At 72.1% G+C, this 115,343-nt stretch carries 99 protein-coding genes (1 of these 99 running past the window's edge); 56 read left to right on the forward strand and 43 right to left on the reverse strand.

The features are described 5' to 3' along the window. From KUM40_RS14215 to KUM40_RS14230, 4 genes are all read right to left on the reverse strand, one after another. Positions 1-610, reverse strand: the 5' portion of a protein-coding gene (locus tag KUM40_RS14215; protein ID WP_217166251.1) for a hypothetical protein. It extends 119 nt beyond the left edge of the window; 610 of the gene's 729 nt are visible here — the first part of the coding sequence; the start codon lies at positions 608-610; its stop codon lies beyond the left edge, outside the window. 4 nt (positions 611-614) lie between these two features. After that, on the reverse strand, positions 615-2,087 hold the full coding sequence (locus KUM40_RS14220; protein ID WP_217166253.1) for a coproporphyrinogen-III oxidase family protein: 1,473 nt from the start codon (positions 2,085-2,087) through the stop codon (positions 615-617). A gap of 270 nt (positions 2,088-2,357) precedes the next feature. Beyond that, a complete protein-coding gene (locus KUM40_RS14225) occupies positions 2,358-2,528 on the reverse strand; it encodes a hypothetical protein (protein WP_217166255.1) in 171 nt (56 codons plus the stop codon). 58 nt (positions 2,529-2,586) lie between these two features. Further along, the gene (locus KUM40_RS14230) at positions 2,587-3,999 is read right to left on the reverse strand and encodes a radical SAM/SPASM domain-containing protein (RefSeq protein ID WP_308401141.1); all 1,413 of its coding nucleotides are present in this window, start codon (positions 3,997-3,999) and stop codon (positions 2,587-2,589) included. Positions 4,000-4,271: 272 nt separating this feature from the next. Between KUM40_RS14230 and KUM40_RS14235 the strand changes: the two genes are divergently transcribed. From KUM40_RS14235 to KUM40_RS14250, 4 genes are all read left to right on the forward strand, one after another. Beyond that, the gene (locus tag KUM40_RS14235; protein ID WP_217166257.1) at positions 4,272-6,125 is read left to right on the forward strand and encodes a gamma-glutamyltransferase family protein; all 1,854 of its coding nucleotides are present in this window, start codon (positions 4,272-4,274) and stop codon (positions 6,123-6,125) included. A gap of 95 nt (positions 6,126-6,220) precedes the next feature. Further along, the gene (locus tag KUM40_RS14240) at positions 6,221-7,066 is read left to right on the forward strand and encodes an inositol monophosphatase family protein (RefSeq protein WP_217166258.1); all 846 of its coding nucleotides are present in this window, start codon (positions 6,221-6,223) and stop codon (positions 7,064-7,066) included. A 110-nt stretch (positions 7,067-7,176) separates the two neighbouring features. After that, the gene (locus tag KUM40_RS14245; RefSeq protein ID WP_217166259.1) at positions 7,177-8,586 is read left to right on the forward strand and encodes an NAD(P)/FAD-dependent oxidoreductase; all 1,410 of its coding nucleotides are present in this window, start codon (positions 7,177-7,179) and stop codon (positions 8,584-8,586) included. Positions 8,587-8,627: 41 nt separating this feature from the next. Further along, positions 8,628-9,137 (forward strand): O-acetyl-ADP-ribose deacetylase, encoded by a 510-nt coding sequence (locus KUM40_RS14250; protein WP_217166260.1) that lies wholly within the window; start codon positions 8,628-8,630, stop codon positions 9,135-9,137. A gap of 19 nt (positions 9,138-9,156) precedes the next feature. Here KUM40_RS14250 and KUM40_RS14255 read toward each other — a convergent pair whose 3' ends face one another. Next, positions 9,157-10,545: an RICIN domain-containing protein gene (locus tag KUM40_RS14255; RefSeq protein ID WP_217166261.1), complete on the reverse strand. Its 1,389-nt coding sequence runs from the start codon at positions 10,543-10,545 to the stop codon at positions 9,157-9,159. A 281-nt stretch (positions 10,546-10,826) separates the two neighbouring features. On the opposite strand from KUM40_RS14255, the gene KUM40_RS14260 reads away from it, so the two are divergent. The 4 genes from KUM40_RS14260 (at position 10,827) to KUM40_RS14275 (ending at position 17,964) form a co-directional block, all read left to right on the forward strand. Beyond that, positions 10,827-14,753 (forward strand): glycoside hydrolase family 2 TIM barrel-domain containing protein, encoded by a 3,927-nt coding sequence (locus KUM40_RS14260; protein ID WP_217166262.1) that lies wholly within the window; start codon positions 10,827-10,829, stop codon positions 14,751-14,753. A 183-nt stretch (positions 14,754-14,936) separates the two neighbouring features. After that, positions 14,937-16,409, forward strand: a complete 1,473-nt coding sequence (locus tag KUM40_RS14265) for an AlkA N-terminal domain-containing protein (protein WP_217166477.1) — start codon at positions 14,937-14,939, stop codon at positions 16,407-16,409. A 29-nt stretch (positions 16,410-16,438) separates the two neighbouring features. Next, positions 16,439-16,933 carry a methylated-DNA--[protein]-cysteine S-methyltransferase gene (locus KUM40_RS14270; protein ID WP_308401152.1) on the forward strand — a complete coding sequence of 165 codons (495 nt, stop codon included), beginning with the start codon at positions 16,439-16,441 and terminating at the stop codon, positions 16,931-16,933. A gap of 179 nt (positions 16,934-17,112) precedes the next feature. Next, on the forward strand, positions 17,113-17,964 hold the full coding sequence (locus tag KUM40_RS14275) for an LLM class flavin-dependent oxidoreductase (RefSeq protein WP_217166265.1): 852 nt from the start codon (positions 17,113-17,115) through the stop codon (positions 17,962-17,964). A gap of 17 nt (positions 17,965-17,981) precedes the next feature. On the opposite strand, the gene KUM40_RS14280 is transcribed toward KUM40_RS14275, so the two are convergent. Together KUM40_RS14280 and KUM40_RS14285 are read right to left on the reverse strand one after the other, a co-directional pair. Next, a complete protein-coding gene (locus KUM40_RS14280; RefSeq protein ID WP_217166266.1) occupies positions 17,982-18,707 on the reverse strand; it encodes a Sir2 family NAD-dependent protein deacetylase in 726 nt (241 codons plus the stop codon). Between the two features lie 40 nt (positions 18,708-18,747). Further along, positions 18,748-19,242 (reverse strand): NUDIX hydrolase, encoded by a 495-nt coding sequence (locus tag KUM40_RS14285; protein ID WP_217166267.1) that lies wholly within the window; start codon positions 19,240-19,242, stop codon positions 18,748-18,750. Positions 19,243-19,424: 182 nt separating this feature from the next. Between KUM40_RS14285 and KUM40_RS14290 the strand changes: the two genes are divergently transcribed. Beyond that, positions 19,425-20,558 (forward strand): glycerate kinase, encoded by a 1,134-nt coding sequence (locus KUM40_RS14290; protein ID WP_217166478.1) that lies wholly within the window; start codon positions 19,425-19,427, stop codon positions 20,556-20,558. A gap of 210 nt (positions 20,559-20,768) precedes the next feature. On the opposite strand, the gene pssA is transcribed toward KUM40_RS14290, so the two are convergent. The 9 genes from pssA to KUM40_RS14335 form a co-directional block, all read right to left on the reverse strand. Next, the gene (gene pssA / locus KUM40_RS14295) at positions 20,769-21,551 is read right to left on the reverse strand and encodes a CDP-diacylglycerol--serine O-phosphatidyltransferase (protein WP_217166479.1); all 783 of its coding nucleotides are present in this window, start codon (positions 21,549-21,551) and stop codon (positions 20,769-20,771) included. Between the two features lie 58 nt (positions 21,552-21,609). After that, entirely contained in the window at positions 21,610-22,266 is a 657-nt protein-coding gene (locus KUM40_RS14300; protein ID WP_217166268.1) for a phosphatidylserine decarboxylase, read from the reverse strand. Positions 22,267-22,436: 170 nt separating this feature from the next. Beyond that, positions 22,437-23,642 (reverse strand): acyl-CoA dehydrogenase family protein, encoded by a 1,206-nt coding sequence (locus tag KUM40_RS14305; RefSeq protein ID WP_217166269.1) that lies wholly within the window; start codon positions 23,640-23,642, stop codon positions 22,437-22,439. Continuing rightward, positions 23,643-24,212, reverse strand: coding sequence for a MaoC family dehydratase (locus KUM40_RS14310; RefSeq protein WP_217166270.1), 570 nt, complete (start codon positions 24,210-24,212; stop codon positions 23,643-23,645). 5 nt (positions 24,213-24,217) lie between these two features. After that, positions 24,218-25,180: a CoA ester lyase gene (locus KUM40_RS14315; RefSeq protein ID WP_217166271.1), complete on the reverse strand. Its 963-nt coding sequence runs from the start codon at positions 25,178-25,180 to the stop codon at positions 24,218-24,220. Then, positions 25,177-27,204, reverse strand: a complete 2,028-nt coding sequence (locus KUM40_RS14320; protein WP_217166274.1) for a protein meaA — start codon at positions 27,202-27,204, stop codon at positions 25,177-25,179. The genes KUM40_RS14315 and KUM40_RS14320 overlap by 4 nt, the downstream gene beginning before the upstream one ends. A gap of 10 nt (positions 27,205-27,214) precedes the next feature. Next, a complete protein-coding gene (gene ccrA, locus KUM40_RS14325) occupies positions 27,215-28,558 on the reverse strand; it encodes a crotonyl-CoA carboxylase/reductase (RefSeq protein ID WP_217166276.1) in 1,344 nt (447 codons plus the stop codon). Between the two features lie 342 nt (positions 28,559-28,900). Beyond that, positions 28,901-29,716 (reverse strand): TetR family transcriptional regulator, encoded by an 816-nt coding sequence (locus tag KUM40_RS14330; RefSeq protein WP_217166277.1) that lies wholly within the window; start codon positions 29,714-29,716, stop codon positions 28,901-28,903. Positions 29,717-29,879: 163 nt separating this feature from the next. Next, positions 29,880-31,685, reverse strand: a complete 1,806-nt coding sequence (locus tag KUM40_RS14335) for a 3-hydroxyacyl-CoA dehydrogenase family protein (protein WP_217166279.1) — start codon at positions 31,683-31,685, stop codon at positions 29,880-29,882. A gap of 426 nt (positions 31,686-32,111) precedes the next feature. On the opposite strand from KUM40_RS14335, the gene KUM40_RS14340 reads away from it, so the two are divergent. Further along, complete coding sequence (locus tag KUM40_RS14340) at positions 32,112-32,705, forward strand: adenylosuccinate lyase (protein WP_217166281.1); 594 nt, start codon at positions 32,112-32,114, stop codon at positions 32,703-32,705. 22 nt (positions 32,706-32,727) lie between these two features. Here the strand turns inward: KUM40_RS14340 and KUM40_RS14345 are convergent, their stop codons facing one another. The 5 genes from KUM40_RS14345 to KUM40_RS14365 all read right to left on the reverse strand — a co-directional run bounded on the left by KUM40_RS14345 (position 32,728) and on the right by KUM40_RS14365 (position 36,869). Next, positions 32,728-33,240 carry a GNAT family N-acetyltransferase gene (locus tag KUM40_RS14345; protein ID WP_217166480.1) on the reverse strand — a complete coding sequence of 171 codons (513 nt, stop codon included), beginning with the start codon at positions 33,238-33,240 and terminating at the stop codon, positions 32,728-32,730. Positions 33,241-33,266: 26 nt separating this feature from the next. Next, a complete protein-coding gene (locus KUM40_RS14350) occupies positions 33,267-33,665 on the reverse strand; it encodes a RidA family protein (RefSeq protein ID WP_217166283.1) in 399 nt (132 codons plus the stop codon). 43 nt (positions 33,666-33,708) lie between these two features. Then, positions 33,709-35,322 carry an alpha/beta hydrolase gene (locus tag KUM40_RS14355; protein ID WP_217166285.1) on the reverse strand — a complete coding sequence of 538 codons (1,614 nt, stop codon included), beginning with the start codon at positions 35,320-35,322 and terminating at the stop codon, positions 33,709-33,711. Between the two features lie 198 nt (positions 35,323-35,520). Beyond that, entirely contained in the window at positions 35,521-35,820 is a 300-nt protein-coding gene (locus KUM40_RS14360) for a putative quinol monooxygenase (RefSeq protein ID WP_217166287.1), read from the reverse strand. Positions 35,821-35,831: 11 nt separating this feature from the next. Beyond that, positions 35,832-36,869, reverse strand: coding sequence for an Rv2578c family radical SAM protein (locus KUM40_RS14365; RefSeq protein ID WP_217166289.1), 1,038 nt, complete (start codon positions 36,867-36,869; stop codon positions 35,832-35,834). 160 nt (positions 36,870-37,029) lie between these two features. Here KUM40_RS14365 and KUM40_RS14370 point away from each other — a divergent pair, with 160 nt between their 5' ends. The 3 genes from KUM40_RS14370 (at position 37,030) to KUM40_RS14380 (ending at position 42,730) form a co-directional block, all read left to right on the forward strand. Continuing rightward, complete coding sequence (locus tag KUM40_RS14370) at positions 37,030-37,473, forward strand: SRPBCC family protein (protein ID WP_217166291.1); 444 nt, start codon at positions 37,030-37,032, stop codon at positions 37,471-37,473. A gap of 150 nt (positions 37,474-37,623) precedes the next feature. After that, positions 37,624-40,062 carry an MFS transporter gene (locus tag KUM40_RS14375; RefSeq protein WP_217166293.1) on the forward strand — a complete coding sequence of 813 codons (2,439 nt, stop codon included), beginning with the start codon at positions 37,624-37,626 and terminating at the stop codon, positions 40,060-40,062. Positions 40,063-40,210: 148 nt separating this feature from the next. Further along, complete coding sequence (locus KUM40_RS14380; RefSeq protein ID WP_217166295.1) at positions 40,211-42,730, forward strand: SpoIIE family protein phosphatase; 2,520 nt, start codon at positions 40,211-40,213, stop codon at positions 42,728-42,730. Here KUM40_RS14380 and KUM40_RS14385 read toward each other — a convergent pair. Continuing rightward, entirely contained in the window at positions 42,727-42,984 is a 258-nt protein-coding gene (locus KUM40_RS14385) for a hypothetical protein (RefSeq protein WP_217166297.1), read from the reverse strand. The two genes, KUM40_RS14380 and KUM40_RS14385, sit on opposite strands and share 4 nt — an antisense overlap. Positions 42,985-43,177: 193 nt before the next feature. Between KUM40_RS14385 and KUM40_RS14390 the strand changes: the two genes are divergently transcribed. The 6 genes from KUM40_RS14390 (at position 43,178) to KUM40_RS14415 (ending at position 49,819) form a co-directional block, all read left to right on the forward strand. Then, positions 43,178-43,903, forward strand: a complete 726-nt coding sequence (locus KUM40_RS14390) for a class I SAM-dependent methyltransferase (protein ID WP_217166299.1) — start codon at positions 43,178-43,180, stop codon at positions 43,901-43,903. Positions 43,904-44,027: 124 nt separating this feature from the next. After that, a complete protein-coding gene (locus KUM40_RS14395) occupies positions 44,028-44,861 on the forward strand; it encodes a M55 family metallopeptidase (protein ID WP_217166301.1) in 834 nt (277 codons plus the stop codon). Beyond that, a complete protein-coding gene (locus KUM40_RS14400; protein ID WP_217166303.1) occupies positions 44,854-46,200 on the forward strand; it encodes a M20/M25/M40 family metallo-hydrolase in 1,347 nt (448 codons plus the stop codon). Before KUM40_RS14395 ends, KUM40_RS14400 begins: the two co-directional genes overlap by 8 nt. Positions 46,201-46,285: 85 nt before the next feature. After that, a complete protein-coding gene (locus tag KUM40_RS14405; RefSeq protein ID WP_217166305.1) occupies positions 46,286-48,253 on the forward strand; it encodes a prolyl oligopeptidase family serine peptidase in 1,968 nt (655 codons plus the stop codon). Between the two features lie 5 nt (positions 48,254-48,258). Then, positions 48,259-49,185, forward strand: a complete 927-nt coding sequence (locus KUM40_RS14410) for an LD-carboxypeptidase (RefSeq protein WP_217166481.1) — start codon at positions 48,259-48,261, stop codon at positions 49,183-49,185. Between the two features lie 19 nt (positions 49,186-49,204). Further along, positions 49,205-49,819 carry a GNAT family N-acetyltransferase gene (locus tag KUM40_RS14415; RefSeq protein ID WP_217166307.1) on the forward strand — a complete coding sequence of 205 codons (615 nt, stop codon included), beginning with the start codon at positions 49,205-49,207 and terminating at the stop codon, positions 49,817-49,819. Here the strand turns inward: KUM40_RS14415 and KUM40_RS14420 are convergent. Then, complete coding sequence (locus tag KUM40_RS14420) at positions 49,791-50,138, reverse strand: DUF6204 family protein (protein WP_217166308.1); 348 nt, start codon at positions 50,136-50,138, stop codon at positions 49,791-49,793. The genes KUM40_RS14415 and KUM40_RS14420 overlap by 29 nt on opposite strands. Before the next feature lie 145 nt (positions 50,139-50,283). On the opposite strand from KUM40_RS14420, the gene KUM40_RS14425 reads away from it, so the two are divergent. Then, on the forward strand, positions 50,284-52,410 hold the full coding sequence (locus KUM40_RS14425) for a DUF5107 domain-containing protein (protein WP_217166310.1): 2,127 nt from the start codon (positions 50,284-50,286) through the stop codon (positions 52,408-52,410). A gap of 17 nt (positions 52,411-52,427) precedes the next feature. On the opposite strand, the gene KUM40_RS14430 is transcribed toward KUM40_RS14425, so the two are convergent. Next, entirely contained in the window at positions 52,428-52,775 is a 348-nt protein-coding gene (locus KUM40_RS14430; protein WP_217166311.1) for a VOC family protein, read from the reverse strand. 89 nt (positions 52,776-52,864) lie between these two features. Between KUM40_RS14430 and KUM40_RS14435 the strand changes: the two genes are divergently transcribed. Continuing rightward, positions 52,865-53,377, forward strand: coding sequence for a phage holin family protein (locus KUM40_RS14435; RefSeq protein ID WP_217166482.1), 513 nt, complete (start codon positions 52,865-52,867; stop codon positions 53,375-53,377). 18 nt (positions 53,378-53,395) lie between these two features. Here KUM40_RS14435 and KUM40_RS14440 read toward each other — a convergent pair whose 3' ends face one another. Beyond that, on the reverse strand, positions 53,396-54,358 hold the full coding sequence (locus KUM40_RS14440) for an LLM class F420-dependent oxidoreductase (protein WP_217166313.1): 963 nt from the start codon (positions 54,356-54,358) through the stop codon (positions 53,396-53,398). Between the two features lie 160 nt (positions 54,359-54,518). Here KUM40_RS14440 and KUM40_RS14445 point away from each other — a divergent pair, with 160 nt between their 5' ends. The 13 genes from KUM40_RS14445 (at position 54,519) to KUM40_RS14505 (ending at position 64,585) form a co-directional block, all read left to right on the forward strand. Next, positions 54,519-56,399, forward strand: a complete 1,881-nt coding sequence (locus tag KUM40_RS14445; RefSeq protein ID WP_217166314.1) for an FAD-dependent oxidoreductase — start codon at positions 54,519-54,521, stop codon at positions 56,397-56,399. Then, positions 56,396-58,243, forward strand: a complete 1,848-nt coding sequence (locus tag KUM40_RS14450) for a transketolase (RefSeq protein WP_217166316.1) — start codon at positions 56,396-56,398, stop codon at positions 58,241-58,243. The genes KUM40_RS14445 and KUM40_RS14450 overlap by 4 nt, the downstream gene beginning before the upstream one ends. A 35-nt stretch (positions 58,244-58,278) precedes the next feature. After that, the gene (gene ligD, locus KUM40_RS14455; protein ID WP_217166483.1) at positions 58,279-59,205 is read left to right on the forward strand and encodes a non-homologous end-joining DNA ligase; all 927 of its coding nucleotides are present in this window, start codon (positions 58,279-58,281) and stop codon (positions 59,203-59,205) included. Between the two features lie 65 nt (positions 59,206-59,270). Beyond that, positions 59,271-59,663 carry a gas vesicle protein gene (locus tag KUM40_RS14460; RefSeq protein ID WP_217166318.1) on the forward strand — a complete coding sequence of 131 codons (393 nt, stop codon included), beginning with the start codon at positions 59,271-59,273 and terminating at the stop codon, positions 59,661-59,663. Between the two features lie 75 nt (positions 59,664-59,738). Then, positions 59,739-60,182, forward strand: a complete 444-nt coding sequence (locus KUM40_RS14465; RefSeq protein ID WP_217166320.1) for a gas vesicle structural protein GvpA — start codon at positions 59,739-59,741, stop codon at positions 60,180-60,182. After that, a complete protein-coding gene (locus tag KUM40_RS14470; RefSeq protein ID WP_217166321.1) occupies positions 60,179-60,952 on the forward strand; it encodes a GvpL/GvpF family gas vesicle protein in 774 nt (257 codons plus the stop codon). The genes KUM40_RS14465 and KUM40_RS14470 overlap by 4 nt, the downstream gene beginning before the upstream one ends. 4 nt (positions 60,953-60,956) lie before the next feature. After that, positions 60,957-61,220 (forward strand): gas vesicle protein GvpG, encoded by a 264-nt coding sequence (locus tag KUM40_RS14475; RefSeq protein WP_217166323.1) that lies wholly within the window; start codon positions 60,957-60,959, stop codon positions 61,218-61,220. Then, positions 61,217-61,855, forward strand: coding sequence for a DNA primase (locus tag KUM40_RS14480; protein WP_217166324.1), 639 nt, complete (start codon positions 61,217-61,219; stop codon positions 61,853-61,855). Before KUM40_RS14475 ends, KUM40_RS14480 begins: the two co-directional genes overlap by 4 nt. Further along, the gene (locus KUM40_RS14485) at positions 61,852-62,967 is read left to right on the forward strand and encodes an SRPBCC family protein (protein ID WP_217166325.1); all 1,116 of its coding nucleotides are present in this window, start codon (positions 61,852-61,854) and stop codon (positions 62,965-62,967) included. The genes KUM40_RS14480 and KUM40_RS14485 overlap by 4 nt, the downstream gene beginning before the upstream one ends. Continuing rightward, on the forward strand, positions 62,964-63,290 hold the full coding sequence (locus KUM40_RS14490; RefSeq protein WP_217166327.1) for a gas vesicle protein: 327 nt from the start codon (positions 62,964-62,966) through the stop codon (positions 63,288-63,290). The genes KUM40_RS14485 and KUM40_RS14490 overlap by 4 nt, the downstream gene beginning before the upstream one ends. After that, positions 63,287-64,111, forward strand: coding sequence for a GvpL/GvpF family gas vesicle protein (locus KUM40_RS14495; RefSeq protein ID WP_217166328.1), 825 nt, complete (start codon positions 63,287-63,289; stop codon positions 64,109-64,111). Before KUM40_RS14490 ends, KUM40_RS14495 begins: the two co-directional genes overlap by 4 nt. After that, positions 64,108-64,290, forward strand: a complete 183-nt coding sequence (locus tag KUM40_RS14500) for a gas vesicle protein (protein WP_003972471.1) — start codon at positions 64,108-64,110, stop codon at positions 64,288-64,290. Before KUM40_RS14495 ends, KUM40_RS14500 begins: the two co-directional genes overlap by 4 nt. Position 64,291: 1 nt before the next feature. Beyond that, positions 64,292-64,585, forward strand: coding sequence for a gas vesicle protein K (locus tag KUM40_RS14505; protein ID WP_217166330.1), 294 nt, complete (start codon positions 64,292-64,294; stop codon positions 64,583-64,585). 10 nt (positions 64,586-64,595) lie between these two features. On the opposite strand, the gene KUM40_RS14510 is transcribed toward KUM40_RS14505, so the two are convergent. Then, positions 64,596-65,417, reverse strand: coding sequence for a class I SAM-dependent methyltransferase (locus KUM40_RS14510; RefSeq protein ID WP_217166331.1), 822 nt, complete (start codon positions 65,415-65,417; stop codon positions 64,596-64,598). A gap of 99 nt (positions 65,418-65,516) precedes the next feature. Further along, positions 65,517-67,022 carry a bifunctional phosphatase PAP2/diacylglycerol kinase family protein gene (locus KUM40_RS14515; protein WP_217166333.1) on the reverse strand — a complete coding sequence of 502 codons (1,506 nt, stop codon included), beginning with the start codon at positions 67,020-67,022 and terminating at the stop codon, positions 65,517-65,519. Positions 67,023-67,145: 123 nt separating this feature from the next. On the opposite strand from KUM40_RS14515, the gene KUM40_RS14520 reads away from it, so the two are divergent. Next, positions 67,146-68,765, forward strand: a complete 1,620-nt coding sequence (locus KUM40_RS14520; RefSeq protein ID WP_217166335.1) for an ABC-F family ATP-binding cassette domain-containing protein — start codon at positions 67,146-67,148, stop codon at positions 68,763-68,765. Positions 68,766-69,344: 579 nt separating this feature from the next. Here the strand turns inward: KUM40_RS14520 and KUM40_RS14525 are convergent. After that, the gene (locus KUM40_RS14525; protein WP_217166336.1) at positions 69,345-70,466 is read right to left on the reverse strand and encodes a Vms1/Ankzf1 family peptidyl-tRNA hydrolase; all 1,122 of its coding nucleotides are present in this window, start codon (positions 70,464-70,466) and stop codon (positions 69,345-69,347) included. Positions 70,467-70,529: 63 nt separating this feature from the next. On the opposite strand from KUM40_RS14525, the gene KUM40_RS14530 reads away from it, so the two are divergent. Then, positions 70,530-70,808 carry a DUF6158 family protein gene (locus KUM40_RS14530; RefSeq protein WP_217166338.1) on the forward strand — a complete coding sequence of 93 codons (279 nt, stop codon included), beginning with the start codon at positions 70,530-70,532 and terminating at the stop codon, positions 70,806-70,808. A 32-nt stretch (positions 70,809-70,840) separates the two neighbouring features. On the opposite strand, the gene KUM40_RS14535 is transcribed toward KUM40_RS14530, so the two are convergent. Continuing rightward, positions 70,841-71,389 carry a type 1 glutamine amidotransferase domain-containing protein gene (locus tag KUM40_RS14535; protein ID WP_217166339.1) on the reverse strand — a complete coding sequence of 183 codons (549 nt, stop codon included), beginning with the start codon at positions 71,387-71,389 and terminating at the stop codon, positions 70,841-70,843. A 45-nt stretch (positions 71,390-71,434) separates the two neighbouring features. After that, positions 71,435-71,842 carry a DUF2795 domain-containing protein gene (locus KUM40_RS14540; protein WP_217166341.1) on the reverse strand — a complete coding sequence of 136 codons (408 nt, stop codon included), beginning with the start codon at positions 71,840-71,842 and terminating at the stop codon, positions 71,435-71,437. Positions 71,843-72,069: 227 nt separating this feature from the next. On the opposite strand from KUM40_RS14540, the gene KUM40_RS14545 reads away from it, so the two are divergent. The 7 genes from KUM40_RS14545 to KUM40_RS14575 all read left to right on the forward strand — a co-directional run bounded on the left by KUM40_RS14545 (position 72,070) and on the right by KUM40_RS14575 (position 80,620). Then, positions 72,070-74,466: an excinuclease ABC subunit UvrA gene (locus KUM40_RS14545; protein ID WP_217166342.1), complete on the forward strand. Its 2,397-nt coding sequence runs from the start codon at positions 72,070-72,072 to the stop codon at positions 74,464-74,466. A 64-nt stretch (positions 74,467-74,530) separates the two neighbouring features. Further along, positions 74,531-74,959 carry a helix-turn-helix transcriptional regulator gene (locus tag KUM40_RS14550; protein WP_217166343.1) on the forward strand — a complete coding sequence of 143 codons (429 nt, stop codon included), beginning with the start codon at positions 74,531-74,533 and terminating at the stop codon, positions 74,957-74,959. Positions 74,960-74,964: 5 nt separating this feature from the next. Further along, positions 74,965-75,381 (forward strand): VOC family protein, encoded by a 417-nt coding sequence (locus KUM40_RS14555; protein ID WP_217166344.1) that lies wholly within the window; start codon positions 74,965-74,967, stop codon positions 75,379-75,381. A gap of 352 nt (positions 75,382-75,733) precedes the next feature. Beyond that, positions 75,734-76,528: an RNA polymerase sigma factor SigF gene (locus tag KUM40_RS14560; protein WP_217166345.1), complete on the forward strand. Its 795-nt coding sequence runs from the start codon at positions 75,734-75,736 to the stop codon at positions 76,526-76,528. 211 nt (positions 76,529-76,739) lie between these two features. Beyond that, positions 76,740-77,606, forward strand: a complete 867-nt coding sequence (locus KUM40_RS14565) for a hypothetical protein (protein WP_217166346.1) — start codon at positions 76,740-76,742, stop codon at positions 77,604-77,606. Between the two features lie 657 nt (positions 77,607-78,263). Further along, a complete protein-coding gene (locus KUM40_RS14570) occupies positions 78,264-79,508 on the forward strand; it encodes an aminotransferase class I/II-fold pyridoxal phosphate-dependent enzyme (protein WP_217166347.1) in 1,245 nt (414 codons plus the stop codon). Beyond that, positions 79,505-80,620: an MBL fold metallo-hydrolase gene (locus KUM40_RS14575; protein ID WP_217166348.1), complete on the forward strand. Its 1,116-nt coding sequence runs from the start codon at positions 79,505-79,507 to the stop codon at positions 80,618-80,620. The genes KUM40_RS14570 and KUM40_RS14575 overlap by 4 nt, the downstream gene beginning before the upstream one ends. Before the next feature lie 77 nt (positions 80,621-80,697). On the opposite strand, the gene KUM40_RS14580 is transcribed toward KUM40_RS14575, so the two are convergent. After that, positions 80,698-81,324, reverse strand: coding sequence for a DedA family protein (locus tag KUM40_RS14580; RefSeq protein WP_217166349.1), 627 nt, complete (start codon positions 81,322-81,324; stop codon positions 80,698-80,700). After that, on the reverse strand, positions 81,321-82,094 hold the full coding sequence (locus KUM40_RS14585; RefSeq protein ID WP_217166350.1) for an MBL fold metallo-hydrolase: 774 nt from the start codon (positions 82,092-82,094) through the stop codon (positions 81,321-81,323). Before KUM40_RS14585 ends, KUM40_RS14580 begins: the two co-directional genes overlap by 4 nt. A 94-nt stretch (positions 82,095-82,188) precedes the next feature. Between KUM40_RS14585 and KUM40_RS14590 the strand changes: the two genes are divergently transcribed. The 5 genes from KUM40_RS14590 (at position 82,189) to KUM40_RS14610 (ending at position 88,421) form a co-directional block, all read left to right on the forward strand. After that, positions 82,189-82,590: a hypothetical protein gene (locus tag KUM40_RS14590; protein ID WP_217166484.1), complete on the forward strand. Its 402-nt coding sequence runs from the start codon at positions 82,189-82,191 to the stop codon at positions 82,588-82,590. A gap of 117 nt (positions 82,591-82,707) precedes the next feature. Beyond that, the gene (locus KUM40_RS14595) at positions 82,708-84,888 is read left to right on the forward strand and encodes a phage holin family protein (RefSeq protein WP_217166351.1); all 2,181 of its coding nucleotides are present in this window, start codon (positions 82,708-82,710) and stop codon (positions 84,886-84,888) included. A gap of 154 nt (positions 84,889-85,042) precedes the next feature. Then, on the forward strand, positions 85,043-86,104 hold the full coding sequence (locus KUM40_RS14600; RefSeq protein WP_217166352.1) for an ATP-binding protein: 1,062 nt from the start codon (positions 85,043-85,045) through the stop codon (positions 86,102-86,104). After that, positions 86,101-87,909, forward strand: coding sequence for a hypothetical protein (locus tag KUM40_RS14605; RefSeq protein WP_217166353.1), 1,809 nt, complete (start codon positions 86,101-86,103; stop codon positions 87,907-87,909). Before KUM40_RS14600 ends, KUM40_RS14605 begins: the two co-directional genes overlap by 4 nt. A gap of 86 nt (positions 87,910-87,995) precedes the next feature. Continuing rightward, positions 87,996-88,421, forward strand: coding sequence for an OsmC family protein (locus tag KUM40_RS14610; RefSeq protein WP_217166354.1), 426 nt, complete (start codon positions 87,996-87,998; stop codon positions 88,419-88,421). A gap of 20 nt (positions 88,422-88,441) precedes the next feature. Here the strand turns inward: KUM40_RS14610 and narI are convergent, their stop codons facing one another. The 6 genes from narI to KUM40_RS14640 form a co-directional block, all read right to left on the reverse strand. Further along, positions 88,442-89,164, reverse strand: a complete 723-nt coding sequence (narI, locus tag KUM40_RS14615) for a respiratory nitrate reductase subunit gamma (protein ID WP_217166355.1) — start codon at positions 89,162-89,164, stop codon at positions 88,442-88,444. Next, complete coding sequence (narJ, locus tag KUM40_RS14620; protein ID WP_217166356.1) at positions 89,161-89,655, reverse strand: nitrate reductase molybdenum cofactor assembly chaperone; 495 nt, start codon at positions 89,653-89,655, stop codon at positions 89,161-89,163. Before narJ ends, narI begins: the two co-directional genes overlap by 4 nt. 4 nt (positions 89,656-89,659) lie before the next feature. Continuing rightward, a complete protein-coding gene (narH, locus tag KUM40_RS14625) occupies positions 89,660-91,255 on the reverse strand; it encodes a nitrate reductase subunit beta (RefSeq protein ID WP_217166357.1) in 1,596 nt (531 codons plus the stop codon). Further along, entirely contained in the window at positions 91,255-94,950 is a 3,696-nt protein-coding gene (locus KUM40_RS14630) for a nitrate reductase subunit alpha (protein ID WP_217166358.1), read from the reverse strand. The genes narH and KUM40_RS14630 overlap by 1 nt, the downstream gene beginning before the upstream one ends. Positions 94,951-95,060: 110 nt before the next feature. Beyond that, positions 95,061-95,903 carry an SAM-dependent methyltransferase gene (locus KUM40_RS14635; RefSeq protein WP_217166359.1) on the reverse strand — a complete coding sequence of 281 codons (843 nt, stop codon included), beginning with the start codon at positions 95,901-95,903 and terminating at the stop codon, positions 95,061-95,063. A gap of 72 nt (positions 95,904-95,975) precedes the next feature. Further along, the gene (locus KUM40_RS14640; RefSeq protein ID WP_217166360.1) at positions 95,976-96,839 is read right to left on the reverse strand and encodes a helix-turn-helix transcriptional regulator; all 864 of its coding nucleotides are present in this window, start codon (positions 96,837-96,839) and stop codon (positions 95,976-95,978) included. Between the two features lie 230 nt (positions 96,840-97,069). Here KUM40_RS14640 and KUM40_RS14645 point away from each other — a divergent pair, with 230 nt between their 5' ends. Continuing rightward, entirely contained in the window at positions 97,070-97,495 is a 426-nt protein-coding gene (locus KUM40_RS14645; RefSeq protein ID WP_217166361.1) for a hypothetical protein, read from the forward strand. Here KUM40_RS14645 and KUM40_RS14650 read toward each other — a convergent pair. Further along, a complete protein-coding gene (locus KUM40_RS14650) occupies positions 97,477-98,316 on the reverse strand; it encodes a helix-turn-helix domain-containing protein (RefSeq protein ID WP_217166362.1) in 840 nt (279 codons plus the stop codon). The two genes, KUM40_RS14645 and KUM40_RS14650, sit on opposite strands and share 19 nt — an antisense overlap. Positions 98,317-98,469: 153 nt before the next feature. On the opposite strand from KUM40_RS14650, the gene KUM40_RS14655 reads away from it, so the two are divergent. The 4 genes from KUM40_RS14655 to KUM40_RS14670 all read left to right on the forward strand — a co-directional run bounded on the left by KUM40_RS14655 (position 98,470) and on the right by KUM40_RS14670 (position 102,277). Next, a complete protein-coding gene (locus KUM40_RS14655) occupies positions 98,470-98,775 on the forward strand; it encodes a 4a-hydroxytetrahydrobiopterin dehydratase (RefSeq protein WP_217166363.1) in 306 nt (101 codons plus the stop codon). A gap of 4 nt (positions 98,776-98,779) precedes the next feature. Continuing rightward, complete coding sequence (locus tag KUM40_RS14660) at positions 98,780-99,520, forward strand: class I SAM-dependent methyltransferase (RefSeq protein ID WP_217166364.1); 741 nt, start codon at positions 98,780-98,782, stop codon at positions 99,518-99,520. A gap of 161 nt (positions 99,521-99,681) precedes the next feature. After that, complete coding sequence (locus KUM40_RS14665) at positions 99,682-100,341, forward strand: YafY family protein (RefSeq protein ID WP_217166365.1); 660 nt, start codon at positions 99,682-99,684, stop codon at positions 100,339-100,341. 37 nt (positions 100,342-100,378) lie between these two features. Next, entirely contained in the window at positions 100,379-102,277 is a 1,899-nt protein-coding gene (locus KUM40_RS14670; RefSeq protein WP_308401143.1) for a rhamnogalacturonan lyase, read from the forward strand. A 45-nt stretch (positions 102,278-102,322) separates the two neighbouring features. Here KUM40_RS14670 and KUM40_RS14675 read toward each other — a convergent pair whose 3' ends face one another. After that, positions 102,323-105,007 carry a cellulose binding domain-containing protein gene (locus tag KUM40_RS14675; RefSeq protein WP_217166366.1) on the reverse strand — a complete coding sequence of 895 codons (2,685 nt, stop codon included), beginning with the start codon at positions 105,005-105,007 and terminating at the stop codon, positions 102,323-102,325. 251 nt (positions 105,008-105,258) lie between these two features. Further along, on the reverse strand, positions 105,259-108,180 hold the full coding sequence (locus KUM40_RS14680) for a glycoside hydrolase family 48 protein (RefSeq protein WP_217166367.1): 2,922 nt from the start codon (positions 108,178-108,180) through the stop codon (positions 105,259-105,261). 523 nt (positions 108,181-108,703) lie between these two features. On the opposite strand from KUM40_RS14680, the gene KUM40_RS14685 reads away from it, so the two are divergent. The 3 genes from KUM40_RS14685 to KUM40_RS14695 all read left to right on the forward strand — a co-directional run bounded on the left by KUM40_RS14685 (position 108,704) and on the right by KUM40_RS14695 (position 112,386). After that, positions 108,704-110,449: a cellulose 1,4-beta-cellobiosidase gene (locus KUM40_RS14685; protein ID WP_217166368.1), complete on the forward strand. Its 1,746-nt coding sequence runs from the start codon at positions 108,704-108,706 to the stop codon at positions 110,447-110,449. A gap of 163 nt (positions 110,450-110,612) precedes the next feature. Further along, the gene (locus KUM40_RS14690) at positions 110,613-111,530 is read left to right on the forward strand and encodes a trans-aconitate 2-methyltransferase (protein ID WP_217166369.1); all 918 of its coding nucleotides are present in this window, start codon (positions 110,613-110,615) and stop codon (positions 111,528-111,530) included. A 136-nt stretch (positions 111,531-111,666) separates the two neighbouring features. Continuing rightward, the gene (locus KUM40_RS14695; protein WP_217166370.1) at positions 111,667-112,386 is read left to right on the forward strand and encodes an SDR family oxidoreductase; all 720 of its coding nucleotides are present in this window, start codon (positions 111,667-111,669) and stop codon (positions 112,384-112,386) included. An 80-nt stretch (positions 112,387-112,466) separates the two neighbouring features. Here KUM40_RS14695 and KUM40_RS14700 read toward each other — a convergent pair whose 3' ends face one another. Together KUM40_RS14700 and KUM40_RS14705 are read right to left on the reverse strand one after the other, a co-directional pair. Then, positions 112,467-113,300 (reverse strand): aldo/keto reductase, encoded by an 834-nt coding sequence (locus KUM40_RS14700; RefSeq protein ID WP_308401144.1) that lies wholly within the window; start codon positions 113,298-113,300, stop codon positions 112,467-112,469. Positions 113,301-113,383: 83 nt separating this feature from the next. Then, a complete protein-coding gene (locus tag KUM40_RS14705) occupies positions 113,384-115,210 on the reverse strand; it encodes a long-chain fatty acid--CoA ligase (protein WP_217166371.1) in 1,827 nt (608 codons plus the stop codon). Positions 115,211-115,343 lie beyond the last annotated feature (133 nt).

Below are 115,343 nucleotides of genomic sequence, written 5' to 3' on the forward strand. Positions count from 1 at the left end.
CCTCGATGGAGCGCCGGCCGATCACCCGGCCCGCCGACCAGTCGCCGTACACGCCGGGGTCGAACACCGCGGGCGGCAGGGAGCCGTCCGCGTCCGTCACGTATCCGACGAGGTCGAGGCTGCCGTAGACCAGGTCGAGCGAGGTGAGGCGGGAGGTGAGGAAGGCGTCCTCCTCGACGACGGTGCCCACCAGGACCACCCGCGCCGCCCTGCGCGGTGTGCCGCTCTCCAGCAGACGCAGCAGCGCCTGCCCGCCCAGCGAGAAGCCGATCAGGGCGAGCGGTCCGCGCATCAGGTGACCGTGGGCGTAGAGCAGTTGGGAGATCCGGTCGGCGCGGGCCCGCTGGTCGGCGGCGGTCGAGGGCGTCCCGGGGGCCCGCACGGGCATGTCGCACTGCAGGACCTGGGCGCCGCCGGCCACCAGGCTCCGGGTGAGCGCGTCCAGCAGCCGGTCGTCGCGTCCGTCGCCGTCCACCGCCGCCACGCTTCCGGGGCCCGCGAGCAGGACCGTCGCGTTCGCCGGGCCGGCCGGGAAGGACCGCATCGTGCGGTAGGCCGCGCCGGCCGGGTCCCTGCGCCACTGGATGCGCCGATGCGTGGTCGTGGTCACCGGGTCACCTGCGGCAGACGGCCTCGGCGAAGCCGCCGACGCGCTGGTGGAAGTAGACGCTGATGATCTCCTCGTGCAGCGCCTCGCCGTCCAGGGTGGGCAGCACGCTCTCCGGCGCGCCCGGCACGGGTTCCACGAGTTCGCGTGCCATCAGGTCGGCGAAGACGGAGGCGAACGGCTCGTCGCGGAACAGCTCGACGCCGAACCGGCGGCGGAACCGCGCCGCGTCGATGGGCTGGTTCGCCTTGAACGCGAAGCCGAGGACCATGCCGATGGCCTCATGTCCCGTCAGGCGCCGCCCGGGAGCGAGCGGCAGACCCGGCCCGTCCTTGAGGCGGCGCGCGTAGCCGGAGATGTCGGCGACGTTGTGGGTCTGCACCACGGTGTCCCCGCCGCCGGTGAGCCAGCCGTAGGCACCGGGGCCGTAGGCGATCATCGAGTCGTGGCGCTGCCACTTGTTGCGCGAGACGCGGGGGATGTTGCCGTCCGGGTAGACGCCGGGCCGGTTCCACCAGCCGCAGGGGCTCGGGCGGTAGCCGCCGTCGAGCAGCAGCTCCACGACGGCCTCGCGCATCGCGTACGTCTCGCCGAGCGTGGGGAAGAGGTCCTGCTCCCGCAACCGGCTCTTGACGCTCTCCACGTTCCACAGGGCGCGGTTGCCGATCCCCATCCCGGCCCGGTCCGCGTTGCGCAGCCGGTAGATGGTGATGGTGGGCACTTCGAGGTCGATCAGCCGCCGGATGTCGTCGGCGACCTTCGCGGCGCTCTGGTGCGGCAGCCCGAACATCATGTCGACGTTGTACGGCCTGCCGGTGGCCCGGAGTTTCTCGATGGCCCGCACCGACATGACGGCGTCGTGGCCGCGCCCGGCGAAGGCGTTGACCTCGCTCTGCAGGGACTGGACGCCGACGCTGAAGCGGTTGAAGCCGATCTCCCGGGCCTCGGCGAGCTCGTCCTGCTGGAAGTTGTCCGGGTTGCCCTCCAGGCTGATCTCGCAGTCGTCGGAGAGCGTGTAGTGGGCGCGTACATGGCCGAGCAGGCGTGCCAGTTGCTCGGTGCCGAGCAGGGAGGCGGTGCCGCCGCCGAGATATACGGACTCGATCACGGCGTCGGACAGCCAGGGGGAGTGGGCGAGCCCGCGCGTGGACTCGTCGAGCAGCAGGTCGGTCCAGATCCGCGGGGCGGCGTCGCCCTCGGGGCCGTCGGGGACCTTGCGCTTGACGTAGTTGCAGAAGTGGCACACGTACTTGCACAGCGGGACGTGGAAGTAGAGGTGCGCGGGCCGTCCGGCACCCGGGTGGTGACGCAGGGCGTGCGCGACCTCCGAAGGGGACAGCGTCTGACCGTAGTTGGCCGTGACGTTGATGTTGTACTCGTCCTGGCCGATGTTCAGCGCGGGGTTCTCCCGGAGCAGCCGCGCGAGTCCTGTGCCGGGGCGCAGCGCGGTACTGCCGGCCGAAACAGCCGTCTTGCTCATCGCGACCTCGTCTCCGTGAAGCCTTCTGTGCGGGCGGCGTTGGACAGGGATCCCCGGGTCGTCCGGCCGGGCCGCGTCGTCGGGCCGCGTCGTCGGGCCGCGTCGTCGGGCCGCGTCGTCGGGCCGGGTGGTCGGGCCGGTCGGTCGGGGAGGTACGGATGGCGCTCGGTGAGCGGCCCCTCCCGGCCCGCCCCTCAGCGGGTCGGGAAGGCGGTCCACCACTGTGCGGTCGGTTGTGCGGTCCGTCCGCGAGGACGTGACGAGGTCCCCTCAGACCTCGACCTCGATGACCGTGGGCTCCGTGATGTTGGTGCTCTCCACCAGCGTCTCGGCGGGCGCGGTGGCGTTGGCGGCGCCGACGGCGCTCAGGGTCACGCCTTCCTGCCCCGGCTCCAGATGGATGCGGATGACCTTCTTGTCTTCGGGCTTCTCTTCGGGCATGCCGGTGTTCCCTTCGGTTCGGGCGGAGCCGGTGGCGCCGCCGCGGACGGGGACCCGCTCACGTCGTCGGGAGCGGGAGCTTGGTGGGGCCCGGCGGATCGGCCGGCCGTGACGGGCGCGGCGTCAGCGTCAGGCGTACGTTGTTCTGCTTGCGGGCCCGCCAGTAGCGGCCGGCGCGCAGCGTGAACTCCTGCAGGTACTCGGTGGCGCCGCAGCCCTTCGGGTCGCCGGTGATGTTCCGGGCCAGCGGCGGGCAGCGGAACTGGCACCAGATGTCCTCCTGGGCCACCGGGCACACCCCGCACACGGAGTGGTCGCTGAACCGGATGTCGCGGAACTCGTCGAAGCCGTTCTCCCAGATGTCCGCGAACGGCCGCCCGGTGATGTTCCCGGCCCGGTAGAGCTGTCCCGACATGCAGTTGCTGCACGGGTAGACGTCGCCGCGGCTGTTGACGTAGACGACCGAGCGGCCGCACTTCTCCTGGCCGACGGCGCGTTCGAGGCGCTGGCAGAACTGGACGGTGTCGACGCCGCGGATCTCGTCCGCGGCGCGCCGTTCCGGGGGACCCGTGGGCCTCCTCCCGGGCTCGGCCTGGGAACCGGTCCCGGGCTCAGAACCGGTCCCGGGCTCCAGGTCCGGTTCGGTGGAGTAGCGGTCCATGCAGCGCCGGTAGACCTCGAAGACCTCGTCCACGTCCTCCGGGCGCAGCAGCATGTCCGGGTGGAGCAGCGCGCGGCCCACCGGGTGGGTCTCCAGCCACTGGGGCCTCGGGTAGCCGCGCTCGGCGCACCACTCGAAGATCTCCTCCGCGTCCTGGATGTTGTCCCGGTGGACGGAGATGGCGGTGCGGAACACGTGCCCGTGGGCGCGCATCATCTCGAAGGCGCGCTCCAGCTTGGGGAAGTCCATCTTCCCGCGGACCGTGCGCTCGGGGTCGGCGGTGTCGAAGCTGATGAAGAAGGACTGGCCGGGCGGGATCGCCGCCAGCCGCTCCTCGGTGACGAGCAGGCCGTTGGTGAAGATCTGCGTGCTGAACGGCTTGCTGCGGGCGTGGCGGATGATCTCGACCGCGTCCCGGTGGGAGAAGATCTCGCCGCCGGTCAGGAACACCTGGAGGACGCCCATGTCGGCGAAGTCGTCGAGGAGTTCCTTGATGCGCGGGGTGGAGATCTCGTCGGGCCGCTTCAGCGCGGAGTCCGCGTAGCAGTGCTTGCAGCGCAGGTTGCAGAGGTTCGTGGTCTCCACGAAGGCGATGGCGGGGGCGGGCAGATGGAACCGGTCCAGCGTCACCAGGGGGTCGCTGAGCGCGTGGGTCATCAACTCCTCGGAGGACACGGGCTGTCCGGAGTTGTGGAGCCGGATGAGCTCACGCGCCGAGGCGGCCAGGAACTCGACGTGCCCGCCTGGCAGCAGCGCGACGAGCCCGCCTTCGTTCACCTGGAAGGGGATCTTCTGCACGGTCTTCTGCACGAGCCCTGCCTCTCCTGATCACGTGGTCACGGGACGGCGGAACAATCAAGCCACATCAAGTCAACGTGCGTTGAACTCATGTTGTGATGAACTCTACGAAGGATGAATAGTCTTGGCAAGGGGTGGGGACGCGACCTCGTCCGGGGATGCCGGAGGCGGGGGAGGCGGGGAAGAAGCGGCACAGCGTGATCGATAGCCTTCTGGGGGAGCGGGAGGAGAAGACCCTTGGCGCAAACTCCCCGGAATCCGCAAAAGGCAAGGTGAGAGGCCCTATGTTCACCACTCGACCCACCCTCCAGGGCACCTTCGGAATGGTGTCCTCCACCCACTGGCTGGCCTCGCAGTCGGCCATGGCGGTACTGGAGGGCGGGGGCAATGCCTACGACGCCGCCGTCGCCGGTGCCTTCGTGCTGCACGTCGTCGAGCCGCACCTCAACGGGCCCGCCGGAGAGGCGCCGATCCTGCTCGCCCCGGCGGACGGCGAGGTACGGGTGCTGTGCGGACAGGGCGTGGCGCCGGCCGGGGCGACGATCGCGCACTACAAGGGGCTCGGCCTGGACCTCGTCCCCGGCACCGGGCCTCTCGCCGCCGCCGTGCCCGGTGCCTTCGACGCCTGGCTGCTCCTGCTGCGCGACCACGGCACCAGGTCACTGGCCGAGGTGCTGAAGTACGCCATCGGCTACGCCGAGCACGGGCACGCGCCCGTGGAGCGCGTCGCGGACACCGTCGAGACCGTCCGGGAGCTCTTCGAGACCGAGTGGACGTCCTCCGCCGAGGTCTACCTGCCGGGCGGCCGACCGCCCCGCCCCGGCGAGCTGTTCCGCAACCCCGCCCTCGCCGCGACCTGGAAACGGCTGCTCGCGGAGGTCGCCGCCGCCGGGGACCGGGAGGCGGAGATCGACGCGGCTCGGGAGGTCTGGCGCACCGGGTTCATCGCCGAGGCCCTCGTACGGCAGGCAGGCCGGCCCACCATGGACACCAGCGGCGAACGCCACACCGGCACCCTGACCGCCGCCGACCTCGCCGGCTGGTCCGCCCACTACGAGGCCCCCGCGACCTACGACTGGAACGGCTGGACCCTGTGCAAGGCCGGCCCGTGGAGCCAGGGCCCCGTCCTGCTCCAGCAGTTGGCGCTGCTCCCGCCCGAACTGCCCGCCTACGGATCCGCCGACTACGTCCACCTGCTCGTCGAGGGCTGCAAGCTCGCCATGGCCGACCGGGAGGCCTGGTACGGCGACGCGCACGGCGCGGACGAGGTGCCCCTCGACGACCTGCTGTCGCCGCGGTACAACGCGGCACGGCGGGCGCTCGTCGGTGACAAGGCGTCCTTCGAACTGCGGCCCGGCGCTCCGGGTGGGCGCGCCCCCCGGCTCAGCGCGCACGCGCTCGTCGCGGCCGTGGAGGGCGAGGGCCTCGACGCCCTGGGAATCGGCGAGCCGACGGTCGCCAAGAGCCCGACGTCCCCCGTGCCGGGCGAACCGAACGTGCCGGGTGAACCGGACGTCGCCGCCGACGGGGGCACCCGCGGCGACACCTGCCACCTCGACATCGTGGACCGCTGGGGCAACATGGTCTCGGCCACGCCCAGCGGCGGCTGGCTCCAGTCCAACCCCGTCGTACCCGAACTGGGCTTCCCGCTCGGCACCCGGCTCCAGATGACCTGGCTGGAGGAGAACCTGCCCAACTCACTCACCCCCGGCCGCCGCCCGCGCACCACGCTCACCCCGTCCCTCGCCCTGCGCGACGGGGTGCCCGTCATGGCGTTCGGCACGCCCGGCGGCGACCAGCAGGACCAGTGGCAACTGCACTTCTTCCTCGCGGTCGCACTGCGGGCACAGGTGCGCGGCGGCCTCGACCTCCAGGGCGCCGTCGACGCCCCGAACTGGCACAACGACAGCTTCCCCGGTTCCTTCTTCCCGCGCGGCATGCGGGCGGGAAGCGTCACCGTGGAGTCCCGGATGCCGGCCGAGGTCGTCGAGGAGCTGCGGCGCCGCGGCCACGACGTCACGGTGGGCGAGGCGTGGTCGGAGGGCCGCCTGTGCGCCGTCGCGCGGGACCCGCGGACGGGCGTGCTGTCGGCGGCGGCGAACCCGCGCGGCATGCAGGGCTACGCGGTCGGCCGCTGACCGGCACGCTCGCGCGCACCGGGTGTTCGTGTCGATTCCACCCGGAGTACCCCACCCGGGTGGGGATTGTCAGTGGCGCGTGCTCTCATGGAGCCATGATCGAGAACAACGAAACCATCGACGAGTTTCTCGCCCGGCACACCGACGACGTGGAGGAGGCCGTCCGCAAGGCGGCCGCTCAGGAGATCATGCCGCGCTGGCGCCGGCTCGCGGCACACGAGGTCGACCAGAAGGCCGGCCCGCACGACCTGGTGACCGACGCCGACCGCAAGGCCGAGCTGTACCTCACCGAGGTCCTCGCCGACCTGCTCCCGGGCTCGGTGGTGGTCGGCGAGGAGGCGGTGCACGCGAACCCCGTGTCGTACGAGGCGATACGCGGCGACGCGCCGGTGTGGATCATCGACCCGGTCGACGGGACACGCCAGTTCGTGCGCGGCGAGGAGGGCTTCTGCACGCTGGTCGCGCTCGCCCGCCACGGAGTCGTCCACGCCTCCTGGACCTACGCCCCCGCCGACGACCGGCTCGCCACGGCCGTACGGGGCCGGGGCGCCTTCCTGGACGGCGAGCGGCTGTACGCCGGACCGCCCGAGCCCGGCCGCGACCTGCGCATCGCCACCTCCCACCCGGACTACACGACGGACGAGCAGAAGCGCGACCTGCTGACCCTGCGCACCCCGGGCGTGGCACCCCGCCCCTGCGGCTCGGCCGGCCTGGAGTACCTCGCGGTCGCCCGCGGCGAATCCGACGCCACTGCGTTCTCCTGGGAGGCCGCGTGGGACCACGCCGCGGGACTCCTCCTGGTCGAAGAGGCGGGCGGCACCCACCTGACCCGTACGGGCGAGCCCTTCCGCATCACCGGTGACAATGACCTGCCGTTCACCGCGGCCCGCGACGCGGCCACCGCCCGCCGGGTGGTGGCACTGCTGTCGGGCCAGGCCTGATTCCCGTCGTCCGGGACGGCCGGGGCCCCGCGCCCGCGCGCTGTCGGACCCCGGGCATATCCTGATCCCGAGTGGCCATCGGCTGACGAAGGGGTCCCAAGGTGCCGTCGATGCTCGATGCGGTCGTAGTGGGTGCGGGGCCGAACGGACTGACCGCAGCCGTGGAGCTGGCCCGCCGCGGCTTCTCGGTCGCCGTGTTCGAGGCCCGGGGCACCGTGGGCGGCGGCGCGCGCACGGAGGAGCTGACCCTGCCCGGCTTCCGGCACGACCCGTGCTCCGCCGCGCACCCGCTCGGCATCAACTCACCCGCCTTCCGAGACCTCCCCCTGGAGCGGTACGGCCTGGAGTGGCTGCACGCGAAGCTCCCCATGGCGCACCCCTTCCCGGACGGCTCGGCCGCCGTGCTGTCCCGGTCGGTCGGCGAGACGGCCGCCTCCTTCGCCGCGCGCGACGCGGGCGCGTACCGCAGGCTCGTCGAGCCCTTCCTGCCCCGGTGGGACACCCTGGCCCGCGACTTCATGTCCCTGCCGCTCACCTCCCTGCCCCGCGACCCGGTCACCCTCGCCCGGTTCGGACTGGTCGGCCTGCCCCCGTCGACGTGGCTGATGCGCCGCTTCCGCGACGAGAGGGCCAAGACCCTCTTCGCCGGCCTCGTCGCACACGTCATGGCCCCGCTCGGCGGCTTCGCCACCGGAGCCATAGGCCTGGTCTTCGCGCTGGCCGCACACGCCCGCGGCTGGCCCGTGGCCCGCGGCGGCTCCCAGGCCGTCTCCGACGCCCTCACCGCCTACCTCAAGACCCTCGGCGGCACCGTCCACACCGACTACGAGATCAAGCGCCTCGACGACCTGCCGCCCGCGCGGGCATACGTCTTCGACACCTCGCCCACCGCCCTGGCCCGCATCGCCGGCCTCGGCAACCACTACGCGAACTACCGGTACGGCCCCGGCGCCTTCAAGATCGACTACGCGCTGGACGGCCCCGTCCCCTGGACCGCCGAGGAACCCCGCAGCGCCGGCACCGTACAGATCGGCGCCGACAGCGCGGAGATCGGCGCCGCCCTGGACGCGGCCTCCGGCACGAACCGCGCGCCCGAGCGGCCGTTCCTCATCACCGTGCAGCCCAGCGTCGCCGACCCCACCAGGGCCCCGGCCGGCCAGCACGTCTTCTGGGCCTACGGCCATGTCCCCAACGGCTGGACCGGCGACCTCACCGACGCCATAGAACGCCAACTGGAGCGCTTCGCCCCCGGCTTCCGCGACCGCGTCCTCGCCCGCGCCACCGCCGGCCCGCCCGAACTCGCCGCCCGCAACGCCAACTACGTCGGCGGCGACATCTCCTCCGGCGCGGCCTCCGGCCTCCAACTCCTCCTGCGCCCCAAGCTGTCCCTGTTCCCGTACTCCACCCCGCACCCGGCCGTCTTCATCTGCTCCTCGGCCACCCCGCCGGGCCCCGGCGTCCACGGCATGTCGGGCCACAACGCGGCGAAGGCCGTCTGGCGCAGACTCCGCCAGACCTGACCCCGAACGCGAACGACAACCGAGCGGAGCGAGGTCCGGCCATGCCCACCATCACCCTCGTCCAGGGCGACATCACCCGCGAGAGCGCCGACGCGATCGTCAACGCCGCCAACTCCTCCCTCCTCGGCGGAGGCGGCGTCGACGGCGCCATCCACCGGCGCGGCGGCCCCTCGATCCTCGCCGAGTGCCGCAGGCTCCGCGCGGGACACCTCGGCAAGGGCCTGCCCACCGGCCGTGCGGTCGCCACCACCGCGGGCGACCTGGACGCGCGCTGGGTGATCCACACGGTCGGCCCGGTGCACAGCACCACCGAGGACCGCTCCGCCCTCCTCGCCTCCTGCTACCGCCAATCCCTCCGCGTCGCCGACGAGTTGGGCGCCCACACGGTCGCCTTCCCGGCCATCTCCACCGGCGTCTTCCACTGGCCCCTGGACGACGCGGCCCGCATCGCCGTCGAAACGGTACGAGCCACCGACACGTCGGTCACGGAGGCCCGTTTCGTCCTCTTCGACGACCGGGCGTACGAGGCGTTCGCGGCCCGGACCGGCTGAGGGCGGTGGGAGCACGCCCTCAGCGCGTGCTCCACTTCTGATTGTCCCGGCCGTTGCACTCCCAGAGGTGGAGCCTGGCGCCGTTGCCGGTCTTCTGGTCGACGACGTCCACGCACTTGTTGGCCTGCACATTGACCAGGTCCTTGGGTCCGGCCAGGATGAACTGCTGGGCCGGGTTGCCGCTGCACACCGCGACCTGGACCACCGTTCCGTTGGCCGTGCCGCCCCAGGTCGCGTCCATGCACAGGCCCATCGACCGGATCGTGCCGTCGGAACGGAAGTCCCACTTCTGCCAGTTCTTGCCGTTGCAGTCCGCGATCTGCAGCGGCGCGCCGTCTCTCCACTTGTGTCCCGCCACCTCGATGCAGCGGTTCGAGGCGTGGCCGTAGATGGTCGTGCCGGGGGCGACGGTCTCGGGGGCGGCCTCGGTACCGGGCTTCTCCTCGCTGCCCCCGCCCGACGTCTCCTTCGCGGGATTCTCGGGCTTCTTGGGGGGCGACGCCTCTTCGTCGTCGCCGTCGTCCTTCGGCTCCCGGGTGGCCGGCTGCTGCGTCTGCGGCTGCTCGGCGGGCGCGGACTCGGCGGTACTGGGCAGGGTCTGCGGGGTCGCGCCGGCGCTGGGGGCGAGCGCGGCGCCCGCCTGCTGGGTCTGCTCGGTGGCACTCGTACGGACCTGCGGCTTGTACGCGAACCAGATCATCACGAACGCGATCGCGAGCGCGACGAAGATACCGAAGAAGGTCGCAAGCCAGCGCGGCAGGAAACCCCGCTGCACGTAGGTGCCCTCGACATCGGTGGGGTCGACGCCGGAACGCCGCACCGCCAGCTTGTACGGCCGTTCCTCCTTCGCCCCGAACCAGATGAGCTGCTTCGGCTTCAGCGTCGTCTCCACGAACGCCGCACGCCCCGGCTCGATCTGTACGTTCGACGGCCGGATCTCGTACGACAGATGGTCACCGGTGTCGCTGCCCGCGACGGACGCCGTGACCTTCGTGTTGCCGAGGTTGTCCACCGCCAGCTTGGGCCGGCCACGGAAGCGCCCCTTCACCGTCGGCGGCACCAACTCGGCCCGCACCTCGGTGAACGAGGTGATCGTGAGGTTTCCCTCCGGCACCGTCACCGCGTCCGGATGTTCCGTCGGTGTGATCCGCACGGCGTAGGGGTTCGGACCGGCCGCCGCGTCCGGGGTACGAGGCGGCGCGAAGGTCAGCTCCACGGTGCCGGTCGTGCCGGGATACAGGCGCAGGGTCTGTGGCTCGACCGTCATCCAGGGCGCCACGTCACCGACGGGCTCGAACCGGTACTCGTCCACCACGTCGCCGGTATTACGCACCCGCAGCCGTACGCGCGTACTGCTGCCGGGGTCCACTGTCGCGGACGCGGGCTCCACGGAAGTCCACAGGCTCACAGGGAGACGTTACGTGGTGATCGCGTCGCCGACAGGAGCCCTTGGGGCAGTCCGGGGTGCCCCAACGGCCCTTGTCTCATGACCGGCCGTCCTGAAGACAGCCACCCTCACCAGGAACGAACAAACTCCGACGGGGTAATTGATTCGGTTGTGTTCGGGTTCTAGGGTGTGCCTGACTCAGTAGTCGCCGCGTCACCGGCAGTTGTGAATCCCCACTCTCTCAACTGCATTCACAGCACCGTGCGTTGAGCCGCCCCCGAAGCCCACGGAAGGCCACGGTCATGCCGCACTCGCCCGTGTCACCCGCCGGATCACCGGCCCGCCCGCCCCACCGGACCCGCCCGGTCGTCAGCCGACGCCGCCTCCTGGAGGGCGGGGCCGCCGTCCTCGGCGCGCTCGCCCTGTCCGCGTCGCCCCTCGCCGCGCACGCGGCCGGGCGGCGGGCGGCGGCCGACGAGCCCCCGGAGTGGAACGACTTCGGTGTCTTCCGGCTCGGCACCGAACCGCCGCACACCACGCTCACGCCCTACGCGGACGTCGAGCAGGCCCTCGACGGCGACCGCACCCGCTCGCCCTACCGGCTGAGCCTCGACGGCACCTGGAAGTTCGCCTACGCCGACCGTCCCGAGGACCGCGACACCGACTTCCACCGCACCGACGTGGACGACGGGGACTGGGAGACCATCCCGGTCCCGTCCGTGTGGCAGCTTCACGGCCACGACTTCCCGATCTACCTGAACATCACCTACCCGTACTGGGGCCCCAACGGCCTCGGCGAGGACCCGCAGCCGCCCGCCGCGCCGACCCGCTACAACCCGGTCGGCCAGTACCGGCGCACCTTCACCGTCCCCCGCGACTGGAAGGGCCGCCGCACCTTCCTCCACTTCGAGGGCGTCAAGTCCGCACACTACGTGTGGATCAACGGCGAGCTGGTCGGCTACGACGAGGACTCCTACACCCCCTCCGAGTACGACGTCACCGACCACCTCAAGCCCGGCACCAACCAGATCGCCGTCGAGGTGTACCGCTACGCCGACGGCGACTGGCTGGAGGACCAGGACATGATCCGGCTGAGCGGCATCTTCCGCTCGGTCCACCTGTACTCCACGCCGGCCGTGCACCTGCGCGACTTCAAGCTGGACACCCCGCTCGACGACACCTACACCGGCGCCGAACTGGCCGTCACCGCGAGCGTGCGGGCGTACGGCGAGGGCGGCACCGGCCGCTACACCGTCGAGACCCGGCTGTACGACGCGCGCGGCCACGCCGTCTGGTCCCGGCCGCTGGAGCAGCCCGTCGACATCGGTTCGGCGGGCGCCGGTGAGGACGTCACCGTACGCGCCGCCAAGGCCGTGTCGAAGCCGAGGCTCTGGTCGGCCGAGCACCCGGACCTCTACACGGCCGTGCTGCGCCTGCGGGACCCGGCGGGCAAGGTGGTCGAGACCCTGTCCCACCGGGTCGGCTTCCGCGAGTTCGCGCTCAGGGACGGGCTGATGCGGATCAACGGCGAGCCCGTCTCCTTCCGCGGCACCAACCGGCACGAGATGCACCCCTCCCGCGGCACCGCGCTCAGCCGCGAGGACATGGTCAAGGACATCGAGATCATCAAGCGGATGAACATCAACAGCGTCCGCACCTCGCACTACCCCAACAACCCGTACTGGCTGGAACTGGCCGACGAGTACGGCCTCTACCTCGTCGACGAGACCAACCTCGAGACCCACGGCATCCGCGACGAGTACCCCGGCGACCACCCCGACTGGACCGAGGCCTGCGTGGCCCGCGCCCAGAACATGGTCCACCGCGACAAGAACCACGCCTCGGTCGTCATCTGGTCCCTCGGAAATGAGGCGGGCGGCGGCTCCACCTTCACCGCCATGCACGACTGGATCCGCTCCTACGACACCACCCGCGTCATCCAGTACGAGGGCGACGACCGCCCCGGCATCAGCGACATCCGCTCGAACATGTACGACAGCCCGCAGCGCGTCGAGCAGCGGGCCGCGGACACGTCCGACACCCGGCCGTACGTCATGATCGAGTACGCGCACTCGATGGGGAACTCCACCGGCAACTTCAAGAAGTACTGGGATGTCGTGCGCGCCCACGACGTGCTCCAGGGCGGCTGGATCTGGGACTTCGTCGACCAGTCCCTCTACACGCCCGTCCCCGCCCGCACCCTCCTCACCGAGGCCGGACCGGCCGGACTGCGCGGCGAGATCCTCGCCACCCGCGGCACCCTCGACCGGGACAAGGGCCTGTCCGGCATCACGGTCTTCGAGCGCGACGACAGCCTCGACCTCACCGGCTCGCTGACCCTGGAGGCCTGGGTCACCCCGGACGTGACGGGCTACCACCAGCCGATCCTGGCCAAGGGCGACACCCAGTACGCGCTGAAGCAGAACGGCCGGACACTGGAGTTCTTCATCCACTCCGAAGGGCAGTGGATCACCGCGAACTGGGACGTGCCGGACGACGACTGGACCGGACGCGAGCACCACCTCGGGGGCGTCTTCGACGCGGACGCCGGGACCCTGACCCTGTACGTCGACGGCGTCGAGCGGGCCACCCGCACCACCGACCGGCGCCCCAGCAGCAACACCGCGCCCCTCGCGCTCGCCACCGACGCCGACAACCAGGTACGGGAGTTCAGCGGCACCATCCGCCGCGCCCGCGTCTACGCCCGCGCCCTCGGCGCCACCGAACTGGCCTCCGACGGCCGCGGTCCCGGCGACGACGGCGTGCGGTTCTGGTTCGACGCGGCCACCGTGAAGACCGGTACGAAGCGGCCCGGGGACAAGACGTTCCTCGCCTACGGCGGCGACTGGGGCGACAACCCCAACGACGGCGCCTTCGTCGCGGACGGCATCGTCACCGCCGACCGCGGCCACACCGGCAAGGCCGCCGAGGTCAAACGCGTCTACCAGGCCGTCAACGCCGCCCGCGGCCCCGGCGGCGACCCCGGCGCGGTCACCCTCACCAACGAGTACCTGTTCACCAACCTCCGGGAGTTCGACGGCCGGTGGGAACTCGTCGCCGACGGAAAGGCCGTACGGCGCGGGAAACTGACCCGGGACCAACTGGACGTGGCGCCGCGGTCGAGCAAGGACATCACCGTCCCCGTCCGGCTGCCGGGCGACCCCGGCCCGGGCACCGAGTACTTCCTGGAACTCTCCTTCACCACCAAGGAGTCCACCCCGTGGGCCGAGGCCGGCTTCGAGGTGGCCCGGCAGCAGCTCCCCGTCGAGACCGGCGCCCCCGCCGTGACCCCGGCCCGCCTGCGGAGCGTCCCGGCCCTGCGCCACGAGGACCGCGACAAGGACGTCAGGGTCAGGGGCAGGGGCTTCTCGGTCACCGTCGACAAGAGCACCGGCACCATCACCTCCTACGAGGCCAAGGGCACCCGCCTGATCACCTCCGGGCCCGTGCCCAACTTCTGGCGGGCGCCCACCGACAACGACAAGGGCAACGGCCAGCACACCCGCAACCAGACCTGGCGCGACGCGGGCGCCCGCCGCGAGGTCACGGACGTCGCCGTGCGCACCCTCGGCGACCGGGCCGTCGAGATCAAGGTCACCGGCACACTGCCCACCACGGCCGAGTCGGCGTACACCACCACGTACACGGTGTTCGGCAACGGCGAGATCAAGGTCGACAACACCCTGCACCCGGGCGCCGCGAACCTGCCCTACCTCCCCGAGGTCGGCACGATGCTGTTCCTGCCGCGCCGCCTGGACCGCCTGCACTGGTACGGCCGCGGCCCCGAGGAGAACCACTGGGACCGGAACGACGGCACGGACGTCGGCCTGTACTCCGGGACCGTCGCCGAGCAGTGGACGCCGTACATCCGCCCGCAGGAGAACGGCAACAAGACCGACGTCCGCTGGATCGCCCTCACCGACCGCCACGGCGTGGGCCTGCTCGCGTCCGGCGAACCCCTGCTGGAGGCCAACGCCTCCTTCCACACGCCGGAGGACCTGTCGGCCGGCGTACGCCACGACTACCAGCTCACCCCGAGGGACGAGGTCGTCCTGCGTCTGAACCACCGCCAGATGGGCGTCGGCGGCGACAACAGTTGGGGCGCGCACACCCACGACGAGTTCAAGCTCTTCGCCGACCGGGACTACGCGTACACCTACCGGCTGCGCCCGCTCACCGACGTCCGGGACGCGATGCGCGCCTCGCGGCGGCCGACGGCGACGCAGTAGGCGGCGAGTACGCAGGCGCGACGGCGGCCGAGTGGGGAGGAGCGGCGGCCGACGGGCACCGCGTGCACGTCGGCCGCGCGCAGACAACGCGATCCGCAGGATCCCAGGAAGCGTGACGTCCATGTCGGATTCCCGCCAGCCGCCGCCCGGCCGGTGGACCATCCTGGACGCATGCAGACGGGAATGCACACCGACACCGAGCGCTGCCTGCGCGCCGTCCGGTCGAAGGACGCGCGGTTCGACGGCTGGTTCTTCACGGCCGTCCTGACGACCGGAATCTACTGCCGGCCCAGTTGCCCGGTGGTACCGCCCAAGCCCGGGAACATGACCTTCCACCCGAGCGCCGCCGCCTGCCAGCAGGCCGGGTTCCGGGCGTGCAAGCGCTGCCGCCCCGACACCAGCCCCGGCTCTCCCGAGTGGAACATGCGCGCCGACCTCACGGCCCGCGCGATGCGGCTGATCGCCGAAGGCGTCGTGGACCGCGAGGGTGTACCCGGCCTCGCCGCCCGCCTCGGCTACAGCACCCGGCAGATCGAACGCCAGTTGCTCGCCGAGCTGGGCGCGGGCCCCCTCGCACTCGCCCGCGCGCAGCGCGCCCAGACCGCCCGGCTGCTCGTCGAGACGACCCCGCTGCCGATGGCGGACATCGCCTTCGCGGCCGGCTTCTCCTCCATCCGCACCTTCAACGACACGGTCCGCGACGTCTACGCGCTCTCCCCGAGCGAACTGCGCACCCGCGCCCCCAGAAGCCGCCTCGCCGGCACCACCCCCGGCACCCTGTCCCTCCGCCTCCCCTTCCGCAGCCCGCTCAACCCGGACAACCTCTTCGGCCACCTCGCCGCCACCGCCGTACCCGGCGTGGAGGAGTGGCGGGACGGCGCGTACCGGCGCACCCTGCGCCTCCCGTACGGTCACGGCATCGTGGCCCTCACCCCGAACCCCGACCACATCGCCTGCCGCCTCACCCTCAGCGACCTGCGCGACCTCACCGTCGCCATCAGCCGCTGCCGGCGCCTGCTCGACCTGGACGCCGACCCGGCGGCCATCGACGACCAACTGCGCGCCGACCCGCTGCTCGCGCCGCTCGTCGACAAGGCGCCCGGCCGGCGGGTACCGCGCACGGTGGACGAGGCGGAGTTCGCCGTACGGGCCGTACTCGGCCAGCAGGTCTCCACCGCCGCCGCCCGCACCCACGCCGCCCGCCTGGTCACCGCGCACGGAGATCCGGTGGACGACCCCGAGGGCGGGCTGACCCACATCTTCCCCTCGACCGAGGCGCTGGCGGCGGTGGACCCGGAGACCCTGGCGATGCCCCGGACCCGCCGGACCACCTTCACCACCCTCGTTGCCCACCTCGCCGACGGCTCCGTCAACCCGGGCGTCGAGAGCGACTGGGCCGAGACCCGCGCCCGGCTCCTCGACCTTCCCGGCTTCGGCCCCTGGACCGCCGACGTCATCGCCATGCGCGCCCTCGGCGACCCCGACGCCTTCCTCCCCACCGACCTCGGCATCCGCCGCGCCGCCGGCGAACTGGGCCTGCCCGCCACGCCGGCCGCGCTCACCGCCCGCGCGGCGGCCTGGCGGCCCTGGCGGGCGTACGCCGTCCAGTACCTGTGGGCGACCGACAGCCACCCGATCAACTTCCTGCCCGTATGAGGCCCGTCCGAGGAGTCGGCGTGAAACCCGTGAAGCAGTACACCGTGATCGACAGCCCCTACGGCGCCCTCACCCTCGTCGCCGAGGACGGCGTCCTGTGCGGCCTCTACATGACCGACCAGCGCCACCGCCCGCCGGAGGAGACCTTCGGCACGGCCGACGACGGGCCGTTCGCCGAGGCGGAGGACCAACTGACGGCGTACTTCGCCGGCGAGCTGAAGGAGTTCACTCTCGACCTGCGCCTGAACGGCACCCCGTTCCAGCGCACGGTCTGGGACCAGCTCCGGAAGATCCCGTACGGGGAGACCCGCACCTACGGCGAACTCGCCGGCGCCCTCGGCAACCCGGCCGCCTCCCGCGCCGTGGGTCTCGCCAACGGCCGCAACCCGATTGGCGTCATCGTCCCCTGCCACCGCGTCATCGGCGCGAGCGGCGGCCTCACCGGCTACGGCGGCGGCCTGGAACGCAAGCAGCGCCTGCTGGACTTCGAACGGGGGACGGCGGGACCGGTGCCGTTGTTCTAGGCAGATGTTCAGGACAAAACGCGTTGCCCGCGCGCCGCGGGGCCCGTTACGCTCACCGGACTTCGAAGACCAGGCTCTCTCGAACGATGCCGCAGATGGGGAGCAGGCCCGCGCACAGCGCGCGGAGCCACGGAGGGGCGGCGCCACTGTTTCGGCATGCCCTCCGGAGGACTACTCCCATGCACATCGGCCTCGGCCTTCCCATCGACGATCCCGCCCTGCTGCTGAGCTGGGCACGGCGCGCCGACGCGCTCCCCTTCAGCACGCTCGGCCTGCTCGACCGGCTCGTCTTCGACAACCCCGAGCCCCTCATCACCCTGGCGACCCTCGCGGGCGCCACCTCCCGTATCCGCCTCCAGACCGAGGTGCTGATCGCCCCGGTCCACAACACCGCGCTGCTCGCCAAGCAGACCGCGACCCTCGACCGGCTGTCGGGCGGCCGCTTCACGCTCGGCATCGGAGTCGGCGGCCGGGCCGACGACTGCCTGGCCGCCGGCATCGACCTCCACCGCCGGGGCCGCCGCCTCGACGAACAGATGGCCCTCCTGCGCCGGACCTGGAACGGCGAGCCCTACGCCCGGGACGTCGGACCGATCGGCCCCCGCCCCGCGACGCCGGGCGGGCCCGAGGTGCTGTTCGGCGGCTTCGCCCCGGCCGCCCTCGAACGGGTCGGCCGCTTCGGCGACGGATTCCTCGGCGCCGCGCTGCCCGCCGCGCACATGGCCGGGCTGTTCCGCGACGTCGAGGCGGTCTGGCGCACCCACGAGCGCCCCGGCCGGCCGCGCCTGGTCGCCCAGGCGAGCGTCGCCCTCGGCCCCGACGGCACGGTGGAGCGTGCCCGGCACAACCTGCTCGACTACTACGCGTTCACCGGGCGCGCCGAGTACATGGCCAAGGGCCTGCTCACCGCCGCGCACGAGATCCGCGGGGCCGTCGACGCCTTCCGCGACATCGGTGCCGACGAGGTCGTGCTCTACTGCTGGTCCTCGGACCTCGACCAGGTCGACCGTCTCGCCGACACCGTGTTCTGACCGGCTGTCCAGGTTCCTCAGCCCAGCCCGCGCAGCAGCTCGGGCAGGGCGGTGCCGATCGGCTCCCGGACCACCTCGTCGGCCAGGTCGTCGTACGGTGTCGGCTCGGCGTTGACGACGACCAGCCGGGCCCCGTGCTCGACGGCCACGCCGGCCAGTCCTGCGGCGGGATGCACCCGGAGGCTGGTGCCGACGGCGACGAACACCTGGCACGCCTTGCTGATGGCGAGCGCCTCGCCCATGACCACCGGGTCGAGGTGCTCGCCGAACATCACGGTCGCCGACTTCAGGATGCCGCCGCACTCCAGGCAGGGCGGGTCGTCCTCCCCGGCCTCGACCCGGGCGAGCGCGTCCTCCATCGGCCCCCGGGCACCGCAGCCCGTGCACACGTAGCCGCGCGCCGTGCCGTGCAGTTCGAGGACCTTGCGGGCGCTCACCCCGGCGAGCTGGTGCAGTCCGTCCACGTTCTGTGTGATCACCCGGACCGGCACCCCGCGCCGTTCCAGCTCGGCCACGGAGCGGTGCGCCGCGTTCGGCTCGGCGTTCAGCGCCCGGTTGTCGCGCCGCATCAGCCAGTAGCGGCGCCTGATCTCCGGATCGCCCATGTAGTACTCGTACGTGACGAGCTTCTCGGCCTCGGGGTCACGCCGCCACAGCCCGTTCGGGCCGCGGTAGTCCGGGATGCCGGAGTCGGTCGAGACGCCGGCACCGCTCAGGATGGCGACGAGGGGCTTGCTGGTCATGCGGCCGAGGGTAGGGCGCCGGTGCGCGACGGGCGAGCGGTTATCGGTCGACCCGCACGCCGTTCTCCAGCTCGGCCGTCCCGGACCCGTCCGCCAGCACGTCCAGCGCGGCCAGCACCCGGCCGTGCAGCGTGCCGAGCAGGTGGCCGCCCAGTTCCTCGCGCGGCACCAGCCGCCAGGACAGCAGCTCCTCCTCCTGCAACCGGATCGCCTTGAAGTCGTCCTCGGACAGGACCCCTCCGTCGTACAGGTACGCCACGATCGGCGGCCGGCCCGTCCCGCTCACCCAGTCCACCGCGAGCAGCCGGCCGATGCGCAGGTCGAGGCCGATCTCCTCGGCGGTCTCCCGCCACGCGCCCTGCCGCGGGGTCTCCCCTTCGTCGGACTCGATCGTCCCGCCGGGCAACGCCCACCCCTCGCGGTAGTTGGGCTCGACGAGCAGCACCCGCCCCGCCGTGTCCCGGAAGACCGCGGCGGCACCGGCGAGGACGCGGGGGAGACCGGCGATGTAGGTGGCGTAGTCAGCAGTGGTCATCCCGAAAGGGTAACGAGCCGGCCCCGGCCCTTGAGCCGCCCGCAGCGGGCGCCCGCCCGGTTCCACGGTGTGGGCGGGGCATGACGACGCGGGTGTCCTCCGGTTAGGGTCGCAGCGGCGCGACTGCCTTGACGTGCGCAAGGCTCGGAGAGCAAGGGGAGAGCAAGGTGGCTGACGCTGCAGTGGACGGCACCCGGCGGGTGCTTGTCGCCGCGGACAAGTTCAAGGGGTCGCTGACGGCCGTGGAGGTCGCCGAGCGCGTCACGGCCGGACTGCGCCGTGTCGTGCCGGACGTCCGGGTCGAGGCGCTGCCCGTCGCCGACGGCGGCGACGGCACGGTGGCCGCCGCGGTCGCGGCCGGGTTCGAGCGCCGGGAGGTACGAGTCACCGGGCCCCTCGGTGACGAGGTGACGGCGGCGTACGCGCTGCGCGAGGGCACCGCGGTCGTGGAGATGGCCGAGGCGAGCGGATTGCAGCGGCTGCCGGCCGGCGTCCTCGCACCGCTGACCGCGTCGACGTACGGCTCGGGTGAGCTGCTGCGGGCCGCGCTGGACGCGGGGGCGCGGACGATCGTGTTCGGGGTCGGCGGCAGCGCCACCACCGACGGCGGCGCGGGGATGCTGTCCGCGCTGGGCGCGCGGTTCCTGGACGGGGCCGGGGCGCCCGTCGCGCCGGGCGGGGGCGGCCTCGCCGGTCTGGTCTCGGCCGACCTGTCCGGCCTCGACCCGCGGCTGTCCGACGTGGAACTGGTGCTCGCCAGCGACGTCGACAATCCGCTGACCGGGCCGAAGGGCGCCCCTGCGGTCTACGGCCCGCAGAAGGGCGCCTCCCCGGACGACGTGCGGGCCCTGGACGCGGCCCTCGCGCACTTCGCGAAGGTGCTGGAGGAGACGGAGAGCGTGGGTGCGCGGGCCGCCGCGTCGCCGGGCGCCGGTGCGGCGGGCGGCATCGGGTTCGGTGCGATGCTGCTCGGGGCGCGGTTCCGGCCGGGCATCGAGGTGATGCTGGACGTGCTCGGCTTCGCGCCGGCGCTGGCACGGGCGGGGCTGGTGATCACGGGGGAGGGCTCGCTGGACGAGCAGACCCTGCACGGCAAGGCCCCGGCGGGCGTCGCGGCTGCGGCGCGGGCCGCGGGCAAGGAGGTCGTCGCGGTGTGCGGGCGGCTGGCGCTGCCTGCGGAGGTGCTGGGGCGGGCCGGGATTCGGCGGGCGTATCCGCTGACGGATGTCGAGCCGGACGTGGCGAAGTGCATCGCGGACGCGGGACCGATTCTGGAGCGGGTGGCGGAGAGCATCGCGCGGGACTTCCTGGCGTAGGGGTGGCCCGGGGAGGCTCTCGCCCCCGCCGCCCCTTCCCTTCCCAGAGGGGGCGGCCCCTTTCCATCCCATCGAGTCGGGTGGTGGGTGGGCATAGGCCCGGGGGTCTGGGGGGCGGAGCCCCCAGCGAGGTCCACACCGGCGCCGGGCGCGCACAAACAGAAGGGCCCCGAACCCAAGCAACCAGGTCCGGGGCCCTTCAAGACGCCGTCACGGCAGTTGCGCCGCCCGCGCCTCCCGCCGATTGTCACGGAAATTGTTCACCCTGCGAGCCGTGGCGAACAGGGGAATCACCGCACCCATCACCAACTGCAACGCACACCCCGTCTGCAGCAGCAACTGCCCGCTCGGCGCCTCGAAGGCCCAGCCGGCCAGCAGCCCCATCGACAGGACGATCCACGCGAGCATCGCCACCGCCAGGCGCCCCCGCGGCTTCGGGTACTCGACCCGGCTCACCATCAGCCAGGCCGTGCCGGTGATGGCGAGCAGCGTGGCCACGAAGGGCAGCTCAAGGAGTACGACGGACACCACCGTCAGCGCCCCGAACGGCGACGGCATGCCCTGGAACGTGCCGTCCTTGACGGTGACGCAGGAGAACCGCGCAAGCCTTAGCACCACCGCCAGCAGCACCACGATCGCCCCCACCGCCGCCACCCGCTGGTAGGCGTCGTCCGCGACCATGCCGTAGACGAGGACGAAGTACGCCGGCGCAAGGCCGAAGCTGATCAGGTCGGAGAGGTTGTCCAGCTCCGCGCCCATGGGCGAGGACCGCAGCTTGCGCGCCACCAGGCCGTCGCACAGGTCGAAGATCGCCGCGCACAGCATCAGGATGACCGCGGTGGCCGCGCTGTGCCGGGCCATGCCCGACTCGTCGCTGCCCATGAGGTGCGGGATGAGGATGCCGGTGGTGGTGAAGTACACCGCCATGAAGCCGCAGGTGGCGTTGCCGAGCGTGAGCGTGTCCGCTATCGACAGGCGCAGCGAGAGCGGCATCTCCTCCTCGTCGTCCAGGTCGTCGGCCTCCGGCACCCACCCGGCCTGGGTCTGTGGATCAACCACGGTCAATTCGAGTCACCCCAGCCACCGTCTTCTGACCCACCTCGACCGCGACCTCCACACCCTCCGGCAGGTACAGGTCGACGCGCGAACCGAAGCGGATCAGGCCGACCCGCTCGCCCTGCTCGACCTTGGTGCCCTGCGGCACGTACGGGACGATGCGGCGGGCCACCGCGCCGGCGATCTGGATCATCTCGATGTCGCCCAGCTCGGTGTCGAAGTGCCACACGACGCGCTCGTTGTTCTCGCTCTCCTTGTTGAAAGCGGGAACGAAACCGCCCGGCACGTGCTCGACCGACGTCACCGTGCCCGCCAGCGGGGCGCGGTTGACGTGGACGTTGAGCGGGCTCATGAAGATCGCGACGCGGGTGCGGCCGTCCTTCCACGGCATGATGCTCTGCACCACACCGTCGGCGGGTGAGATGACCCTGCCCTGGGTGATCTCGCGCTCGGGGTCGCGGAAGAACCACAGCATCCCCGCCGCGAGCGCGGTGGCGGGGACGGCGACGGCCTTGGCGGCGCCGGAGCGGCGGGCACGGAGAAGGCTGACGGCTGCGGTGGCGACGGTCGGCAGAAGCCACGGCGATGCTCCGCGCGCGAGGCGTACGCCGGCGAGGCTGTCGCGAGGTGCAGAGGTTTGGCTGTGGGGCATGGATGACCTTCGTAGCGGATGATGCCGCGCTATGACGGGGGACGGCGGCTTTCCGGCGATCGTAGCGGCTTCCTGCCGCAACTGGGTAAGCCAGGAAGCTGAGTCGGCGGCCGAACTCTGCCTACGGGGTGTGACCTTCTTCTCCACGAAAACACCCCGTATCCGGACATCTAACCCTGGAATCGATACTCTTCGAGCAGTCGGCGGCCGATGATCATTTTCTGGATCTCGGCGGTGCCTTCGCCGATGAGCAGCATCGGCGCCTCGCGGTAGAGGCGCTCGATCTCGTACTCCTTGGAGAAGCCGTATCCGCCGTGGATCCGGAAGGCATCCTCGACGACCTCCTTGCAGTACTCGGAGGCGAGGTACTTGGCCATCCCCGCTTCCAGGTCGTTTCGTTCGCCCGAGTCCTTTTTGCGCGCAGCGTTCACCATCATCGCATGCGCCGCCTCCACCTTGGTAGCCATCTCCGCGAGCTTGAACTGAATGGCCTGGTGCTGGGCGATCTGCTTGCCGAAAGTGTGACGCTGCTGGGCGTACCGGACACCGAGTTCGAAGGCACGCTGAGCGACGCCGCAGCCACGGGCCGCCACGTTGACGCGGCCGACCTCGACACCGTCCATCATTTGGTAAAAACCTCGGCCGGTGGCGCCGCCGAGCACCCGATTGGCCGGAATGCGCAGGCCGTCCATGATCAGCTCGGTGGTGTCGACGCCCTTGTAACCCATCTTGTCGATCTTGCCGGGGATGGTCAGGCCCGGGCGGACCTCGCCGAAACCGGGCTCCTTCTCCACCAGGAAGGTCGTCATCGACTTGTGGGGAGCGGTCCCCTCGGGGTGACCCTCGTCACTCTTCACCAGAACGGCCACCAGCGACGACGTACCGCCGTTCGTCAGCCACATCTTCTGGCCGTTCAGGACGTACTCCTCGCCGTCCTGAACCGCCTTCGAGGAGATCGCCGAGACGTCGGAGCCCAACGCCGGCTCGGACATCGAGAAGGCGCCCCGGATGTCACCGGCGGCCATGCGGGGCAGGAAGTGGTCCTTCTGCTCCTGGGTGCCGTGCTGCTTGAGCATGTACGCCACGATGAAGTGCGTGTTGATGATGCCGGACACCGACATCCAGCCGCGGGCGATCTCCTCCACGCACAGGGCATACGTCAGGAGCGACTCGCCCAGGCCGCCGTACTCCTCGGGAATCATCAGGCCGAACAGGCCCAGTTCCTTCAGCCCGTCGACGATGTCCTGCGGGTACTCGTCCCGGTGCTCCAGCTCGGTGGCGACCGGGATGATCTCCTTGTCCACGAAGTCCCGGACGGTGGAGAGGATCTCCCGCTGGACGTCCGTGAGGCCGTGGGTCTGGGCCAGGCGGCTCATCTACTTCCCCTGTTCCTTCGGCTCGGAAGCGGAGGTGTCGCCCCGGAGGGGCGTCTCTTGAGGGTGGTGGTGGGAGACGGGAGGGCGGCCCGGCTGCTCGCCGCCGCGCTCCTTGATGTACGTCTCGGTCGGCACCATCACCTTGCGGCGGAAGACGCAGACCAGCGTGCCGTCCTGCTTGTAGCCCCTGGTCTCGACGTGCACGATCCCGCGGTCGTTCTTCGACTTCGACGGCCACTTGTCGAGCACGGTCGTCTGGCCGTAGAGCGTGTCGCCGTGGAAGGTCGGCGCCACGTGCCGCAGCGACTCGATCTCCAGGTTGGCGATGGCCTTGCCGGAGACGTCCGGCACCGACATGCCGAGCAGGAGCGAGTAGATGTAGTTGCCCACCACCACGTTCTTGCCGAAGTCCGTCGTCTGCTCGGCGTAGTTGGTGTCCATGTGGAGCGGATGGTGGTTCATGGTGAGCAGACAGAACAGGTGGTCGTCGTACTCCGTGACCGTCTTCCCGGGCCAGTGCTTGTACGTCGCCCCGACCTCGAACTCCTCGTAGGTGCGTCCGAACTGCATCGCCCTCAGCCCTCCGGGATCTCGAACTTCGACGTGCGCCGCATGCCGGCCGCGCGCCCCTTGCCGGAGACCACCAGGGCCATCTTGCGGCTGGCCTCGTCGATCATCTCGTCGCCGAGCATCGCGGAGCCCTTCTTGCCGCCCGCCTCGGACGTGCAGTAGTCGTACGCGTCCAGGATCAGCTCGGCGTGGTCGTAGTCCTCCTGGGAGGGCGAGAAGATCTCGTTGGACGCCTCGACCTGGCCGGGGTGCAGCACCCACTTGCCGTCGAAGCCGAGGGCCGCGGCACGCTGCGCGACCTCGCGGTAGCCGTCCACGTTGCGGATCTGCAGGTAGGGGCCGTCGATCGCCTGGAGGTCGTTCGCACGGGCGGCCATCAGGATCTTCATCAGGATGTAGTGGTAGGCGTCCGCCGGGTAGCCGGGCGGCTGCTCGCCCACGACGAGGGACTTCATGTTGATGGACGCCATGAAGTCGGCCGGGCCGAAGATGATGGTCTCGACCCGCGGGCTCGCCTGCGCGATCTCGTTGACGTTGTTCAGGCCCTGCGCGTTCTCGATCTGCGCCTCGATGCCGATCCGGCCGACCTCGAAGCCCATCGTCTTCTCGATCTGGGTGAGCAGCAGGTCCAGGGCGACGACCTGCTGAGCGTCCTGGACCTTCGGCAGCATGATGCAGTCCAGGTTCGGTCCCGCGCCCTCCACCACCGTCACGACGTCACGGTACGTCCACTCGGTCGTCCAGTCGTTGACGCGCACGACGCGGGTCTTGCCGGTCCAGTCGCCCTCGTTGAGGAACTTGACGATCGTGTGCCGCGCCTCGGGCTTCGCGAGCGGCGCGCAGGCGTCCTCCAGGTCGAGGAAGACCTGGTCCGCCGGCAGTCCCTGGGCCTTCTCCAGGAAGCGGGGGTTCGAGCCCGGTACGGCCAGGCAGGAACGCCGGGGGCGCAGGCGGTTGACGGTCGTCATGCGGGGACCTCCAGGGGGTCGAGCTTGTTCGCGTTCCGGATCTCGTCGACGATCCGGCCGATGATGCCGGTGATGTCGAAGTCCTTCGGGGTGAAGACCGCGGCCACTCCCGCGGCCCGCAGTTCCTCGGCGTCACCGTTCGGGATGATGCCACCGGCGATCACCGGAATGTCTGTGGCACCGGCCACACGGAGCCGTTCGAGCACGTCCGGCACCAGTTGGGCGTGCGAGCCGGACAGGATGGACAGGCCCACCGCGTGCACGTCCTCCGCCAGGGCGGCGTCCACGATCTGCTCCGGGGTGAGCCGGATGCCCTGGTAGACCACCTCGAACCCGGCGTCGCGGGCCCGCACGGCGATCTGCTCGGCGCCGTTGGAGTGGCCGTCCAGGCCGGGCTTGCCGACCAGGAAGCGCAGCTTGCCGACGCCCAGCTCCTTGGCCGTGAGGCCCACCTTGCGACGTACGTCGGACAGGGCGGACCCCTCCTGCGCGGTGACCGCGACCGGCGCCGAGGACACGCCGGTCGGCGCCCGGAACTCGCCGAACACCTCGCGCAGCGCCCCGGCCCACTCGCCGGTCGTGACACCGGCGCGGGCGCACTCCAGGGTGGCCTCCATGAGGTTGGCGGTGCCCTTGGCGGCCTCCTTGAGCTTCTCCAGCGACTTGCAGGGGCGCGGGTGGTTGAAGGGCGGCTGGTAACGGGTGTCGCGCCAGTTCTCGAGCGAGGCGATGACACGGGCCTCCACGGCCGGGTCGACCGTCTGGATCGCGGTGTCCAGGTCGGCGGTCAGCGGGTTGGGCTCGGTGCCCTCGAAGGCGTTGACACCGATGATCTTCTCCTCGCCGGACTCGATCCGGGCCCGGCGCTCGGCGTGCGAGGCGACCAGGTGCGACTTGAGGTACCCGGACTCGACGGCCGCCATCGCGCCGCCCATGTCCTGGATGCGCTCGATCTCGGCGAGCGACTCCTCGACCAGCTCCGTCACCTTCGCCTCGACGACCTTCGAGCCCTCGAAGAGGTCGCCGTACTCCAGCAGGTCGCTCTCGTAGGCCAGCACCTGCTGGATGCGCAGCGACCACTGCTGGTCCCAGGGGCGGGGCAGCCCCAGCGCCTCGTTCCAGGCCGGCAACTGCACGGCACGCGCGCGTGCGTCCTTCGAGAGGGTCACGGCCAGCATCTCGAGCACGATCCGCTGGACGTTGTTCTCCGGCTGCGCCTCGGTCAGGCCGAGGGAGTTGACCTGGACGCCGTAGCGGAAGCGGCGGTGCTTGGGATCCTCGATGCCGTAGCGCTCGCGGGTGACGCGGTCCCAGATGCGGCCGAAGGCGCGCATCTTGCACATCTCCTCGACGAAGCGGACACCCGCGTTCACGAAGAAGGAGATGCGGCCCACCACGTCGCCCATGCGCTCCTGCGGCACCTGGCCGCTGTCGCGCACCGCGTCGAGGACGGCGATCGCGGTGGACATCGCGTAGGCGATCTCCTGCACCGGCGTGGCGCCCGCCTCCTGCAGGTGGTAGCTGCAGATGTTGATCGGATTCCACTTCGGGAGGTGCGAGACCGTGTACGCGATCATGTCGGTCGTCAGGCGCAGCGACGGACCCGGCGGGAAGACGTGCGTCCCCCGGGACAGGTACTCCTTGACGATGTCGTTCTGCGTCGTGCCCTGGAGCCGGGTGATGTCCGCGCCCTGCTCCTCGGCGACGACCTGGTAGAGCGCCAGCAGCCACATGGCCGTGGCGTTGATGGTCATCGAGGTGTTCATCTGCTCCAGCGGGATGTCCTGGAACAGCCGGCGCATGTCACCGACGTGTGCGACGGGCACGCCGACCCGGCCCACCTCGCCGCGGGCGAGGATGTGGTCGGAGTCGTAGCCGGTCTGGGTCGGCAGGTCGAAGGCGACCGACAGACCCGTCTGGCCCTTGTCGAGGTTGCGCCGGTACAGCTCGTTGGACGCCTCGGCCGTGGAGTGACCGGCGTAGGTCCGCATCAACCACGGCCGGTCCTTGTGACGATCGGTCATGCGGCGCTCCTCAGATGTTCCGGAAGCGGTTGATGGCGTCGACGTGCCGGGCGCGCATCTCCTCGTCGCGCACACCCAGGCCCTCCTCGGGCGCCAGGCACAGCACGCCGACCTTGCCCTGGTGGAGGTTGCGGTGGACGTCGTACGCCGCCTGGCCGGTCTCCTCCAGCGAGTAGACCCGCGAGAGCGTCGGGTGGATCTTCCCCTTGGCGATGAGCCGGTTGGCCTCCCAGGCCTCGCGGTAGTTGGCGAAGTGGGAGCCGATGATGCGCTTGAGGGACATCCACAGGTAGCGGTTGTCGTACTCGTGCATGTAGCCCGAGGTCGAGGCGCAGGTGGTGATGGTGCCGCCCTTGCGGGTGACGAAGACGGAGGCGCCGAAGGTCTCGCGGCCGGGGTGCTCGAAGACGATGTCGATGTCCTCGCCGCCGGTGAACTCGCGGATGCGCTTGCCGAAGCGCTTCCACTCCTTCGGGTCCTGGGTGTGCTCGTCCTTCCAGAACCGGTACCCCTCGGCGTTGCGGTCGATGATCGCCTCGGCGCCCATCGCCCGGCAGATGTCCGCCTTCTGCTCGCTGGAGACGACGCAGATCGGGTTGGCGCCGCCGGCGAGGGCGAACTGGGTGGCGTACGAGCCGAGTCCGCCGCTCGCACCCCAGATGAGCACGTTGTCGCCCTGCTTCATGTCGGCGCCGTTGCGGGAGACCAGTTGGCGGTACGCGGTGGAGTTGACCAGCCCCGGGGCGGCGGCCTCCTCCCAGCTCAGGTGGCGGGGCTTCGGCATGAGCTGGTTGGACTTGACCAGCGCGATCTCGGCGAGGCCGCCGAAGTTTGTCTCGAAGCCCCAGATGCGCTGCTCGGGGTCGAGCATCGTGTCGTTGTGGCCGTCGGACGACTCCAGCTCGACGGAGAGGCAGTGCGCGACGACCTCGTCGCCGGGCTGCCAGGCGTTGACGCCCGGGCCGGTGCGCAGGACGACGCCGGCCAGGTCGGAGCCGATGACGTGGTACGGCAGGTCGTGGCGCCTGGTCAGCTCACTGACCCGGCCGTAGCGCTCCAGGAACCCGAAGGTGGGCATCGGCTCGAAGATCGAGGTCCACACCGAGTTGTAATTGACCGAGGAGGCCATGACGGCCACCAGGGCCTCGCCGGGGCCCAGCTCGGGCACCGGCACCTCGTCCAGGTGGATCGACTTGCGGGGGTCCTTGTCGCGGGTTTCGAGGCCCGCGAACATCTCCGTCTCGTCCTTGTGCACGGTGATCGCGCGGTACGACTCGGGGAGCGGCAGAGCGGCGATGTCGGCCGGCGTGGATGCGGGCGACTGGATCGCGTCCAGGATGTCCTTCACGGTCACGGTGTTGCCTCCGGCGGTGAGCGCCCTGAGGGAGGGGCGCCGATGGGTACGTCGGTGCTGCAGAGGGTCGGTGTTGGTGAAAGTGCCTGTGACGCAGGCGTTCGGGCGCGCAGGGGATGAGTGCGGGGACAGCCCGGACACCTTCAACGTATGACACCGCGTGTCACCTCGCAAGGCACTGAGTGCCAGAACCTGTACTCAGATGAAATCTTTACGCAACAGATGAGCGATGATCGATCGAATCGTCTCTCGCCGGAGTGGGAACAAACGTGAAAAAGGGGCGCCGGCATGCAAAAACGGCCACCCGGTGGGTGGCCGTCGTCACAGCGGAGCGGGAGCGGCTCAGCGCTCCTTGAGCGCCTGCTCGATGGTGCGCATCACCTCGTGCAGCGGCGCGTCCGTGCGCGCCACCGTCACCAGCACCTCGCCCCGCACGGAGGCCGAGGACGCGGCCGGCCGCGCCGTCGAGGCCGTACTGCGCCCCGCCCCGATGCCCGTGCCGAACGTCTTCCGCACGATCGCGAAGGCGTGATCCAGCTCCGTCTCCACATCGCCCTGCCCGTCGGCCCGCAGCCAGCGCCGCAGCACGTGGTTGTGCGCGGTGACCACGGCGGACGCGGCGACCTCCGCCAGCAGCGGGTCGTCGTTGGCGTCGTCGTCGTGCGCGTGCTCGTCGAAGTGGCCGAGCAGATAGCGGGTGAACAGCCGCTCGTAACGGGCCACCGACGCGATCTCCGCCTCGCGCAGGGTGGGCACCTCGCGCGTCAGCTTGTAGCGGGCGACCGAGATCTCGGGCCGGGCCGCGTACATCTTCATGACTTCCTTGATGCCGCGGCACACCGTGTCGAGCGGATGCTCGTGCGCCGGCGCCGCGTTGAGCACCGCCTCGGCGCGCACCAGGGTGTCGTCGTGGTCCGGGAAGATCGCCTCTTCCTTGGAACGGAAGTGACGGAAGAAGGTGCGTCGGGCGACCCCGGCCCGGGCCGCGATCTCGTCGACGGTGGTCGCCTCGTACCCCTTGGCCGCGAACAGCTCCATCGCCGCCGCCGCCAGTTCCCGGCGCATTTTGAGCCGCTGGGCGGCGGCCCGGCTGCCGGCCGCGCTCTCCGGCGCGTCGGACGTGGCTGAGGTACGTGAGGACTTGGCGGGCTGGGACATGACCCGAACGTACTGCATGTGTGCGCAATCATGCGCGTGACCGGGGATTCCCCCGCCCGCGCGGGGCGGGGGAGAACAGCCCGCCGCGGGCGGGGGAGACCCGGCCGGATCGAGCAGTCCGCCCCAGTCCTCCTCCTCGGACCGGAACCCGTCGCCCGGTCGCTCAGCGGCGGGCATGTTCGCGGAAGCCGCGGCCCGTCTTGCGGCCGAGGCAGCCCGCGGCCACCAGATGCTCGAGCAGCGGTGCCGGGGCCAGCCCCGGGTCGCGGAACTCCCGGTGCAGGACCTTCTCGATGGCGAGCGACACGTCGAGCCCGACCACGTCGAGCAGCTCGAAGGGGCCCATCGGGTAGCCGCCGCCCAGCTTCATCGCCGCGTCGATGTCGTCGAGCGTCGCGTAGTGCTCCTGCACCATCTTGACCGCGTTGTTGAGGTACGGGAACAGCAGCGCGTTCACGATGAACCCGGCCCGGTCACCGCAGTCCACGGCGTGCTTGCGGACCTTGGCGCACACCTCGTGGACGGTGGCGTGCACGTCGTCCGCCGTCAGCACGGTGCGGACCACCTCGACCAGCTTCATGGCCGGCGCCGGGTTGAAGAAGTGCATGCCGATCACGTCCTGCGGGCGCGAGGTGGCGCGGGCGCAGGCGACGACCGGCAGGGAGGACGTCGTGGTGGCCAGCACCGCGCCCGGCCTGCAGACCTTGTCCAGCGTGGCGAAGAGCTGCCGCTTCACCTCCAGGTCCTCGGCGACCGCCTCGACGGCCAGGTCGACGTCGGCGAAGTCGTCGTACGTCCCCGTCGGCGTGATCCGCTCCAGCGTCCGCGCGGCGGCCTCGGCGGTCAGCCGGCCCTTGTCCACGCCGCGCGCCAGGGACTTGCCGATCCGGGCCTTGGCCGTCCGCGCCTTCTCCGCGCTGCGCGCGGCCAGCACCACCTCATACCCGGCCTTGGCGAACACCTCCGCGATGCCGGACGCCATGGTGCCCGAACCGGCCACGCCCACCGCGCCGACCGGGCGCCCGGCGACCGGGTCGCCGCCCTCGCGCGGGGTCAGGGCGTCCGGCACGACGACCGCGCTGCCCGGCGCCTCGTAGGTGTAGAAGCCGCGCCCCGCCTTGCGTCCCGTCAGGCCCGCCTCGCTGAGCTGCCTGAGGATCGGCGCCGGGGCGTGCAGCCGGTCGCGGGAGGCGGCGTACATGGCCTCCAGGACCGTACGCGCCGTGTCGACGCCGACCAGGTCGAGCAGGGCCAGCGGCCCCATCGGCAGCCCGCAGCCGAGCCGCATCGCGGCGTCGATGTCCTCGCGGGAGGCGTAGTTCGCCTCGTACATCGCTGCGGCCTGGTTGAGATAGCCGAACAGCAGGCCGTCCGCGACGAACCCGGGCCGGTCCCCGACGGCGACGGGCTCCTTGCCGAGGTCGAGGGCGAGGTCGGTGACGGCCGCGACGGCGGCCGGCGCGGTCAGCACCGAGGAGACCACCTCGACCAGCTTCATCGCCGGTGCCGGGTTGAAGAAGTGCAGGCCGAGCACGCGCTCCGGGCGGGCCGAGTCGGCGGCCAGCCGCGTGACGGACAGGGCGTTGGTGCCGGTCGCCAGGATGGTCTGCGGGCGCACGATCCCGTCCAGCTCCCGCAAGACCTGCTGCTTGACCTCGTACGTCTCCGGGACCACCTCGATCACCAGGTCGGCGTCGGCCGCCGCCCGCAGGTCGGTGGAGGTGTCGAAGCGCCCCAGGGCGCCGGCGCGCTCCTGCTCGGTCAGGCGCCCGCGCTCCACGGCCCGGGCGGTGGAGGACTCCAGCGCGGCGACCGCCCTGGCGGCCTGCGCCTCGCTGACGTCGACGCCGACGACGGCCCGGCCGGCCCTGGCGAGGACCTCGGCGATGCCGGTGCCCATCGTGCCGAGGCCGACGACGGCAATGGTCCGGAACGGGGACAGAGGGGTGTCGGACAGGGGAGTGGCCATCGCGGGACTCCAGGAATGAGGGTGACGACGGGAACACGCCCGGTTGCGCCGAGGGCGCACCGGGTGCGTGAGGAGAGGAAAAGGGAGTGCGGGTGCCGCCGGGCCGACCGGCGCACACGCCCGGTGCCGTCGCGGAGGGCGTGCACACGCCCGCCGGGCGGCGGTGTCCGACCGGCCCTGTCCCGAGGCCGAGCCGTACGTGCGGTACCAGGGGTACCTGGCACCTGGGGCACCTGGGGCACCTGGGGTACCTGGGGTACCGAACCGACTGCTCTCCCGGTGGCCGTGTCACCAGACCACCGTGAGGAGTTGCTGCGAGTGGGTGACTCGCTCGTCTGAGGTTAACTCGCCGGTAACGAGCGCGCCAGCCCCCGGTGTTCGTGATGTACGTCCCACGCCCGGCGTGACGCCCCTAACCTCGGTGTCATGGACGAAGAGTTGCGAGTGCTCACGGAGCGCTTACGGGCCGAGTCGGCGGCATCGGGCGCTCCGGGTGCCTCGGCGGCGTACGACCGTCTCGTGGCGACCGGGGACCACGACGAGCTGGCCGGGGTGCTCGGCGAGCCGGGACATCCGCTCTGGGCCCGGGAACTGGCCGCCTTCCGGCTGGGCGTCGCGGGGGACCGGCGGGCCTTCGAGTCCCTCGTGCTGCTGCTGAACCACCGCGACCCACCGCGCTGCGCCGCCGCCGCCCACGCCCTGGCCCGCCTCGGCGACCCGCGCACCGCCCGCGCCGCCGCCGCCCTCGCCACCAACGAACTGCGGGTCGCCTACGCCCTGCACCCGGTGCGGCTGCTGGTCGAGCTGCGGTCCCCCGAGGCGGTGCCCGCCCTGATCACCACGCTGGAGCGCCGGCTGCGCCCGCACGACCCGTACCGGCGCGTGGCGCTCGCCTGCGTCGAGGGGCTCGGCGCCCTCGGCGACGACCGGGCGGGACCCGTACTGAACGACGCGCTCGCCCACCCGGCGCTGGCCCAGGCGGCGGTGCGGGCGCTGGCGCGCATCCCGGGACAGCGGTGAACGGCCAGCCGGTCCAGTCGGCTCAGTCGGCTCGGCCGGTCAGGTCGGTGGCGTACCGGACCTCCGGCACCTCGGCCCCCTCCACCTCGAAGGGCTCCTCGGTGCCGTCCGCACCGAAACCGGACCGTTCGTAGAACCGCCGGGCGCGGGCGTTGCCCTTGAGCACCCACAGGAGCATGCGCGCGTGCCCGGCGGTCGCGCACCGGCGCACCGACTCCCGGAGCAGGGCCTGCCCGACGCCGGTGCCGAACCGCCCGGTGTCGACGTAGAGGGCGTACAACTCGGCGTCGGCGGTGCGTTGTTCACCGTCCCGGTAGGGGCCGTGGCAGGCCCAGCCGACGACTTCACCGCCGGCGTCCTCGGCGACCAGGTTCACCACGTCGTGCGGAGCCCGCTCGAACAAGGCGCGGCGGCGCCCGGCGTCCTCGGCGGCGTCCAGGGCGTCGAGGTACTGCTGCGGCATCAGGCCGCGGTAGGCGGTCCGCCAGCCCCGGACACGGATCTCCGACACCCGGCCGCAGTCGGCCAACGTCATCTCCCGCACCCGCACCGGCGAGCTGCTCACGGGGCCACGACCGCGAACGCCTCGATCTCCATGAGGAACTCCGGCCGGACCAGCGCGGCCACCTGCACCGCCGAGGCGGCGGGCAGCCGGTCGTCGGGTATGTGCTCGGCGCGGGCCGCGCGGATCGCGGCCATGTGCGCCACGTCCGTGACGAAGAAGGTCAGCTTCACCACGTCGTCGAAGGTCGCTCCGGCCGCGGCCAGACACCGGCGCAGGTTCTCGAAGACCTGGCGGGCCTGGACCGCGGCGTCGCCCTCGCCGACCACCTTGCCGTCCTCGTCCAGGGCGAGCTGCCCCGAGACGGCCACGAACCGTCCGGTGCCGAGGACGACATGGGTGTACTGGGCGGCGGGCGCGACGCCCTCGGGAGCGGAGATCCTGGTCAGCTCACTCATGCGTCCATCCTGGACCACGGCACTGACAACACTCCCCCGAGGGTCAGCGCCGGAAGCCCAGCAGCCCGTGCAGGGTCGAACCGCGTGAGGACGTCGAAGCCGCCTTGGACTCCAGCGGCTTCGGGTCGGGCAGCGCCGGGCACACCGCGTCCGCCTCGCCGTCGCCGCGCGGTACGGTGCCGTCGGTCAGGTACGCGGCCAGGTGCTCGTCCAGGCAGGCGTTCCCGCTCAGCGTGATGCCGTGGTTCCCGCCGCCCTCCTCGACCACCAGGCTCGAGCCGCGCAGCAGCCGGTGCGCGGTGACGCCGCCCTCGTACGGGGTGGCCGCGTCGCCCGTCGCCTGGAACAGCAGCACCGGGGGCAGTTCACCGTTGGTGACGTCCACCGGCCGCCGGGGCTCCGTGGGCCAGAACGCGCACGGCGCGTTGTACCAGACGTTGTTCCACACCATGAACGGCGCCTTCTCGTACACGTCCCAGTTGTCGTCGCGCCACTCGTCCCAGTCCCGCGGCCAGCCGGCGTCGCGGCACTGCACCGCGGTGTACACGCTGTAGCCGTTGTCCCCGGACGCGTCCAGCGCGCCGAAGTTGTCGTACGCCTCCACGAGCGGGTCGGGGTCCCGGTCGTTGACGTACGAGGCGAACGCCTCCGCCAGGTAGGGCCAGTAGCCGTTGTAGTAGCCGCCGGGGATGAAGGTGTCCTCCAGCTCCGAGGCGCCGACCTTCCCTCCCGCGGGCTCCTTCGCCAGCGCCGCCCGCATTGCGTACCAGGCGGACTCGATCCGCTCCGGGTCGGTGCCAAGACCGTACGCCGCGTCGTGCTCGGCGATCCAGGCGAGGAACGCGCGGTGGCGGTCGTTGAAGGCGAGGTCCTGGTTGAGGTTGGCGTCGTACCAGACGTCGGTCGGATCGACGACGGAGTCCAGGACCAGGCGCCGTACCCGGTCCGGGTGGAGCTTGGCGTAGACGGCGCCCAGGTAGGTGCCGTACGAGTACCCGAAGTAGTTGATCTTCTGTGAGCCGAGCGCCTCGCGGATCACGTCCAGGTCCCGCGCGGCGCTGACCGTGTCGATGTACGGCAAGACGTCCGCGTACTTCTTCCCGCAGGCGTCGGCGAAGGACTTCGCGCGCGTGAGGTTGGCCCGTTCGACCTCCGGCGTGTCCGGCAGCGATTCGGGACGCACCGGGTCGAAGTGGCCCGGCCGGCAGTCCAGCGCCGGGGTGCTCTTTCCCACACCGCGCGGGTCGAAGCCGATGACGTCGTACTGGGCCGCCACCTTCTCGGGCAGCGAGGACGCCACGAAGCCGGCGAGCGTCAGCCCGCTGCCGCCGGGACCGCCGGGGTTCACCAGCAGAGGGCCCTGGTACTTCTCGGCGGTGTGCGGGACGCGGGACAGCGCCAGGGTGAGCTGTCTGCCGCGCGGCCGCGCGTGGTCGAGCGGCACCTCGACGGAGGCGCACTGGAGCGTCGGGTAGTCGTCCGTCGCGCACTTCTTCCAGTGCAGGTCCGCGGCGGGCGCGGTGGACGCGACGGATGTGACGGACGCGGTGGACGCCGTCCGTAGGGGCCGCGGTGCGCTCGCGTCGGCGGGAACGGCCGTGACGGTCCCGGCGGCGATGACGGCGGCGCCGCACAGCACGGCTGCGCGTTGTCTCATGGCGTCCTCCAGGACTCCCGGGACGGAGAGGCTGCGGGTCGGTCCGCGCGGTGCGCGGTCCTCGCCGCATCGTCCCGGGGAGCGCTCCCCGAAGAACACGTTCAGTCGATACTTGACCCAATTGGGCCGGAAGAAGCCCTCCAATGCGCAGGGGCGAGCGCTCGTGGTCGCATGCTCGTGGACGAGCCGGTGCGGCCGTCAGAGCCCGAGGCCGCCCGCGACCGAGACCTCCTGCTTGGTGAACTTCCCCGTCAGCATCGGCATGGCCCTACCGACGGCGTCCTTCGCCTCGGGCAGTTCCAGCGAGGCGTCGTGATGAGCCTTGGTCTTCCACACCTCGGTCACCCAGACCGTCGTCTCGTCGTCGTCGGACAGGCCCACGACGTAGAGGTCGCACCCCGCTTCCCGCAGACCGTCGGCGGCGCTCAGGAGGATGGAGACGACATCGTCGCGGAAACCGGCCCGGGTCTCCATGGACGCGATGCAGCCGTAGGTCATGCGGGCACCTCTCAGATGAGTGAAAGCTGGATCGGCTCGGATGTTACGGGCTGGACCGGGTCCGGCTCGGCGATCCGCCTCGGCATCCCCGCGCGCGTGGGTCCGATGCCGTACTCGCGGGCCAGGTCGTGCACCTGACGCGTGATCCGGCGCTGGTACCACTTCGGGGCGTAGGCGCCCTCCGCGTACAGCCGCTCGTAGCGGCGCACCAGGTGCGGGTGGTGCTGTGCGAGCCAGGCCATGAACCACTCCCGGGCGCCCGGCCGCAGATGCAGCACCAGGGGTGTCACCGACGTGGCGCCGGCGGCGGCGATCGCCCGCACGGTCGCGCGCAGTTGGGCCGGTTCGTCGCCGAGGAAGGGGATGACCGGCGCCATCAGCACGCCGCAGCCGATGCCGCGCTCGCCGAGGGCCCGTACGACCTCCAGCCGGCGTTCCGGCGCCGGGGTGCCCGGCTCCACGGTGCGCCACAGCTCCTCGTCGGTGAAGCCGACGGACACCGAGATGCCCACGTCCGTCACCCGTGCCGCCCGCGTCAGCAGGTCCAGGTCGCGCAGGATCAGCGTGCCCTTGGTCAGGATCGAGAAGGGGTTGGCCCGCTCGGTGAGGGCCTCGATGATGCCCGGCATCAGCCGGTAGCGGCCCTCGGCGCGCTGGTAGCAGTCGACGTTGGTGCCCATCGCGACGTGCTCGCCCTGCCAGCGGCGCGAGGCCAGTTGGCGGCGCAGCAGTTCGGGCGCGTTCACCTTGACGACGATCTGGGAGTCGAAGCCGAGTCCCGTGTCGAGGTCGAGGTAGCTGTGCGTCTTCCTCGCGAAGCAGTAGACGCACGCGTGCGTGCAGCCCCGGTAGGGGTTCACCGTCCACTCGAACGGCATGCGCGAGGCCCCCGGCACCCGGTTGAGGATCGAGCGGGCCCGCACCTCGTGGAAGGTGATGCCTCTGAACTCGGGCGTGTCGAAGGTGCGGGTGGTGACGGCGTCCGCGCCGAACAGGGCGGTGTCCGCCGCCCGGGCGTGGTCGGAGTCCGTGAGGTTCTCCCAGCGCATTGAGGCCTCCTCGGTAGCACTGTCTGACACAATAGAACACTTGTTCCCTTGATCGTGCGGGTGAGTCGTGCGAGGCCGCTTCACGCCCCCCGATTTGGTGGCCGGGCGGCGGGGTGGTTGGCTTGCCCCGACCCCGAGAACCAGGCCCTGGAGGAACCCGATGGCGCAGGTCGAGGCGGAGACGGAGCGGATCGTCGCAGCCGACGCGGAGAAGGTGTTCGACACCCTCGCCGACTACAGCGGCACCCGCGAGAAGCTGCTGCCCGAGCACTTCAGCGAGTACGAGGTCCGTGAGGGCGGCGACGGCGAGGGCACCCTCGTGCACTGGAAGCTCCAGGCCACCAGCAAGCGCGTCCGTGACTGCCTGCTGGAGGTCGCCGAGCCGACCGACGGCGAGCTGGTCGAGAAGGACCGCAACTCCTCCATGGTCACCACCTGGCGGGTCACCCCGGCGGGCGAGGGCAAGTCTCGGGTCGTCGTCACCACCACCTGGCAGGGCGCCGGCGGCGTCGGCGGGTTCTTCGAGAAGACCTTCGCGCCCAAGGGGCTCGCCCGGATCTACGACGCCATGCTCGCCAAGCTCGCCACCGAGGTCGAGAAGTAGCCAAAGGGCAGGCAAGGGGCGGTCGTTGGCCGCCTCACCGGTTCGAGTGATCTCCGCGCGAACCCGGCCCGCTTCCGTAACTCGTCGCACTTGTTCGCAGTTGTCGCCTCAGGCGGCAAATGTGAGCAGGTGTGACGAGGGGAGCGGTACATGGGCGGGATCACTCTGGTGCAGGATCCGGTGCGGGACGAACCGGTCACCGCACCCCAGGCGCCACCCGAGCCACCCGCTCCGAAACCGGAGCCGGAGCCGGACGCCGGGCTGAGTCCGCGCCGCGTGCGGCTGGTCTTCGTCGGACTCATGCTGGCGCTGCTGCTCGCGGCGCTGGAGCAGATGATCGTCGCCACGGCGCTGCCGAAGATCGTCGGCGAGCTGCACGGCCTGGACAAGATGTCCTGGGCGATCACCGCCTACCTGCTCACCTCGACCGTCGGTCTGCCGATCTACGGCAAGCTCGGGGACCTCTTCGGCCGCAAAGGCGTCTTCCAGTTCGCGATCCTGGTCTTCGTCGTCGGCTCGGCGCTCGCCGGACGCGCGCAGACCATGGACCAGCTCATCGCCTTCCGCGCGGTGCAGGGGGTCGGCGCGGGCGGCCTCATGATCGGCGTGCAGGCGATCATCGCGGACATCGTGCCGCCCCGCGAGCGCGGCCGGTTCATGGGCCTGATCGGCGCCGCCTTCGGACTCGCCTCGGTCGCGGGCCCGCTGCTGGGCGGCTACTTCACCGACCACCTCTCCTGGCGCTGGTGCTTCTACATCAACGTGCCCTTCGGCCTGCTCACCATGGCCGTCGTCGCCGTCGTCCTCAAACTGCCGAGGCCACAGGTCAAGCCGCGCCTCGACATCCTCGGCGCCCTGCTGCTCGCCGCCGCCTCCACCTGTCTGGTGCTGCTCACCAGTTGGGGCGGCACCGAGTACGAGTGGGGGTCGAAGGTCATCCTCGGGCTCGCCGCCGGAGCGGCCGGGTCCACCCTCCTCTTCCTGGTCGCCGAGCGCTTCGCGCCCGAACCGCTGATCCCGCTCAGGCTGTTCAAGGACGCCGTCTTCAACGTCACCGCCCTGGTCGGCCTCGTCATCGGCGTCGCCCTGTTCGGCGCCGCCAGCTACCTGCCGACCTTCCTGCAGATGGTCGACGGCGCCAGCGCCACCGAGTCCGGCCTGCTCATGCTGCCGATGATGGGCGGCATCGTCGGCGCCTCGATCATCTCCGGGCAGCTCATCAGCCGCACCGGGCACTACCGCGTCCACCCGATCCTCGGCAGCGCGCTGTCCGTCGTCGGCATGTGGCTGCTCTCCCGCCTCGACACCGACACCCCCCGGCTGCACTACAGCATCTGGATGGCCCTCCTCGGCGCCGGCATCGGCATGGTGATGCCGGTCCTGGTCCTCGCCGTGCAGAACTCCGTGCGTCCGGCCGACCTGGGCACCGCCACCAGCGCCAACAACTACTTCCGGCAGATCGGCGGCAGCGTCGGCGCGGCGATCTTCGGCACCCTCTTCGCGGGCCGGCTCACCGACGCCCTGGCCGACCGGATCCCCGCCGACGCGGGCGCCGGGCTTCCCGACGCCGAGGCCATCACCCCACAGCTCGTCCACTCCCTGCCCCCGGCGCTGCGCGACGCCTACATCGGGGCGTACGCCGACGCCATGCCGCGGATCTTCCTCTACCTGGTGCCGGTGCTCGTCCTCGGGCTCCTCATCGCCCTCTTCCTCAAGGAGAAACCACTGGTGTCCCACAACGCCCCCGTCACCGAGCCGGAGACCGCGCAGGTCAACGCCCATGTCCCGCAGGCCAACGCCCACGTTCCGCAGGCCCGGTCGCCGTACGCCGCCGGCATCCCGGTCTGCGGCACGGTGCAGCACCCCGACGGCACCGTCGTGCCCCGCGCAGCGCTCACCCTCATCGACGTGGGCGGACAGCAGATCGGCCGGGGTGCCAGCGGCGACGACGGACGGTACGCGCTGGCCACGCCCGGCTCCGGGGCGTACGTCCTGATCGCCGCGGCCGGCGGCCACCAGCCGCAGGCGGTCTCCGTGACCGTCGGCGAACGCCCGGTGGAACTGGACGTGGTCCTCGGCGGCGCCGGGCGCCTGGCAGGCAGCGTGCTGACCGCCGACGGCAGCCCCGTGCGCGACGCGACGGTCACCCTCACCAACGTCCACGGCGAGGTCGTCTCCACCACCCGCAGCGGCCGCGAGGGCGGCTACGTCATCACGGAGCTGGTGGCCGGCGAGTACACGCTCGCCGGCAGCGCCCCCGCCTTCCGTCCGGCCGCGCTGCCCGTCAGCGTCCAGGCCGCGCGGGAGACCCGCCAGGACGTCGAACTGGCCGGTGGCGCGGTGCTGCGCGGCACCGTGCGGGCCGGTGGCGGCCGGCTCGTGGAGGACGCCCGCGTGACCCTGCTCGACGCGGCGGGCAACGTGGTGGACACCCTCACCACCGGGCCCGACGGCACCTTCCGGTTCATCGACCTGTCGTCCGGCGAGTACACCGTCATCGCGGCCGGATACCCGCCCGTCGCGACCGTGCTCCAGGTGGCGGGCGGCGGCCGCACGGAACGCGACCTCCAGCTCGGGCACGAGGACTGAGAGACCGGTTCACCGGCGCACGGGCGCGCGCCGGTGTGTCCGCGTGCCACCAATTCCCCCGTTGCCGCACATGGTCACCGGACGCCGCCGTACGGTGGTGACGGCGACACAGATCTTGCGGAGCCGTGGGCAGAGAGGGCCTGACGCCATGGACCATGGCACCGAGCGGGACGCACCTCCCGGCCATCGAGCCGGACCCGGCGCCGTGCCGGCCGACCCCGTGGCGGGGCGTGTCCCGCTGGCCGTCGTCGTGGTGGACCGGGACGGACTGGTCTCCCACTGGAGCCGGGGCGCACGACGGCTGTTCGCGCTGCCCAAGGAGGAGGCGATCGGCCGGCCCGCCCCGGACCTGCTGCCGGTTTCGGGCGTGCTCCCCGAGGACGGGGAGCAGACCGAGAACATCACCGGGTACGGCTCGTACGCGCCCTACGACGGCCTCGGGCCCGGCCTGGAGTCCTCCCTGGACGGCCATCTGTCCTACCCGGCGGCCGGCCGCGCCCGGCTGACCGTGCCGGCCGACGACCGCGTCGACGTGCTGTGGTGGGCGTATCCCCTGGTGGGGCCCGGCCGGGAGCGACTGCTCGTGCTCGCCGCCGACGCGGACGGGCTGCGGCGGGACTACGCCGACTCCGACCCGGACGCCGGGGCGGCCACCGTCGAGCGGATCGCGCCGGGCTTCGCGCTGCACACCGACTTCCCCGGTAGCGAGGAACTCGCTCGCCGCCTCCCCGAGATCCTGCCCAGCATGAGCGTCGGCGAGAGCGCCCGCATCGTCGCACAGGTCCTCGAACTGGGCTATCCCGTCCTGGAGTTCAGCCAGAACGACCGGGTGCCCGTCACCCCCGACTGGGGCGTGCCCCGGCGCGTTGAGCGCCGGGCGCGTCGTGAGCGGGCCGCGCGGGCACTGGCGGCCGGTGAGCCGGTGCCGGACGGCCTGCGGGACGAGGCCGAGGACCTGGAGTACGCCGCCGTCCGCGAACGCCTGGAGTTCCTCAACGAGGTGAGCGGCGCGATCGGCACCTCGCTCGACCTCTCGCAGACCATCGTCGAGGTGAGCCGGGCCGTCGTCCCCCGCTTCACCGACGTCGCCGGCACCTATCTGCGCGAACAGGTCGTGGCCGGCGAGGGCTTTTCCGACGGGGTGCCCGACACGACGACGATGTGGCACCGGGTCGCCCTGGAACACACCGACGAACCCGGCCGCTGGGACGACGTCGTACCGGTCGGCGAGGCCATGCCGTTCCCGGCGCACACCCCCTTCTTCCAGTGCATGACCAGCGGCGAGCCGGTCCTCGTGCCCCGCATCACCGAGGAGATGGGCCACGCCATCGCCTCCCAGTTCGAGAAGCGGGACATCCGGCCGCTCATCACGGGCCGCTCGATGCTGCTGGTGCCCCTGAAGGCACGCAATGTCGTCCTCGGCTTCATGATCCTGCTCCGCCACCCCGAGCGGCCCGTCTTCAACGACATGGACCGCGTCACCGGCGCCGAACTCGCCGCCCGCGCGGGCCTCGTCCTCGACAACGCTCGCATGTACACCCACCAGGAGAACGTCGCCGAGACGCTCCAGGACAGCATGCTGCCGCACATCCCCGCGCGCATGGCCGGCTGCGACATCGCCACCCGCTACCTGCCGGGCACCCTCCTCGGCCGGGTCGGCGGCGACTGGTTCGACTCGGTCAAGCTGCCCGGCGCCCGCACCGCCCTCGTCGTCGGCGACGTCATGGGCCACGGACTGAACTCCGCCGCGATGATGGGCCAGTTGCGCACCGCCGTACAGACCATGGCCGGCCTCGACCTGCCCCCGGCCCAGCTCCTGCGCAACCTCGACGACCTCGCTCAGCGGCTCGGCGACACCCACCTCGCGACCTGCCTGTACGCCGTGTACGACCCGATCGCCGGTGAAGTGCACCTCGCCAACGCCGGTCACATCCCGCCCGTCCTGGTCCGTGCCGAGGACGGCGTCAGCGAGCTGATCGACCTGCCGACGGGGGCGCCGATCGGCGTCGGAGGGGTGCCCTTCGAGTCGGTACGCGTGCCGGTGGCGCCCGGCGACCGGCTGGTGATGTGCACCGACGGCCTGGTGGAGGTGCGGGGCGAGGACATCGGCGTCGGCCTCGCCACGCTCTGCGAGTCCGCCGCCCACCCGGCCGCGTCCATGGACGACGCCTGCGACACCATCATCCGCGCCCTGGGCACCCGCGGCGGCCGCAAGGACGACGTCGCCCTGCTGATGGCCCGGCTGACCGGCATCGAGCCCGACGCCGTCGCCGCATGGCGCCTCGCCCGCGACCCGGCCGAGGTGGGCCGCGCCCGCGCGGCGGTCCGCGAGCAACTCCACGACTGGGGGCTGCCGAAGCTGGCCGGCCCCGCGGAGCTGATGGTCAGCGAACTCGTCACCAACGCCCTGCGCCACTCCCACGCCAGGCCCGTCGAACTGCGCCTGGTGCGCGCCGACACGCTGCTGTGCGAGGTGGACGACGACGACCACGAACTGCCCGCGCTCAAGAGCGCGGGCCCCGACGACGAAACCGGCCGCGGCCTGCGCGTCGTCAGCACCCTCGCCCGCGAATGGGGCGCGAGCCGCACCAACGCGGGCAAAACCGTCTGGTTCGAACTGACACTGCCCGCCCGGTACCGCTACCCCGGCGCGCCGGGCGAGCGCTAGACGTCGCCGCGCTGTCGCGCCGCCTTGCGTTGCAGGGACTCGCGCCGGGTGCGCAGTTCGTGCTGCCGCCGTCGGCTCTTCTTGCGCCGCTCGGCCCGCGCGCGAGCGCGCGGATCCCTGAGTTTCGTGTGGTCGAGCCTCGTCAAATACCACATGAGGCCGCAGAAAAGGGCCAGGAGTGTCACGCCCAGGACGGCGGCGACCACAGGCGGCATGTCCGCGACCTCGATGTCCCGGTACCTTCCGACGTTCATTCGCTGCCCCGCCCCCGTTGCCCCGCACCCGACCGGCGTAATCTACCGGACCCGCCGCCGGCCGAGACCGCCCCGGCGCGAACGACCGGTGAAGGAATGCGCCGGGCGCTTGTGGCCGTGCGCGGGGCGCGATACACCGTACGGACCCGTCGTCGTCGACGGGCCGTACGTCGTCGCACGTGGGGAGACGGGCATGAGCGTGACGAGTCGGTACCGGGACGCCTGGGAGAGCTTCTGGAACGAGGCCCCCGAGGATCAGGGGGCGGTGTTCTGGGACGCGGAGCCGATGCTCACCGCGGGCCGTCACCTCGCCCACTTCGAACCGCACCTGACCGACCCCGGTCTGCCGCTGATCGACCTCGGCTGCGGCAACGGCACCCAGACCCGCTACTTCGCCGAACGCTTCCCGCACGTCGTCGGCGCCGACCTCTCCGCCGCCGCCCTCGACCACGCCCGCCACGCCGACCCGGCCGGGCTGGCGGCCTACCGGCAACTGGACGCGGCCGACAAGTCCGAGGCGGAGACACTGCACGCGGAGCTGGGCGACGCCAACGTCTATGTGCGGGGCGTCCTGCACCAGTGCGAGCCCGACGACCGGCAACCCCTGGCCGACGCCCTCGCCGCGCTCCTCGGCGAACGCGGCCGCGCGTTCCTGGCCGAGCCCTCCCAGGGGGCCAAGACCGTCCTGACGGCCATCGCCCAGGGCCCCGACGGCCCGCCGGCCAAACTCGCCCCGGTTCTCCGCCACGGGCTGACCCCCGCGGCGGTGCCCGACGAGGCGGTGCCGGAGTACCTGCGCGCGGCCGGACTCACCGTCCTGGCGAGCGGCGAACTCCCGCTGATCACCACGGAGTACACGACGGACGGCACCCGGATCGAGCTGCCGTCGACGTGGGTGGTGGCGGGGCGTGGTGCGTGACGTGGTGCGAGACGTGGTGCGAGACGTGGCGTCTGACCAGGGCTGACCTGTTATTGGTCTGGACCGGTGAGAGTTTTCCACAGGCCTGGCTGCGGTTCGGCGCGACCGCGTAACGTGACGCCACATGAAGATCCTCATCAGTGCCGACATGGAAGGCGCCACCGGCGTCACCTGGCCGGCCGACGTGCTGCCGGGGACGCCGCAGTGGGAGCGCTGCCGGTCGATGTTCACCTCCGACGTGAACGCGGCCGCGCTGGGCCTCTACGACGGCGGTGCCGACGAGGTGCTGGTCAACGAGGCGCACTGGAGTATGCGCAACCTGCTCCTGGAGCAACTCGACGAGCGGACGCAGATGCTCACCGGGCGGCACAAGGCGCTGTCCATGGTCGAGGGCGTCCAGCACGGGGACGTGGACGGCATCGCGTTCGTCGGATATCACGCGGGCGCCGGCATGGAGGGCGTCCTCGCGCACACCTACCTCGCCAACCAGCTCACCGGCGTGTGGCTGAACGACGTACGGGCCAGTGAGGGTCTGCTCAACGCCCACGTGGTCGCCGAGTACGGGGTGCCGGTGGTGCTGGTCACCGGGGACGACGTGGCGTGCGAGGACGCGCTCGGGTACGCGCCGGAGGCGCGGAAGGTCGCCGTGAAGGACCATGTCTCGCGGTACGCGGCCGTCTGCCGTACGCCGGCCAGGACCGCCGCCGACATCCGGGCGGCGGCCAAGGAGGCGGCGGCGCTCGCGGTGCGGCACGAGCCGGTGAGCGGCGGGCCGTTCACCCTCGCCCTGGAGTTCGACGCCGAGCACCTGGCGGCGGCCTCGACCGTGGTGCCCGGCGTGGCGCAGGTCGGGGAGCGGAAGGTGGCGTACACCCACGAGACCATGTTCGAGGCGATCCGGACGTTCAAGGCGGTCACCACGATCGTCTCGGCGGCGGTGGAGGAGCAGTATGGCTGAGCAGTACACGGACACGGATACGGGAACGGATACGGGCACGGGCGCGCAGGCGCTGGACGAGGTCGTCCGGTTCACCTCCGAGCTGATCCGCATCGACACCACGAACCGGGGCGGCGGCGACTGCCAGGAGCGGCCGGCCGCCGAGTACGCCGCCGCGCGGCTCGCCGAGGCGGGGATCGAGCCCACCCTGCTGGAGCGGACCAAGGGCCGCACCAACGTCGTGGCCCGAATCGAGGGCACCGACCCGTCGGCCGACGCGCTGCTCGTGCACGGTCACCTGGACGTGGTGCCCGCCGAGGCCGACGACTGGAGCGTGCACCCGTTCTCCGGCGAGATCCGCGACGGAGTCGTCTGGGGGCGCGGCGCCGTCGACATGAAGAACATGGACGCGATGATCCTCGCCGTCGTGCGCGACTGGGCCCGCAACGGGGTTCGGCCCCGGCGCGACGTCGTGATCGCCTTCACCGCGGACGAGGAGGCCAGCGCCGAGGACGGATCCGGCTTCCTCGCCGACCGGCACGCCGCACTGTTCGAGGGCTGTACCGAGGGCGTCAGCGAGTCCGGCGCCTTCACCTTCCACGACGGGGCCGGCCGGCAGTTCTATCCTATCGCCGCGGGCGAGCGCGGCACGGGCTGGCTCAAGCTCACCGCGCACGGGCGGGCCGGACACGGCTCGAAGGTGAACCGGGAGAACGCCGTCACCCGGCTCGCCGCCGCCGTCACCCGCATCGGCGCCCACGAGTGGCCGCTGCGCCTGACCCCGACCGTGAGCGCCGCCCTGACCGAGATCGCCGCCGTCTACGGCATCGAGACCGACCTGAGCGACGTCGACGCGCTGCTGGACAAGCTCGGGCCCGCGGCCAAGCTCGTCGAGGCCACCGTCCGCAACAGCGGCAACCCGACCATGCTGGCCGCCGGCTACAAGGTCAACGTCGTCCCGGGCGAGGCCGTCGCCCACGTCGACGGGCGGTTCCTGCCGGGCGGCGAGGACGAGTTCCGCGACACCCTCGACCGGCTCACCGGGCCGGACGTGGACTGGGAGTTCGCCCACCGCGAGGTCGCCCTCCAGGCGCCGGTGGACTCGCCGACGTACGCGGGGATGCGCGCGGCCGTCGAGGAGTTCGCCCCGGAGGGGCACGTGGTGCCGTACTGCATGTCCGGCGGCACCGACGCCAAGCAGTTCTCGCGGCTCGGCATCACCGGCTACGGCTTCGCGCCGCTGAAGCTGCCCGAGGGCTTCGACTACCAGGCCCTCTTCCACGGCGTGGACGAAAGGGTCCCCGTCGAGGCGCTGCACTTCGGCGTCCGCGTCCTGGACCGCTTCCTGCGCACGGCCTAGGACCCGACCGGCACGGAGCAGCAGACGCGGAGCAGCAGACGCGGATCATTGGACGCGGAGCAGTGGACAAGGAGTTGGAGGACAAGTGGCGGAGTCAGTGCGGACTCTTGCGTACGGATCGTGGCCCTCGCCCATCGACGCGGCCCACGCGGCCGCGCACGACGGGCGGCCCGAGGACGTGGGCTTCGTCGGCGAGGAGGTGTGGTGGACCGCGCCCCGGCCCACCGAGGGCGGGCGCCGCACCCTGGTGCGCCGGCACCCCGACGGCACCGAGGAGCCGGTGCTGCCCGCGCCGTGGAACGTGCGCAGCCGCGTCATCGAGTACGGCGGCCGGCCGTGGGCCGGGGTCATGACCGACGCCGGGCCGCAGGTGGTCTTCGTGAACTTCGCCGACCAGCGGCTGTACGTCTACGAGCCGGGCGGCGGTGAGCCGCGTCCGCTGACGCCCGTCTCCACGGTGGGCGGCGGGCTGCGCTGGGCCGAGCCGGAGCTGCGTCCCGAGCGCGGTGAGGTGTGGTGCGTCCTGGAGGAGTTCACCGGCGACGGGCCCACCGACCTGCGCCGGGTCCCGGTCGCGGTGCCGCTGGACGGCTCGGCGGCCGAGCACCGGGACGCCGTGCGCGAGCTGACCGGCGAACGGCACCGCTTCGTCACCGGCCCCCGCCTCTCGCCCGACGGGCGGCGCGTGGCCTGGCTCGCCTGGGACCACCCCCGCATGCCCTGGGACGGCACCGAGCTGATCGTCGCCGAGACCGGCCCCGAGGGCACCTTCCGGGACGCCCGGACCGTCGCCGGCGGGCCCGAGGAGTCGATCACCCAGGTCGACTGGGCCCCGGACGGCGCCCTGCTGTACGCCTCCGACCGCACCGGCTGGTGGAACCTCTACCGCGACGGGCGGCCGCTGTGCGCCCGCGAGGAGGAGTTCGGCGGGCCGCTGTGGAAGCTCGGACAGCGCTGGTTCGCACCCCTGGACAGCGGCCTGATCGCCGTCCTGCACGGCAGGGGCGCCGCCGTCCTCGGCATACTCGACCCCGAGACCGGCGAGGTCGTCGACGCGGCGGGCCCCTGGACCGAGTTCGCGGCCACCCTCGCCGCCCACGGCGAGCGGGTCGTCGGCGTCGGCGCGAGCCCGTACAGCGGCTACGAGGTCGTCGAGCTGGACGCCAGCACCGGCCGGGCCCGGGTGATCGGCGCCCCGCACGAGGACGCCGTGGACCCGGCGTACTACCCGCGGCCGGAGATCCGCACCTTCACGGGCCCGGACGGGCGTGACGTCCACGCCCACCTCTACCCGCCGCACAACCCCGGCTGCCACGCCCCGGACGGCACCCTCCCGCCGTACGTCATCTGGGCGCACGGCGGTCCCACCAGCCGCTCCCCGCTGGTCCTCGACCTGGAGATCGCCTACTTCACCTCCCGCGGCATCGGCGTCGCCGAGGTCAACTACGGCGGCTCCAGCGGGCACGGCCGGGAGTACCGCAACCGGCTGCGCGAGCAGTGGGGCGTCGTCGACGTCGAGGACTGCGCGGCCGTCGCCCGCGCCCTCGCCGAGGAGGGCACCGCCGACCGGGACCGGCTCGCCGTACGCGGCGGCAGCGCGGGCGGCTGGACCTCCGCCGCATCACTGGCCACCACCGACGTCTACGCCTGCGGCACGATCAGCTACCCGGTCCTCGACCTGACCGGCTGGGGCACGGGGGAGACCCACGACTTCGAGTCGCAGTACCTGGAGAGCCTGATCGGCCCGTACGCCGAGGTGCCCGCCCGGTACACCGAGCGGTCGCCCGCCGAGCACGCCGACGGTGTCACCGCGCCGTTCCTGCTGCTCCAGGGACTGGACGACGTGATCTGCCCGCCCGTGCAGTGCGAGCGGTTCCTCGAACGCATGGCGGGCCGGGGCGTGCCGCACGCCTACCTCACCTTCGAGGGCGAGGGCCACGGATTCCGCCGGGCTCAGACCATGGTGCGCGCCCTCGAGGCGGAACTCTCCCTCTACGCACAGGCCTTCGGACTGACTCCGGACGGCGTCCCGGTCCTGGAGCTGACCCCGTGAGCCGGGTGGGAGAAGCGACCCGGCCGGCCCGGCTCGCCCCCGGCGCCCGGGTGGCCGTCGTCGCGCCCAGCGGGCCCGTGCCCGAGGAGCGGCTCCAGGCCGGCCTCGACGTCCTGCGCGGCTGGGACCTCGACCCCGTGGTGGCGCCGCACGTCCTGGACCGCCACGGCACCTTCGCCTACCTCGCGGGCCGTGACACCGACCGCGCCGCCGACCTCCAGGCCGCCTGGTGCGACCCGGCCGTGGACGCGGTGCTGTGCGCCCGCGGCGGGTACGGCGCCCAGCGCATGACGGACCTGCTCGACTGGGAGGCGATGCGCGCGGCCGGGCCCAAGGTGTTCGTCGGCTTCAGCGACATCACCGCGCTGCACGAGGCGTTCGCCACCCGCCTCGGCCTGGTCACCCTGCACGGACCGATGGCCGCGGGGATCGACTTCATCAAGAACGCGCGGGCACAGGAACACCTGAGAGCCACCCTGTTCGCCCCGGAGACGGTCCGCGTGATCGCGTCGTCCGACGCCACGCCGCTGGTCCCAGGCCGGGCACGGGGCGTCACCCTCGGCGGCTGCCTCGCCCTGCTCGCCGCCGAACTGGGCACCCCGCACGCCAGACCCTCCGCGCGCGGCGGACTGCTCTGCCTGGAGGACGTGGGGGAGGAGACGTACCGCATCGACCGCTACCTCACGCAGTTGCTGCGCGCCGGATGGCTCGACGGGGTCCGCGGCGTACTGCTCGGGTCCTGGAAGGAGTGCGAGTCCTACGAGCGGCTGCGGCCGATGCTGGCCGACCGGCTCGGCGGCCTCGGCGTGCCGGTCGTCGAGAACTTCGGGTTCGGGCACTGCGAGGGGGCGCTGACCATGCCGTTCGGCGTGGGAGCGGAACTCGACGCGGACGCGGGCATCCTGACGCTGGAGCGGCCCGCGCTGCGCTGACCGTCGTAGGCTGACCTCCATGCCGCACACCCCGTCCCGTCACCTCGCGCAGGGCCCGCGCGTGGGCATCCGGCACTTCACCTACGCGGACGCCGCCGAGTTCACCGCCCGGGCCCGGGAGAGCAAGGACCTGCACCACCCCTGGCTCTTCCCGCCGGACAGCGTCCAGGCGTACGAGGCCTACGCGGCCCGGCTGATCGAGGACCGCACCAAGGCCGGATTCCTGGTGTGCGAACAGGCCGCCGACGGAGCGGACGATGCGGCCGGGGCAGCCGGGATGGACGGGGCGGACGGTGTATCCGGCGGCGGCTCCATCGCCGGGTTCGTGAACATCAACAACATCGTCGAGGGCGGCTTCCTCAGCGGCGCGCTCGGCTACGGCGCCTTCGCGCACGCGGCGGGCCGCGGGCTGATGCGCGAGGGCCTGGGCCTCGTGGTGCGGCACGCGTTCGGGCCGATGCGCCTGCACCGGCTGGAGATCAACGTCCAGCCGGGCAACGCCGCCTCGATCGCGCTGGCCCGCGCCTGCGGCTTCCACCTGGAGGGCTTCTCGCCGAGGATGCTCTACATCGACGGCGCCTGGCGCGACCACCAGCGCTGGGCGATCACCGCCGAGACCGTGACTTCCGGTTGACCTTCATCGTGTCCAGGTCCGTCACGGTCGACCTGAGATCGCGAAAGCCGTGGCCGAGCCCGCGCAGCGTGCCCTCGGCCCGGTCCTCCGCGATCGCGCCCGCCATCTCCTCGCCGTCCGCCGCGTCCGACACCACCACGTAGCGCATCGAGAAGTGCTTCAGCGGCGCGGGCTCGTACGACAGCGAACCCTCCTCCGTGAACCGCATGCTCGCCATCCCGTGGTCGCCGGCCTCGGCGAGCAGCCGGGCACGGGCATCCTCGGTCAGGCCGTCCCAGGTACCCCGGACGATCACCCGGTAAGTGTGCTGCTCGCTCAATGCCACTCCTTCGTACGCACGCCGACCGCCCGACTCTATGCGGCCGCCGACCCGGCGCCCAGGGATTTAAACGTGAGCGACGTCGCGCGACGCGACCCGCGGCGCCCCTGTTCACCGCACCGGTGAGCGGCTTCCATGGGGAACCGTGACGACGATCCGACGTGAGGTACTGACCCTGCCCGCCGCGCGGCTGGGAGCGGACAACCCCCTGCCGCCGCTGCGCCCCCTGGACGAGGCCCACCGCATCGACGAGCGGGACCGGGCCGGCCTGCCGCGCGACATGGCCCGCCAGGTCGACTACGAGCCACTGCGCGGCCTGCTGCCCGTACAGGTCCGGGACGGCTACGACCGCGGGCGCGAACCCCGCGGTCTCGAGGCACTCGTCATCGAGAACGACCGGCTGCGGGCCACCGTCCTGCCGGCCCTGGGAGGCCGCATCGCCTCCCTCCACCACAAGCCGACCGACCGCGAGCTCCTCTACGTCAACCCGGTCTTCCAGCCCGCCAACTTCGCCCTCAACGGGGCCTGGTTCTCCGGCGGCATCGAGTGGAACATCGGCGCCACCGGCCACACCACCCTCTCCTGCTCACCCGTGCACGCCGCCCGCGTACCCGCCCCCGACGGCGGTCAGATGCTGCGCCTGTGGGAGTGGGAGCGGCTGCGCGACCTCCCCTTCCAGGTCGACCTGTGGCTGCCCGAGGGCTCCGACTTCCTGTACGTCGGCGCCCGGATCCGCAACCCGCACGAGCGCCCGGTGCCCACGTACTGGTGGTCCAACATCGCCGTGCCCGAGGACCGCCGAGTCCTCGCCCCCGCCGACGAGGCCTGGCACTTCGGCTACGAGCGGCGCCTGCGCAGCGTGCCCGTCCCGTCGTACGACGGCGTCGACCGGACCTACCCGCTCAACAGCACCTACGCCGCCGACTACTTCTACGAGGTGCCGGACGACCGGCGCCGTTGGATCGCCGCGCTCGACGAGCACGGGCACGGGCTGGTGCAGACCTCGACCGACGTACTGCGGGGCCGCAAACTCTTCGTGTGGGGCACCGGGCCCGGCGGGCGCCGCTGGCAGGAGTGGCTCACCGACTACTTCTACGAGGTGCCGGACGACCGGCGCCGTTGGATCGCCGCGCTCGACGAGCACGGGCACGGGCTGGTGCAGACCTCGACCGACGTACTGCGGGGCCGCAAACTCTTCGTGTGGGGCACCGGGCCCGGCGGGCGCCGCTGGCAGGAGTGGCTCACCGAGCCCGGCACCGGCGGCTACTGCGAGATCCAGGCCGGCCTCGTCCGCACCCAACTGGAACACGTCCAGTTGGAGGCCGAGAGCGAAGTGTCCTGGCTGGAGGCGTACGGGCCGCTCGACGCCTCGCCCGACGGCGACGACTGGCACACCGTACTGCGCGGGGCGGAGGACCGGCTGGAGACCGCCCTGCCGCGGGCCGACGTCGACGCGGCGTACGACGCCTGGCGTGCGTGCGCCGACGCCGAGCCCGGCGAACGCCTGGCCACCGGATCGGGCTGGGGCGCGCTCGAAGTGCTGCGCGCGGGCTGGAAGCTGCCCGGCACACCCTTCGACGAGGACACCCTCCAGGACGAGCAGCAGCCGTGGCTGCGTCTGCTGCGCGCCGGGGCGCTGCCCGAGCCGGAACACCACGAGCCGCCCGGCGGGACGCTGGTCGCCCGGCCCTGGCGGGACATGCTCGAGACCACGGCCGCCACCCCGGTCGCCGAATACCACCTCGGCGTCGCCCAGTGGCACGGCGACGACCGCGCGCAGGCGGTGCGCAGTTGGGAGCGCGGCCTCAAAACCGCCGCCGACCGCTGGCCGCTGCTGCGCTGCCTCGCCGTCGCCGACCAGGAGGGCGGCCACCACGAGCGGGCCGCCGACCAGTACACGGAGGCCTTCGACGACCTGTGCGCACGCCGGCCGGACGGGGCGGGCGGGGACGCCCGGTGGACGGCCGTCGCCGCCGCACTCGGCCGGGAGACGATCGAGGCGCTGCTCAGGGTCCGGCGCACGGCGGACGCCCGTGCCGTGTGGGAGCGGCTCGATCCCGCGACCCGGGCCCGCGGCCGGTTCCGGCTGACCGAGGGGGAACTGCTCGCCGCCGAGGGCCGGCGCGAACAGGCGCGGGCTCTTTTCGACGAGGGCTTCGAGGTCGCCGACCTCCGCGAGGGCGCCGAGAGCATCGGCCTGCTGTGGGCGCGGCTGAGCGACGCACCGCTCCCGGCCCGGCACGACTTCCGGATGCGACCGGACGGGAGGTGAACCCGCCCGGCCCGCCGCTACGCCCTCCGGTCCACATACTCGTAGATCGCCCCGTCCGGGTGCCGGGCGATCAGGTTGCGGCCCACGGGCGTCGGGACGGGTCCGGCGATGACGTCCGCGCCCAACGAGGTGAGGACGCGCTGGGTCTCCTCGACGTCCGTCACGGCGATCGTCGCGGCGACCTTGCGCAACACCTCGAGCTGGGACTCGGGTCCGCTCATCAGCAGGAAGCAGCCGATCGCGGCGACTTCGACGCCGCCGCGTTCGAAACGCATGGCCGGACCGCCGGCCAGACCTTCGTAGAAGGGGATCGCCTTGTCCAGGTCATCGACGTAGACGCGCAGTGTGGCTCCCAGAATGTCCATGGTGACGAGCCTAGTTGGCGTGCGCCGGGTCGGACTCGCGGTCCGGCCATGGAAGTTCGCCCACCGGGTACCCGCACGGCATGGACCGCATCGATCACCTGGAACATCTGGAGCATCTGGACAGGCGACTGGTAGACGAACTGACGCAGGTGGCACGCGAGACCGTGCGCGACGAGCTGCGCGAGCAGACCCGCAAGCAGCGCCGCAAGGCCACGCTGTACGCCGCGTCCGGCGCCGCCGCCCTGTACGCGGGCGCCGCCGTGGCGCTCACCGTGGGCCTGGCCCTCGCCCTCGCCCTGCCGGCCTGGGCCGCCGCACTGATCACCGCCGCCCTCCTGGGCGGCGCGGCCCAACTGCTGCGCCGCGCCGCCCGGCCCCACCCCTCGGGGCCCGGGTCCGCCCACGACGGCGGCCACGAGCACGCCCTCGGTGTGCCGTACCCGCCGATGCCGCCCGTCGCGCCCGGCGGCGTGGGAGGCGCGACCGGCGCCCCCGGCGCGGGCACCCCGGCCCCGGGCGGCACCGGACCGGCGGCGCCGCGCCAGGACGACATCAACCCCGAGACACGGAACGACCGCGACCGCGGCCGCGACCGCGGCTGACCGGACCGGCCGACCGCGTCAGGCGCTCTCCTGGAGCTGCGGCAGCACCTTGGTGCGGTAGAGGTCGAAGAAGCCGCGCAGGTCAGGACCGATCTGGTTGACGTAGACCCGGTCGAAGCCGGCGTCGGCGAACTGCTTCAGTTCCGCCACGTGCTCGTCCACGTCGTCGCCGCACACCCGGTTGCCGCGGACCATGTCCTCGGTGACCAGGGTCTGCGCCTGCTCGAAGTGGGCCGGGGAGGGCAGCACCTGGCCCAGCTCGCCCGGCAGCAGCTCGTTGGCCCACAGCCGGTGCACGGTCCGCACCGCCGCGTCCTTGTCGGCGTCGTAGCAGACCTTCGTGCCCCCGCTGACCAGCTTCCCGCCACCCCCGCCCTTGCGGTACTGCTCCACCATCGAGGTGTCCGGCATCATCGTGATGTAGCCGTCGCCCACCCGGGCCGCCAGCTTGGTCGCCGCCGGGCCGAAGCCCGAGATGTCGATCGGGACGGGCTCGTCGGGGACGGTGTACAGGCGGGCGTTCTCCACCGTGTAGTGGGTGCCGTGGTGGTTGACCTCCTCCCCGGTGAGCAGCCGGCGCATGACGAGGATGGCCTCCTCCAGCATCTCCAGCCGTACGTGCGCGGCCGGCCAGGCGTCGCCGAAGATGTGCTCGTTCAGCGCCTCGCCGGTGCCGACGCCCAGCCGGAAACGGCCGTCGGTCATCACCGCGCTGGTCGCCGCGGCCTGGGCCACCACCGCCGGGTGGATGCGCAGCGTCGGGCAGGTCACCGCCGTCTCCACGGGCAGGGACACCGCGTCCGACAGCGCGCCGATCACCGACCACACGAACGGGCTCTGTCCCTGCTCGCCGTTCCAGGGGTGGTAGTGGTCGGAGATCCACAGTGCCTGGAATCCGGCCTGCTCGGCCATCCGGGCCTGCTCGATCAGCTCCGCGGGACCGTACTGCTCGCACGAGAGGAAGTAGCCGTACTCGGGCATGAGGGGGTGCCTCCGGACAAGGAGCGGTTGAGACCGGGGCCGAGTACCCGGGCGCCGGGGGGAAAACCGGCGGCGTCGCGGCTTCCTCGCGGACGTTTGGGTGCCCCGGCCGAGGGGACGCGGAAGGCCCACGAGGTACGCGACAGCCCGGAGGCGAACCGTGAGCCGACCCCGCATCGTGATCGTCGGTGCCGGCTTCGCCGGGTACCGGACGGCCCGCACCCTGTCCCGGCTCACCCGGCACCAGGCCGACATCACCCTGCTCAACCCGACCGACTACTTCCTCTACCTGCCCCTGCTGCCCCAGGTCGCCGCCGGGATCCTGGAACCGCGCCGGGTCAGCGTCTCGCTGTCGGGCACGCTGCCGCACGTCAGACTGGTCCTCGGGGAGGCCGACGGCATCGACCTCGACGGGCACACCGTGCACTACACCGGCCCGGAGGGCGAGGAGGGCACGCTGCCCTTCGACCGGCTGGTGCTCGCCGCGGGCAGCGTCAACAAACTGCTGCCCGTCCCCGGCGTCGCCGAGCACGCCCACGGCTTCCGCGGGCTGCCGGAGGCGCTCTATCTGCGCGACCACGTGACCCGGCAGGTGGAGCTCGCCGCCGCAGCCGGCGACCGCGCGGAGTGCGCCGCTCGCTGCACGTTCGTCGTGGTCGGCGCGGGCTACACCGGCACCGAGGTCGCCGCGCACGGCGCGATGTACACCGACGCGCAGGTCCGCAGGCACCCGATGCGTACCGGCATGCGGCCCCGCTGGATGCTGCTGGACGTGGCGCCCCGCGTCATGCCGGAGATGGACGAACGGCTCTCCCGCACCGCCGAGCGGGTCCTGCGGCAGCGGGGCGTCGACGTGCGGATGGGCACCTCCGTGAAGGAGGCCACCCACGACGGGGTCCTGCTGACCGACGGGTCGACCGTCGACACCCGCACGCTGGTGTGGTGCGTGGGCGTGCGGCCCGACCCGCTGGTGGAGTCGCTCGGGCTGCCCACGGAACGCGGCAGGCTGCTCGTCGACCCCCACCTCCAGGTGCCGGGCCGACCCGGGTTGTTCGCCTGCGGTGACGTGGCGGCCGTGCCCGACCTGAACCAACCGGGCCAGTACACGCCGATGACCGCGCAGCACGCCTGGCGGCACGGCAAGGTCTGCGCCCACAACGTCGCCGCGTCGCTCGGCGTCGGCGAGCGGCGCGCCTACCGCCACCGTGACATGGGGTTCGTCGTGGACCTGGGCGGCGCGAAGGCCGCCGCCAACCCGCTGGGTGTGCCGATGTCCGGCCCGGCCGCCGGCGCCGTCACCCGCGGCTACCACCTCGCGGCGATGCCGGGCAACCGCGTCCGGGTCGCCGCGGACTGGCTGCTCGACGCGGTACTGCCCCGCCAGGCCGTCCAGTTGGGCCTCGTACGGTCCTGGTCCGTGCCGTTGGAGTCGTCGTCACCCGAGGTCGCACGCGTACCGGGGCGGCCGGATCGGTCAGAGCGGCCGGGGCGGCCGGAGCGGCCGGGTCGGACCGGGCAGGATTCCGGACCCTCCGGCCAGCACCCCGGCGGTGAGCCGCGCGGGGAGTCGGCGAGGAGCCGGCCGGGCCGTGAGCCCGCGAAGAATCAGCCGCGCCCTGAGCCCGCAAGGAGCCAGCCTGGCGGTGAGCCCGCGAAGAACCAACCGGGCCCTGAGCCCGCGAAGAAGCAGCCGGGCGGGGAGCCCGCGAGGAATCAGCGGGGCGGGGAGCCGGTCAAGAAGCAGCCGGGCGGGGAGCGTGTGCGGAGGAGTCCGTCCGGTTCGCCCCGGGCCTCCGGCAAGCCCCGCCGCGCCGTCGAAGCCGCCGGACCGCGCCCTGCCCGCGGTTCCGGCAAGCCGGACAAGCCTTCCCGGGCCTCCGGTGGGAAACGACCCGCCGCCCCGTCCGGACCGAGCCGGTCCGCGGGCGCGCCCGCCGATCCCGGCCCCGAACCCCCGGCGAACCAGCCGCCCCCCGGACCCGACATCGCCCCCGGCCCCGTCAAACGCACCGACGGCCGTGCCGTGGAAGGAGACTCATGAACACCGGTGAACTCGTCGACCTCGGACAGCAACTGCGCGTCGACAGCGTACGGGCGGCCGCCGCCGCCGGCTCCGGGCACCCGACGTCGTCGATGTCCGCCGCGGACCTGATGGCCGTACTCCTGGCCAACCACCTCCGCTACGACTTCCAGCACCTCGCCCACCCCGGCAACGACCGCTTCGTACTGTCCAAGGGGCACGCCTCGCCGCTGCTCTACTCCGCCTACAAGGCGGCCGGCGCCATCGACGACGAGGAACTGCTCACCTTCCGCAAGCAGGGCAGCCGCCTGGAGGGGCACCCGACACCGCAGCGGCTGCCGTGGGTCGAGACGGCCACCGGTTCGCTCGGACAGGGGCTGCCCGTCGGCGTCGGCATCGCGCTGTCCGGCAAGCGTCTGGAGCACACCGACTACCGCGTGTGGGTGCTGTGCGGCGACAGCGAGATGGCCGAGGGATCGGTGTGGGAGGCGGCCGAGCACGCCGGGTACGAGCACCTCGACAACCTCACCGTGATCGTCGACGTCAACCGGCTCGGCCAGCGCGGCCCCACCCGGCACGGCCACGACCTCGACGCGTACGCGCGCCGTTTCCGGGCCTTCGAGTGGCACACGATCGAGGTCGACGGCCACGACGTGGACGCCGTCGACCGCGCCTACGGCGAGGCCCGGTCCACCAAGGGCCAGCCCACCGCGATCATCGCCCGCACCCTCAAGGGCAAGGGCGTGCGGGCCGTGGAGGACCGCGAGGGACAGCACGGCAAGCCGCTGCCCGAGCCCGAGGAGGCCGTCGCCGAACTCGGTGGTCCGCGCGACCTCCGGGTCCGGGTGCACGAGCCCCACTCCGCACGGGCACCGCACTCGACGGGTACCGGACAGACCGAGCTGCCCCGCTACGACAAGGGCGACGAGGTCGCCACCCGCAACGCCTTCGGAGAGGCGCTCGCCGCGCTCGGCACCGCCCGCGGCGACGTCGTCGCCCTCGACGGCGAGGTCGGCGACTCCACGCGGGCCGAGTTCTTCGCCAAGGAACACCCCGAGCGCTACTTCGAGTGCTACATCGCCGAGCAGCAGATGGTCGCCGGCGCGGTGGGGATGGCGGCGCGCGGCTGGGTGCCGTTCGCCACCACGTTCGCGGCCTTCCTGACCCGCGCGTACGACTTCGTGCGCATGGCCGCGGTCAGCGGTGCCGGCATCAACCTCGTCGGCTCCCACGCGGGCGTCGCCATCGGCCAGGACGGGCCCAGCCAGATGGGCCTGGAGGACCTCTCGATGATGCGGACCATCCACGGCTCGACCGTGCTGTACCCGTGCGACGCCAACCAGACCGCCCGCCTCGTCGCCGAGATGGCCGGCCTGGAGGGCATCCGCTACCTGCGCACCTCGCGCGGCGAGAGCAAGGTGATCTACAGCCCCGACGAGGAGTTCCCCGTCGGCGGCAGCAAAGTGCTGCGCTCCTCCGACCGCGACCGCCTCACCGTCGTCGCGGCCGGCGTCACCCTGCACGAGGCGCTCGCCGCGGCCGACGTCCTGGCCGGGGACGGCATCCCGGTCCGGGTGATCGACCTGTACTCGGTCAAGCCCGTCGACCGGGCGACGCTGCGCGAGGCCGCCGAGGACACCGGCTGTCTGGTGACCGTCGAGGACCACCGTCAGGAGGGCGGCATCGGTGACGCCGTCATGGACGCGTTCTGCGACGGGCGGCCCGTGCCCCGGCTGGTACGGCTCGCCGTCGGGACGATGCCCGGCTCGGCGACCCCGGCGGAGGAACTGCACGCGGCGGGGATCGACGCCGCGTCCATCGAGGCGGCCGTACTGATGCTCGTGGAGCAGGCGATCGTTTCGTGAGCAGGAGCGGTGAGCCCGCACGGACCGTACGCGCCGTGCGGGCCGGCCGGCACACGGTGGAGGTCCACCGGCCGGACAAGGTGCTGTTCCCAGCCGGTGACGGTGACGGTGACGGCGGCGGCGCGGGCGCGCGGGAGTACACCAAGGGCGATCTCGTCGACTACCACCGTGCCGTCGCCCCGTTCATGCTGCCGCATCTGCGGGGCCGCCCGCTGATGCTGGAGCGGCACCCGGACGGGGTCGACGGGCCGCGGTTCATGCAGAAGAACACCCCGGACCACTACCCGGAGTGGATCAGCCGCGTCGAGGTCGGCAAGGAGGGCGGCACCGTCTGCCACACCGTCTGCGACGACTCCGCCACCCTCGTCTACCTCGCCGACCAGGCCGCACTCACCCTGCATCGCTGGCTGTCCCGGACCGGGCGGGTCGACCGGCCGGACCGCATGGTCTTCGACCTCGATCCGGCCGGAGACGACTTCGAAGCCGTCCGGACGGCCGCCCGGCTGCTGGGCGAGCTGCTCGACGAGCTGAAGCTGCCCTCGGCCCTGATGACCACCGGTTCCCGGGGGCTGCACGTCGTCGTTCCGCTGAACGGCCACCAAGGCTTCGACGACGTACGGGAGTTCGCGCGCGCCGTCGCCGACGCGCTGGCCGCGGCCCATCCGGAGCGGCTCACCACCGCCGCCCGCAAGAAGGACCGGGGCGACCGGCTCTACCTCGACATCCAGCGCAACGCCTACGCCCAGACCGCCGTCGCCCCCTTCACGGTCCGCGCCCGCCCCGGCGCGCCCGTGGCCACGCCCATCTCCTGGGACCAGTTGGACGACCCCGCCCTGCACGCCCGCCGCTGGACCGTCGCGGACGCCGTCGAGCAGGCGCGCACCCGGCCCTGGGCCGGAATCCTGAACCACCCCAGGGCCCTGGGCCCCGCACGGCGGCGGCTGAACGCCCTGCGCGGCTGAGCGGCCCGCGCGGCCGAGTGAGGTTTGGCGAACACACATGCGGCCACACGGAGTGGGAGGTGGCCATGACGAACACGAAAAACACATCCGACTCGCAAGAATCGCAACAGAGTTCACGAAAGCCACATACGTCTCATACGTCTAATACGTCACAAACTTCACAGGAGCAGGAGCCGGAGGCGCGCCGTCCCAAGCCCATGGAGGTTCTGCGCGAGGCGCGCGCCCAGCTTGCCGAGCTCACCGGTATGAACGCCGAGTCCGTGTCGTCCTTCGAGCAGACGGAGGAGGGCTGGGCGCTGGAGGTCGAGGTTCTCGAGCTCGAGCGGGTGCCCGACACGATGAGCCTGATGGCGAGCTACCAGGTGCAGCTCGACTCCGAGGGGCAGCTCACGGGCTACCGACGCGTCCGGCGCTATGAGCGCGGCCGCTCCGACGCACGCGGTTCCGGCGGCCGATAGGCGGCCCCGGCCGGACCCACTGAACACACCCACACGCACCCACACCCGCAATCAAGAGACGGAGGAATAGCTGGCATGACAGTCGTACCGGCACAACAGACCGGCGGTGGAGGCGGCAGCAGCGGCCTTTACGACGTGCTCGAGCTTGTTCTGGACAGGGGGCTCGTCATCGACGCATTCGTGCGCGTCTCCCTGGTCGGCATCGAGATCCTGAAGATCGACGTCCGCGTCGTCGTCGCCAGCGTGGACACCTATCTGCGCTTCGCCGAAGCGTGCAACCGGCTCGACCTGGAGGCCGGGCCGCGCAAGGACCCGGGCCTGCCCGACCTGGTCGGGAAGATGACCGAGTCCGGCGCCAAGGGCAAGTCCAAGGGGGCGCTGTCCGGCGCCGCCGAGACCATCTCCGACGCATTCCAGCAGTCCCGTGACGAGGGCGGCTCCGAGCGTGAGCGCGAGCCGGCATCGCGTCCGCGCGCCCGCAAGGCCGCGCCCTCGCGCCGGAAGGAGGAGCAGGAGTGAGTACGTACGTCTACGGCATCACCGCCGCCACGCACCCCTCGCTCCCCGAGGGCACGAGCGGAGTCGGTGACCCGCCGCGCGAGGTGCGGATCCTGAAGGAGGGCGAACTGGCGGCCGTCGTCAGTGACGCGCCCGAGGGACTGCGCCCCAAGCGCAGGGAACTGCTCGCCCACCAGAACGTGCTGAGCCAGATCGGCGCCGACGGCTGTGTGCTGCCCATGCGCTTCGGCAGCGTGGCCCCGGACGACCAGGCGGTCACCGGGGTGCTGGCCGAGCGCGCCGAGCACTACAGGGAACGCCTCGGGGCGCTGGACGGCCGGGTCGAGTACAACATCAAGGCCAACCACGTCGAAGAAGCCGTACTGCACCACGTGATGGCCCAGAACCCCGAGATCCGCGCCCTCGCGGAGTCCAACAGGCAGGCGGGCGGCGGCAGTTACGAGACCAAGATCCAGCTCGGCGAGATGGTCGCGGCCGCGATCAAGGACAAGGAGGCGGAGGATGCCACCACGCTGGAGCGTGCTCTGGAACCGGCCGCCGACGCCGTGAGCGTCGGCCCCGAGTCCACCGGCTGGCTGGCCAACGTGTCGTTCCTCGTGAACCGGGAGTCGGCCGAGGAGTTCCTCGCCGCCGTGGAGCGGGCGCGAGGCGACATGCCGCACCTCGAGGTGCGGGTGAACGGCCCGCTGTCGCCGTACAGCTTCGTCGAGCCCGGCCCGGCCGAGCCCGCGGGCACCGCGGCCGGCGGTGCGGACGCCGGAGCGGGGTGACGGCATGGGACTGATCTCGGAGGTCCTGCTGCTGCCGTTCGCACCGGTGCGCGGCAGCGCCTGGGCCATCAGACAGGTGATGAACGAGGCCGAGCGGATCTACTACGACCCCGCCACGGTCCGGGCCGAACTCGCCCGCCTGGAAGAGCAGTTGGAAGCCGGCGAGATCACCGAGGAGGAGTTCGACGTACAGGAGGACGAGCTTCTGGACCGGCTGGAGATCGCAACGCGCACGAGCGCGGGATTGGGCAACGGGACGGCGCCATGAATCGAGTGGGACTAGGCCTCGCGATAGGGGCCGGATATCTGCTGGGACGTACGAAGAAACTGAAATTCGCGATCGCCGTGGGCACCATGGTGGCCGGCAAGAAGCTGAACCTGACCCCGAAGGGCATCGCGGAACTGGCTTCCTCGCAGTTGCAGAACAACCCCCAGTTCAAGGAGATCGGGGATCAACTGCGCACCGACCTCCAGGGCGTGGGCAAGGCGGCTTCCGGCGCCCTGGTCGAGCGGCAGATCGGAGCGCTCGCCGACCGCCTGCACGGGCGCACCGCCGAGGTGCGCGACCAACTCTCCGGCGTGGCGTCCCAGGCGCCCGGCGTCGGCTCCGACCACTCCCGCGACTCCGAGCACTCGGAGGACTCGGAGCAGGACGTGGAGCAGGACGCGGAGTACGAGGACGAGCGTGAGGAGGAGCCCGAGGAGGAGCCCGCGACCCGGCGCCCGGAGCGGCGCGAGCCTCGGCGGGAGCGGCCCGCGAAGAAGGCTCCGCCCGAGGCCCGGAAGGCGGTCAAGAAGGCGCCCGCGAAGAAGGCCGCCGCCAAGCGCGCCCAGCCCGCGAAGAAGGCGGCCGGCAAGAAGACGGCCGGTACCCGGCAGTCGAAGGGAGGTGGTGAGCGATGAGCGACACCCTCGGTTCCGCGGCCTCCACCGCAGGAAAGGCCGCGAAGAAGAACCCCCTCGCCGACGTCGCCCAGAGCGAGGCGGCCGACCGCCTCAAGGCGGAGGTGCAGGACTACCTCGCCGCCCAGGCCACGCGGCTGCTGACCGGCGTCGGCAGCAAGCTCGGCGAGACCACCGGCAAGCTGAACGACATCGCCGAGGGCAACAGCCCCGGGTTCGCCAAGCTCGCCCTCGACGGCGGACGCAAGCTCGCCGAGGGCAAGAGCCCGATGCGGGCCGCGTTCGAGGTCGGCGCCGGCAAGGTGAAGGACAACGTGGTCGGCGCCTTCAAGAACCTCACCGGCGGCAAGGGCAGGAAGAAGGGCGGCGGCGGTCAGAAGCCGACCGTGATCATCGAGTACGTCGACGTCGGCGTCCCGTTGCGCACGGCCTACGACCAGTGGACCCAGTACCAGGACTTCAGCACCTTCGCCAAGGGAGTCAAGAGCGCGAACCGCGCCGACGACACGTCCTCCGACTGGCAGTTGAAGGTCTTCTGGTCCAACCGCAGTTGGAAGGCGAAGACCACCGAGCAGGTGCCCGACGACCGGATCTCCTGGACGTCGGAGGGTGCCAAGGGCACCACCAAGGGAGTCGTCAGCTTCCATCAGCTCGCCGACAGCCTCACGCGCGTGGTCCTCGTCATCGAGTACTACCCGAAGGGCCTGTTCGAGAAGACCGGCAACATCTGGCGCGCCCAGGGCCGCCGGGCCCGGCTCGACCTGAAGAACTACGTCCGACACATCACCTTCAAGGGCGAGGCGGACGACGGCTGGCGCGGCGAGATCCGCGACGGCGAGGTCGTCCGCAGTCACGAGGACGCGGTCGCCGAGGAGGAAGAGGAGCAGCAGGAGCAGGAGCAGGAGCAGGAGCAGGAGCAGGAGCCCGAGGGCGAGGGCGAGGGCGACGCGGACGCCGAGTACGAAGAGGAGCCCGAGGGCGAGTACGAGGAGGAACCCGAGGGGGAGCCCGAAGAAGAGCCCGAGGGCGGTTACGAAGAAGAGCCGGAGGCCGAGTACGAGGAGGAGCCGGAGGGCGAGTACGAGGACGCCGAGGGCGGGAGCCGTCGATGACCACCCCCAGCCGGCTGCCCGATCCCTACGGCCAGGGACAGAGCGCCAACCTCGCCGACATCCTGGAGCGGGTGCTCGACAAGGGTGTCGTCATCGCGGGCGACATCAAGATCAACCTGCTCGACATCGAGTTGCTGACCATCAAGCTGCGGCTCGTCGTCGCCTCCGTGGACAAGGCCAGGGAGATGGGCATCGACTGGTGGGAGAGCGACCCCGCACTGTCCTCGCGCGCCCGGCGCGATGAACTGACGAGGGAGAACGCCGAGTTGCGTGAACGCCTGCGAGAGCTGGATCCGGGCCGCGTACCGAGGGAGGCACCGTGACCGGACTGCGCTACGTCTACGCCGTCTGCCGTCCCTTCGACGCGGCCCTCCAGGCCCAGCTCGCGGGGGTGGCGGGCGACCCGCCCCGGCTGCTGCCGCACGGCGACCTGGTCGCCGTCGTCAGCCATGTGCCCGAGGCCGACTTCGGCGAGGAGGCGCTGCGCGCCCACCTGGAGGACCTGGACTGGCTGACCGTCACCGCCCGCGCCCACCAGCAGGTGGTCGACGCGCTCACCGCCGTCACCACCCCGCTGCCGCTCCGGCTGGCCACCGTCTTCCGGGACGACAGCGGCGTACGCGTGATGCTGGAGGAGCGCGAGAGCGCCTTCCGGCGCACGCTCGACCGGCTGGACGGGCGGGTGGAGTGGGGCGTGAAGGTGTACGTCGAGGCGGAGCCCGAGCAGGCGGCCGCACCGGCGCAGCCCGCGCCGAAGCCCGCCTCGGGCCGGGACTACCTGCGGCAGCGGCGCCGGCAGTCCCGGGCCGACGACGACCTGTGGAGCAGGGCGGAGGAGTTCGCCACGGGCCTGCACGGAACGCTGTCCGGCCGGGCCGACGACGCACGGCTGCACGCACCCCAGAATCCCCGCCTTTCCGGTGCCGCCGGACGGAACGTCCTCAATGCCGCCTATCTGGTACTCCGCGACGCGTCCGAGGAATTCGTCGAAATGGTGGACCGGACGAAGGACGACGCCCCCGGAATCCGCGTCGAACTCACCGGCCCGTGGGCGGCCTATTCCTTCGCCGGCGAGGAGACCGCGGGCGAGGAGACCCCCGGCGAGGAGACCGCCGGCGGGAACGACACGGGGGAGGGATCATGACCGTCGTCGAACGCCGGGAGATCGCGCTCGTGGACCTGCTCGACCGGCTGCTGGCCGGCGGAGTCGTCATCACCGGCGACGTCACGCTGCGCATCGCCGACGTCGACCTGGTCCGCATCGACCTCAACGCGCTGATCAGCTCGGTCAACCGCAACGTTCCATCGCCGTTCGGGGACTGACGTGAGTGAACATTCCGAGCCCCGCAAGCGCCTCGACCTCGATCCCGACACGGTCGAGCGCGACCTGATCAAACTGGTCCTGACGGTCGTCGAGCTGCTGCGCCAGCTCATGGAACGCCAGGCGCTGCGCCGCGTCGACGAGGGTGACCTGAGCGAGGAGCAGGAGGAGCGGATCGGGCTCACCCTGATGCTCCTCGACGACCGCATGACCGAACTGCGCGACCGGTACGGACTGCGGCCCGAGGACCTGAACCTGGACCTCGGGCCGCTGGGACCGCTGCTGCCCCGGGAGTGACCCTCCCGGGTCACGCTTCCTTTCGGCACAGAATCTCTCCGTGCAGGACGCTGAACCAGCCTTCCGGCCGCTTTCCCCACTCCCGCCAGGCCGCCGAGACGGCCCGCAACTGCTCCGCCGTCGCGTGGCCGCCCTCGGTGGCGCGCTCCGCGTACGCCGACGCCAGGGTGCGGTCCGCCCACAGGCCGCTCCACCACACCCGTTCCTCGGGGGTGGTGAAGGTCCAGGTCGCGGAGGTCGCCGTGATGTCCGTGCACCCCGCCTCCAGGGCCCAGGCCTTCAGCCGGCGTCCGGCGTCCGGTTCGCCGCCGTTGGCGCGGGCCACCCGGCGGTACAGGTCCAGCCAGTCGTCCATGCCAGGGGACGCGGGGTACCAGGTCATGGCGCCGTAGTCGGAATCGCGGACGGCGATGATCCCGTTCGGCCGGGCGACCCGCCGCATCTCGCGCAGCGCCCGTACGGGGTCGCCCACGTGCTGGAGCACCTGGTGGGCGTGGACCACGCAGAACGTGTCGTCCGGGTAGTCCAGCGCGTGCACGTCGGCCACCGCGAAGTCGGTGTTGCCGAGCCCGCGTCCGGCGGCCGTCGCCCTGGCCCGCTCCACGATCTCCGGCGACCGGTCCACACCGGTGACGTGGCCGTCCACAACCAGTTCCGCCAGGTCCGCGGTGATGGTGCCGGGGCCGCAGCCGATGTCCAGGATCCGCATGTGGGGGCGCAGGGACCCGAGCAGGTAGGCGGCGGAGTTCTCGGCCGTGCGCCAGGTGTGCGAGCGGAGCACCGACTCGTGGTGGCCGTGCGTGTAGACCGCGGTCTCGTGCGGCTTGGGCATGGTGGATCCCCTTCTCCGGATTCTCCCGACAGGGTGATCACGGTACGCCCGTGAACCGCATGCTGAGATAGGCGTTTTACTATGTGGACCGGTCGCCTGTCAGGAGAGCAGGCTGCCGCCGGGCAGCGGCCGGTACACCGTGAGCGCCTCGGGCAGCTTCTCCAGCGTCAGATCGCCCTCCGTCTCGGTCAGCTCACCGTCGAACGCCATCAGCGTCCCCGGCGCGATCCCCGACAGGCGCAGCCGGGGCACCTGCACCGCCGCGTGGGCGGGGGAGCGGGTCAGCGGACCCGCGAGGGCCGCGGACAGCAGCCGCACGGCCGGCCGACGGCCCCCGTGCACCACCCGTACGTCCAACTGCCCGTCCGCCAGGTCGAGCCGGCGCCCCGAGGCGAGACCCCTGCGGTGGTACGTGCCGTTGCCCGCGAACAGCATCCACAGCGGGCGCCTGCGGCCGCGTACCTCCGCCTCCAGCGGATGCCGGTCGGCACGCAGCACCCGCACGGCCGCCACCACCCCGGCCGGCCAGCCGCCGATCCGGGACGACCACCGCTCCCGCTCGTTGACCAGCTCCGGGTACACACCGAGGCTGAAGGTGTTCAGGAAGACACCGCGCCGCCCGCCGGAGGCGAACCGGCCCACGTCCACCCGCACCCCCTCGCCCCGCTCCAGCGCCCCGCACAGGTCCCGTACGTCCTCCACCCCCAGGTCGTAGGCGAAGTGGTTGAGCGTGCCGCCGGGCAGTACCGCCAGCGGCAGCCCGTGGCGCAGCGCGATCTCGGCCGCGGCGTTCACGGTGCCGTCGCCGCCGCACACGCCGAGCACCCGGGCGTGGCCCGCCGCCTTCTCCAGCTCCGCCCGGACGTCACCCGGCTCGCACTCCACCACCTCCGCGTCGGGCAGCGCGTCGCACAGCGCCCGCACCCGGTCCGAGGTGCCGGAGCCGACGTTGGCCACCATGACCAGACCCTCACCCCCGGGCAGCGCCGGCACCTCCGCGAGCGGCCGGGCCGGCGGAGTGTGCTGGGCACGCGTCGGCACCAGGCCCCGTACGGCGAACGCGGCCCCCGCCCCGAGGGCCGCACCGGCCAGCACGTCGCTCGGGAAGTGGACGCCGGTGTAGACCCGGGACAGGGCGACCGCGGCGGCCACCGGGGCCACCGCCGCGCCCCACGCCGGGGACTCCAGCGCGACGCCGGTCGCGAACGCGGCCGCCGACGCGGCGTGCCCGGACGGGAAGGACGTCGTGATCGGCTGTCGCTTCAACTGCCGCACCAGCGGAACCGGGTCCAGCACGGGACGGGGCCGGCGCACCGAGCGCTTGCCGAGGGTGTTGATCGTCAGCGAGGCCAGGCCCAGCGAGGCGAGTCCACGGGCGGCCGCGCGCCGGGCCCTGGGGGTGCGCGAAGCGGCCAGGGCGGCGGCCGCCGCGAACCACAGCACCCCGTGGTTGGCGCCGCGGCTCAGCCGGGGCAGCAGAGGGTCGGCGCCGGGCCAGGTGCGGGCGGCGACGGCCTCGAAAGCACGCTGGTCCAGGCGCAGGAAGGTGTTGCGCAAGGGGTGCGGGCCGGGCGTCGGGGCGGTGAGGTCTACATCGGGGCTCATGGCTCCCGCCTACCCTGCGGACGCCGTTTCCTGCGGGTGGCGCGCCCCACGTGCCGCGGGTCGCCGCGGGGCGGCCGAAATGGGTTTGCCCGGAGCGCGGCCGGGGCCGCAGAATCCGGTCTCATGGGTCACCTCGAAGCCGCGCACCTGGAGTACCACCTCCCCGACGGGAGAGCGCTGCTCGGCGACGTCTCCTTCCGTGTGGGGGAGGGGGCCGTCGTGGCCCTCGTCGGGCCCAACGGGGCGGGCAAGACCACCCTGCTCCGCCTCCTGGCCGGGGAGCTGAAACCGCACGGCGGGAGCGTCACCGTCGGCGGCGGCCTCGGTGTGATGCGCCAGTTCGTCGGCTCCGTCCGGGACGAGACGACCGTGCGCGACCTGCTGGTGTCCGTCGCGCCGCCCCGGATCCGCGAGGCCGCCCGCGCCGTCGACGCCGCCGAGCACGCGATCATGACGGTCGACGACGAGGCCGCCCAACTGGAGTACGCGCAGGCACTCTCCGACTGGGCCGAGGCGCGCGGGTACGAGGCCGAGACGCTGTGGGACATCTGCACCACGGCCGCGCTGGGCATCTCCTACGAGAGCGCCCAGTGGCGGCGGGTGAGCACGCTCTCCGGCGGCGAGCAGAAACGCCTCGTCCTGGAGGCGCTGCTGCGCGGCACCGACGAGGTGCTGCTGCTCGACGAGCCGGACAACTACCTCGACGTACCCGGCAAGCGCTGGCTGGAGGAGCGGCTCGCCGAGACCCGCAAGACCGTGCTGTTCGTCTCCCACGACCGGGAACTCCTCGCCCGCGTCGCCCAGAAACTCGTCTCCGTCGAGCCAGGACCCGCGGGCGCCGACGCGTGGGTGCACGGCGGCGGCTTCACCACTTTCCACGAGGCCCGCCGCGAGCGCTTCGCCCGCTTCGAGGAACTGCGGCGCCGCTGGGACGAGAAGCACGCACAGCTCAAGAAGCTGGTACTGGCGCTGCGTCAGGCCGCTGAGAACAGCCCGGACATGGCCTCCCGCTACCGCGCCGCCCAGACGAGGCTGCGCAAGTTCGAGGAGGCCGGACCGCCGCCCGAGCCGCCGCGCGAGCAGGACATCAGGATGCGCCTGAAGGGCGGGCGCACCGGCGTCCGCGCCGTCACCTGCGCAGGGCTGGAACTCACCGGCCTGATGAAACCCTTCGACCTGGAGGTCTTCTACGGCGAACGGGTCGCCGTCCTCGGCTCCAACGGCTCCGGCAAGTCGCACTTCCTGCGGCTGCTGGCCGGGGACGACGTGACGCACACGGGGAACTGGAATCTCGGGGCGCGCGTGGTGCCCGGACACTTCGCGCAGACCCACGCCCACCCCGAACTGCTGGGCCGCACCCTCCTGGACATCCTGTGGACCGAGCACGCCCAGGACCGGGGAGCCGCCATGTCCCGGCTGCGCCGCTACGAGCTGACCCAGCAGGCCGAGCAGGGCTTCGAGCGGCTCTCGGGCGGCCAGCAGGCCCGCTTCCAGATCCTGCTGCTCGAACTCCAGGGCGTCACCGCCCTGCTGCTCGACGAGCCGACCGACAACCTGGACCTGGAATCGGCCGAAGCCCTCCAGGAGGGCCTGGAGGGCTTCGAGGGCACCGTCCTAGCGGTCACCCACGACCGCTGGTTCGCCCGCTCCTTCGACCGGTACCTGGTCTTCGGCAGCGACGGACGCGTCCGCGAGACACCGGAGCCGGTCTGGGACGAACGGCGGGTGGAGCGAGTCCGCTGAGGCCCGCCCCGGCCGGCCTGGGGCCTGTCCCCGACCGATCCGGGGCTGTCCCCGACCTGTCCGGCCGGTCTGGGGCTGCCTCCGTCTGTCCTCGGCCCTGTCCGGCCGGTCCGGGGTTGTCGTCGGCCTGTCCGGCCGGACGAACGGCGGGTGGAGCGGGTCCGCTGAGGTCCGGCCCGGCCGGCCTGGGGCCTGCCCGGCCGGTCCGGGGCTGTACCCGGCCTGTCCGGCCGGTCTGGGCCGGTCCTCGGCCTGTCCGGCCGATGCGGGGATGTCGTCGGTCTGTCCGGCCGGTCTGGGCTGCCTCGGCCTGTCCGGGGTGTCGTCGAGCTGTCCGGCTGATGCGGGGATGTCGTCGGTCTGTCCGGCCGGTCAGGGGCTGTCCCCGCCTGTCCCGGCCTGTGCGGGGATGTCGTCGTTCTTGTCCGGACGCTGCGGGCCTGTGCCCGGCCTATACCCGGCCTATCCGGGCTGGGCCCCAGCCTGTCCGGGTGGTCCCCGGCTTGTCCGGCTGGGCCCCGGCCTGTCCGGGGGGCCGGGCCGGTCTCCGGTCTGTTCGGCCGTGCCGGGGGTCGGCGGTCACTTCCAGCGCAGCAGTGCGCCCAGGCCGCCCACCGGTGACTTTTCGGCGGCCTTCGCGGGCAGTGCCGCGGTCACCGAGATCGCCGGGGCGCCGGTCATCACCGCCGAGCGCAGCAGGGCGTCGTCCGCCCGTGCCGACCAGGAGTTCTGCTCGCCGAGCGTCTTCAGCTCCGTACGGCGCACCGCCAACTGGTCGGCGTCCTCGCCGATCCACACCTCGCGATGCGTGTCGGGGCCGTCCGGGATGATCAGCAGCTCGTCGATGCGGTGCTCCCGGGCGGCCTCGACCAGCGCGGGCACGCCCTCCGCCGCGCCGGCCCGGCCCTCGTCGTCCGGCGACCTGGCGGCCAGGAACCGGTCCAGGTCCTCCCGCGCCCGCGAGCGCACGTGGTCGTCGCGCAGCCTCTCCACCTCGTCGTCCAGCAGCCGGCTGCCGGCACCGCGCGAGGCCTCCGCGATCCGCTCCTGGATCCGCCCGGGCAGCCGCTCGTGCACCGACCGCCGCTCCCGGTCGTCACCCACCAGGATCAGCAGATCCGCGCCCGTCTCCTCCTGGCACACCGCGAGCGCGTCCGCGATCTCCGCCGCGTTGTGCTCCCAGGTGTTCTCCACCCGGAGCTGGAAGTGCCGCTCCGACCAGTCCACGCTGCTCGTCCGGTGCACCGGCCACTGCCTGCCGGTCACGCCGCCCGCGTCGGAGCTGCCCAGCGCGCTGCGCAGCTCGAAGTCGGCACCCTTGCGGTCGATGTACGCCACCACGCACACCGGGTTCTCGCCGGCCAGGTCGAGCAACGGCGTGACGTGCGGCAGCGGAGCCCAGTCGGCGGTGGTCCCGCCGTACGGCGGCCGGGCCAGCGGCGGATCGAGGACCACCCGTCCGGCACACGCGAACAGGGCCCGCCCGTGCGGGTCGGTGGCGTGCCGCAGCTCGTCCACCGCCTCCCGCACCGCCCGGCAGGTGGTGTCGTCCGCGCCCTGCTCCGCCAGCTCCCGCGCTACCGCGGCGGCCGTCAGCTCACGTTCGTGGGGGGTGTTCTCCGTGTGCCGGGACAGGTCGACGTACACGGAGGCCCAGGGTCCCTGATGTTCGTAGAGGGGGTGCAGAAACGCGAGATCCATGTGGCTGCCCTCCCGGGTGCCGCTCGGGGGTGGTAGTGCTGCGGGGGCGGGTACCCGGACCGCATGAACGAACACGACACGCGGGAGGACACCGTGACCGGTGTGGACCCGGGCCGCTTGGACGACCAGCAGCTCATGAAAGAGCTGGAGACCATCCACCGCACGCGCCACGACACCCTGCTGTACGCGTCGAACGACGCACTGCGGGCCCACAACGACCGCATGGCACGGCTGGAGGGCGAGTGGCTGCGCCGCAACCCCCGGCGCAGCGTCGCCCCGGGCCGCACCCGTGAGGGCGCCCGGGAACGGGGCTGCGGCCAGGCCGCCGCCCCCGGCGGCTGAAGGGGCTGAGGGCGGCTGAGGGCGGCCGAGTCTCAGCCGCCCTCGCCCGCCTTGGCGAACTCCGCGAGATACGTCTCGCAGAACGCCTGGAGGTCGTCCGGCTTGCGGCTGGTGATCAGGACGTTGTCGCCGTGGTCGCAGACCTTCACCTGTTCGTCGACCCAGGTGGCGCCCGCGTTGCGCAGGTCGGTGCGGAGACTGGGCCAGGAGGTCATGGTCCGGCCGCGCACGACGTCCGCCTCGACCAGCGTCCACGGCGCGTGACAGATGGCGGCCACCGGCAGGCCCTGCTCGAAGAAGTCCCGGACGAACGCCACGGCCTTCTCGTCGGTCCGCAGGAAGTCCGGGTTCGCCACGCCGCCGGGCAGGACCAGGCCGCCGAACGAGTCGGCGGACGTGTCACCCACCACCTCGTCGACCGGGAACGTGTCCGCCTTGTCGAGGTGGTCGAAGCCCTGGATCTCGCCGGCCCGCGTGGAGACCAGTACGGGCTCGTGGCCCGCGTCCTTCGCCGCCTTCCACGGCTCGGTCAGTTCGACCTGTTCGACGCCCTCGGGCGCGGTGAGAAAAGCGATGCGCATGGGGTTCGGATTCCTTTCCCGGCGCGTGTGTGGTTTCGGCCGGTCCTACGCGCTCTGCGGCCCGGGAGGACCGGACCGGCTGTGCTCGGTCAGGGCCACCGCCAGTTCCTGGACGTTGTCGTAGCGCGCCTTGTGCGGCAGCCGGTCCAGGCCCTCGACGAGGGCGTCCGGCGCGTTGCCGCGGCGCAGCGTGCGGGTCAGTTCCCGCGGTCCCGCGGGGAAGCTGCCCCGGGTCAGGTTCCGGGCCAGGTCGAGCCGGAGGGCCTCCAGGTACGTCGGCCCGCGGCCCGGTGTCACCGGTCCGTAGGTGACGTCCGGGTCGTCCTCGGCGGCCGGTTCCGGGTCGTTCCACTCCTCGCTGCGGGTGGGGTGCCCGGACCTGAGCAGACCCTGCAGTTCGTGCTTCATCTCGTCGTCGCGGTGGACGCTCATCCGGTCGCTGCCTCGCTGCATGTCTCCCTCCAGATCCTCAGGGGGTGCCGACCGCGTACCCGGACACCGCGGGCCGACACGGATTCGCCCGGACGGTTCCGTTCCGATTTCGGCGGATCACGAGCGGATCAGGAGCGGATCAGGAATCGAGAAGCGCTGGCCGCCGTACCCCCTCTAGCGTGTGACCACTGAGGCACCGAGGCACTGAGGGCGTCATCTTCACCGAGCCCCCGACAGATGGAGACACGATGAGCAGCGCCAAGACGACGGGCACGCGGCAGCCCGAGTCGCACGTCGCCGACAGCCACGACCTGATCCGTGTGCACGGCGCCCGCGAGAACAACCTCAAGGACGTCAGCATCGAGATTCCGAAGCGGCGGCTGACGGTGTTCACCGGCGTCTCCGGCTCGGGCAAGAGCTCGCTGGTGTTCAACACGATCGCCGCCGAGTCCCAGCGGCTGATCAACGAGACCTACAGCTCCTTCGTCCAGGGCTTCATGCCCACACTCGCGCGCCCCGAGGTCGACGTCCTGGACGGCCTCACGACCGCGATCATCGTGGACCAGCAGCGGATGGGCGCCGACCCCCGCTCCACCGTCGGCACCGCCACCGACGTCAACGCGATGCTGCGCATCCTCTTCAGCCGCCTCGGCGAGCCCCACATCGGCCCGCCCAGCGCGTACTCCTTCAACACCGCCTCGGTCCGGGCCAGCGGCGCGATCACCGTGGAGCGCGGCAACAAGAAGGCGGTGAAGGCGACCTTCCAGCGCACCGGCGGCATGTGCACCCACTGCGAGGGCCGCGGCACCGTCTCCGACATCGACCTCACCCAGCTCTACGACGACTCCAAGTCGCTCGCCGAGGGCGCGTTCACCATCCCCGGCTGGAAGTCGGACAGCCAGTGGACCGTGCAGGTGTACGCCCAGTCCGGTTTCGTCGACCCGGACAAGCCGATCCGTCAGTACACGAAGAAGGAGCTGCGGGACTTCCTCTACGGCGACCCCGTCAAGGTGAAGGTCAACGGCGTCAACCTCACCTACGAGGGTCTGATCCCGAAGATCCAGAAGTCGTTCCTGTCCAAGGACAAGGAGGCGATGCAGCCGCACATCCGGGCCTTCGTGGAGCGGGCGGTCACCTTCACCACCTGTCCCGAGTGCGAGGGCACCCGGCTCAGCGAGGGCGCCCGGTCGTCCAGGATCGGGAAGATCAGCATCGCCGACGCCTGCGCGATGGAGATCCGCGACCTGGTCGAATGGGTCCGCGATCTCGCCGAGCCCTCGGTGGCGCCGCTGCTCACGGCCCTGCGGGACTCCCTCGACTCCTTCGTGGAGATCGGCCTCGGCTACCTCTCGCTCGACCGGCCCGCGGGCACCCTGTCGGGCGGTGAGGCACAGCGCGTCAAGATGGTCCGCCACCTCGGCTCCTCGCTCACCGACACCACGTACGTCTTCGACGAGCCCACCATCGGGCTGCACCCGCACGACATCCAGCGGATGAACGACCTGCTGCTGAGGCTGCGGGACAAGGGCAACACGGTCCTGGTCGTCGAGCACAAGCCGGAGGCGATCGCCATCGCCGACCACGTCGTCGACCTCGGCCCCGGCGCCGGCACGGAGGGCGGCACCGTCTGCTTCGAGGGCACCGTCGAGGGGCTGCGGGCCGGCGACACCATCACCGGCCGCCACCTCGACGACCGGGCCGCCCTCAAGGAGACGCTCCGCAAGTCCACCGGTGCCCTGGAGATCCGCGACGCGCGGACGCACAACCTCCAGGGCGTCGACGTCGACGTCCCGCTCGGCGTGCTCTGCGTGGTCACCGGCGTCGCAGGGTCCGGCAAGAGCTCGCTGATCCACGGCTCGGTCCCGGCCGGCGCGGGCGCCGACGTCGTATCGGTCGACCAGAGCCCCATCAAGGGTTCGCGCCGCAGCAACCCGGCGACGTACACCGGACTGCTCGAACCCATCCGCAAGGCCTTCGCCAAGGCCAACGGCGTCAAGCCCGCCCTGTTCAGCGCGAACTCCGAGGGCGCCTGTCCCACCTGCAACGGCGCCGGTGTCATCTACACCGACCTTGCGATGATGGCCGGCGTCGCCACCCCCTGCGAGGACTGCGAGGGCAAGCGGTTCCAGCCCTCGGTGCTGGAGTACCGCTTCGGCGGCCGGGACATCAGCGAGGTGCTCGCGATGTCGGTGGCGCAGGCCGAGGAGTTCTTCGGCACCGGGGAGGCGCACACCCCGGCCGCGCACAAGATCCTCGAGCGCCTCGCCGACGTCGGCCTCGGCTACCTGACCCTCGGCCAGCCGCTCACCACCCTCTCCGGCGGCGAGCGGCAGCGGCTCAAGCTGGCCACCCACATGGGCGAGAAGGGCGGCGTGTACGTACTCGACGAGCCCACCACCGGGCTCCACCTCGCCGACGTGGAGCAACTGCTCGGCCTGCTCGACCGCCTGGTCGACGCCGGCAAGTCGGTCATCGTCATCGAGCACCACCAGGCCGTCATGGCGCACGCCGACTGGATCATCGACCTCGGGCCCGGCGCCGGCCACGACGGCGGCCGGATCGTCTTCGAGGGCACCCCCGCCGACCTGGTCGCCGACCGCTCCACCCTCACCGGCGAGCACCTCGCGGCGTACATCGGCGCCTGAGCGCGGCGGCCCACGGCGCCGGCACCGCTACCGGTGGTGTCCGGCGCTGTGGGATCGTGTCCGGGTGACGACGCTGGAGGATCTCGCCCGGCTGCGCCGGGCCCGCGACCTGATGGACCGCGAGTACGCCGAGCCGCTCGACGTCCCGGCGCTGGCGCGCGCCGCCCTCATGTCGGCGGGCCACTTCTCCCGCAGCTTCCGCGCCGCCTACGGCGAGACGCCGTACAGCTACCTGATGACGCGCCGCATCGAGCGCGCCAAGGCGCTGCTGAGGCGGGGCGACATGAACGTCACCGACGTCTGCTTCGCGGTCGGCTGTACCTCGCTCGGCTCGTTCAGTTCGCGGTTCACCGAGCTGGTCGGCGAGAGCCCGAGCGCCTACCGGGACCGCGACCACACCGACGGCGCCGCCGTCCCGGCCTGCGTCGCCAAGGTCCACACCCGGCCGGTCAGGAACGGAGAAGCGAAGCCCGCGGCACCGCCCGTAGCGTGACGCGCATGGACATCAACCTCTCGCAGTGCTTCATCGCCGTCGACGACCACGACAAGGCGCTCGCCTTCTACCGGGACGTACTCGGCATGGACGTCCGCAACGACGTCGGGTTCGAAGGGATGCGCTGGGTGACCGTCGGCTCCCCGGCCCAGCCCGACGTGGACATCGTCCTCGAACCGCCGCTCGCGGACCCGGGCGCGTCGGCCGCCGACAAGGAGGCCATGGCCGAACTGCTGGCGAAGGGCTTCCTGCGCGGCGTCATCTTCACCACCGACGACGTCGACGCCACCTTCGAGCGCATCCGCGCCGCGGGCGCCGAGGTCCTCCAGGAGCCGGTCGACCAGCCCTACGGCGTACGCGACTGCGCCTTCCGCGACCCGGCCGGCAACATGCTGCGCTTCACCCAGCCGCGGAAGGAGTGACCACAGGTCCCGCGCCGCGTGTCCCGCGCCCCGTGTCCCGTGTCCCGTGTCCCGTACGGAGAACTTCCGGGTGTTTGCCGTGGGGGACAGGGGGCAGGTGCAAGTTCAGTGCTTCGGACAGGAGGCACGTCCGTGGGAGCGGCGCGAGGCCGCCACGGATGCGTCCGTCGGGGCTCGGACGCCCTCCCACGGTGACCGCCCGACCCAAGGGCCGCGTCGTCGTACCGGTGCCGCCCGCCCCGCGTGCCGGAGGTGCTTCGAGCCCCGGCCGCCCACCGCGCGGGCCGCGCCGACCGGGCTGCCGTCCGGCGCGACGACGGGACCCCGCGCTCCGAGGGAGTTGCGACGCACCATGCCGATCCACGCCAGTGTGAAGCACCCGCACGACGACGCCCCCGACACCGCCGACGCGTTCCGTCGGCTCGCCCGCCTTCCCGACGGCCCGGAGCGCGACGCGGTCCGCGACCGGATCGTCGAGGCCTGGCTGCCCATGGCCGAACGGCTGGCGGGACGATTCCGCAGCCGCGGCGAGAGCTACGAGGACCTGCGCCAGGTCGCGGCCCTCGGCCTCGTCAAGGCCGTCGACCGGTACGACCCCGAGCGCGGCAACGCCTTCGAGAGCTACGCCGTGCCGACCGTCACCGGCGAGATCAAGCGCCACTTCCGCGACCACATGTGGACCCTGCACGTGCCGCGCCGGGTCCAGGAACTGCGCAACCGCGTGCGTTTCGCCGGCCAGGAGCTGTCCCAGACCATCCCCGGCCGCAGGCCCACCGTCACCGAGATCGCCGAGCGCGCCGACCTGAGCGAGGAGGACGTCCGGGTCGGTCTTGAGGCGCTGGAGAGCTTCACCGCGCTGTCCCTGGACGCCGAACTCCCCGGCAGCGAGGACGGCTACTCGCTCGGCGACGCGCTCGGCGCCCCCGACCCGGCCCTCGACACGGTTGTCGACCGCGAGGCCGTGAAGGACCGCCTGGCCGAACTGCCCCCGCGCGAGCGCGCCATCCTCTACATGCGCTTCTTCGACGACATGACCCAGAGCCGCATCGCCGAACAACTCGGCATCTCCCAGATGCACGTCTCGCGCCTGATCACCCGCTGCTGCGACCGGGTACGGGAAGAGGTACTGCGGGACCCGGCGGCCTGAGCGGAGCGCCTCGGTCTCCCCGCGCGGCATGTCCAGGCGTGCGTGTGGGTGAGGGGGCGGAGGGACCGCGAAACCTCCGGCTCACTCGCACGGGCCGTCCCGTCGCACGAACGGCGCACGGTGACGCGCGGGCCCGTGCCGGGCGGGCTGTGATGGCCGAGGGGGCGCGAGTGCCGTGCCCCCTCAGCCGTCGCTCGAAGGAGCCCGCACCATGCGCCGCACCGCCCGCGCCCTGTCCGTCGCCGTCCTGGCCAGTGCCGCCCTCGGCGTCTTCGCGGGGAACGGGGCGGCCGACCCTGGCGTCCCGCCTCCCCCCGACGCCGGGGAACCCGTCGCCCCGCCGTCCGCGGAGGAGGCCCTCCCGCCCACCGCCGGGCAGGTCGCCGCCCAGGTCAGTCCCGCCGCTGTCGCCCCGGGCGGCACGGTCACCGTCTCGGTCTCGTGCGGCCCGACCGGCACAACCGCGCCGGCGACCCTCGAGGCGACCTCACCGGCCTTCGACGAGGGCACCGTCGCGCTGCGCAAGGTGGCGGGCGCCGAGGGGACGACGTCCGGGCCGGCCTACCGGGGCACCGCGCGCATAGCCGCCGCCGAGGACTTCGAGGCCGCGCAGGGCACGGACGAAGCGGCGCTCGCGGAGGATGCCGGGGCTGCCGGGGACACCGGCGATGCGGGCGCCGGGGACGACTGGACCGTCGACGGCGCCTGCCCGGACGCCTCCGGCGGCGAGGGCGACCCCTGGAGCGCGACCATGACCGTGCCGGGCGAGAGCGGTACCACCGAGCCGGCGTGCCGGGAATCCGCTGGCCCGCGCGCCGGGACCTCCACACACGGCACGCCGTGTGCCACCACCGAGCCGCCCTGCCCCGAACCCACCGCCCCGCGCGGCCGGCCCTCCGCACAGGGCACGTCCTGCGGCGATGGGACGACCGAGCACGGGGTGCGGGCCGGCACGGGCGGAACCTTCGGCGACTCGGTGCCCGTCCTGGTCGCCGGTGGCGTCCTGATCGCGGGCGCGTGCGGTGCGGCCGCGCACCGGCTGCGGCTGCGGCTGCGCGGGGAGGACGGGGAACACTGACCCACGCGGGCGCCGGTCCGCCTGCGACCGGAGCCATGGCGGGGCGCCACGGTGGGTACTGGGATCAACGACCGACGAGCGAGCACACGGCACGGACACGGCACCACGGACCGCGCGGAGGTACGCATGCGGCGCACCGACCCCGAAGGCCTTGCCACCAGTTCCGCAGGCGAAGGCCCTGACACGCCAGGCAGCGCCGACGCGGGCCACGACTCCACAGTCCGGGACGCTGCGGGACACCTCCCTGCGGGGTACGGCCCCGCGGGCGAAGACCGTGGCACGGCAGGCGGTGCCGACGCGGGCCCTGGCGACGGAGGCCGTGGCGACACGGGCCACGACCCCGCAGGCCGGGTCTCTGCGGGCCACGGCTCCTCCGGGCACAACCCTGCGAGCCACAAATCTGCGGGTCACAAATCTGAGGGCCATAACGCTGCAGGCCCGGACGCTGCGGGTCACGTCCCTGCGGGTCGGGACTCTGCTGGGCACAACTCTGGGGGCCACGATCCCGCGGGTCGGGACTCTGCGGGTCACGACCTTGCGGGGCACGGCTCTGCGGGGCGGGACTCTGCGGGGTACGGCTCCTCCGGGCACGACCCTGCGGGTCACGTCCCTGCAGGGCGGGACTCTGCGGGGCACGGCCCTGCGGGTCGGGACCCCGTGGGGCACGACCCTGTGGGGCATGGGCCGGTTCGGTATGGGCCGCATCTGCCCGACGACGGGCTGCCGGTGCTGCCCGAACTGTCGGCCGTGCTCGCCGCCGCAGCGGGCCGCGCTCGCGGTGAACCGGCCGGCGGTGCCCCCGCCCTCCTGGACGCCGCGAGCGGCTACTGGGACCGGCGCGGTCTGCCCACCGAGCCCGGTCACCTGGCCGCCGCCCCCGGCGCCAACGCCCTGCTGCTCGCGCTGACCGCCGCGCTCGGCGGCGACGTCCTGGTGCCGCGCCCCTGCGCCGCCTGGTGGGCGCCGTACGCACGGCTGCTGGGCAGACCCGTCTTCCACGTACCGACGCCCGCCGAGTCCGGCGGCGTCCCCGATTCGTACGCCCTTCTGGAAACCGTCCGCCGGGTCCGTGCCGAGGGCGGCGATCCCCGCCTGCTCGTGCTGTCCGTCGCCGACGACCCCACCGGCACCGTCGCGCCGCCCGAGCTGCTGCACGAGACCGTCGAGGCCGCCGCCGGCGAGGGGCTGCACCTGGTCAGCGACGAGACCTGGCGCGACACCCTGCACGACCCGCACGCCACCGTCCTGCTCAGCCCTGCCGAGATGCTGCCCGAGCGGGTCACCGTCGTCACCGACCTGGCCGGCGCGCTGCTGCCGCCGGGCTGGCCGGCCGCCGTCGCCCGATTCCCCGCCTCCGCCGCCGGGAACGGCCTGCACGCGCGCGTGCTCGACGTGCTCACCGCGCTCGGCGCCAGTGTCGCCGCGCCGGTCGCCGCCGCGGCCGGGTACGCGCTCGGCGAACCCGAGCCGGTCACCGTTCGCCGGTCCGCCGCCGTGCGTCTGCACGCGCGCGTGGCCGCCGCCGTGCACGCGGCCGTCGTCGCCGCGGGAGCCACCGCCCGGCCTCCGCAGGCCGGCCGTCACCTGTACGCCGACCTGGGCCCGCTGCGCGACGCGCTCGGCGCGGAGGGCGTCGGCGACGCCCAGGAACTGGAGGACTTCCTCACCGCCCGGCTCGGCATGCCCGCTCCCGGCGGGCACCGCTTCGGCGACGACCTGCCGGCCCTGCGCGTCCGGCTCGCCACCGGCCCCCTGCTCGGCGCCGGCACCGACGAGCAGCGCGCGGAATGCCTCACGTCCCCCGACCCCTTGGAACTGCCACACGTGCAACGCGCGTTGACCGGTCTGAAGTCGGTCTTCGACGGTCTCCGCGACGCTCAGCGATGGGAGCCCCCTCGATGACGCAGCAGCCCCGGTCGACCACGAGCACCCCCACGTCCGCGGAGATCAAAGGGGACACAGGCAATACAGGGGATACGGGGGATACGGGGGATACAGGGGGTGCCGATGCGTCGGCGGCCGCTTCGGCCGCGGGCTCCTCCTACCCGCCGCTCGCCGAGCCCCGGCCGCCGGCCGAGCACCGGGTGTGGCCGCGGACCTTCCACGACCGGCTGACCGCGCCGCTGCCGGGCCTGAAGGCGTTCGCCAGGTTCGCCCGCGAGGGCGCGGTGAGACCCGGCCCCGCCGGCCTGGCCGACGTCCCCCGGCTGCCCTACGTCCCCGGCCCGCTGCCCCGCGTCGACGCGCGCACCGTCGCCGTCACGTGGGCGGGACACGCGAGCTGGGTGGTGCGGATCGGGGGCCTCACCGTGCTCACCGACCCGGTCTGGTCCCGCCGGATCCTCGGCACCCCGGCCCGGATCACCCCCGTCGGCGTCGCCTGGAGCGACCTGCCCCGGGTCGACGCGGTGGTCATCAGCCACAACCACTACGACCACCTGGACGCCCCCACCCTGCGCAGGCTCCCGCGCGACACCCCGCTCTTCGTGCCCGCCGGACTCGGCCGCTGGTTCCACCGCCGCCGCTTCACCCGCGTCACCGAGCTGGACTGGTGGGAGGCGAGCGAGCTGAACGGAGTCCGCATCGACTTCGTACCGGCCCACCACTGGTCCAAGCGCGCCCTCACCGACACCTGCCGCACCCTGTGGGGCGGCTGGGTGCTCACCGACCCCGACGGCCGGCGCGTGTACTTCGGCGGCGACACGGGCTACGGGCACTGGTTCACCCGTATCGGCCGCCGCTACCCCGGCATCGACCTCGCCCTGCTGCCCATCGGCGCCTACGACCCCCGCTGGTGGCTCAGCGACGTGCACTGCGACCCGGAGGAGGCGGTGCGAGCCGCCCAGGATGTCGGCGCGCGCCACATGGCGCCGATGCACTGGGGCACGTTCGTCCTGTCCGCGGAACCGGTACTGGAACCTCTCACGCGCGTACGCGCCGCCTGGCAGCGGGCGGGCCTGCCCCGCGACCGCCTGTGGGACCTGCCGATCGGGGCCTCTCGCGTGCTGGAGTAATGCTTCCCTGCCGAGCTGCCGAGCTGCCGAGCTGCCGAGCTGCCGAGCTGCCCAGGCGCCCACCGACCGCCGGAGGCCTACGCCTTCGCCGGTCCCCGGAACCGCCGCCACACGCCCGGTGCCACGCTGACCAGCACGGTGAGCGCGATCGCCGCGGCCACGCCCTCCCACGGCCTGCTGAACAGGGCGCCGCTCAGGACCCCGATGAGCTGGTACGTCACCGCCCAGGCCAGACAGGCCGGGAGGTTGCCCCGGGCGAAGCGGCGCAGCGGCCACTCGGCCAGCAGACAGGCCAGCATCACCGGTATCCGGCCGGCCGGCACCAGGCGGGAGAGCACCAGCACCGCGACGTCGTGGTCGGCGAGCTTGTCCTGCGCCTGCGCCAGCCGGTCCTCCGGTGCCCGGGACCGGATCGCCTCCAGCCAGCGCGAGCCGTTCTTCGAGCCGACCCCGCGCCGCCCCAGCCAGTACAGCGCCATGTCCCCGCAGAACGCGGCCAGCGACGCCGTCGCGAACACCATCAGCATGGCGAACGGCAACGTCTGGTGCATCGCCACCACGGCCGCCGAACTCACCAGCGCGCCCGTCGGCACCACCGGCACCAGCGCCCCGATCAGCACCAGCAGGAACAGTGACGGATAGCCGAACGCCTGCTGCGTCGGCTCCGTCGGAATATCCAGCGTCGCGGCGCCCAGCCAGCTCACCGCGCGACCTCCACCCGCACACTCTCGCCGTGCCCCAGCCGGTGCACCGCCACCCCCGGCGCGCGCAGCGCCGACAGGCGCACGAACTCCTCGCCCGGCGTGTGGAACTCGTGGGGGCGCACGGCGTCCATCCCGATCGGCCAGTACGTGCCGTAGTGCACCGGCACCGCGACGCGCGGCGCGAGCCGGGCCAGCGCCTCGGCCGCCCGCCCGGCGTCCAGGTGCTCCGCCCCCAGGTACGGGCCCCAGCCGCCCACCGGAAGCAGCGCCGCGTCGACGGGCCCGACCTCCTTCTCCATGCCGTCGAACAGCCCGGTGTCCCCGGCGAAGTACGTCCGCGCCTCGCCCTCGACGACGTAGCCGAGCGCGGGGGCGCGGTGCCGTCCGACCGGCAGCCGCCGTCCGTCGTGCCGCGCGGGCACGACCCGTATGCGCAGGTCCCCCACCGTCGTCTCGTCGCCGGGCGACACCTCGCTCACCTCCAGGTGTCCGAGCCGGCGCAGCCCCGGCACCGCCCGTCGTGCGCCCCGGGGCACGAGCAGGCGCGTGCCCGGCGCGAGCCGCGCGAGCGACGGCACATGCAGGTGGTCGGCGTGCAGATGGGACACCAGCGCCACGTCCGCGCGCCACGCGTCCGGCGGCGGCACCGCTCCCCGCCTGCGGCGCAGGTGGGCGAGCCGGCGGACGAACAGGGGATCGGTGAGCACGCGGATGTGCGAGTCCTCCACCGTGCAGGTGGCGTGACCCCACCACGTGAGCTCCACCGGCACTTCTTTGCCTCCTTCGCGCGACTCCCCGAAGCCTACGTCCAGGAGTAGGGTCGGCGGCGAAAACGGGAGGTGACGGGAGGTGAGGGGGGACACCATGGGGCCGGTGCGGGTGACGGCGATCGCGAGTCTGACGCCGCTGGAACTGCTGGACGACGATCCCTTCCTGGTCGACTCCCGCAGCCAGCACGCCATGTGCGCCCGCTGGGCCGGGGAGCACGGTTACGTCGTCGCCAGGGAACTGCTGGTGCGCGGTCTGCGGCACGACCACGACGCCCTGTGGGACGGGGTGCGCCCGGGCCGCGACCTGTTCGTCGCGCCCAGCCGCCGGGTGCTGGAGAGCGCGCTGTCCTCCGTGGAGGAGTTCACCGCGGAGTGCGCGCGGCGCGGCGTCCGCGTCGAGACGGTCGGCCACGCGGAACCGTCCTACGACGCCCGGATGAAGGCGTGCGTGCACCGCAGACTGTCGATGCCGACGGCCGGGTACGACGGCCGCTGACCGCCGCCGACCGCCGTCGCGGGGTGTGAACCGGACCCGGGGGGACAAACGGGCACTCCGGAGCGTTGTGACAGGGTGGGGAAGGCCCGCACGGACGACGGGCCCGGGACGTGAGGTGTGCGGAGCGTGGATGGAGGCCGTTGGCGCCGGGTCGCCAGTCAGATCGGGCGGAGTGTCACGGTGTGGGCCGTCTCCACCGTCACCATGCTCGTGCTCGCCGGCGTCCTGCCGGACTTCCGGCTCCAGTCGCCCGACGGCGACAGCGCGACCGACATCGCCATGACCGCCGCGGTCGGCGCCGGCGCGTTCGGTCTGCTGTCCGCCCTGGTGTGGCCCCTCATGGTCCGCCTGCTGCTCCTGGTGCCCGCGCTCGTCCTCGGGCTGCTGGTCTTCTTCCTCAACGGCGGCCTTCTGCTCCTCGCGATCGACGTGAACCCGGCCGGGCGCGGCGGCGTCGCCCCCGAGACGGCGGTCGTGGTGGCCGCCGTCATGTCCGCCGTCGCCTCCGCCACCGGCGGCGCGCTGGCCGTGCGCGACGACGACGCCTACCGGCGCCGGCTCTACCGTCTCGCCGACCGCCGCCGCGGATCGGGACCGCCCTGCCCGGCCGACCCCGGCACCCTCTTCCTGCAACTGGACGGCGTCGGCCACGACGTCCTGCTGGCCGCCGTCGACAGCGGCGCCATGCCCACCGTTGCCCGCTGGCTCGGCCGCGACGGCGGGTCCGCGACCCACCGGCTCGCCCTGTGGCGCACCGACTGGTCCAGCCAGACCGGCGCCAGCCAGCTCGGCATCCTGCACGGCAGCAACCACGACGTCCCCGCGTTCCGCTGGTACGAGAAGGACAGCGGCGAGGTCATGGTCTGCAACCGCCCGACCAGCGCCGCCGAGCTCCAGTACCGTGCCGTGCGGCGCACCGGCGACGGCGGACTGCTCAGCCTCGACGGCGCCAGCCGCGGCAACCTGTTCGGCGGCGGCGCCGACGAACAGGCCCTCGTCCTGTCCATAGCCACCCGCCGCCGCAGCCGCGAGACCCGCTCCAGATCCGGCTACTTCGCCTACTTCTCCGACCCGGCCAACGCCGTGCGCACCGCGATGTCCTTCGTCGCCGAGGTGTGCCGGGAGATCGGCCAGTCCACCCGCGCCCGCGTCCACAAGGTCCGCCCGCGCGTGTCCCGCGGCGGCCTCTACCCCCTCGTCCGCGCCTTCGCGACCGTCGTCGAGCGCGACGTCGTCGTCGCCGCGGTGATGGGCGACATGCTCGCCGGCCGCACCTCCGTCTACGCCGACCTGGTGGCCTACGACGAGGTCGCGCACCACTCGGGGCCGGGCGGCCGGGACGCCGCCAAGGTCCTCGGGCGGCTCGACCGGTCCCTGTCGCTGATCGAGAAGGTCGCCGAGCACGCGCCCCGCGCGTACCGGATCGTGGTCCTGTCCGACCACGGCCAGAGCCCCGGGGAGACCTTCCGCACCCGCTACGGCCTCACCCTCGGCGACCTGGTGCGGGCCGGCTGCGGACTGCCCGTGCCGCGCCGCGCCCGGCGCACCCGCAGCGGCGCCGAGGCGCGCAACGCCGTACGGGCCGCCCTGCACCGCCCCGTCGAGGAGGGCGCCGAACAGCAGCGGCCCGCGGACACCCCCACCGGCCGGCGTTCCGAGCCGATCGTGCTGGCCTCCGGCAACCTGGGCCTGGTCTCCTTCCCGGACGTGCCGCACCGGATGACCAGGGAGGAGATCGACGCCCGCCACCCCGCCCTGCTGCCGACCCTCGCCAACCACCCCGGCGTGGGCTTCCTGCTGGTCCGCAGCGAGCGGCACGGCGGTGTGGTGCTCGGCGCCCGCGGCGCGGAAGTACCCGTGGACCGCCTCGACGAGGACCCGGGGCCGCTCGCCCCCTTCGGCCCCGGCGCCGCCGACGCCGTACGCCGCACGCACGCCTTCCCGCACACCGCCGACATCATGGTCAACTCCTTCCATGACCCGGCCGACGGCGAGGTCCTCGCCTTCGAGGAGCAGATCGGTTCCCACGGCGGACTCGGCGGCGCCCAGTCCCGCGCCTTCCTCCTCTCCCCGGTCGTCCTGTCCGCGCCGGCCGCCGAGGGCACGGAGATCGTCGGCGCCGAACACGTCCACCGCGTGCTGCGCCGCTGGCTGCGCGAGTCGAACGGCCCACAGGTGCCCGTGGGCGCGGACGCCGACGCGGACGCCGACGTGGACGCGGACGCTCCGCGATCGAACGTCGTCGACGGCGCGCCCTTCCCGGTCGCGGACGGGTTCGTACCGGACAAGAGCGCCTGACACGACGGCCGCGACGGTGCGCGGACGGTGCGTGGCGGGTGCGTGGACGGTGCATGGAGGGGCCCACCGCACCCGAAATTGGGCTGCGCGGGGACGCCGGGGGCACCCACACTGGGGCGGCCACCTCCCGACACCCTTCCAAGGAGCCCCTGCCGTGCAGGCAGCCGTCACCGTCACTCCCGCCCGCCTCCCGGAACTGCTGCTCGGCCTCGCCACGGTGCGGCCGGTCTTCCTGTGGGGCGCACCCGGCATCGGCAAGTCCTCCCTGGTGAGGAACTTCGCCGACTCGCTGGGCCTGGAGTGCGTGAGCCTGCTCGGCACCCAGCTCGCGCCCGAGGACCTGATCGGCGTACCGCAGATCCGGGACGGCCGCTCGGTGTTCTGCCCGCCGGAGTCCATCGCCCGCGACGAGCCGTACTGCCTCTTCCTGGACGAGCTGAACGCGGCCACCCCGGACGTGCAGAAGGCGTTCTACTCGCTCATCCTCGACCGCCGCATCGGCACCTACGAGCTGCCCAAGGGCTCCATCGTCATCGGCGCCGGAAACCGCGCCACCGACAACGCCCTGGCCCGACCCATCGCCTCCGCGCTGGTCAACCGCCTCACCCACGTCCACCTGGACGCCTCCGCCAAGGACTGGCTGGTGTGGGCCGGTGAGAACGGCATCCACCCGTGGATCACCGACCACCTCACCGACCGCCCCGACCACCTGTGGTCCAAGCCGCCCAAGACCGAGGAGCCGTTCTCCACCCCGCGCTCCTGGCACATGCTCTCCGACGCCCTGCACTCCTTCGGCCAGGACCTCGACGAGGAGACCCTGAAGGTCGTCGCGCACGGCACGCTGACCCCCGCGCACGCGACCGCCTTCTGCGGCTACGTCAAGATCGTCCGCAGCCGGTTCGGCATCGAGGCGATCCTCAAGGGCGAGGCCCGCTGGCCCAGCCGCCTCCAGGACCGTGACCTGCTCTACTACCTGGCCGAGTCCTTCCGCGGACGGCTGGTCAAGGAGCTGCCCGCGAGCAAGGAGCACATGTCGGCGCACGGCCGCCAGACCGCGTACCGCGCCAAGTCGCTGCTCGTGCAGCTCGCCGAGATCTCCGTCGAGGTCGCCCAGAGCGTCATCGCCTCCGACCCGGACGGCAACCCGGTCCTGCCCGCCTGGTTCCTCGTCGAGGCCGCCCGCGACATGCCCCGGCTGGTGGAGGCCCGCCGATGAGCCGCACCCGCAAGCAGAAACAACAGCAAAAGAAGAAGGACCCGGCCGCCGAGGACTGCGCCAAGGGCGTGCAACTGGTGTGGGCCAACCCGGCGCTCGCGGCCATGGAGGTGAAGCTGTGCCGCGAGGAGGAGTGCGAGGTCGCCCCGCGCCACGGACTCGTCCGCGTCAGCTCCAACGGCCGGGTCCATCTGCACCCCACCCGCCACGCCGAGCCCGCCGACTGGGCCTGGGCCATCGCCCACGGCCTCATCCACCTCGGCTTCGGCCACGTGCCCGCCGCCACCGGCGAGCGCGTCCAGCCCGACCGCTACGACCTCGCCGCCCGCTGCGTCGTCGTCAACCGCTTCCTGCAGACCTTCCCGGTCGGCCGCACCCCGGACGACCTGCCACCGACGTACCCCGGCGGCGACGAGGAACGCATCGCCGCCGCCTGGCGCCGCGAGGGCGGCATCCCGGCCGCCTACGAGCGTTGCGGCACCGCGGGCCCGGACCCCGACCAACTGCTCTCGTCCTGGGACAACTGGAACGGGCAGGCCCCCGACTGGCAGCTCGCCTTCGCCCACGCCCTGACCCGCACCATGTCCACCGCCCTCGACCTCGCGGGCGGCCGGCGGGACAACATGCTCGGCGGCCCCACCCACCTGCAGCCCTGGCAGCGGGCCCTGAGCTGGTTCGTCTCCTCCTACCCCCTGCTCGGCGGGATCGCGTCCGGCATCACCCTCGTCGCCGACGCCGAACTCGCCCGCGCCCACGGCATCTCCGTCGCCGCCGTCAACCCGGAGGCGGCGGAGATCTACGTCAACCCGCTGCGCCGGTACGACGACGAGGAATGGCGTTTCATCCTCGCCCACGAGATGCTGCACGCCGCCCTGCGCCACGGCGACCGCTGCGGCACCCGCGACCCGTACCTGTTCAACGTCGCCTGCGACTACGTCATCAACGGCTGGCTCGTAGAGATGCAGGTCGGCACCATGCCCGAAGGCCTGCTGCACGACCCGGAGCTGGCCGGTCTGTCCGCCGAGGAGGTCTACGACCGCATCGCCGACGACCTGCGCCGCATACGCCGCCTGTCCACCCTGCGCGGCAAGGGCGTCGGCGACGTCCTCGGCGGCCCGCTCGGCTCACCCCGCGACTACGTCGACCTCGACGGCTTCTACCGGCGCGGCCTGGCCCGGGGCCTCGACCTGCATCAGCAGCAGGAGCGCGGTTTCCTGCCCGGCGGCCTGGTCCAGGAGATCCGCGCCCTCAGCCATCCGCCGCTGCCCTGGGACGCGCTGCTCGCCCGCTGGTTCGACGAGTTCGTGCCCCGCCCCGAGCCCGTACGGTCGTACGCGCGCCCCTCCCGGCGCCAGGCCGCCACCCCCGACATCCCGCGCGCCGGACGGTACTTCCCGCCGGAGGAGATCGCACGCTGCACCTTCGGCGTCGTCCTGGACACCTCCGGCTCCATGGACCGCACCCTGCTCGGCAAGGCACTCGGCGCCATCGCCTCCTACGCCGAGGCCCGCGACGTGCCCGCCGCCCGCGTCGTGTTCTGCGACGCCGCACCGCACGACGCGGGCTACCTGCCCGTGACGGACATCGCCGGCCGGGTGCGGGTGCACGGCCGCGGCGGCACCGTCCTGCAGCCCGGCATCGACCTGCTGCTGCGCGCCGACGACTTCCCGCCCACCGCGCCGGTCCTCGTCATCACCGACGGCTGGTGCGACGTCCTGCGGGTGCGGCGGGAGCACGCCTACCTGATTCCGCGGGGTGCGCGGCTGCCGTTCACCGCCCGGGGACCGGTCTTCCGGGTGAGCTGAGCCGGAGTGTGATCGGATGGGGGTGGGAACCCGGCCGCCGGGCTCCCACCGCCCCAGTACAGCAAGCGAATTCGAGAGGACCCGCCGTGGCAACCACGCGCTCCGCACACACCGTCTGGGAAGGCAACCTGCTCGAGGGCAACGGTGTCGTCACCTTCGACTCGTCCGGCATCGGCGAGCAGCCGGTGTCCTGGCCCTCGCGCGCCGAGAAGGCCAACGGGAAGACCAGCCCGGAAGAGCTGATCGCCGCCGCCCACTCGAGCTGCTTCTCCATGGCGCTGTCGAACGGCCTGGCCGGTGCCGGCACCCCGCCCACCAGGCTCACCACCTCCGCCGACGTCACCTTCCAGCCCGGTGAGGGCATCACCGGCATCCACCTCACCGTGGAAGGCGCCGTCCCGGGCCTCGACAACGACGCGTTCGTCGCCGCCGCCGAGGACGCCAAGAAGAACTGCCCGGTCAGCCAGGCCCTGACCGGCACCACCATCACCCTGTCGGCGAAGCTGGCCTAGGTGTACCGCCCAGCACACGGCTAGGAGCCCGCGCGCTCCCAGCCCGGCCGGTCCGGGCGCGGCCCCAGTTGCCTGGGGTCGCGCGACCGGTACACCACGTAGGGCCGGGTCAGGTACTGCAACGGCGCGCTGAACATGTGCACCAGACGCGTGTAGGGCACCAGCGCGATCAGCACCATCCCGACCACCGCGTGCACGTGGTACAGCAGCGGCACGCCCGCCATCAGGTCCGTCTTCGGGTTCAGGGTGAACAGGCTGCGGGACCACGGCGCGATGGTGCTGCGGTAGTCGTAGCCGTTGCCGGAGGTGTCGGAGAGTTTGGCGACCATGCCCAGGACGATCGCGCCGACCAGGAAGACGTACATGACCTTGTCGTTGCCCGTGGTGGCGCGGAAGACCGGTGCCTTGGTGCGGCGCCGGTAGACCAGCATCCCGATCCCGGCGACCGCGAGGACCCCGGCCAGGGTGCCGCCGTACAGCGAGAACAGATGGTACGTGTGCTCGCTGACGCCGATCGACTCCGTCCAGGACGCCGGGACGAACAGCCCGATCAGGTGCCCGGCGAGCACGAAGAGGATGCCGTAGTGGAAGACCGGCGAGGCGATGTTCAGCAGCTTCGACTCGTAGACCTGCGAGGAGCGGGTCGTCCAGCCGAAGCGGTCGTAGCGGTGCCGCCAGAACAGGCCGGCGATCAGCAGCGCGAAGGCGGCGTAGGGCAGGACACCCCACAGGAAGACGTTCATCGGCGGGCTCCGGTGGGTGCGGGCGGCAGCGTGGCGCACACCGCGTCCAGGACGCACGCGTAGGGCGTGCCGAAGGCGGTGAGCCGGGAGCGCAACTGGTCCAGGGCGGCGCGGTGCTCGGTGAGCATGCCGATGTCCCCGGTGCGGGAGACGAACTCCAGCACCGCCGGAAGGAAGTCGGGCAGTTCCTCGCCGGTGAACTCCAGCCCGTGGGCGCGGTACAGCTCCTTGAAGCGGACCAGCGACATGCCGCGGTTGCGGGTGTCGCCGTCGGTCCACCAGCTCAGGTACAGGCTGTGCCGGTTCTTGAAGTCGAAGACCTCCACGTAGTGCGCCTGGAGTTCACCCTGTTCGGTCGCCGCCGCGTGGTCGGTGAAGGGGCGCAGTTGTGGCGCGGCCTCGCGCAGCAGCGGCAGCCGGGCGCGGAAGTCGTCGTCGGGATACGTCAGACAGAGCGCCGCCGCCTGGTACAGCACCTCGAAGCCGGGCATCGGATCAGACCTCCCTCTCGTCGTCCGCGGTCTGCCGCCTGCGCAGGATGTGGAAGTTCTCCACCGGCACCAGCGGCAGCTTCTTGCGTCCCGAGTCCTGGCCGAAGGGGCCGTCGCCGCCCATGCCGGGCCCGCCGTCGGTGTCCAGGCTGCATGTGTCCGGCAGCGCGGAGGCCTCCAGTTGGTGCGCGTCCCCGACGGCCGCCGTCGGGATCACGTACCGCTCCTCGTACTTGGCGATCGCCAGCAGCCGGTACATCTCCTCGACCTCCTCGGGGCGCATGCCGACGCCCGCGCAGACGGCCGGGTCGGGGTCCTCGCCGAGGTTGACCGACCGCATGTGGGCGCGCATCGCCGCGAGTTTCTCCAGCGACGCGCGGACCGGTCCGGTGTCGCCGGCCGTGAACAACTCGGCCAGGTACTCCAGCGGAATGCGCAGCGTGTCGATCGCGCCGAAGAGGTTGTCCGCGTCCTCGCCGTCGTGCCCGGTCTCCGTCAGCGCGTCCACGACCGGAGACAGCGGCGGGATGTACCAGACCATCGGCATCGTCCGGTACTCCGGATGCAGGGGCAGCGCGACGCGGTACTTGCTGACCAGCGTGTGCACGGGGGAGCGCCGGGCCGCCTCGATCCAGTCGAACGGGATCCCCGCCGCCTCTGCGGCCCGCCGCACCTCAGGGTCCTCCGGGTCGAGGAAGACACCCAACTGTGCCTCGTACAGGTCATGTTCGTTCGGTGTCTCGGCGGCCTCGGTCACCTTGTCGGCGTCGTAGAGGACCACCCCCAGGTATCTGAGACGTCCGACGCAGGTCTCCGAGCAGACCGTGGGCTGGCCCGCCTCGATGCGCGGATAGCAGAAGGTGCACTTCTCGGCCTTGCCGGTGCGGTGGTTGAAGTACACCTTCTTGTACGGGCATCCGGTCACGCACATCCGCCAGCCCCGGCAGCGGTCCTGGTCGACCAGGACGATGCCGTCCTCCGAGCGCTTGTACATCGCCCCGGACGGGCAGGACGCCACGCACGACGGGTTCAGGCAGTGCTCGCAGATGCGCGGCAGATAGAACATGAAGGTCTCTTCGTAGGCGAACCGCACCTTGTCCGAGGCCTGTTGACGCGTCCGTTCCACCATCGGGTCGAGGTCGCCGTAGGCGGGGGCGCCGCCGAGGTCGTCGTCCCAGTTCGAGGACCAGCCGATCTTCATGGGCTTGCCGTCGAGCTGCGAGATCGGCCGGGCGACGGGGTAGTCGGAGCCGAGCGGGGCGTCGGTGAGGTTCTTGTAGTCGTACGTCCAGGGCTCGTAGTAGTCCTTGATCTCCGGGAGCCTCGGGTTGGAGAAGATCCCGGCGAGCTTCTTGAACCGGCCGCCCGCCTTCAGCTTCAGCGCGCCCCGCCGGTTCAGCTCCCAGCCGCCCCGCCACTTCTCCTGGTCCTCGTAGCGGCGGGGGTAGCCCTGTCCGGGGCGGGTCTCGACGTTGTTGAACCAGACGTACTCCATGCCCCGCCGGTTGGTCCACGCCTGCTTGCAGGTGACCGAGCAGGTGTGGCAGCCGATGCACTTGTCGAGGTTCATGACCATGGCGACCTGGGCCATCGGACGCATCAGTACTCGACCTCCTGAGAGCGGCGCCGGATGACCGTCACCTCGTCACGCTGGTTCCCGGTCGGGCCCAGGTAGTTGAAGGCCCAGGACAACTGGGCGTAGCCGCCGATGAGATGGGTCGGTTTGAGGAGCAGGCGGGTGAGTGAGTTGTGGACGCCGCCGCGCTTTCCGGACGCCTCCGCCAGCGGTACGTTGACCGTGCGTTCCTGCGCGTGGTGCATGTAGACCGTGCCGGGCGGCATGCGGTGCGAGACGATCGCGCGGGCCACGACGACGCCGTTGCGGTTGACCGCCTCGATCCAGTCGTCGTCGGCGACCCCGATGGCGTCCGCGTCCTGCGTCGACATCCAGATGCACTGGCCGCCCCGGGACAGCGCCAGCATGAACAGGTTGTCCTGGTACTCGGAGTGGATGGACCACTTGTTGTGCGGGGTGAGGTAGCGGACCGTCACCTCGCGGTGCCCGTCGGGCCCGAGCTGCGGCTCCCCGAACAGCCGGTTCATGTCCAGCGGCGGCCGGTACACGGGCAGTGCCTCGCCCAGCTCGTGCATCCAGTCGTGGTCGAGGAAGAAGTGCTGGCGGCCGGTGAGGGTGTGCCAGGGCTTGAGGTGCTCGGTGTTGAGCGTGAACGCCGTGTAGCGCCGCCCGCCCGCCTCGCTGCCCGACCACTCCGGCGAGGTGATCACCGGCACGGGCGCCGCCTGGGTGTCCGCGTAGGTGATCCGCTTGCCCTCGTGCTCCGCGGCGAGGTGGGCCATCTCCTGCCCGGTCTTCGCCTCCAGGGTGTGGAAGCCCTGCGTGGCCAGCCGCCCGTTGGTGGTGCCGGACAGGGTCAGGATGGTGTTGGCCGCCTTCACCGCCGTGTCCATCGCCGGGCGCCCGTCGGCCGGACCGCCGCGCACCCGGCCGTTCAGGTCCCGCAGCCGCGTCACCTCCTCGTCCGGCCTCAGGGTGATGCCCTTGGCGGGCAGCCCCTTGGCCTCCACCAGCGGACCCAGCGCGGCGAACTTCGCGCCGATCGCCGTGTAGTCGCGCTCCACGACGACGAGGTCCGGCATGGTCTTCCCGGGCTCCGGCTCGCACTCCCCGTCCCGCCAGTCCCGTACGACCCCGCCCGGCTGCGCGATCTCGCCCGGTGTGTCGTGCTGGAGCGGCGCCGCCACCAGGTCCCTGCGCACCCCGAGATGATCCTCGGCCAGCTCGCTCAGCTTCTCCGCCAGCACCTTGAACGTGTCGAAGTCGGTGCGCGTCTGCCACGGCGGGCTCACGGCCGGGGAGAAGGCGTGCACGTAGGGGTGCATGTCCGTGCTGGACAGGTCGTGCTTCTCGTACCAGGTCGCGGCGGGCAGCACCACGTCGGACAGCAGCGTGGACGAGGTGTGCCGGAAGTCCAGCGACAGCAGCAGGTCGAGCTTCCCCTCGGGCGCCTCCTCGTGCCACACCACGTCCCGCGGGCGCTGCTCCGGAGCGGCCTCCTCGGCGCGCAGCGAGGACTGCGTGCCCAGCAGGTGCTTGGTGAAGTACTCGGCGCCCTTGCCCGACGAGCCGAGCAGGTTGGCCCGCCACAGGGTCACGATCCGCGGCCAGTTCTCCGGCGCGTCCGGGTCCTCGCACGCGAACTTCAGCGTTCCCGAACGCAGTTCGGCCACCGCGTTCGCCACCGGGTCGCCGAACGCCCCGCCCAGCTCCAGCGGGTTGCGGTCGAAGGTCGGATACGAGGGCATCCACCCCGTGCGCGCCGACAGCGCGAGACAGTCCGCGCCCGTCATCCCGGACAGTTGCCCCTCGCCCAGTGGGGAGGACAGCACATCGGCACGGAACCGGTCGTAGCGCCACTGGTCGGTGTTCAGGTACCAGTACCCGGTGCCGATCGCCTGGCGCGGTGGACGCGACCAGTCCGACGCGGCGGCCAGCGTCGCCCAGCCGGTCACCGGACGGCACTTCTCCTGGCCCACGTAGTGCGCCCAGCCGCCGCCGTTGCGGCCCTGGCAGCCGGTGAGCTGGAGCAGGGCGAGGAAGGTCCGGTAGATCGTCTCGGAGTGGAACCAGTGGTTGGTGCCGGCGCCCATGAGGATCATGCAGCGTCCCTTGGACCGCTCGGCGGTCCGCGCGAACTCCCGGGCGATCCGCACACAGGCCGCCGCCGGCACCGAGGTGTGCGCCTCCTGCCAGGCCGGGGTGCCGGGCGTGTCCGCGTCCTCGTACGACGCCGGCCAGTCGCCCGGCACCCCGGGCCGCGCCACGCCGTACTGCGCGAGAAGCAGGTCGAAGACCGTCGTCACCAGCGGCCCGGTCGCCCCGCCGAGCCGCGTCGCCGGGACACCCCGCCGGAGTACGTCCCCACGCCCCTGTCCGTGCGTGCCGCCCTCGGTGTCGAAGCGGGGCAGCAGCACCTCCACGCCCGACGCCATCTCGTGGCCGTGCAGGCTCAGCAGGGGCCGTACGTCACCCAGGTCGAGGTTCCACCTGCCCTGGTCGGCCTCGTTCCAGCGAAAGCCCAGCGAGCCGTTCGGGACGACCGCCCGGCCCGTCGCCTCGTCCAGTACGACCGTCTTCCAGGCCGCGTCGCCACCCGCCTGCCCCAGGTCGGCGGCGCGCAGGAACTTCGCCGGGACGTACGCCCCGTCCCGCTCGGTCAGCGTCACCAGGAACGGCAGGTCGGTGAAGCGCCGCACGTAGTCGTCGAAGAACGGGGTGGCGCGGTCGACGAAGAACTCCTTGAGCACCACGTGCCCCATGGCGAGGGCCAGCGCGGCGTCCGTGCCCGGGTGCGGGTGCAGCCACTGGTCGGCGAACTTGGTGTTGTCGGCGTAGTCCGGCGAGACCACGACCACCTTCTGGCCCCGGTAGCGGGCCTCCGCCATCCAGTGCGCGTCCGGCGTACGGGTCACCGGGACGTTCGAACCCCACATGATCAGATACGCCGCGTCCCACCAGTCGCCCGACTCCGGCACGTCCGTCTGATCGCCGAAGACCTGCGGGGACGCCACGGGCAGGTCGGCGTACCAGTCGTAGAACGACAGCATCGGGGCGCCGATCAGCGAGTGGAAGCGGGCGCCCGCCGCGTGCGACACCATCGACATCGCGGGGATGGGGGAGAAGCCCGCGATGCGGTCGGGCCCCTGGGTGCGGATCGTGTGCACGTGCGCGGCGGCGACCATCTCGACCGCCTCGTCCCAGCTCGCCCGGACCAGACCGCCCTTGCCGCGCGCCCGCTGGTAGCGCCGCCGGCGCTCGGGGTCGCCCTGGATGTCGGCCCAGGCCAGCACCGGGTCCGACAGCCGCGCCTTCGCCTCCCGGTACAGCTCCAGGAGCACCCCGCGTACGTACGGGTAGCGCACCCGCGTCGGCGAGTACGTGTACCAGGAGAACGCCGCACCCCGGGGGCAGCCGCGCGGCTCGTACTCGGGGCGGTCCGGGCCGACCGACGGATAGTCCGTGGCCTGGGTCTCCCAGGTGATGATGCCGTCCTTGACGTACACGTTCCAGCGGCACGAGCCGGTGCAGTTCACCCCGTGCGTGGAGGTCACGACCTTGTCGTGGCTCCAGCGGTCCCGGTAGAAGGCGTCCGCCTCCCGGCCGCCGACCAGTCCGATGCTGTGCAGGTCGGGTGCGGCGGTGCCCGGCCGGAAGAACCGTCCCGCGCGCAGCAGCGCCGCGCCCGGTTCGGTGGGCGGTGTCCGCGTTTCGGTCACGTGCGCTCCCTTGCTCGCCCGGGCCCTGGCTTTCGAACCTAGGGGCGGGGGCGGGAGCGCACCCGTTCGCGGCGCCCGTACGGGTCAGGGCGCACCGCGCGGTGTCCGGGTCAGGGCTTGCGGGCCACCCCCGCGTACACCGGCACGATGCCCTCCGTCTGGGCCGCCACGTCCTCCGGGTCCGGCCGCCACCCGGTGACCGGGATGACGCCGGGGCCCAGCAGTTCCAGGCCGTCGAAGAAACGCGCGAACTCGGTGAGGGAGCGCGGGTGGAACGGTGTGCCGCTGCGCGCGAAGAGCCCGGCGGCCTTGCCCACCGCCTCGGGGTTCAGGTCGGGCGTGACCTGCGAGAGGACCAGGTGACTGCCGGGTGCGAGCGCGTCGGCGTACCGCTTGAGCAGGCCGTGCACGTCGTCGCCGTCGGCCGCGTCGCCCAGGTAGTGCGTCAGCGCCACCAGCGACAGGGCGACCGGCCGGTCGAAGTCCAGGGACTCGCCCGCCAGCCGCAGGATCAGCTCCGGGTCGCGGACGTCCGCGTGGACGTACTCGGTGGAGCCCTGCGCCGAGCCGTGCAGCAGCGCCTCCGCGTGCCTGAGGACGATCGGGTCGTTGTCGGCGTAGACGACCCGCGACTCGGGGGCCACCGCCTGGGCCACCTGGTGCAGGTTCGGCTCGGTGGGGATGCCGGTGCCGATGTCCAGGAACTGGCGGATCCCGGCCTCGGCGAGGGTACGGACCGCCCGCTGCATGAACCGGCGGTTGGCGCGCGCCCCGCGCACCGCGGTGCCGTCCGCGGCGAGGATCTTGCGGGCCAGCTCCTCGTCCACCGGATAGTTGTCCTTGCCGCCCAGCCACCAGTCGTAGACCCGGGCCGGATGCGGCCTGCTGGTGTCGATGGGAGTGACGGGGGTGACGGGGGTGGCAGGGGTGGCGGCGGGGTCGGATCCGGTCATGCGGTGTGGTCTCCTCGGGCCTCGGTGGTGGCGGGTCGGGGGGCGGGTCGTCAGGTCTTCAGGTCGTCGCGGTCAGAAGTTCTCGCGGTACTCGCGCAGGATCTTCTCGGTGCGCTGGGTCGACGCGGCACGCGCCGTCATGTGGTCCAGGACCTCCAGGTGCGCGGAGACCTCGGTCCGGGAGTCCAGGTACAGGGCGCCCGTCAGGTACTCGGTGAAGACCATGTCGGGCAGCTCCGGCTCCGCGAACCGGAACAGGGTGAACGGCGCGTACGTCCCGGGGTGCGGCCCGTCCTCGAACTCGGCGACCTGAAGCGTCACCCGGTCCCGGGTCGCGAACTCCAGCAGCTTGTCGAGCTGCTCGCGCATCACCCGGCCGTGGATGCTCACCGGGCGCCGCAGCACCGTCTCGTCCATCACCACCCACAGGTGGGGCGGATCCGGGCGCTCCAGCAGCCGCTGCCGCTCCATGCGCAGCGACACGTGCCGCTCCACCGCGTCCGCGCCCGCGTTGCCGATCGTCCCGGCCTCCAGGACCGAACGCGCGTAGTCCTCGGTCTGCAGCAGCCCCGGGACGAAGTGCGGCTCGTAGGAACGGACGATCCGCGCGGCGCCCTCCAGGCTCACATACATGCTGAACCAGTCCGGAAGCACGTCGTGGTAGCGCTGCCACCAGCCCGGCTGGTTGGCCTCCTCGGCGAGCGCGACGAACGCCGAGACCTCGTCCGAGGCGACCCCGTACGTCGTCAGCAGTATCTGGACGTACGGAATCTTCAGCGAGACCTCGGCCGTCTCCATGCGCCGCACGGTCGCCGGGGCCACCCGGAGCACCTTGGCGGCCTCCTCGCGCCGGAGGCCCGCCGTCTCCCGCAGTTCCTGAAGCCGTCTGCCGAGGACCACCTGGCCCACGGTGGGTGCGGCCCGCCGCTCGCTCACGCCACGCCTCCCCAACGCGCCCAAGTCACACCGCAGTCTGTCATGTTCCTCTGTCAGTCTCACAGGGGTGTTCGTGGATCATTCGCCGGCCGGACGCATTACCCGCCGGGTAATCGACCGCGCCCGTGCGGGGCGGGATCGTGGAGCCAACGGGTTCCGGTCCGGCGCACTCCGGCCCGGGACCCGGCCCACCACCACACCATGTCCGATCCGACGGAGGGTGACTCGTCATGTCCACGCACCAGCTTGCCACGCTCGCCCGTACGGCCGAACCGCCGCTGATGCTGCGCCGCTTCCTCGCCCTCGACGCGGCGGTGACCGGCGCCAACGCACTCGCCTACCTCGCACTCTCCGGCCCGCTCGGGCGCTACCTCGGCGCCGGCTCCGGGCTGCTCCTGGGCCTCGGCGCGTTCCTCGCGGTGTACGCCGGGTGCGTGGGCCTGCTGGCCGCACGTCCCGTGCCTCCGGCGCTCGCCGTACGGGCCGTGGTCGAGGCCAATCTCGCCTGGGCGGCCGTCAGCCTCGTCGCGCTGGCCCTCTGGCTCACGCCCACCACGGCCGGCGCGGTGTGGACGGTGCTCCAGGCCTTCGTCGTCACGGGATTCGCCCTGTTGCAGTACGCGGCCCTCAGGCAGCGTCAGGGAAGCAGCGTGTGAAGGTACTTGACCGTCGCCGGGTCGGCCGGGAGCAGTGTCTCGATGGCCAGCTCGGCGACCGTCACGTCCATCGGGGTGTTGAAGGTGGAGATGGACGAGATGAACGACAGGACGTGGCCCTCGTGCTCGATCCGCATCGGCAGCGCGAAGTACGGCACCGGCTCGTCCGGCTCCCCGCCCGGCGCGGTGTCCGGTGCCGTGTCCGGCGCGGGGTCCGGCACGGGATAGGCCGCCACCTCGTCGTACAGCTCCCGCAGCGGCTGCGAGCGGTGCAGGGCGATCTGCCGCCCCATCTGCTCCAGCAGGTGCCCGCGCCACTCGCGCAGGTTGCGGATGCGCGGCGCCAGACCCTCCGGGTGCAGCGTCAGCCGTATCGCGTTGAGCGGCGGCGCGAGCAGATGCTCCGCGACGCCGTCCATCAGCATCACGATCCCCCGGTTGGCCGCCAGCACCTGGTACGTCGCGTCGACGACCAGCGCCGGATACGGCTCGTAGCCCCGGATCAGCCGCTCCATTCCCTCGCGCAGCGCGCCCAGGGCGGGATCGTCCAGCGGGGTCTCGGGGTAGTGCGGGGCGTAACCGGCCGCGAGCAGCAGCGCGTTGCGCTCCCGTACGGGGACGTCCAGGTGCTCGGCGAGGCGCAGCACCATCTCCTCGCTCGGCCGGGAGCGGCCCGTCTCGACGAAGCTGATGTGCCGGGCGGAGGAGTCGGCGCGCAGCGCCAGCTCGAGCTGGCTGACCCGACGCCGCTCACGCCAGGCCCGCAGCAGCGGGCCCACGCCCTGGACGGTGGGGGCGGTACCGGACGTGAGTGCGGTCATGCTCCGAACGGTAGCCGACGGCGTCCCGGGCCGGGGCCCGGCCCGGCGCCGGTGACCAGGGCTCCGGCGGCCGCGCTGTGGCAGTCTGAGGAGACAAGTGAGGGGCGCCCGGGTGCCCGGGTGCCCACCCGAGGGAGGAAGGGAGCGCAGCACATGCCCGTCGAACCGCTGTCGCGGCAGGAGATCGAGGAGCGGCTGGCCGGGCTGCCCGGCTGGTCCCTCGACGCCGGCCGCCTCACCCGCTCCTACCGGCTCGGCTCGCACTTCGCGGCGACCGCGATGGTCGTCCACGTCGCCCAGGTGCAGGAGGAGCTCGACCACCACTCCGACCTGACCCTCGGCTACAACACGGTCGCCCTCGCCGTGCACACCCACAGCGGGGGCGGCGCCGTCACCGAGAAGGACGTCGAGCTCGCCCGCAGGGTGGAGGACCTGGCCGCCGCCCACGGGGCACACTGACGGTGTGCTCGACTACGACAAGGAAGCCGAACGGTACGACGCCTCCCGCGGCGGCGAGCCCCGCGCCGCGGCCGCCGCGGAGGCCGTGCTGAGCCTGGTGCCCGGGCAGGCCCGCAGCCTGTTGGACGTGGCCTGCGGCACCGGCATCGTCACCCGGCGGCTCGCCGCCGGACGGGAGGGCCTGCGCGTCACCGGCGCCGACCTCGCCTCCGCCATGGTCCGGCGCGCCTCGGCCCGGCTGCCCGGAGCCGTCGTGCGCGCCGACAGTCGCCGACTGCCCTTCGGCGACGGGGAGTTCGACGCCGTCACCAGCGTGTGGCTGCTGCACCTCGCCGGCGGCGCCGTCAACGTGCGGGCGATCGTCGGCGAGTGCGCCCGCGTCCTGCGGCCCGGCGGTGTGTACGTGACCACGGTGGACAAGGGTGCCTCGCACAACGTCGGCAGCGACATCGACGCCGTGCTCGCCACCCGCCCGCCCAGCACCGCCCATGACGCCGCCCACCTCGTCGAGTCGTACGCCCGTGAGCACGGTCTGACCCCGGTGGGGCGGGCCCGCTTCACCGGTCACGGCCAGGGCCGCAGCCCCCGCCGCACCGTCGCGGACCTGCGGCGCGGCTGGTTCGTCACGCTGCCGCCGGGCGAGCCGCTCGCGGAGGACTTCGCCACCCGGCTCGCCGCCCTGCCGGACCAGGACCGGCCCCGGCCCGACCCGGTGTTCACGCTCAGGGCGTTCGCGAAGCCGTAGGCGCCGGAGAACTCCTCCCGGTCTCATCGGCGGTCTCGGGGGCCGGCAGGTGCCGCACCCAGGCGTCGCGCTCGTGCAGGATCGCTCGTGCAGGATCGGCGGCAGCTCCGTAGGCGCCCTCGTCGCCGCCCCGACGCAGCACGACGAAGGTCGCCGGAGGCGTGCCGTCCGGTTCCCACGCGGGCGGCTACCGGCTCCTCGACGGCTACCGCACCCGCCTGACCGGCCTCACCGCGGCCGAGGCCGAGACCCTCTTCCTGGCCGGCGTCCCCGGCCCCGCCGCCGAGCCGGGCCTGGGCGGGGTCCTGGCCGCCGCCCAGCTCAAGGTACGCGCGGCCGACCGGATCAGCGACCGCTTCCACCTCGACGCCCCCGGCTGGTACGCGGACCCGGACGAGACGCCGTACCTGCCGACGGTCGCCGACGCCGTGTGGAACCGTACGGACTGGTCCGGCCTCACCTCGGCGGGCACGGACTTCACCCGCCCCGCCGGCTTCGACCTCGCCGTGTACTGGGCGGCGTACCAGCGCGACTTCCACGGCCGGCTGCACCGGGACCGGGCGGTCGTCCGGCTCGCCCCCGGCGTGACGCTCACCGGCCCGGCGGGGGAGGCGGTACGGGCGAACGGACGTGCCGACCCAGACGGTTGGACCCGCGCGACGGTCCCCGTCGAGTCCATGGACCACGCCCATGGCGGGTTCCTGCGCCTCGGCGCCGGAATCGAGGTGGTGGAGCCCGCCGGACTGCGGACGAGGTTCGCCCGTACCGCGGCGCAACTGGTCGAGAGATACGGCAACCCGGCCGCCCCGGGCGGCGACTGAGAGGCGGAACCCGTCCGTCCTTCAGGAGGTCCGTCCCGTGAGCCACCCCCACACCAACCCCCGCACCCGCCCCCACACGCAGCGCAGACGCCCGCTCGCCCTGGCCGCCGCCCTCGCCGCGGCCGGGCTCGTCGGCGCGGGTCTGACGACGCTGGCCCCCGACACCGCCGAGGCTGCCACCGCGCGGCAGGTCGAGGCCCTCGACCGGGGCGTGGTCAGCGTCCACACCGGCGACGGCAACCTGGTGAGCTGGCGCTGGCTGGGCACCGACCCCGACAACGTCTCCTTCAACGTCTACCGGGCGGGCACCAAGGTCAACTCCAGCCCGGTCACCGGCTCCACCACCTACTTCCACTCCGGCGCCCCCTCCCACGCCGACTACACCGTCCGCGCGGTCGTGAACGGCACCGAGCAGGGCGACTCGGTCCACGCCATCCAGTTCCGGGCCGGCTACAAGGACGTGCCGATCAGCCCGCCCTCCGGCGGCACGACCCCCGACGGCGTCTCCTACACCTACGAGGCCAACGACGCCTCCGTCGGCGACCTCGACGGCGACGGCGCGCTCGACATCGTCCTCAAGTGGCAGCCGACCAACGCCAAGGACAACTCCCAGTCCGGGTACACCGGCAACACGATCGTCGACGGCATCAAGCTCGACGGCACCCGGCTGTGGCGCGTCGACCTGGGCCGCAACATCCGCTCCGGCGCCCACTACACGCAGTTCCAGGTGTACGACTACGACGGCGACGGCGAGGCCGAGGTCGCCATGAAGACCGCCGACGGCACCAAGGACGGCACCGGCGCGGTGATCGGCAGCTCCTCCGCGGACTACCGCAACTCCTCCGGGTACGTCCTGTCGGGACCCGAGTACCTGACGATGTTCAACGGCCGGACCGGCAGGGCCATGGGCACCGTCGACTACGTCCCCGCGCGCGGCTCGGTCTCCTCCTGGGGCGACTCCTACGGCAACCGCGTCGACCGCTTCCTCGCGGGCACGGCGTACCTGGACGGCTCCCGACCCTCCGTGATCATGGCGCGCGGCTACTACACCCGCTCCGTGATCGCCGCCTGGGACTGGCGGGACGGCCGGTTCACCCGCCGCTGGACCTTCGACACCAACTCCTCCACCAACAGCGGCAAGGGATACGACGGCCAGGGCAACCACCAGCTCTCCGTCGCGGACGTCGACGGCGACGGCAAGGACGAGATCGTCTACGGCGCGATGGCGGTCGACGACAACGGCTACGCCCTGTGGACCACGAGGAACGGCCACGGCGACGCCATGCACGTCGGCGACCTCGACCCCTCACGCGCGGGCCTGGAGGAGTTCAAGGTCGACGAGGACGGCTCCAAGCCCTCGTCCTGGATGGCGGACGCGCGCACCGGCCAGATCATCTGGTCCACCGGCGCGAGCGGCGACAACGGCCGCGGCGTCTCCGGCGACATCTGGTCGGGCAGCGCGGGCGCCGAGTCCTGGTCGTCCGCCGAGAGCGGCATCCGCAACCCGAAGGGAACCGTCGTCAACAGCCGCAAGCCCTCCAGCACCAACTTCCTGTCCTGGTGGGACGGCGACCCCGTCCGCGAACTCCTCGACGGCACGCACATCGACAAGTACGGCACCTCCGGCGACACCCGCCTGCTCACCGGCTCCGGAGTCGCCTCCAACAACGGCACGAAGGCCACGCCGGTCCTGGCCGGTGACATCCTCGGCGACTGGCGCGAGGAGGTCGTCTGGCGCACGTCCGACAACACGGCCCTGCGCATCTACTCCACCCCGTACGACACCGACACCCGCATCACGACCCTCCTCCACGACACCCAGTACCGCACGGCTCTGGCGTGGCAAAATACGGCTTACAACCAGCCTCCGCACCCGAGCTTCTTCATCGGCGGCGGCATGGCCACCGCACCGAGGCCGACGGTCTACACGCCGTGAACAAGAGTGGGGCGTGCACCCGCCGGTGCACGCCCCACCCTCGGCTCAGCCGACCGCGCAGCTCCCCTCGCCCAGCGTGAACGAGGCCGGTTCGGCGTTCGCCCCCGACCAGTCGCCGGTGAAGCCGAAGCTCACCGAGGCGCCGGGGGCGACACCCTTGTTCCAGGCGACGTTCCTCGCCGTCACCGACGTGCCGGACTGGGTGTGTTCCGCGTTCCACATCTGGGTCACCCGCTGGTCGCCGGCGAACGACCAGTCGAGCAACCAGCCGTTCCAGGCCGACGTGCCGGTGTTGGTGAGCCGGACGTCCGCCTGGAAGCCGCCGGACCACTGGTTCGTGACCGTGTAGGTGACCTCGCAGGCGCCGGTGGGCGTCGGGTCGGGTCCAGGGCCCGGGTCGGTGCCGTCGTCTCCGTCTCCGTCTCCGCCGCCCGCCGTGTCGCCGTAGATGACCCCTCGGCCGTTGGTGGCGACGTACACCCGGCCGTACACGCGCGGGTCACCGGTGATGGCGGCGCCGGTCCAGCCCCACTGGTGGGCGTCGTCGTTGACGCGCGTCCAGGTCGCCCCCTTGTCGGTGGAGCGGAAGATGCCGCGGACGCCGCCGATCTCCGCGCTGGTGTAGAGGGTCTGGTAGGAGGCGTCCGGAGCGGCCTTCCCGAAGCCGACGGTGTCGGCCGCGTCGACGTTCGGCAGCTTCGCGAAGGTCGCGCCGCCGTCCGTCGAGTGCCACAGGCCGTACGGGCCATCCGCCGCCCCGCCGGCCAGCCAGACGTCGCCCTCGGCACCGGGCAGCGCCTTGAAGCGGACGCTGTCCCCGGCGGGCAGGCCGGTCGCCGCCGAGGCGGTGAAGGTCGCGCCGCCGTCCGTGCTGACGTAGAACTTCCCGGACTTGAAGCCGTAGAAGGTGGCGGGGTCCACGCGGTCGGACTCGACGACCGCGCCCGCCGGGATGCCGGTCGACGCCTGCCAGGACGTGCCGAAGCCCGTCGTGTACTGCACGCCCGCGCCCTCCGGACTCCACACGAAGCGCCCGCCGTCCGCGCCCGCCGCGACCGTACCGCCGCCGCTCACCCCCGACGGGTCGGTGCCGCCGAACCAGTTGGCGCCGTTGTCGGTGGAGAACGCGATGTGCGGGCCCGAGTCGAGGTTGCCGGCCCTGACCACCGTGTCCGGGTTCGTCTCCGCGAAGTCCAGGCTCGTGGTGGAGGTGAAGTTCGGCGAGGTGTACATCATCGACGGCACCTCGGTCAGGCTCGTGTGCCTGAAGCCGCCGATGTCACCCAGCGCGCTGAGCAGCGGGGCGCCCGAGGGGGGTGAGGCCAGGTCGTTCACGGCCGTCTCCTCCAGGCCGCGCACCATGGGTTCGATGGCGAACGTGCCGCCCTCGTCGTCCCAGTTCGTGAGGTTCTCCGTGCCGTAGATCGTGGCGCCCGTCCCATACATCATCCGGTCGGAGTCGAACGGGTCGATCTCCAGCGCCTCCGTCATCCAGCCCAGCTTCGGCGTCTGCTCCGGCGGTGTCGGATGCGCGCCCCAGGTCAGCCACGGGGACGAGGAGACGTCCATGGTGTAGCGGTTCTCGCGGTTCGGATACGACGTGTAGCTCCACGCCTGCGTCCACGTGCCGCCGCTGTCCGTCGAACGGAAGATCTGCGTGTCCGGCCACCACGAGCTGTACGCGGTCGCCATCACCGTCCCCGGATGCTGCCGGTCGACGGTCAGGCCGCTGAAGCCGAAGTAGGTGTCGGCCTCCGCGACCGGGCTGATGTCCGTCCACGTCCCCGTCGCCGTCGCGTACCGGTACAGCCTGCCCTTGCCGCCGTCGTACGGGCCGCCCGTGTCGCTGTAGGCGAGGTACAGGTAGCCGTTCTCGGCGTCCAGCACGCCCTTGTGGGCCAGGTACCCCGTGGGCTGACCGGCGAGCCGCTCCCACGTCGCGCCCGCGTCCGTCGAGCGGTAGACGGCGTTCTCCTTGTCGGCGACCCCGACGTAGATCGTCTGCGTCGCCGTGCCCGCGCCGCCGCCCGTCGACTCGTCGAAGGTGACCCAGGTGATGCCCTGGTTGTCGGAGGCGTAGCCGGACGTGTCGCTCGGGTCCTGCGCGTAGTTCCCCGGGTTGGGGAAGGCCGTCACCTCGGACCAGGTGACGCCCGCGTCGGTGGACCGCCACAGGCCGTGCCCGCTGGGCGCGCCCAGGTACAGCACGTCGTTGTCGTGCGGGTCGACGGCCAGACGCTCGCCCATGCCGCGGCCCGGCATGTTGCCGCCCAGCTTGAACGGCAGGTCCGTCCGCTCCCAGCTCGCGCCCCGGTCGGCGGAGCGCAGCACCGCGCCGTTCGTCGGGTCCCAGTCGTTGGTGTACGTGCCGACCGCGGCGTACACCCGGTCGGGGTCCACGGAGTCGGAGGCGATGCTCACCACGCCCGTGTGGCCCCAGTCGTCCCAGCCGACATGGTCGAGCAGCGGCGTCCAGGTGTGGGACGACTCCTGCCAGCGGTAGGCGCCGCCGATGTCGGTGCGGGCGTACGCCAGGTCCTTCTCGGCGCGGTTGAACACGATGCCGGGGACGAAGCCGCCCCCGTCGATGCGGGCGTTCTTCCAGGTGTAGCTGTCGGCGGCGGCGACGGCGGCCTTCGGCGTGCCGGCCGCCAGCGCGGTGGGCGGACTGCCCGCGAGCAGGCCGGCCGCGAGGGCCAGCAGCACGGTGAGGATCCGGGTTCTTCGCACGGTGGGGAACCGTCCTTCCGTCAGGAGCACAACACATGCGAGGACCGGACGGCCCCGGCGTGGTCGGGACCGCCCGGTCAGGTGGTCTCGTCGTCCGGTGACAAGACCGAGCACACGGAGCCGCCAAGCGCTACCGGGGAGAGGAACGGTGGCTACCCCGCGCCCCGAAGGGGCGCGGGGAACTGCGCGACCAGCCACACACGGCCCGCAGCCGAAAACAACCGCCAAACCCGCGGAGCGCTTCGCGGGGACTATTCGAGCAGCTCCGCGTACGACCCCATGGCCAGGGCGATGTCCGCCTGGGCCCAGAACCGGTGGTACGTGAACGTGGGCGCGGCACCGCCCGCGAGGTAGTCCTCGATCTTCGACCACGCCGGGTCGTCCTGGTAGAAGGAGCGGATCGAGGCGAAGGTCGACGACGCGTCGATCGTGTCGCCGTTCGGCATGGTGCCGCTCCAGCCGCTCGGGACGTAGATCGGGTCGTCGAAGCGGTTGTAGTCGGCGCGGGTCTCCGGGACGGCGATGCCGAGCGCGTCCTGGTTGTTCTTCCACATGCCGTCGAGCAGCGCCTTGGCCGTCGAGGCCGCCTCCGTGTCGCCCGAGCGGTCGGCGTAGTACGTCAGGGTCTTGGCGTACGCCGCCGCGACACCGACGTCGTTGGTGTAGTCGGCGACCGTGACGTGCAGGTCGCCGTTGTCACCCGGGGACGAGGCGTTCCAGGTGTCGGGCTGCCCCGACCACTCGAGCGTCGACGGGATCCGGAAGGTGCCGTCCGGGTTGACCGTCGTCTCCGACAGCGCCCAGTCGACCCACTTGTCCAGGACCGCCTTGGCGTCGGCGTCACCGCTCTGCTGGTAGTACTCGGCGACGCGTTCCATGGACCACGCCTGGAAGCCGAACCACTGGTTGGACGGCGGGTCGTGGTACACCGGCTGCTCGTCGTAGTACATGCCGTAGAACGTCGGCGTACCGGCCGGTGGTGTCGCGTACCGGCCCGCCCAACTGTTGGTCGCGCCGCCCGCGATGGCACCTTCGTCGGCCTGGAGCCAGCGGTAGAACTCCACCTGCCGGTCGAGGGACTTGGCCCAGTCGGACGCGCCGGTCGCCGATTTGGGCCTCAGGTCGGCATCGGTGCTCAGCGCGTACGCGGCCAGCGGGTTCTGGTAGCCGCCGTGGGTGTGGCTGGAGCCGATGCGCCAGGCCCAGCCCGCCGAGGTGTCCACCGCGCCGCCCCAGGCGTAGTACCAGGACAGCAGGTAGTGCGAGGAGTCCTTGCCGGTGCCGGCCGGGCAGCTCGACGGACCGACACAGTCGCCGATCTTCTTGAAGTACTTGTCGAACATGGCGTAGCGCAGGTAGTCGCCCATCTTCGCGGCCTTGTCCAGGGTCGCGGAGATCTCGTCGGCCTTGCCCTGCTCCCCGGCCCAGATGTCCGCCCAGTACGCGGCCTGCACGGCTCGTGCGTCGGCGTCCGGGGCGTTGGTGAACTTCCACTGCTCGGCGTAGGAGGCGTCACCGGTGAACAGGTCCAGATAGCCGTTCTCGCCGCCGTACTTGAACGCGTCGCAGGTCGGCTGCGGCACCGTCTCCCACACCGACTCCTGCGCGCCGCGCTGGAAGGTGTTGATGTACGACGGGCCGGTGTCCGAGGGGCCCGCCTCGCAGTTGCCGGGCGAGTTGCCGTAGCCGTAGGTGTTGTCGACGTCCTGGAGCCAGTGCATGCCGTAGACGTCGTCCGTGCCGTACGCCGCCTTCAGCTCGTCGGCGATCGGGTCCGCGCCGACGGAGACCGTGCCGTCCAGGGGCGCCGGGTACTCGTTCGGCGTGTCCAGCTCGGGTGCGTAGGTCGCCGGCTTCGAGGCGTTGTACGCCGAGTTGGTCGGCTGGTCGGCGTGGGTGGGGATCATGTACGTCTCCATGATCTCCCAGGCGTTGTTGAACCTGTCCCAGTCGCCGGTCACCTTGCCGTACATGGCCTGGAGCCACAGCAGGTAGCTGTACGCCTCGGAGGTGGTCTCGTGCCCGTGGTCCGGCGCCTCGACGATCAGTGTCTCGACCGAGTGGTACGGGATGCCCTCGGGCGAGAAGTAGCCGCTCGCCGGGTCGGTGATCTTGCCGTACAGCTCCAGGAAGCGGGCGTCGTAGTCCTTCGCGGCGGCGAGCTGGGTCACGGTCACCGCGGCCTTGCCGTGGCCGGGGGCCGTCGACTCGAAGACCGCCGAGCCGTTGCCCGAGGCGTCCGCGGAGACGGTCACCTCCTGGGCGGTGTCCCAGTTCGACGGGGTGAAGGTGAGGCTCGCCCCGCCCGTGACGGACAGGCCGGTGTTGCCGCTCGCACGGGACGTCGTGACGCTCACGTCCGCGGCCGGCTGCTTCGAGAGCTTGACCTCGTACGTTCCCGACTCGCCCTGCTGGACGCCAAGTTGGCCGGGTGAGGCGACCACGGTCGGTCCCGAGGCGACCGTGACGCCGACCGGCGTCGAGTCCGCGGAGGCGCCCATGCTGTCGTACGCCTTCGCCACCAGGGAATGACTGCCCACGGTCAAGCCGGAGGTGGAGTACGCGTAGGGCGAACTGGTGTCGGTGCCCAGCAGAGTGGCGTCGTCGTAGAACTCCACCTTGCTGACGGTGGCCCCGTCCGCCGCGGCAGCCGTGGCCGCCAGTGGCACGGCCTCGCCCTGTGAGTACACGGCGCCCGCCTCCGGGCTGGTCAGCACGGTGATCGGTGGCTGGTGCGCGCCCGTGCAGGAGGTGCCGTTGACCGCGAAGTCGGTCGGCGCCGCGTTGCTGCCGCTGTACGTGAACTGCCCGCCGGTGGAGACGGCGGCCCCGGCGGCGATCCGCGCGTTGTACGAGGCACTCTTCACGGTGACGTTCCGGCCGGACTGGGACCAGGTCCCGCTCCAGCCGTTGGCCAGCTTCTGGTCGCCCGCGTAGGAATACGTCAGCGTCCAGCCGTCGATGGCGTCGGAGCCCTGGTTGGTCAGCGTCAGCTCCGCGGTGAAGCCGGTGCCCCAGTCGTTGGTCTTGTAGTCCACGCCGCACTGAAGTGCGGCCGCCTGAGCCGGAGTTGAACCTGTGCCCAGCATCGTGAGGGGTAGTGCGAGGGCCGCCAGCGCGGCGGTCCACAGTCGCCGCGCGGTGCGGCGTCTGCGTCTGTGTCCGGAGTGCATGTGCTGGTTCCTCCTTGCGGCTCGGGGAGGGGGAGTGGGGGAGGAGCGACAAGCTTTGAACCAGTGGGAGCGCTCCCATAGTGGAGAGAGCGCCCAGGGCGGTCAAGATGTGTGAAGAGTCGAAAAGATTCGACGGTTCCGGCTGAGAGAAAGTCAGTAACTCCCCTGTTCTTTGCCGTCACTTGGCGCTACCTTCGCTGCACCAGTGGGAGCGGTTCCACCAGTCGACGCGTCCGTCACGGCGCGCCCGAACTGCAAGGAGTCGCTCATGTGCCACCCCCCGTTCCACCTTCCGCGTTCAGGACTTTTAGCCGCGGCCGCAGCCGCGGCCTGTCCGACGCGTCGTCGGCCGGTGTGCCGGCTCGTACCTCCCCCGGGCGCTTCCAGCCTGCCCGTGGGCCGTTCCTGACCTCCGATCACGACGGCACCCCCATGCCGATCGGCAGCGGGCCGCGCCGATGGACGCGCGCGGCCCGGGACGACCGCACCCGCAGCACCCCCACGAAAGAAGGAACCCGCACTCATGACCCGTACCAGAACCGCGATGCTCGCTGCCCTGACGCTGGTCGCCGGTGCCTCGGGCACGGCCCTGACCGCCCACTCCGCGAGCGCCGGAGCCGCGGCCGCCGCCTGCACCGTCGACTACAAGGTGCAGAACGACTGGGGAAGCGGCTTCACCGCCGCCGTGTCCGTCACCAACAACGGTGCAGCCACGACCAGTTGGTCGCTGGGGTGGACGTACGCCGGCAGCCAGCAGGTCACCAATGGCTGGAACGCCAAGGTCAGTCAGAGCGGTGCCGCCGTCACCGTGGCCAACGAGTCCTACAACGGCACGCTGTCCACGGGCGGTTCCGCGAGCTTCGGCTTCCAGGCCACCTACAGCGGCAGCAACGCGATCCCGGCCACGTTCACCCTCAACGGCGTGACCTGCAACGTCGACGGCGGCCCCACCGATCCGACGGACCCGACCGATCCGACGGACCCGACCGATCCGACCGACCCCACCGGTCCGTCCGACCGGGTGGACAACCCCTACGACGGCGCCCAGGTCTACGTGAACCCCGAGTGGTCCGCCAACGCCGCCGCCGAGCCCGGCGGTGACCGCATCGCCGACGAGCCGACCGGTGTGTGGCTCGACCGGATCGCCGCCATCGAGGGCGCGAACGGCGGCATGGGCCTGCGCGACCACCTGGACGCCGCGCTGGAGCAGAAGGGCTCCGGCGAGATGGTGATCCAGCTCGTCATCTACAACCTGCCGGGACGCGACTGTGCCGCCCTCGCCTCCAACGGCGAGCTGGGCCCCACAGAGATCGACCGGTACAAGACCGAGTACATCGACCCGATCACCGAGATCCTCGCCGACTCGAAGTACGCGGACCTCCGGGTGGTCACCACGGTCGAGATCGACTCGCTGCCCAACCTGATCACCAACGTCTCCGGGCGGCCGACCGCCACGGAGAACTGCGACGTGATGAAGGCCAACGGCAACTACCAGAAGGGCGTCGGCTACGCCCTGAACAAGCTCGGCGACATCGGCAACGTCTACAACTACGTCGACGCCGGTCACCACGGCTGGCTCGGCTGGGACAGCAACTTCGGCCCCTCCGCGGAGATGTTCAAGTCCGCCGCCACCACCGAGGGGGCGACCGTCGACGACGTGCACGGCTTCATCGTCAACACCGCCAACTACAGCGCCCTGAAGGAGGAGAACTTCAAGATCACGGACTCGGTGAACGGGACCTCCGTGCGCCAGTCCAACTGGGTCGACTGGAACCAGTACACCGACGAACTGTCCTACGCCCAGGCCATGCGCGACGAGCTGGTCTCCATCGGCTTCGACACGGACCTCGGCATGCTGATCGACACCTCCCGCAACGGCTGGGGCGGCGCCGACCGGCCCACCGGACCGGGCGCGACGACCGACGTGAACACCTACGTGGACGGCGGGCGCTACGACCGCCGCATCCACCTCGGCAACTGGTGCAACCAGTCCGGAGCCGGCCTCGGTGAACGGCCGCAGGCCAGCCCCGCCGCCGGGATCGACGCGTACGTGTGGATGAAGCCCCCGGGCGAGTCCGACGGCTCCAGCAAGCTGATCGACAACCCGGACGGCAAGGGATTCGACCGGATGTGCGACCCCACCTACACGGGCAACGAGCGCAACGGCAACAACATGTCGGGCGCCCTGCCCGACGCCCCGATCTCCGGGGCCTGGTTCTCCGCGCAGTTCCAGGAGTTGATGAAGAACGCCTACCCGCCCCTGTCGTGAGCGGGTTCCCGCGCGGACCGCGCGGGTGAGCCGTCGGGGTCCGGTCCTTGCGGGCCGGGCCCCGGTGGCCGCCCACCGCCTTTTGCGGGAGCGGCAACATCGGTTGCACCGGCGCGGTGAGTCGTCGCACCCTGGCGGCACCGCGAACGGGAGGCTGACCAGCATGGCGCACGACCACGATCACCACGACACGCACGGCCCCGCCCACGAACAGGGCCACGGACGTGGACACGACCACGGCGACATCGACTGGGCCGAGATGGCCCCGCTGCTGGAGGCGCAGGCCGAGCTGTACACGCCGTTGTACCGGCAGGCCATGAGCTGGCTGGCCCGGGAGGTGACCGACCCCGGCCTGGTCGTCGACGTCGGCAGCGGACCCGGCGTCGTCTCCTGTCTGTTCGCCGACACCTTCCCCGGCGCCCGCGTCGTCGCCGCCGACGGTGCCGGACCGCTCCTCGAGCGGGCCGGCGCCCGTGCCGCCCGGCTCGGGTTCGGCGACCGCTTCGGCACCCTCACCGGCGACCTGCCCGGCGCGCTGGCCGAGCTGGAGTACCCGGCCGACCTGATGTGGGCCAGCCAGAGCCTGCACCACCTCGGCGACCAGCGCGCTGCCCTCGCCGCCCTCGGCGGGCACCTCGCACCCGGCGGCACGCTGGCGATCCTGGAGGGCGGACTGCCCGCCCGCTTCCTGCCCCGCGACATCGGGATCGGGCGGCCCGGGCTCCAGGCCAGGATCCGCGCCGTGGAGGAGGACATGTTCGCGGAGATGCGCGCGGACCTGCCGGACTCCGTGGCCGAGACCGAGGACTGGCCCGCGATGCTGACGGCCGCAGGACTCAAGCACACCGGCACCCGCAGCTTCCTGCTCGACCTGCCCGCGCCGCTGTCCGACGCGGCCCGTGACTACGTCGTCACGTCCCTGTCCATGCTGCGCGAGCGGATCGGCGAGAGCCTCGACGCCGACGACCTCACCACCCTCGACCGGCTGCTCGACCCCGCGGACGAGGCGAGCGTGCACCGCCGCCAGGACGTGTTCGTACTCGTGGCGCACACCGTCTACACGGCGCTGCGGCCGGTCTGAGGCCGGTGCCTGACGAGGTCGGCGCTTGACATCGAGCGCGCTCCAAGTGATGGACTCCCCGCTGTCCGTGACAGAAGCACGGACAGGCAGAGGTACAGGTACAGGTACAGGTACAGGTACAGACACAGGGGGACTCATGACCGACACACCGGACACACCTGACACACCGGTCACGCTCATCACCGGTGGCGGCAGCGGCATCGGAGCCGCCGTCGCCCGGCGGCTGCTGGACGCGGGGCAGCGGGTGGCCGTCACGGGACGTGGCGAGGCGAGGCTGCGGGCGTTCAGCGCGGAACTCGGTCACCCCGAGGGTCTGCTGACGATCCAGGGCAGCACCGCCGAGCACGCCCAGGTGGTCGCGGCGGTCGAGGCCACGCTCAAGGAGTTCGGGCGGCTGGACACGGTCGTCGCCAACGCCGGGTTCGCCACCCACGACTCGGTCGCCGAGGGCGACCCGGCGGGCTGGACCGAGATGGTGCTGACCAACGTGCTGGGCCCGGCCCTGCTGATCAGGGCCTCCATCGACGCGCTCAAGGAGACGCGCGGGCGGATCGTGCTGGTGGGCAGCGTCGCCGGCTTCGTGAACACGCCGGGCAACATCTACGGCGCCACGAAGTGGGCGGTGACGGGGCTCGCGGAGAACACCCGGCGGGAGGTCACCCAGTGGGGTGTGGGCGTGACCCTGATCGCGCCCGGTCGGGTGGAGACCCCGTTCTGGGAGGCCACCGGCAGCCTGCCGCCGGGCGAGCTGCTCACCGCCGACCAGATCGCCGACTCGGTCGTCTGGGCCATGACGCAGCCCGCCGGGGTCGACGTCAACACCGTGGTCGTACGACCGCTGGGGCAGCCCAACTGAGCCACACGCCCTGAGACGGACGAGGGGGCCCGGTCGCACAGGACCGGGCCCCTCGCCGTGCCTGACCGTTCAGGCGGTGGTCAGGAGTTGACCTCCGCCGGGTCCGAACCCAGCCGCCGGTCCTCGTTGAGCGCGCTGATCGCCGCGAGGTCCTCGGTGTCCAGGGTGAAGGCGAACACGTCGATGTTCTCCTTGATCCGGGACGGCGTCACGGACTTCGGGATCACCACGTTGCCCAACTGGAGGTGCCAGCGGAGCACGACCTGGGCCGGGGTGCGCCCGTGCTTCTGGGCGATCGCGACGATCGCCGGGATGTCCAGGATGCCCTTGCCGGAGCCGAGCGGGGACCACGCCTCGGTGGCGATGCCCTGCTCCGCGTGCACCTCGCGCGAGGCGTGCTGCTGGAGGTGCGGGTGCAGCTCGATCTGGTTGACGGCCGGGATCACCGAGGTCTCGGCGGTCAGCCGCTCCAGGTGCTCCGGCAGGAAGTTGGACACGCCGACGGCCCGGACCCGGCCGTCGGCGAGCAGCTTCTCGAACGCCTTGTACGTGTCGACGTACCGCCCCTTGGCCGGCATCGGCCAGTGGATCAGGTAGAGGTCCAGGTACTCCAGGCCGAGCTTCGCCAGCGAGGCGTCGAAGGCGCGGAGGGCGGAGTCGTACCCCTGGTCGCTGTTCCAGAGCTTGGTGGTGACGAAGAGGTCCTCGCGGGCCAGCCCGGAGGCCGCGATCGCCCGGCCGGTGCCCTCTTCATTGCCGTAGATCGCCGCTGTGTCGATGCTGCGGTACCCGGCCTCCAGCGCCTGGGCCACGGCCGCGGTGGCCTCGTCGTCCGGCACCTGCCAGACGCCGAAGCCGAGCTGGGGCATCTCGACGCCGTTGTTCAGGATGATCGGGGGGACCTTGCTGCTCACGAGCTCTTGATCCTTCGGTTGTGGTCAGGTGGTACCCATATCCTCAACGATCACGAGCCGCGACGCATTCCTGACCGTGGAACTCACGCTCTGTAAAGCGCCTCGACCTCGGTGCCGTAGGCGTTCTCGATGGCCTTGCGCTTCAGCTTCAGCGAAGGCGTCAGCAGCCCGTGCTCCTCGGTGAACGGCTGGGCGAGGATGCGGAAGGTGCGGATCGACTCGGCCTGCGACACGAGCGTGTTGGCCGCCACGACCGCGCGCCGCACCTCCGTCTCCAGGTCGGCGTCGTGCACCAGGTCGGCCGGGGACATCCGCGGCTTGTTGCGCATCGTCAGCCAGTGCTCGACCGCCTCCTGGTCGACGGTGATGAGGGCGGCGACGTAGGGCCGGTCGTTGCCGACGACGATGCACTGGTTGACCAGCGGATGGTCCCGGACACGCTCCTCCAGCAGACCGGGGGAGACGCTCTTGCCGCCGGAGGTCACCAGGATCTCCTTCTTGCGGCCGGTGATGGTGAGGTAGCCGTCCTCGTCCAGGGCGCCCAGGTCGCCGGTGGCCAGCCAGCCGTCGTGCAGGGACTCGTCGGTGGCCTTCGGGTTGTTCAGATAGCCCTCGAAGACGTTGTCGCCGTTCAGCCAGATCTCGCCGTCGTCCGCGATGTGCACGGTGACGCCCGGGACGGGCTGCCCGACGGTGCCGTAGCGGGTGCGCTCAGGCGGGTTGGCGGTGGCGGCGGCCGTGGACTCGGTCAGTCCGTAGCCCTCGTAGATCTGCACGCCCGCGCCCGCGAAGAACAGGCCGAGCCGCCGGTCCATCGCCGAGCCGCCCGACATGGCGTTGCGGATGCGTCCGCCCATCGCGGCCCGCACCTTGGTGTAGACGAGCTTGTCGAAGAGCTGGTGCTGCATCCGCAGCCCCGCCGACGGGCCGGGCCCGATGCCCCAGGCCTTCGCCTCCACCGCCTCCGCGTACTTCACGGCGACGTCGACGGCCTTCTCGAAGGGACCGGCCTTCCCCTCCTTCTCGGCCTTGCGCCGGGCCGCGTTGAACACCTTCTCGAAGATGTACGGCACGGCCAGGATGAAGGTCGGTCTGAAGGCGGCCAGGTCGGGCAGGAGCGCGGCGGCGTTGAGCTGCGGCTGGTGGCCGAAGCGGACCCGGCCGCGGATCGCCGCGACCTCCACCATCCGTCCGAAGACATGGGCGAGCGGCAGGAACAGCAGCGTCGCCGCCTCGTCGCCCCTCTTGGAGTGGAACACCGGCTCCCAGCGCTCGATGACGGTGTCCGCCTCGTACATGAAGTTGCCGTGCGTGATGACGCAGCCCTTCGGGCGGCCCGTGGTGCCCGAGGTGTAGATGATGGTGGCGACCGACTCCGGTGTGACCGCCTTGCGGTGCCGGTCGACCACCTCGTCGTCGAGGTGCGCGCCCGCGTCGTACAGCTCCTGGACGGCGCCGGAGTCGAGCTGCCACAGGCCACGCAGGTGCGGCAGCCGGTCGATGACGGTGGCGATCGTCATCGCGTGGTCCTCGTGCTCGACGACCGCCGCCGTCACCTCGGCGTCGTACAGCATCCACATGCACTGCTCGGCCGAGGAGGTGGGGTAGATCGGCACCACCTGGGCGCCGATCGTCCACAGGGCGAAGTCGAAGAGGGTCCACTCGTAGCGGGTGCGGGACATGATGGCGACCCGGTCGCCGAAGCGGATGCCCTGGGCAAGGAGCCCTTTGGCGAGGGCCAGCACCTCGTCGCGGAAGGCGCCGGCGGTGACGTCCCGCCACTGCCCGGCGTCGTCCTTGCGGCCGAGTGCGATGTGCCGCGGATCCTCCTGGGCATACTGGAAGACGACGTCGGCCAGACCGCCCACGGGTGGTGCCAACGTCAACGGAGTACTGGTGAACTCGCGCAAACCCCGCTCCCCGCTTTTTCTGGTGACGCCCCCGCACAGCGCGGTGAAAGCTACCCCACCCGGCGCGGGGACGGGAGGGGTGCCAAAATCGAACAGGGCTCATGTTCGCGCTGGTCAGCGAGTGGAAATGCGC

The sequence above is a fragment of the Streptomyces sp. AC512_CC834 genome (assembly GCF_019049325.1).
GTDB lineage: Bacteria > Actinomycetota > Actinomycetes > Streptomycetales > Streptomycetaceae > Streptomyces.

Coding starts and splice junctions, on each gene's coding strand:
- KUM40_RS14220 (WP_217166253.1), bottom strand. CDS start 2,087: ATGAGCAAGACGGCTGTTTCGGCCGGCAGTACCGCGCTGCGCCCCGGC.
- KUM40_RS14225 (WP_217166255.1), bottom strand. CDS start 2,528: ATGCCCGAAGAGAAGCCCGAAGACAAGAAGGTCATCCGCATCCATCTG.
- KUM40_RS14235 (WP_217166257.1), top strand. CDS start 4,272: ATGTTCACCACTCGACCCACCCTCCAGGGCACCTTCGGAATGGTGTCC.
- KUM40_RS14240 (WP_217166258.1), top strand. CDS start 6,221: ATGATCGAGAACAACGAAACCATCGACGAGTTTCTCGCCCGGCACACC.
- KUM40_RS14245 (WP_217166259.1), top strand. CDS start 7,177: ATGCTCGATGCGGTCGTAGTGGGTGCGGGGCCGAACGGACTGACCGCA.
- KUM40_RS14250 (WP_217166260.1), top strand. CDS start 8,628: ATGCCCACCATCACCCTCGTCCAGGGCGACATCACCCGCGAGAGCGCC.
- KUM40_RS14260 (WP_217166262.1), top strand. CDS start 10,827: ATGCCGCACTCGCCCGTGTCACCCGCCGGATCACCGGCCCGCCCGCCC.
- KUM40_RS14265 (WP_217166477.1), top strand. CDS start 14,937: ATGCACACCGACACCGAGCGCTGCCTGCGCGCCGTCCGGTCGAAGGAC.
- KUM40_RS14275 (WP_217166265.1), top strand. CDS start 17,113: ATGCACATCGGCCTCGGCCTTCCCATCGACGATCCCGCCCTGCTGCTG.
- KUM40_RS14280 (WP_217166266.1), bottom strand. CDS start 18,707: ATGACCAGCAAGCCCCTCGTCGCCATCCTGAGCGGTGCCGGCGTCTCG.
- KUM40_RS14285 (WP_217166267.1), bottom strand. CDS start 19,242: ATGACCACTGCTGACTACGCCACCTACATCGCCGGTCTCCCCCGCGTC.
- pssA (WP_217166479.1), bottom strand. CDS start 21,551: ATGCCGCTCTCGCTGCGCCTGTCGATAGCGGACACGCTCACGCTCGGC.
- KUM40_RS14300 (WP_217166268.1), bottom strand. CDS start 22,266: ATGCCCCACAGCCAAACCTCTGCACCTCGCGACAGCCTCGCCGGCGTA.
- KUM40_RS14305 (WP_217166269.1), bottom strand. CDS start 23,642: ATGAGCCGCCTGGCCCAGACCCACGGCCTCACGGACGTCCAGCGGGAG.
- KUM40_RS14310 (WP_217166270.1), bottom strand. CDS start 24,212: ATGCAGTTCGGACGCACCTACGAGGAGTTCGAGGTCGGGGCGACGTAC.
- KUM40_RS14315 (WP_217166271.1), bottom strand. CDS start 25,180: ATGACGACCGTCAACCGCCTGCGCCCCCGGCGTTCCTGCCTGGCCGTA.
- KUM40_RS14320 (WP_217166274.1), bottom strand. CDS start 27,204: ATGACCGATCGTCACAAGGACCGGCCGTGGTTGATGCGGACCTACGCC.
- KUM40_RS14330 (WP_217166277.1), bottom strand. CDS start 29,716: ATGTCCCAGCCCGCCAAGTCCTCACGTACCTCAGCCACGTCCGACGCG.
- KUM40_RS14335 (WP_217166279.1), bottom strand. CDS start 31,685: ATGGCCACTCCCCTGTCCGACACCCCTCTGTCCCCGTTCCGGACCATT.
- KUM40_RS14340 (WP_217166281.1), top strand. CDS start 32,112: ATGGACGAAGAGTTGCGAGTGCTCACGGAGCGCTTACGGGCCGAGTCG.
- KUM40_RS14345 (WP_217166480.1), bottom strand. CDS start 33,240: ATGACGTTGGCCGACTGCGGCCGGGTGTCGGAGATCCGTGTCCGGGGC.
- KUM40_RS14350 (WP_217166283.1), bottom strand. CDS start 33,665: ATGAGTGAGCTGACCAGGATCTCCGCTCCCGAGGGCGTCGCGCCCGCC.
- KUM40_RS14355 (WP_217166285.1), bottom strand. CDS start 35,322: ATGAGACAACGCGCAGCCGTGCTGTGCGGCGCCGCCGTCATCGCCGCC.
- KUM40_RS14360 (WP_217166287.1), bottom strand. CDS start 35,820: ATGACCTACGGCTGCATCGCGTCCATGGAGACCCGGGCCGGTTTCCGC.
- KUM40_RS14365 (WP_217166289.1), bottom strand. CDS start 36,869: ATGCGCTGGGAGAACCTCACGGACTCCGACCACGCCCGGGCGGCGGAC.
- KUM40_RS14370 (WP_217166291.1), top strand. CDS start 37,030: ATGGCGCAGGTCGAGGCGGAGACGGAGCGGATCGTCGCAGCCGACGCG.
- KUM40_RS14375 (WP_217166293.1), top strand. CDS start 37,624: ATGGGCGGGATCACTCTGGTGCAGGATCCGGTGCGGGACGAACCGGTC.
- KUM40_RS14380 (WP_217166295.1), top strand. CDS start 40,211: ATGGACCATGGCACCGAGCGGGACGCACCTCCCGGCCATCGAGCCGGA.
- KUM40_RS14385 (WP_217166297.1), bottom strand. CDS start 42,984: ATGAACGTCGGAAGGTACCGGGACATCGAGGTCGCGGACATGCCGCCT.
- KUM40_RS14390 (WP_217166299.1), top strand. CDS start 43,178: ATGAGCGTGACGAGTCGGTACCGGGACGCCTGGGAGAGCTTCTGGAAC.
- KUM40_RS14395 (WP_217166301.1), top strand. CDS start 44,028: ATGAAGATCCTCATCAGTGCCGACATGGAAGGCGCCACCGGCGTCACC.
- KUM40_RS14400 (WP_217166303.1), top strand. CDS start 44,854: ATGGCTGAGCAGTACACGGACACGGATACGGGAACGGATACGGGCACG.
- KUM40_RS14415 (WP_217166307.1), top strand. CDS start 49,205: ATGCCGCACACCCCGTCCCGTCACCTCGCGCAGGGCCCGCGCGTGGGC.
- KUM40_RS14430 (WP_217166311.1), bottom strand. CDS start 52,775: ATGGACATTCTGGGAGCCACACTGCGCGTCTACGTCGATGACCTGGAC.
- KUM40_RS14440 (WP_217166313.1), bottom strand. CDS start 54,358: ATGCCCGAGTACGGCTACTTCCTCTCGTGCGAGCAGTACGGTCCCGCG.
- KUM40_RS14450 (WP_217166316.1), top strand. CDS start 56,396: ATGAACACCGGTGAACTCGTCGACCTCGGACAGCAACTGCGCGTCGAC.
- KUM40_RS14460 (WP_217166318.1), top strand. CDS start 59,271: ATGACGAACACGAAAAACACATCCGACTCGCAAGAATCGCAACAGAGT.
- KUM40_RS14465 (WP_217166320.1), top strand. CDS start 59,739: ATGACAGTCGTACCGGCACAACAGACCGGCGGTGGAGGCGGCAGCAGC.
- KUM40_RS14475 (WP_217166323.1), top strand. CDS start 60,957: ATGGGACTGATCTCGGAGGTCCTGCTGCTGCCGTTCGCACCGGTGCGC.
- KUM40_RS14480 (WP_217166324.1), top strand. CDS start 61,217: ATGAATCGAGTGGGACTAGGCCTCGCGATAGGGGCCGGATATCTGCTG.
- KUM40_RS14485 (WP_217166325.1), top strand. CDS start 61,852: ATGAGCGACACCCTCGGTTCCGCGGCCTCCACCGCAGGAAAGGCCGCG.
- KUM40_RS14490 (WP_217166327.1), top strand. CDS start 62,964: ATGACCACCCCCAGCCGGCTGCCCGATCCCTACGGCCAGGGACAGAGC.
- KUM40_RS14500 (WP_003972471.1), top strand. CDS start 64,108: ATGACCGTCGTCGAACGCCGGGAGATCGCGCTCGTGGACCTGCTCGAC.
- KUM40_RS14510 (WP_217166331.1), bottom strand. CDS start 65,417: ATGCCCAAGCCGCACGAGACCGCGGTCTACACGCACGGCCACCACGAG.
- KUM40_RS14515 (WP_217166333.1), bottom strand. CDS start 67,022: ATGAGCCCCGATGTAGACCTCACCGCCCCGACGCCCGGCCCGCACCCC.
- KUM40_RS14520 (WP_217166335.1), top strand. CDS start 67,146: ATGGGTCACCTCGAAGCCGCGCACCTGGAGTACCACCTCCCCGACGGG.
- KUM40_RS14525 (WP_217166336.1), bottom strand. CDS start 70,466: ATGGATCTCGCGTTTCTGCACCCCCTCTACGAACATCAGGGACCCTGG.
- KUM40_RS14530 (WP_217166338.1), top strand. CDS start 70,530: ATGAACGAACACGACACGCGGGAGGACACCGTGACCGGTGTGGACCCG.
- KUM40_RS14535 (WP_217166339.1), bottom strand. CDS start 71,389: ATGCGCATCGCTTTTCTCACCGCGCCCGAGGGCGTCGAACAGGTCGAA.
- KUM40_RS14540 (WP_217166341.1), bottom strand. CDS start 71,842: ATGCAGCGAGGCAGCGACCGGATGAGCGTCCACCGCGACGACGAGATG.
- KUM40_RS14545 (WP_217166342.1), top strand. CDS start 72,070: ATGAGCAGCGCCAAGACGACGGGCACGCGGCAGCCCGAGTCGCACGTC.
- KUM40_RS14555 (WP_217166344.1), top strand. CDS start 74,965: ATGGACATCAACCTCTCGCAGTGCTTCATCGCCGTCGACGACCACGAC.
- KUM40_RS14560 (WP_217166345.1), top strand. CDS start 75,734: ATGCCGATCCACGCCAGTGTGAAGCACCCGCACGACGACGCCCCCGAC.
- KUM40_RS14565 (WP_217166346.1), top strand. CDS start 76,740: ATGCGCCGCACCGCCCGCGCCCTGTCCGTCGCCGTCCTGGCCAGTGCC.
- KUM40_RS14575 (WP_217166348.1), top strand. CDS start 79,505: ATGACGCAGCAGCCCCGGTCGACCACGAGCACCCCCACGTCCGCGGAG.
- KUM40_RS14590 (WP_217166484.1), top strand. CDS start 82,189: ATGGGGCCGGTGCGGGTGACGGCGATCGCGAGTCTGACGCCGCTGGAA.
- KUM40_RS14605 (WP_217166353.1), top strand. CDS start 86,101: ATGAGCCGCACCCGCAAGCAGAAACAACAGCAAAAGAAGAAGGACCCG.
- narI (WP_217166355.1), bottom strand. CDS start 89,164: ATGAACGTCTTCCTGTGGGGTGTCCTGCCCTACGCCGCCTTCGCGCTG.
- narJ (WP_217166356.1), bottom strand. CDS start 89,655: ATGCCCGGCTTCGAGGTGCTGTACCAGGCGGCGGCGCTCTGTCTGACG.
- narH (WP_217166357.1), bottom strand. CDS start 91,255: ATGCGTCCGATGGCCCAGGTCGCCATGGTCATGAACCTCGACAAGTGC.
- KUM40_RS14635 (WP_217166359.1), bottom strand. CDS start 95,903: ATGACCGGATCCGACCCCGCCGCCACCCCTGCCACCCCCGTCACCCCC.
- KUM40_RS14645 (WP_217166361.1), top strand. CDS start 97,070: ATGTCCACGCACCAGCTTGCCACGCTCGCCCGTACGGCCGAACCGCCG.
- KUM40_RS14650 (WP_217166362.1), bottom strand. CDS start 98,316: ATGACCGCACTCACGTCCGGTACCGCCCCCACCGTCCAGGGCGTGGGC.
- KUM40_RS14655 (WP_217166363.1), top strand. CDS start 98,470: ATGCCCGTCGAACCGCTGTCGCGGCAGGAGATCGAGGAGCGGCTGGCC.
- KUM40_RS14680 (WP_217166367.1), bottom strand. CDS start 108,180: ATGCACTCCGGACACAGACGCAGACGCCGCACCGCGCGGCGACTGTGG.
- KUM40_RS14685 (WP_217166368.1), top strand. CDS start 108,704: ATGACCCGTACCAGAACCGCGATGCTCGCTGCCCTGACGCTGGTCGCC.
- KUM40_RS14690 (WP_217166369.1), top strand. CDS start 110,613: ATGGCGCACGACCACGATCACCACGACACGCACGGCCCCGCCCACGAA.
- KUM40_RS14695 (WP_217166370.1), top strand. CDS start 111,667: ATGACCGACACACCGGACACACCTGACACACCGGTCACGCTCATCACC.